Genomic DNA, 85,337 nt, shown 5'->3' with positions numbered 1-85,337 from the left:
GTGGGTGTGGGTGTGGGGCCGTTTTTTTTTTTGTTGGGGGGGGGGGGGGTTGGGGGGGGGGGGGGGGGCGGGTTTGGGGGGGGGGGGGTGGGGGGGGGGGGGGGGGGGGGGGGGGGCCCCGCACCGCCCTCGACAGGTGGTCCTCGGTGTGCCCGACCCCCGGGAACCGGCTCCTCGGTGTCGGCCCCGGAGGCCGGCGCCGGGCCCAGGACCGAAACCGGGGCCAGGGCCAACTCCGGGTCCAGCTCCAACTCCGGCTCCGGCTCCGGCTCCGGCTCCGAGAGCAGCCCCGGAACCAGCCCCGGAACCGAGCAGGACGGACGGCCCGGCTACTGCGGCCAGGCGGCGTCGATGTCGGCGGCGGTCTTCTGGATCGACTGCCCCTCGGCGAACCAGGCGGTCAGCGACTTCCACTCCTGCCCGGCGCCCACGGCGGCCGGCATCAGGTCGGAGCCGTCGAAGCGGAAGGTGGCCGACGGGTCCGTCAGCGCCTCCGCCGACAGCTTGTCGATCGGGTCGGTGTAGAGGCTCTTGTCCACGCCCTGGTTGGCCGAGACCCAGCCGCTCGCGGTCTTCACCCGGCTGCTCGCCCAGTCCGAGCTGGACAGGTAGTTCTGCACCGCCTGCACCTCGGGCCGCCCGGAGAAGGCCGCCAGGAACTCGCCGCCGCCCTCGACCGGGTTGGCGACCGATGGGTTCACCGCGGGCAGGTGGAAGGCGAAGACGTCTCCGTCCGGGCCGACCTTGGTGCCCTTGGGCCACTGCGCCTCGTAGAAGGAGGCCTGCTGGAGCATCAGGCACTTGCCGCTCAGGATCGGCGTGCCCGCGTCCTGGAAGGTGGTGGTGGCGATCGACTTCACGTCACCGAAGCCCGCGTTGACCCAGGCCGGGTTCTGCATCCAGTCGGCGACCGTCTTCATCGCGGTGGTGATCTTCTGGTCGGAGAACTTCACCTGGTGGCCGACCCACTGGTCGTACACCTCGCCGCCGTACGAGCCGAGCACCACCTCCTCCAGCCAGTCGGTGGCCGGCCAGCCGGTGGCCGTCCCGGAGGCGATGCCGCCGCACCACGGCTTGGCGCCGCCGGCCTTGGCGATCCGGTCGCTGAGCGCCATCAGGTCGGTCCAGGTCTTGGGCACGTCGTAGCCGGCCGCCGTGAAGGCCTTCGGCGAGTACCAGACCAGGGACTTCATGTTGGCGCTCATCGGGGCCGCGTAGTAGGTGCCGTTGACCGAGCCGTACGTCTTCCAGATCGGGCTCCACTTGTCCTGGTTGGCAACGGTCTGGGCGGGCGGCTTCACCACCTTGCCGCTCTTCACCATCTGCGCCAGCAGGCCCGGTTGCGGGATGATCGCGAAGTCCGGGGCATTGCCGCCGGAGACCCGGACCGGCAGCTGGGACTCGAAGTCGTTCGAGCCCTCGTAGCTGATCCTGATCCCGGTGCACTTGCTGAACTCGGCCCAGGACTTCTCCAGGTTGTCCGACTCCGGGCTCAGGATCGAGGCGAACATCGTCACGGTGGTGCCCGAGTGTCCGGCGTACGGCTGGTACTTGGCGCAGTCGCCGGACAGCGAGGCGGCCGATCCGCCTCCGCCGCCACCCGAACCGCCGGAGCTGTTGGAGCAGGCCGCGGTCAGCGCCAGTGCCGCCACCAGGACGGGCACGGCGGCCAGACGGCGGCGGGAACTCGATTGCGGCGCGGTCGGGTTGAGGATCAATGCGGTTCTCCTCGCCAGGGCATGCTGCCGACGGTGGGCTGAACGACATTGCGCTGTACCGGAGATGGGCCTACACGGGGATCGCGGACAGGTTCACGGGAACAGAATCGCGGAACGGAATCGTGGAACGGGATCACGAGCGGGATCACGAGCGGACGGCGGCCGGACTGATCGAAGACGTTAACGCAGCCGCCGCCCCCCGCCAAGGTCCCCGTTCGACCTTCACAAGCCGGTGTCCCGACCGTGACCCGCGACCGGAAGCCGAAGGCCCCGACCGGACGTTCAGCCGGACGTCCAACCGCACATCCGCCGCAAATCCAGCCGGGGCCTTGCGATATGACCGAACGTCAGAAGAGCCGGACCGGCAGCTCCAGCAGGCTGTTGACCACCAGCGAGGGGCTCGGCCGCAGGTCCGCGTCCGGCACCGCGAGCGACAGCCCCGGGAAGCGCTCGAACAGCGCGGGCAGCGCGACCCCCGCCTCCAGCCGGGCCAGCGGGGAGCCCGGGCAGACGTGCGGGCCGTGACCGAAGGACAGGTGGCGGGACGGGTCCCGGGTGATGTCGAAGACCTCGGCGGTCACCCCGTGCTGGAGCGGGTCGCGGCCGATCGCGTTGTACGAGACCAGCACCGGTTCGCCGGCCGGGATCACCACCTCGCCGACCGGTATGGGCTCGGCGGCGAACCGGAACAGGAAGTTGCTGGTCGGCGGTGTCCAGCGGAGCGACTCCTCCACCACCGCGTCCCAGGACACCTGTCCCGAACGCACCAGTTCCAGCTGGTCCGGGTGGGCCAGCAGGGCCCGCACCGCGTTGCCGATCAGGTTCACCGTCGTCTCGTGGCCGGCCGCGATGATCACCCGCAGGGTGGCCGCCGCCTCCGCGTCGCTCAGCGCCCCGCCCTCCGTGTCGGCCGCCAGCAGCACGCTCGCCAGGTCCTCGCCGGGAGCCGAACGGCGCTGCGCCACCAGGCCGTTGACGAAAGCGTTCAGCCCGGCGACGGTCGCCTGGATGCCCTCCGGGTTCGGCTTGATGCCGAAGAACCGCTCGTACAGGTCGCGCAGCAGGCCGTGGTCCGACTCCGGTACGCCCAGCAGCGAGCAGATCACCGTCATCGGCAGCGGGAAGGCGAAGGCCGTCTTGAGGTCCACCAGCGGCTCGCCCGCCGCCAGGGCGTCCAGCAGCGCGTGGGTGATCTCCTCGACGCGCGGCCGCATCAGCGTGCGGACGCCGTGCGGGTCACAACGGCCGGCGCCAGTGGCGGTAGGTGTGCGGGGTCCTGGTGAAGCCGCTGTCGCCGAAGGGGTTCGGCAGCGTGCCGTCGAGGGTTCCGGCCAGGAAGTCGCCGAAGCCCGCCGCGAAGCGGACCCAGGCCGCTTCCCCGTAACGGTGCTGGCGCCTGAAGACGACGACGTCCCAGCCGTCCGGGTCGCGGGTGTCGCAGAGCCAGAAGACCACGTCGCCATTGGCGCTGCCCGCGAAGGGCAGGAGCCTGCCCTTCTCCAGGTCCTCCGGGGCGGTGCCAGTGGGGGCGGCCGGCTCCTGCCGGGGGTCGAAGTCCAGTGCGTCGACGAGGTCGCCGTACGGGGAGCCGTCCACCGGCGGCGTGCTGACGCCGAGGTACTCGTCCAGCTCGCCGCCGCCGTAGAGCGCGACGAAGTCGCGGTAGTCGGCGGGCAGGCGCAGGCCCGTGGTGCGGGCCAGTTCGTCCCAGTCGACGCTGTCGCCCGGGGTTCCCGGCTCCCCGATCAGGGCCGAGAGGCGGGTGACGGCCGGGTGGACCATGGCGGTGTCCCCTTTTCGTGGGCGGCGGGTTCCGGGCGGTCACCGTACTGCCCGGCGTCCCGCCCGGTGAAGGTCGAGCGGGCTGTCGGACAAGCGCCCGTCCCGCCGGGCCCCGACCGCCCGGGGCAGCGGAGCGGCGGACTTCCGGGCACCCGCAGAGCGCGTCATACCGCGCGTCGTGAACCGCGAAGACCTGATCGCCGCCCTCGAACGACACGGGACCGACGGCGCCGGCCGGGCCGCCTGGTCCGCCCGGGCCGCCCGGCCGGGTGGACCGGATCGGCCGGGACGGCACCCGGGATCCCGGCTTCCGGGGACCGCGGCCGCCGGGAGGGGAATGTCCGTTGTCAGACCACGCAGAACTCGTTGCCCTCCGGATCGGCCATCACCACGTGGTCGGGCCTGCCCTGCGGCTCCTCCTCGCGGACCACCGTCGCGCCCGCGGCGGTCAGCCGCTCCACCGCCTCGACCACGCGCGGCCACCGCACCTCCCACGGCGTCCCACGGCCGCCGCCGGCCTGCACGTCCACGTGCACCCGGTTCTTCACCGCCTTCGGCTCCGGCACCTTCAGGAAGGACAGGGCGGGACCCGTCCCCTCGGGATCGCAGAGGTACGCGCCGTCGTCCCACTCCTCCCGCGGGACCCCGTGATAGGAGAGCCACTCCTCCCAGCTCCCGAACCCCGCCGGCGCGGGCCTGTGCACGTAGCCCAGCGCCAGCGCCCAGAACCCGGCCAGCCTCGCCGGGTGCGCGCAGTCGATCGTCAGGCTCCACCCGGTCGCCATGCGGCCCTCCTCGCTCGGATGCCGCGACCGTACCGCCCACCGCCGACACCACGGCCACCAACGCCGGCGGGCGCCCCGCACGACGCGGACCGCGACCCGCAACGACCCGCCCGGGCCCCGGAACCGACCCGCCCTCGGCCGGGGGCGGGCCCGCGCCGCGCAAAGGAGGGAACGGGCACCGCCCCGACCGCGGCGACGGCGGCGGCCCGTGCCGCCACCGCCGCCGTCCCCCGGGAGCGCTACGCGCCCGGCGGGGCGAACGGCCGGCGGTCCGGCGCGCAGACCGTCCCGGGCGCCGGCAGCCGGCCCTCCACCAGGTAGCGCTCCTGCGCCCCGGCCGCGCAGGCGCTCGGGTTGCCCAGGACGGTGTGCCCGTAGCCGTCGACGCTCAGCAGCCGGGCCCCGGCGAGGGTGTCGGCCATCGCGCGGGAGCCCTCGTAGGGCCAGGCCGGGTCACCGGTGTTCGCGACGACCAGCACGGGCGCGGCGGTGCGGCGGTCCCACGGCCCGTCGTAGCGGTCCCGGGCGGCCTGGGAGGGCCAGGACGCGCAGCGCTGGGTCTGCCACACCCAGTACGGGCCGACGGCGCCGGAGCGCGTCTCGGCGAGGGCGGCCAGGGCCGGGTAGTCGGCGCCGGCGGGCGGGTTGACGGTGTCCGCGCACAGGGTGCCCAGGGTCTGCGCCTGCCCCGACAGCGCGCCCGGCGCCGCTCCGGCCTGCGCCGGCGCCGGAGCGGGGGTGGGGGCGGGCGGCGTGTCGGGGGCGGTCCACAGCTGCTGCAGCCACGCGCCCAGGGCCGCCCAGCCGCTGTCGGGGACGCCCGGCAGCGGCGCGGCCGTGTACAGCATCGACGCCACGGTGGACACCGCAAAGGCGTAGGTCACCTCCCGCGCCGGCGTGCCGGGCGCGAGCGGCCCGCGGCGCAGCCGCTCCAGGAGGGCGGCGAACCTGGCGCGGGTCGCGTCCGCGTCGCCCGCCGCGAACGCGCACGCCGCGGGGCCGGCGGCGGCGCAGCGTTCGAGGAAGGCGTCCAGGGTGCGGGCGGAGGCGAGGTCGCTGCCGGTGCGCAGGAACGGGGGCAGGGCGCGCTGCTGGGGGGTGCGGCCGGTGGACCAGGCGCGCGGGTCCAGGGCGCTGTCCAGGACCATCGCGCGTACCCGGTCGGGGAAGAGGTTGGCGTAGACGGCGCCGAGCAGGGTCCCGTACGAGGTGCCCCAGTAGGTGAGGCGCCGGTCGCCGACGGCCTGGCGCAGCACGTCGAGGTCGCGGGCGGTGTCGGCGGTGGACAGGTGGGCGAGCAGGCCGGTGGTGTCGTTGTCGGCGCAGTGGCGGGCGAGGCCGGTGTAGGCGCGGGTCCAGGCCGCCTGCTGGTCGGCGGCGGTCGGGAAGCCGGCGGGCAGGCCGTCGAGGAGGGCCTGTTCGGCGGCGGGGTCGGGGAAGCAGTGGAGGGTGGTGGAGGCGCCGGTGCCGCGCGGGTCGAAGCTGACGATGTCGAAGCGCCGGCGGACCTGTTCGGGGAAGAGGCCGTAGACGGCGGGCAGGGCCGCGGTGCCGGGGATGCCCGGGCCGCCGGGGTTGAAGAACAGCGAGCCGATGCGGTGGGCCGGGTCGGTGGCGCGGTGGCGGATCAGGGCCAGGTCCAGGGGTGTTCCCCGCGGGTCGCGGTAGTCCGTCGGCACGGCGGCGGTGGCGCACTCGAAGCCCTGGGCGCAGGGCCCGTCCCAGTGCAGGCGCGGCACGGGCGCGGCGGGCGCGGCGGGGTTGTCGGCGGTCGCGGCGGGCGCGGCGGTCGCGGTGTGGGCCGGGGCCAGGGCCGCCAGCACGAGCACGGCGGTGGCGGCACGGAACGCGGTACGCGAAGCGGTACGGAAGGCGGTGCGGAAGGCGGTGGCGGGCCGGGGTCGGGGCACGGGCGGCTCCCTCGTCGTCGTGTGTTCCTGATCGGGCGTCACCGAGTCTTGTGTCGACCGCTGTCGGCACACCGGCAGGACGCTGTCCCGCCACCGACACACCACCGTCACCACCGGCACCACCCACGGCACGGGCGGCGCGCGGCCGCTCGGTAGGCTGCGGCCCATGTTCGAGTACCACGGCTGGATCAAGGTCCTGGAGAGCGCCGGCGCCGACGACGAGGAGTACGACGACGACCGTCTCCGGCTGATCGTCGGGGGTATCGAGGAGCGCATCCGGGAGATCGGCAGCCCGTACCTGCTCGATCTGCGGTGGATGAACGGGGAGGTGTTCGTCCACTTCGGCGGCTTCGCGAACCACCGTGACGCGCGGATCCCGGCGTTCTTCCGCGAGGTCGGTGAACGGGCGCCGGGCTCCTACGGCCTGCTGCACGTACGCGACGACGAGGACCCCGGCCGTGAGAACGAGGTCCTCGTCCACAGGATGGCCCGCGGACGGGTGAGCGAGCACACGGATCCGCTGCTGTCACCCTGCATCCCCGTCCTGGAGGACCCGTTCCAGGGGTAGGACGCGAGGCCGGCCGGACCCGCCGCAAGGGGAACGACAACGCCAGCGGGCCACGGGATGGCCAGGCGGGCGGGCGGCTTCCGGGACGGCCGACGGTACCTGATCGGGGCGGGGCGGGGCTGCCGCTGCCGCGCGCCCGGCCGGGGCCTGCCGCGACACCCCCGAGCGGGAACGCGGGTGCGCCCCCTCGGCCCCCTGTCCGGCACGGGGCCGGACAGGAGGCCGAGAGGGCGCGGCACGAGGCGACCCGCGGACCGGGAACCGGCCGACCGGCCACCGGCCACCGGCCACCGGCCCGGAGCGGACCCGGGCGGACGGACCCGGCCACCCCGGACGGACGGGTCCGGCGGCCCGGCCCCGGGCGGACACACCCGGGGCGGCCGGGTGCCCGGGGCGGCCGGTCAGGTGATGGAGGCCCCCGAGTCGATGCTGATGACCTGGCCGGTCATGCAGTCCTGGTCGAGGAACAGCGTGATCGAGCGGGCGACCTCGCGCGGGGTGACGAACCGCGGCACCGGGACCTTCTCCCGCATGCCCGCCACCACGTGCTCGGGCAGGGTGTCCGTCATGCCGGTGATCATGAAGCCGGGTGACAGGGCGTTGACGGTCACCCCCCGGCGGCCGCACTCCGCCGCGAGCGTGCGGGTCAGCCCGATCAGGCCGGCCTTGGACGCCGAGTAGGCGGTCTGCCCGGCGGTGGCGATCAGCGCCGACGGGGAGACGATGTTCACCACCCGCCCCCAGCGGGCGCGCAGCATCGCCGGCACGCACGCCCTGGCGGTGTGGAAGGAGCCGACGAGGTTCGTGTCGATCACCTGCCGCCACTCGGCGGGGTTCTGCATCGCCATCAGCGCGTCCTTGCGGACCGCCCCGTTGTTGACGAGCACGTCCACCGGCCCCAGCGCGGCCTTGACCTGCTCGTACATCGCGGTGACCGCGTCCCAGTCGGCGACCGAGCCGCTCACCAGCACGTGGTCGTTGACCAGTTGGGCGGCGACCTTCTCCGCCCCGGCCCGGGAGCTGTTGTAGTGCACCGCGACCCGGCAGCCCGCCGCGTCCAGCGCCAGCGCCAGCTCGCTGCCCAGCCCCCCGGAGGCGCCGGTGACCAGCGCCACCGGGGAGTCGGGCCTGGCGCCGAAGGCGTCCTTGCCGCTCACCGCGCCACCCCTCCCCACGTCAGCAGGACCGAGCCCCACGTCATGCCCGCGCCGAACCCGGCCAGCAGCACCGTGTCGCCGTCCTTGACCCGCCCCGAGTCCAGGGCCTCCGCCAGCGCGATCGGGATCGACGCCGACGCGGTGTTCCCGTAGCGCTCCAGGTTCGTCACCAGCCGGTCCGCGGGGATCCCCGTGTGGGAGAGCACCGAGTTGATGATCCGGATGTTCGCCTGGTGCGGGATGACGTGGTCGACGTCCTGCGGTGTGATCTTCGCCTGCTCCAGCGTCTCGCGGATCGTGCGCACCGTGTAGCGCACGGCGTTCAGGTAGATCTCGTTGCCGTTGATCTGCGCGTAGTGCAGGCCCTCGGCGACGGTCCGCTCGGTGGTGGGCATCCGCGAGCCCCCGGCCAGGACCTTCAGGCTGTTCTTGCACGAGCCGTCCGCGCCCAGGTTCCACGCCCGGATGCGGTCCACCGCGCCCGGCCGCAGGACCACCGCTCCCGCGCCGTCGCCGACCAGGATCGACAGGTCCCGGTCCCGCGGGTTCGCGGTCAGCGTGTGGGTGTCCGAGCCGATCAGCAGGATCGGGCGCGGGTCCATGCGCAGCAGGCCCGCCGCGGTCACCAGCCCGTACACGAAGCCGGCGCACTCGGAGTTCACGTCGTGGGCGCTGCCCGCGATGCCCAGCTCGTCGTGGACGAACGCCGACGTCGCCGGCGAGGGCTGCTCCGGGGTCGCCGTCGCCACGATCAGGTGCGCGATGTCCGCGCCCGTCAGGCCCGCGCGTTCCAGGGCCCGGCGCCCGGCCTCCACGGCCATCGACGCCGTGGTCTGCCCCGGGCCCACCGCCCTGCGCTCACGGATCCCGCACCGCGAGACGATCCAGTGCTCGTCCACGCCGAAACGCTCCGCGAGCTCGGCACTGGTCACCACCCGTTCGGGCACCGACATGCCCCAGCCGGTGACGTCGAAACCGCTCACCACCCGACCCCTCTCCTCGTCCGCCCGCCCGCGCCGGGTTCTCAGTTGGCCTCGGCCGGCACGAGCGCCAGGATCCGCTCGTGGACCACCCGCAGCGTCGTCGTGTCGTCGATGTCCGCGAACAGCGACTCGTCCGCCGGGATGTGCGGGTACTGGTTCTGGAAGCCGTACAGCCACTCCATCAGGTCCAGCGAGTCGACGTCCGCGATGTGCTGCAGCGCGGCGTCCGCGTCGATCTCCTGCGCGCCGGAGACCGCCTGGAGCTGCTGGGCCAGGTCCTCGATCGTGGGAATCTGAGACATCAGTGATCGTTCCTCTCCTCGCCCACCCCCGTTTCCCGGGTGATGGGCACGTCAACGCGTCGAATGAACATGCCAGGAACAACCGCCGCCACCCCGCCCCGCACCCGTACCCCGACCACCCCGCCCACCGGCCGGCCGACAAACGCGGACGGGCGGGCAGGCGGACTGGCGGACGGACGCGAGCGGGCCGGCAGACGGGCAGACGGAACCGGGTGCCTCGGCGACACCCCGTACAGGGCCCGGGCGAACCCGTACAGGGCCCGGGCGAACCCGTACAGGGCCCGGGCGAACCCACACCCGCGGACCCGCACCGCACCGCTCCGGAAAACCCTCCCGGCCACCCGCACCACCGCACCACCACCCGCCCCCGCCCCCGCCCCCGCCCCCGGCCGGCCCCCGGACACGCGCCCCCGCACCCCGCCCCCGGAAACACACCACACACGGCACCGAGGGGACGGACGAACGAGCGGACACACGGCCACAAGAAACGGACGGACGGACAACAAGCAGGCGGAACGACGGGCGGAACGGGCGGAACGGGTGGGACAGCCGGCGGGAGAACCCTCCGGAACAACACGGCACGACCCCCCGGGAACAGCGGTCGACACCACCCGGGAACCGAAGCACCCCCGCGACAGGCCGTGGGGGCCGCGTGTCTTGCCGAAACCGCATGAAACCCGCCCCCACGCAACCGGCCCGCAACCCACCCACCCCCCGCCCCCTTGCGCACCGCTTGCGAGACACACGCTTACCTGACCCACAACACACCGCACCCGCACGCACACCACCCCGCCGTACCGGCCCGCACGGCGACCACCGCACACCACCGGCCCGGCACCGCACCAGGCGCCACCGACCACCCGGCCGGACACCGCACCCGCCACCCCGGACGACACCAACCACCCGGGGACGCAGCCGAGTTCAGCAAGACCACCGCCGCACACCGGGCGTCACCCAGCCGCCCGACACGGCAGACACCGAAGAACCGCGAACGGCCGCACCGCCCGCCCCGGACGGCACCAACCACCCGGGGACGCGGCCGAGTTCAGCCGGAACCACCGCCGCACACCGGACGGCACCCAGCCGCCCTGAACGACGGCCGGCCCAGCACCACACCACGCGGCACCGAACGGCCCGACCGTTCTCCCGGACGGCACCAACCAGCCGGGGACAGCGGCCGAGTTCAGCAAGACCACCGTCGGACACCGGACGGCACCCAGCCGCCCACGGCAGGCACCAGGACAGCGGCCGGACCTGTCACCCCGGCCCGCACCGGGCCGACCACCACGGAAACGGCCCGACCGGGCCGCCCACCCGCCCACCCCGCCCCGGCCGACCCACCACCGTCCGACAACCCCACACACCCACAACCGTCAACCGAGGGGCCCCATCCCATGACCACCGTCGAAGCCCGCACCATCAACCCCGACGTCGAGGCCATCCGCCACCACTACGAGGTCCCCAACGAGCTCTACCGGCTCATCCTCGGCCCCACCATGATGTACTCCGGCGGCTACTGGGAGGACGGCGAGGACCTCGTCGCCGTCCTCGACGAGGCCCAGGAACGCAAACTCGACGCCTTCACCGACCTCGCCCGCGCCGCCCACACCGACACCGTCCTGGACATCGGCTGCGGCTGGGGCACCATGCTCAACCGCCTCACCACCGTCCACGGCGTCAAGAAGGCCGTCGGCGTCACCCTCTCCCGCACCCAGGCCGACTTCGTCGACGCCCTGAACAACCCCGCCATCGAAGCCCGCGTCGAAAGCTGGGAAGACCACCGCCTCGCCGACGGCCAGGCCCCCTACGACGCCGCGTTCTGCATCAACGCCCTCGAACACTTCGTCCTGTCCTCCCTCACCCCCAAAGAGCGCACCCAGCGCTACCGCGTCTTCTTCAAGCAGGTCCACTCCCTCCTCAAGCCCGGCGCCCGCTTCGTCCTGCACACCATGACCGTCGAGAACCCCCCGCTGCGCCGCCAGCTCCTCGACGACCTCAAATTCCTCCAGCGCGAGGAGTTCGAAGGCTGCCACATCCCCCGCCTGCCCGAACTCGCCGCCGGCCTCGACGGCCTCTTCGAGGTCACCGAGATCCGCAACGAACCCGAGTCCTTCGCCCGCGCCTGCCGCGCCTGGCTCCAACTCCTCGCCGCCCGCCGCGACGAAGCCGTCACCATGACCGACGAGACCACCGTCGCCCGCTTCGAGCGCTACCTCGACATCTTCGCCTACACCCTCGAAGACCACATCTTCAACAACTTCCGCGTCACCCTCACCCGCCGCGCCTGACCCCCGGGCCCACCCAGGACACCCGAGACAAGGACACCGACGCCATGACCACCACCCCCGCCCCCAACCGCACCACCAACACCACCACCACCGGCACCGGCACACCCACCGACGCCAGCACCGGCACAGCCCCGGCGGCGGGGGTGGCCCCCACCCCCACCACCAACACCACGGGCACCAACACCGCGGGCACCGGCACCGGTAGGGCCGGCACCGGCACGGGCACGGCCGCCTCCGGCACGGCCACCGGCAGCGGCACCGGCACCGCGAGCACCGGTAAGGCCGGCAGCGGCGCGGGCACCACCACCGGCAAGGCCGGCACCGGCGCGGGCACGGCCACCGGCACCGGCAGCGGCAGCGGCAGCGGCAGCAGCACGGCCACCGGTACGGCCACCGGCAGCGGCACGGCCACCGACACGGGAACCAGCACGGGCACGACCGGCAGTGCCTCCGCCTCCGGCACGGGCACGGCCGCCTCCGGCACGGGCGCCACCACGACCGCCCCCCGCACCCCGGCCCGCACCACCGGCACGGGCACCCGTACGGGCACCGCCGCGGCCATCGCCGCCGCCGCCGGCACCACCGCCGGCACCGAGCACGCCACCGCCCCCCACCCCACCGGCGACCTCGCCGTCCGCCACCTCAAAGTCGCCGTCATCGGCGCCGGCATCTCCGGCCTCGGCACCGCCATCGGCCTCCTCAAAGCCGGCATCGACGACTTCCTCGTCTTCGAACGCGCCACCGACCTCGGCGGCACCTGGCGCGACAACACCTACCCCGGCTGCGCCTGCGACGTCCAGGCCCACCTCTACTCCTACTCCTTCGCCCGCAACCCCGACTGGAAATCCACCTTCGCCACCCAGGCCGAAGTCCACGCCTACCTCAAGGACTGCGCCACCCGACACGGCGTCGACCCCCACCTGCGCTACGACCACGAACTCCTCGACGCCACCTGGAACGACACCCACCACCACTGGGACATCCGCACCAAACACGGCCGCTACACCGCCCAAGCCCTCATCACCGGCACCGGCTACCTCTCCGACCCCGCCATCCCCAACATCCCCGGCCTCGACACCTTCACCGGAACCGTCTTCCACTCCTCACGCTGGAACCACGACCACGACCTGACCGGCCGCGACGTCGCCGTCATCGGCACCGGCGCCTCCGCCATCCAGTTCGTCCCCGCCATCCAACCCGACGTCAACCGCCTCGACCTCTACCAGCGCACACCCCCCTGGGTCGCCGCCAAACCCGACAAACCCAACACCCCCCGCCACACCTGGATGCTCCGCCACCTCCCCGGCTACCAGCGCTTCCGCCGCACCTTCAACAAACACGGCCGCGAAATCGTCGCGTTCTTCATGTCCCGCCCCTCCCGCACCACCGGCATGAAGAACATGGCCGCCGGCCACCTCAAGAAATCCGTCACCGACCCCGCCCTGCGCAAGCGCCTCACCCCCGACTACACCGTCGGCTGCAAACGCCTCCTCTTCTCCAACACCTGGTACCCCGCCATCCAACAACCCAACGTCGACATCGTCTCCGACACCATCACCCGCATCGGCCCCACCCACATCACCACCACCGACGGCACCACCCGCCACATCGACACCATCATCCTCGCCACCGGCTTCACCGCCACCGACCGCCCCGTCGCCCACCTCATCCACGGCCGAAACGGCCACACCCTCGCCGACACCTGGAACCACGACGGCATGACCGCCCACCGCGGCACCACCATCCACGGCTTCCCCAACCTCTTCATGCTCCTCGGCCCCAACACCACCCTCGGCCACTCCTCCCAAACCGTCATGATCGAAGCCCAGATCACCTACATCCTCGCCGCCCTCAAAACCCTCCACACCCACCACCTCACCACCCTCGACGTCCACCCCCACGCCCAGACCACCTACAACAACACCCTCCAAAACCGCCTCAAAAACACCGTCTGGAACACCGGCGGCTGCACCAGCTGGTACACCGACACCAAAGGCAACAACCCCTCCATCTGGCCCACCTACACCTGGCGCTTCCGCCACCAAACCCGCACCTTCGACCTCACCAACTACCAAACCACCACCCACACCAACCACACCCCCAACCCCTAACCCACCACCCACACACCCGGCACCCACGCACCCGCGCACCCGCGCACCCGCGCACGCCAACGGCCCACACGCGCCCACAGCCGCGCACCCACGGCCCGCACCCGCACGCCGACGGCCCACACGCCCACACCCGCACACACGCGCCCACGGCCTCAACAAGGACGAGGACACACCAACAAGGCCAACAGGCACCAGGACACGGACAAGGCCAACGGACAACGGGGCAAGGACACGCGGACAGGGACAACCGGCACCGGGAACAAGAACAACGGGCAAGGGACAACGAGCAAGGGGACAAGGGGAACAACGGACAGGCCGGCCCACACCACGGACCGGCCACCCACCCCACAACAACACACAGCCCACGGCACGGGCACCGGGCACCGGGCAGCGGCAAAAGCCAGCACGGCCAGGACCAACGAAGCCAACGCGGTGAGACCCGAAGACCGGCAGGAACACCCAACACCGCCGGCACGGCAAGACCGAGAAGGCCGATGCGCTCGGAACGACGGGACCCGCAGGAACAACCGGCGACACCCGCAAGACCAGGGCCCCGAACCAGTACCGACAGCAGGAACAGTCGGCAAGGACCAGAGCGCTGGAAGCGGTCGGCACGGGCCAGCAGGAACGGCCGGCAAGGCCACGACGATCAGATCAACAGGGCACCGGCCGGCAGAACCCGAAGACCAGCACGGCCCGAACCGACGAAGCCCGTGCACTGGCAACAACGACGCCAGTAGAAGCAGTCGACAGGAACAACCGGTACGACCACTGCGGTGAAACCGGCAGAAGCGGCCAGTACGACCGGCTGGAGCAGGACAGCAAGAGCGAAACGGCAGAGCCAGCGGGGCCGGCAGCCCCAGCAGGAACCAGTACGGACGGACGCCGTCGCAGTACAGCAACACCGGAGAAACCGACAGGGGGCCGGACAGGACCGGCAGGCAGGCAAGACCGAGGTCCCATACCAGCATCAACAAGCCCGAAACGAACGGGACTTCACTTCGCCGACCGGCCCCATGGCCCGGTCGGTCACCCCTCTCCCGCACCACCCCGGACCAACAGGGCCGCCGCGACCCGCCCGCCCAAGGACACCACCCAGCGCACCCGGACACCGCCACCCGGCCGCCCGGCCAGGACGCCACCACCACCGGCCCGGACACCGCCCACAACCACCCCGGCACTAAAGAGACTTAACACCCTTCAGGGCACCCGCCCCGCAAGCCCCGCACCACCCAGGCCCGCCCACCACCCCCCACCACCAACCACCAACCACCACCAACCACCCACACCACCAAGGAGACCACCCCGCATGACCCACCCCGACCTCACCCGACGCACCCTCCTCACCGCGGCAGCCGCCACCATCATCGGCTTCAACACCACCACCCGCACCTGGGCCACCACCAACACCCCCACACCCCCCGGACACATCGCCCCCCTACCCCCCCTCCAAGGCACCCTCACCACCAACCCCACCACCACCACCGCCCACGCCCACGACTTCGGCCGCCTCACCACCACCACCCCCTACGCCGTCCTCAACCCCGCCGGCCCCCACGACATCGCCAACATCATCAACTACGCCCGCCACAACGGCCTCAAAGTCGCCATGAACGGCCAAAGCGGCACCGGCAACGACCTCGAATCACACTCCAACTACGGCCAAGCCGGCGCCGCCGGCGGCATCAGCATCAACGCCCGCGCCCTCAACCGCATCCACACCATCACCCCCACCAACGCCACCGTCGACGCCGGCGTCACCTGGGCCCAACTCACCGACGCCGCCCTCGCCCAAAACCTCACACCCCCCTGCCTCACCGACTACCTCCACCTCTCCATCGGCGGCACCATCAGCATCGGCGGCATCGGCTCCACCGTCCACAAACACGGCCTCCAAGCCGACACCGTCGAATCCATCGAAATCGTCACCGGCACCGGCCGCATCCTCACCGCCACCCCCACCCGCAACCCCGACCTCTTCCACACCGCCCTCGCCGGCGCCGGCCAAGTCGGCATCATCACCCGCGCCACCGTCAAACTCATCCCCGCCCCCACACGCGCCCTCGTCCTCACCCTCACCTACAACGACCAACACACCTTCCTCACCGACCAACAAACCATCCTCAACGACGGCCGCTTCCCCTCCCAAGTCGGCGAAATCCTCATCCAACCCAACGGACAACCCCCCCGCTACAAAATCGAAGCCGTCGCCCACTACAACACCACACCCCCCAACCCCCAAACCCTCCTCACCGGACTCAACCCCACCACCACCGAAACCAACGACACCACCTACCGCGACTACACCTACCGCGCCGACACCTTCGCCGACACCATCAAAAACCTCGGCTACTGGAACGCCCCCAAACCCTGGCTCTCCCTCTTCCTCCCCGCCACCACCACCCCCACCTTCCTCAACCAAGCCCTCCCCCACATCACCCCCGACGACATCGGCGCCGGCCTCCTCCTCTGCTACCCCTTCCACACCAACAAACTCACCCACCCCCTCGCCATCACCCCCAACGAACCCACCACCTACCTCTTCGACTTCCTCGCCTTCCCCCACCCCAACACCAACCCCCAACCCGCCCTCACCCGCAACCGCACCCTCTACAACACCGCCACCCAACTCGGCGCCAAACGCTACCTCGTCGGCGCCATCCCCAACATGACCCAAACCGACTGGCAAAACCACTACGGCCCCCACTGGACCACCCTCACCAACGCCAAAAACACCTACGACCCCACCCACACCCTCACCCCCGGCCAAAACATCTTCCCCTAACACACAAAAACCCCCGGAATCCGCGTCCGGAGAAATAGGAAATCCCCCGTCGCACGCCCCCGTTCGCCGACCGAAAGGCCGAATTCCCCATGCACGCCATCCACCACACCGACCGGGCCATCCTGGACCACCCCACCCACGCCGTCTGGGAGGCCATCGTCGACGAACTCAACGGCAGGACCACCTGGTGGCACCCCCACAACACCCACCAGCCCGGTCCCACCGGCCCCCAGCAGGAGGGCGGCACCACCACGACCACCGTCCACACGGGTGGCGTCGGGAAGCCCGGTCCCAAGCTCCGGTTCACCTCCACGACCACCCACGCGACGCCCGACGCCCGGCTGACCCAGAGCCACACCGGCCACTTCCACGGCACGACGACGTACCAGCTCACGCCCCACAACGACGGCGCCCAGACCCTGCTCACCGTCACCTTCGCCACCACCCCGCACGGCCTCGCCAAGTTCCTCCACAAGCTGACCAACCTCACCGCCAAGCACACCACCGCCACCCAGCGGGCCCTGAGCAACCTCCGCCACCACCTCGACAACCAGAAGTAAGAACCGTCACCGGAAGAGGAAGAGGAGGCCCGCCGTGACCATCACCGAGATCCGCACGCTGCCCGCCCGGCACGCCGTCACCACCACCGACCACACCGCGACCACCGACGACCACGCGCGGCTCGCCATCACCGTCCACCAGCCGGGCGAGCCCGACCCGAGCCGGCCGTTGGTGGTGCTCGTCCACGGCTGGGCCGCGTCCCGGACCGTGTGGCACGCCACCGCGAACCAGCTGGCGGCGGCCGGGCACACGGTGGCCACGTACGACCAGCGCGGTCACGCCTCGTCGACGGCCGGACGGGAGCCGATCGGCATCGAGCGGCTGGCGCGGGACCTGGACACCGTGGTCGGGACGCTCACCACGCCGGAGCGGCCGGTCGTGGTGGTGGGGCACTCCGGTGGCGGGTACGCGGCGCTGGCCTGGGCGGCGGGGCTGTCCGCGACCGGGCCGTCCGCCGCGAAGGGCGGGGCAAGTGTCAAGCGGTTGGCGGGACTTGTGCTGGTGTCGACGGCTTCGCACGGGCAGAACACGCCGGCGAACGAGGTCAAGATGATGGGGTCGAAGCTGTTCAGCCGGGCCCTGGGGACGCCGTGGCTGGGCCGTCGGCTGCTCGGTGGGACGCACGGGCCGAGTGCCACCCTGGCGGCGCGGGAGGCCAACCGCCGGTTGTTCGCCGCCACAGTGCCGGCGGTCCGGGCCGCCTGTTTCGCGTCGACCCAGGAGATGGACCAGCGCGCGGGCCTGGCCGGGATCACCGCGCCGACGGCGGTCATCACCGGGACCGAGGACAAGATCGTGAAACCCAGCTTCAGCCAGGAGCTCGCCTCGGCGCTGCCGCAGGCCGAGCTGCACCGGATTCCCGGCACCGGCCACATGGTGCCGTTGGAGGCCCCGCAGCACGTCGCGCACCACGTCCACCTGCTGGTCACGGCCGGCCGCTGACGACCGTGACCACCACCGCCCCCGCCGGCGTCCTGGCCGCGCTGCTCCCGCCCCACGTCCACTGTGCCGAGTCCTTCGGTGACCCGTCCGAGGAGCGACTGCTGCCGTTGGAGGCGGCGTACATCCAGGACCGTTCGCCGCGCCGCCGACGGCAGTTCGCCACCGCCCGGGCACTCGCCCGCCAGGCGCTGGGCGCTCTCGGGCACCCGCCGGTGCCGCTGCTGCCGGGGCCCGGCGGGGCGCCCCGATGGCCGGTGGGTGTCACGGGCAGCATCACCCACACGGACGGGTACACGGCCTGCGCGGTCGCCGGTACCGGGCGGCTCACCTCGCTCGGGATCGATGCCGAGCCCGCCCGGCCGCTTCCCCGGGGCGTGCTGCAGCTGGTCAGCAGCGCGTCCGAACGCGGCGGCCTGGCGGCGCTGCCCGAGGGCCAAGCCCCGTGGGACACCGTCCTGTTCAGCGCCAAGGAGGCCGCCTACAAGGCCGTCCATCCGCTGACCGGCACCTGGGCTCCACTCGCGGCCATCGCCGTCACCGTGCACGCCGACGGCACCTTCACCGCCCGGCACCCGCACCTCCCGGCCGTCCGCACCGGCTCCTGGGGCGTGCACCGCGGCACGGTCGTCACCGCGCTCGCCCTCCCGGCGTCCCGGGCGGCCGCCGCGTGAGACGCCCGCCGCCTGTGGACCACGCCCGCCCCGCTCCTCGTTCGACGCCGGTACGGCTGGTGCCGAACGAGGAGCGGGGCTACGGGGTTTCGCCCTGATCGGTGTGGCGCGCGGCCGGTTCGCCTGCGGCGGGCGCGGCGGGGCTCTAGCGTGGCGTCGACGTTGTCGGCGGACGGAAGGGCGCTGAGGTGGATTTCCCGAGCAGGAAGGCCCTGGACGGGTTGACGGAGGCCGAGCACGGCGCGCTGGCGGCGATGCACGGCACGGTCAGCGGCCTGCACGCGGAGTGGCGCTCGGCGCTCGCCGTGGAGATGCGGTTGAGGTACGCGGCCGACGCCGCCGAGGGCCGTCGCGACGACGGGGACGACGGGGTGGCGCCGCGGCTCGACTACGAGGTCGCGCGGGAACTGAACGGCGCGGCCTTCGAGTTCTCGCAGGCGGTGGAGGTGCTGCTGTGGCGTACGGCCAGCGCGTACGCGGTGCTGGGCATCACCGTGCTGGACCGGCTGGTCGCCGGCAACCCGCCGCTGTCCGAGGGCGTGGTGGGGCAGCTGTGCGAGGAGCCGCTGCTCGGCGCGTTCGAAGCCGCGGTCACCATCCCGGTCGAGCAGTTGCTCGTGGCCCGCGACGGCGCCGAGCAGGCGCATGCCCGCAAGGGGCGGCGGAGGATGGCCGCACTCGTGGAGCAGGCGTACGGGTGCCTGGAGGACGAGGCGCTGCCGGCCGCCGCAGGACGGGTCGCCGCGGCTCGGAGCCGTCTGTCGGTGGCGGCTCCGGAGGGCTTCGACGCGCCGTGGCTGGGCTACCTGGAGCCGCTGGTCGGACTCGCGCGGCAGGGGCCGTACGAGATCAGCGCGTTCCTGAGGCGCCGGGCCTGAGGCGACGGACCCGACCCGGCCGGGCCGCCCCGGCGGCGGCACGTGATGCGGCCTCCGGGGGGCCGGCTGCCGGGTGGACGGCCGGACCGACGTGGTCGGGCAGCCGGTCAGGCCGCCGTGGTCGGGGCGCCGGGGCGGTCGTCCTGTCGCGCGACGGCCACCGACCACTGCGGGAACTGCTCTGCGGGTATCGCGGAGGAGGCGGCGGAGTCGGGGCGCAGCGACGCGGCGGGGAGGAACACGACGCGGCAGCGCCGGCACAGCCAGGTCGCCCGCCACACCTGGTGGAGCTGCTGCCACTGCTCGTAGGTCCGCGGCCACTGGTCCGCCGCGTCGCTCCGCCGGCTCCGGTGGGCGAAGTGGACGGCGAGTCCGATGCCCAGCAGGACCGCGGCGAAAAGGAACGCGCCGTAGTGGTAGCCGAACTGGTACGCGGCGTCGTCGACGTCGGCGGCCTTGTCGCCGGAGCCCAGCGTGGTCAGTCCCAGCAGGCCCATGAGGCCGGCCAGGACGAAGAGGGCGATCGCGGCCCCGCTCGTGCCCCGGGGCTCGGACGGCATCGTCAGCAGCTCCCGCGTCGGCGGGTCGAGCGGCCGGTCGGAGTCCAGGAGGGCGAGGCGCACGGTGACGGTTTCGTCCGCCGTGGCGCAGGTCGGGCAGGTGGTGCTCATCGAGAGGTGGCTCCGGAAGTGGTGCACGGTGTACGTGGTGTACGGAGGAGCACGTAGTACAGCACAGGGAACTGACTGCTCGTGCGACCGGCCCCGGAGCCGGGAGGCCGCTCCCGGCGGGAGGCGGCCGCGGCGGGTCACGACGGGTCACGGCTCGTCACGGCGCCTCCGGGGGCGAGGGCGAGGTCGGCGAAGCGCTCCGCGATCAGCCGGTGGGCCTCCGGGGAGGGGTGGAGGCCGTCGGGGAGCGGGTGGGCCTCGTGGTCGGGCTCGCCGTAGAGGGCCAGGCCGTCCAGGTGGTGGAGGTGGTGGTCGCCGTCGGCCCGGCGGTCGGCGACGATGCGGGCCAGTTCGGCGCGGATGACGGTGAGGGTGAGCCGGCCGGCGGCGACGTCGGCGGGGTCTCCGGTGGCTCGGAAGCGCAGGGTGCCGCTGCTGAAGTCGGGGGCGAGCGGGCCCGGCACGGTTTCGTGGAGCGGGCAGAGCAGCGGGGAGACGAGCAGCAGTGGCGTGCTCGGGTGGCCGTCCCGGACGGTGTCCAGGAAGCCGTGGACGGCCGGGGTGAAGGCGCGCAGCCGCATCAGGTCGGTGTTCACCAGGTTGATGCCGAGCTTGAGGCTGATCAGGTCCGCGGGGGTGTCGCGGATGGTGCGCGCGGTGAAGGGGTCGAGCAGGGCGCCGCCGCCGAAGCCGAGGTTGGTCAGGTCCAGGCCCGTGCGGTTGGCGACCAGGGCGGGCCAAGTGCCGGTGGGGTGCGCGGCGTTGGAGCCGTGGCTGATCGAACTGCCGTGGTGCAGCCAGCGCTTGCGGGCGCCGGCCGGGACCGGCTCGACCGGGGCGTCGGTGTCGAGGGCGATCAGTTCGGTGGTCTCGGTGTGCGGGAGCCAGATCTCGACGGTCTTGTCCCGCTCCGGCAGGCCGGTGAACCGGGCGCTGCCGGACGGCCCTTCGGTCAGTTCGAAGCGGCCGGTGGCGAGGTCGACGGTGCGCAGGTTGCCGCCGGGGACGCCGGCTTGCGCGGTGAGCCGGCCGTCCACCAGCAGGTCGTAGACGCCGTCCGGGACGTTCGGGACGCCCGGGTAGGCGCGCTTGGTGGGGACGGCGTGCAGCGTGATCGTGGTGGCGCGGGTGCGGAAGGCCAGCCGGACGCCGGAGGGCTGGGACTCGGCCATCGCGAGCTGCTCGTCCGGGATCCGTCGGCGGGCGGCGGCGGGCAGGCGGTGCGGCAGCAGGCCGCGGCGGGTGTGTTCGACGTCGAGGTGGCCGTGGAGGAGGTCCTCGGTGACGGGGGTGGTGATCGTGGTCATGATGCTTCTTCGGTTCGTCGGTTCGTCGGTTCGTCGGTTCGTCGGGTCGCCTGGTCGTCAGACCGGGCTCATGGGCGGATGGCCGGACTGGTCGTACGGGAGGCCGGTCAGTCGGTCAGCCGGTCGCACGGACTCCGCCCGAGCGCAGCAGCGCGTCGAGGGAGTCGATGATCCAGTCCCAGGACTGCCGCGCGTCGACGGCGGTGTGGCTGAAGCCGCCGGCCGCCTCCAGGCTGATGTAGCCGTGGAAGACGCTGCCGAGCATCCGCACCGCGTGGGTCTGCTCCGGCTCGCCCAGGTCGTAGCCGCGCAGGAGCGCCCTGGACATCTGGGCGTGCCGGACGCCCGCGCTGGCGGCGGCCGTCTCGGCGTCCAGGCGCAGGCGGGTGGCGTCGTAGCGGCCGGGGTGGCGGGCCGCGTAGTCGCGGTAGGCGTCCGCGAAGGCGGCGAGCGCGTCGCGGCCCGCCCGGCCGGCGAGGGCGTCGGCGACGAGGTCGGCGAGTTCCTCCAGGGCGTACAGGGCGATCCGGGTCTTGAGGTCCTGGGAGCTCTTGAGGTGGGAGTAGAGGCTGGCCGTCCGGACGCCGAAGCGGCGGGCGACCGCGGCGACGGTCACCTGGTCGAAGCCGACCTCGTCGGCGAGTTCGGCGCCCGCGACGACCAGGCGTTCGACGGTCAGCCCTGCCCGTGCCATGTGCGTTCTCCCGTACGGTCGCGTCGGTGGCCTACGGACAGTATGGGATTGCCTAAATGGTTTAGGCAAATGGAAGCGACCTGCTCAGCCCGCTCAGCCCGCTCAGCCCGCTCAGCCCGCTCAGCCCGCCAGGATCACCGTCTCCGCCGGCCCCGAGAAGCCCGCCGCCTGCGGCTGGCTGCCCGTGGCGGCCAGCCGGCGGTGCTCCTGCGGACTGACGCCGCGCACCCGCTTGAAGGCCGCCGAGAGCGCGAAGGCGTTGCTGTAGCCGACCTTGCGGGCGGCGAAGGCGACGGTGCACTCGGGCTCGCGCAGCAGGTCGGCGGCGACCGCCAGGCGCCAGCCCGCCAGGTACGCCATCGGGGGCTCGCCGACCAGCGCGGTGAAGCGGCGGGCCAGGCCGGCCCGGGAGACCCCGACCCGCTGGGCCAGGTCGGCGACCGTCCACGCGGTGGCCGGATCGTCGTGCATCAGCCGCAGCACCGGGCCGACCACCTGGTCGTGCTGGGCGCGGTACCAGGCGGGGGCACCGGAGTCGGGGGCGGCCAGCCAGGAGCGCAGCACGGAGACCACCAGCAGGTCCAGGATGCGGTCCAGGACGAGCTCCTGGCCGGGCTCGTTGCGCCCTATCTCGGCGGCCAGCAGGTGCACCAGGGTGTCGTCCGCGCCGGTGCCGGCCGGGCGGACCAGCAGCGCGGGCAGGCAGCCCAGCAGTCGCTGGCCGATCTCGTGCTCGGCCTGGTAGGTGCCGGACAGCACCACCGAGGAGGCCCGGTCGCCCTCCCGCCCCTGGCCCCAGGTCCGGACGCCGAGCGACATCACCTCGGAGACGTCCACCCCGCCCTTGGTGCAGACCTGGCCCGGGCCGACGATCACGTCCACCGGGGTGTCCGGGTCGTCCGCCACGGTGTACGGCTCCGGGCCGCGCACGATCGCCACGTCCCCGGGGTGCAGCAGCAGCGGGGTGCCGCGCTCGGGCAGGATCCAGGCGTCGCCGCGGACCATCGTCACGACCGAGAGCGGGGCCCGGTCCTCGATCCGCAGCGACCACGGCGGGGTGAGGATGGAGCGCAGCAGGAACGCGCCACGGGCCTTGGGGCCGTCGAGGAGTCCCGTCAGAGTGTCCATGCCGCCAAGTGTAGACGTCGGCACATCATTTGACGCTTCGTCATTTGAGAGACTCTTGAGTGATCGAGGTGGCCCGCACCGCCCCGATGCCGGATGATCTGCCCACGGGGTATGGACCGAGACACGGCGAACGCGATACGGCGGTACGGCAGTACAGCGGTACCGACAGCGAGAAGTGAGGGGCTCACGACGATGGAAACGGCACGCACACTCGTCCTGGTGGCGGCCACTGTCACCTGTGGACTGACCGCGGGACTGTTCTACGGATTCTCCTGCTCGGTCATGCCCGCGCTCGCGCGGGCCGAGGACCGGACCTTCATCGAGGTCATGCAGCGCATCAACAAGGCGATCCTGAACGGCTGGTTCGTCCTCGGCTTCGTCGGCGCCCTGCTCGCCACCGCGGCCGCGGTCGCCCTGCACCTGCCCTCGGACGGGCACGACGTCCTGCCCGCGACCATCGCCGCCCTCGTGCTGTACATCGCGATGATCGGGGTGACCCGCTCGGTCAACATCCCGCTGAACGACGAGCTCGAGGCCGCCGGGTCGCCCCAGCGGATCGCCGACCCGGCCGCGGTGCGCAGCCGCTTCGAGGCGCGCTGGGTGCGCTTCAACGTGCTGCGCACCCTGCTGTCGACCGGCGCGCTGGCCTGCCTCGCGTGGGCGCTGATCCTCAACGGGCAGAGCTGACCGGCCCCGACCCGCTCGACGGGCGGAGCCGACCGGGCCGAGCCCCTTCGACGGCCGGCCCGGACCCGCTCAGCAGCCGGGCCGAGCCCGCTCGACGGGCGGCCCCAGCGCGCCGCCCGTCCCCCGCCACCCTCTGCCGCCGGCCCGACTCAGCCGCAGAGGGTGGCGAAGCCGTACCCGCGTGCCTTGAGCGTGGAGATGATCGTCGGCAGCGCGGCCACCGTCTGACTGCGGTCGCCGCCGCCGTCGTGCATCAGGACCACCGATCCGGGACGGACGTTGTCCAGCACCCGTGACCGGATCGCGGCCGTGCCGGGGCGGGACCAGTCCGCCGGGTCCACCGACCAGAGCACGACCTGCTTGCCGAGCGCCGCGGCCTTCGAGCGCACCGTGCTGTTCACCGCGCCGTACGGCGGGCGCAGGCAACTCGGGGTGCGGCCGGTCCGCGCGCGGATCGCCCGGTCGGTGTCGGCCACCTGCGCTTCGAGTGCGGCGGCGGAGAGCTTGCGCAGGTCCGGGTGCGACCAGGAGTGGTTCTGCACGCTGTGGCCCTGCTTGGCGACCTGCGCGGTCACCGAGGGGTGGGCGGCGACGTTCTGCCCGATCTCGAAGAAGGTCGCGCGCACCCCGTACCGGGCGAGCGTCGCCAGGACCTTGGGCGTGTAGGCGGGGCTGGGGCCGTCGTCGAAGGTCAGGTAGACCACCTTGCCGCCGTTGGCGCCGGCCGCCTCCGCCCCGGTGGCGGGCAGGGCGACCGCCGCTCCCGCCGCCAGGGCGACGACGAGCGCGCCGATCGCGGTCCGGATCCTGCCGACTGCCGTTCGCCTGCCGGGTCGTACGGTCATGTCTGCCCCCTGCGGTCGGAACTCCCGTGCACCGGCCGCCAGTCTGCTCCCGAGGGGCCGTCCGCCGCGACCCTCCGTCGATCGCGAGCGAACGGAACCGGCCAGTGGGTGCACCGGGTGGCGAGCACCGCCGGGCATCGCCGGGCACCGCGGGTATCGGACATGCCGAGGCCCCCGGCGGGGTTCCGCCGGGGGCGCGGTGCGGGGGTTCGGCGTTCAGCGCCCCGCGCGGCCGTGCAGCACCAGGGAGCGGGTCAGCGCGAACAGTCCGCCGGCGCAGAGCGCGGTGCGGAGCATGTTGACCGGGACCCAGGTGTCCGCGAACTTGGCCCGTACGGCGGCCAGGTCGTGGATCTGCGCCGGGTCGCCGGCCGCCGCCAGCTCGTTGTTGAGCGGGATGTTGACGCCCATGGTGACGATCAGCGCCACCACGTACAGCGCCGTCGCGGCCGCCGCCCAGAGCGCGGCCTGGCGCCGGCCGGCCTTGTGCTGGAGCCAGGCGGCGATGCCGGTGGCGAGGAACGCGCCGACGAAGACCAGGCCGAACAGCCCGTTCCCGTCGATCGCCTTGTTGATCTGCTGCATCGCCGCCACGTAGGTGTGGTCGTCGCCCGCCGCGAGGCCCGGCATCACCGAGACGTCGAAGGCGAAGAACAGGCCCGCCATCAGGCCCATCGCGACGGTGGCGCCCACCAGGAGCGGCCCGGCGGCCTTGCTCCGGGTGGCGGGTACGGCCGGGGCCGTACCGCCCGGCGCGAGGCCGGTGAAGGACTGTGCGGCGGTGTAGGAAGCAGGGGTCGCGGTCTGATTCGAGCGCATCGGATTTCCTTCGGTCTCCCCGGTCCCCGCCCGACGCGGGGACCCTCCCGGTGTCCGGGCCGCCGGCCTCCTCACCGCTCCCGGCCGGGGCCGGGTGTTCGGTCAGGCGGTCGGCGCCGCCCGGCACCGACGATCAAGTGAACTGCCGTACGGACGGCAGGTGTTGCCCTTCTGGCTGGTCACGCGTTCCACACGCCCGAGGCGGCGGCCTCGCGGGCGTAGTCGGCGAAGTCCCGCGGCTCACGGCCCAACGCCCGCCGCACCCCGTCGCCCAGCGACGCGTTGCGGCCGTCCAGGATCACCGAGAACAGCTCCGCGAAGTCCGCCGGCAGCCCCGCCGCCTCCAGCACCCCCCGGTACGACTCCTCCGACACCGCCTCGAACCGCACCTCACGCCCCGTCGCCGCCGACAGCTCCACCGCCACGTCCGAGAACGTCAGCAGCCGCGGCCCCGTCAGCTCGTACACCTCCCCCGCGTGCCCCGCCTCCGTCAACGCCGCCACCGCCACGTCCGCGATGTCCTCCGCGTCCACGAACGGCTCCACCGCACCACCCACCGGCAGCGCCAACTCCCCCGCCAGCACCGGCTCCAGGAAGAACGACTCACTGAAGTTCTGGTTGAACCACGCGCACCGCACCACCGTCCACGCGGCCCCCGACTCCATCACCGCCTTCTCCCCCGCCTCCGCGGCCTCCTCACCGCGCCCCGACAGCAGCACCAGCCGCCCCACCCCGCGCTCCGCCGCCAACCGCGAGAACGCCCCCACCGCCTCCACCGCACCCGGGAACGCCAGATCCGGGTAGTACGTCAGATACGCCGCACTCACACCCTCCAACGCCCCCTCCCACGTCCCCTCGTCGTGCCAGTCGAACGGCACCGCACCCGAACGCGACCCCACCCGCACCCCGTACCCCAGGGCCGTCAGCCGGTCCGCCACCCGCCGACCCGTCTTCCCCGTCCCACCGACCACCAGCACGACACCGGACTCGACCGCGAGATCCACCACACCAGCCATCACAATCACCCTCACTCGGAGTAGGAGCCTGTTCGGATCGGCGGACCCGCCGGTGTTCGTGAACCCTGCGCGTCCGTCCTTGTGCTCACCAGTCAAGGCCACTCCGGGCCGGCGAACCATAGCCTCCGCACTCAGTTCCATGCGCGAGCGTCTACACCCCCGCCGCGCCCCCTCCGCCCTCCACCAGAACACACCCAAGCCGCCACGAACCACCCGTCTCGACCCCTCCTCCAGCAGCCCTTGAGCATCCGGCCGGACACTCCGCCGGAGTGGGCCCGGGTGGTGGCCATCGGTTGAGCATCCGGAGCCGGGCGGGGGCGCTGCCGGGGGGCGGCTCAGCGGAAGGCGGCGATGTTCTCGGAGACCCAGCGGCGGAAGGGCCTGGCGGGGGATCCGGTGACCGCTTCGACGGTGTCGCGCACCTCCAGCAGCTCGTCGTTGACGTCGCCGCCCGTCACGTCCAGCACCGCGTCCGCGGCCTCGGCCCCCAGGAGCGCGGACAGTTCCCGGTGGGCCTCCGCACGGCCGGTCTCCGCGACGGGCACCTCCCGCCCCAGGGCCGCCGCGACGGCCTCCAGCTGCTGCCGGGCCGTCACCCGCCGTGGGCCGGTCAGCGCGTAGGTCCGTCCCCGGTGGCCGGGTTCGGTGAGCGCCACGCGCGCCACGGCCGCGATGTCCGCGGGGTGGACGGTGGGCAGCCCGGTGTCCGCGTACGGCACGCGGACCGTCCGGCGCTCGCGGATCGCCGACGCCCACCACAGGGCGTTCGAGGCGAACTGCGTCGGCCGGAGCACCGTCCACGCCATGCCGCTGTCCATGAGCAGCCGCTCGACGGCGGCGTTCTCGCGGGCGGGGCCCAGGTGCGGATGCGTCTGGACGGTGATGGACGACACCAGCACCACGTGCTCGACACCCGACCGGCGGGCGGCGGCGAGGATCTCGGCGTCGGAGCCGATCCGCGACACCAGGAACAGCGAGCGCACCCCGTCGAGGGCGGACGCCAGGGCGTCCGGGTCGGCGAAGTCGCCTTCGCGCACCTCCACTCCCTCGGGGAACCGGACCCGGGCGGCGTCACGGGTGAGGCCTCGGAGGGGACCCGCTCCGTGCGCCCGCAGGTCCTCCAACAGGGCGCGTCCGATGTTCCCGGTGGCTCCGGTCACAAGAATCATGGGCCTTCTCCTGTCATCTGACGACTGATCGGAGGGAAGGCTAGGAATTCAAGCGGGCTTGAGGTCAAGCAGATCGCCGAGGAGGCACCCGGCAGCAGCCGTGCGAGGTCCTGAGCCTGCCCACCGAACGCGACCGCGCACGGCGCACCCGCGATGTCGCCACGGCCCGGCTACGGCAGGTCCGGTAGGGGGCGGACGAGACCGGTCGGGCATGATGCCTCGGTGTTCTACGAAGATCTGACCGAGTACACCTACAACGCCAAGGACTATTTCGACGAGCCGGAGCCCGGGTTCCGCGCCCTCTGGTACCGCCCCGCCTACACCCGGTTGAACGTCGGCTGGCTGGAGGCCGGCCAGCCCTATCCGACCGGGACGGTGCCCGCCGAGTTCACGGCGAAGCTGAGGGCCGTCCAACAGGTGCAGTGGATGAACGTCTGCCTCGGGCTGCACGACTGCGACCTGTGCCCGCCGGGCGACGAGTACCCGGAGGGCAACGGCGAGATCCGGATCCCGGGCGCGCCGCCGATCGCCTATGCGGCACCGTTCCTGATCACCCACTACATCACCGCGCACGACTACCGGCCGCCGACCGAGTTCATCGACGCCGTCATGGCGGTCGACCTCGACGCCTGGGCGGCGGCACAGTGGCCCGAGGTGCCCTTCCCGTGGGTGCCGGAGGAAGGGGTCGAGTGGCTGCTGGAGTAGCAGCGCCGCGGGCGGAGGAGGCCGGATTGCCGGACTCCTCCGCCCGCGGCGGGGGCTCAGCGGACCATGGCCGCCAGGACGCTGCGCCAGTCCTCGCCGGGTTCGGGGGCGAGGGGAGCGGCCAGGGTGTCCGCGCGGTAGTGCCAGGGGCGGCGGAGGTCCTCGTCGGCGTCGGGGGCGGTGGTGATGGGGCTGCTGGAGCCGAGCAGGCGGACCAGTTCGGCGGTGAACTCGGGCCAGGAGACGTGTCCGCTGACCGCGTTGACGACCCGGCCGGCGGCGGGGTGGTCGGGGGTGAGGCAGGCGGTGAGGGCGCGGGCCAGGGCGGCGGCGTGCACCCAGGACGCGCCGTACCACTCGTCGTCGGCGGGCAGGCCGATCGGGCGGCCGGCCAGGGCGGCCTGGTAGAGGGCGCCGGTGGAGCCCCAGCGGAGCTGGTCGCGCAGGCGGTGGTGCGGGCCCCAGACGATCGGGGCGCGGACGGCGACGGCCTGGCCGCGGCCGGTGGCGGCGGCCTCGAAGAGGATCCGCTCGCTGTCCAGCTTGGCCTGCCCGTACGGGGTGACCGGCGCGCCGCTGGGAGCGCCCTCGGGGACCTCGGTGCCCGGCGGGCGGCCGTACGCGTCGATGCTGCTGACGAAGACGAACGGGCCGCCACGCCAGCCGTCGACCAGCGCGCGCATCGCGGCGAGGTCGGTGGCGTGGTCGGTGAAGGTGCAGGCGGAGTGGATGACGGCGTCGACGCCTTCGACGGCCCGGCGCAGGCTGTCGAGGTCGCCGAGGTCGCCCTCCGCGACCTCGGCGCCGTTCAGCGCGGGCAGGTGCGCGGACTCGGGCCGGACCAGCACCCGGACCGGCCGGCCCTGGGCCATCAGCTCCTGGAGCACGGCCGCGCCGACCCCTCCGGTGGCGCCGGTGAGCAGGACGGTGCCGGTGCGGGCGCCGGTGGTCCGCGGGCGGGCCCCGGCCTGGGCGAGGGCGGCGCTGCGTTCGTCCGCGCGGGTGGCGAGCAGGGCGGCGAGGGCGCGCGGGGTGCGCTGTTCCAGGATGTCGAGGCCGGTGAGCGGCAGCCCGGTGCGGGTACGCAGGCGTTCGGCGAGCTGGACGGCGATGAGGGAGTGGCCGCCGAGGGCGAAGAAGTCGCCGTCGGCGGGCGGGGTCGCGCTGAGCAGTTCGCCGAACGCCTGCCGGACGACGTCCAGCGGGCCGTCCTCCAGCGGAGCGGTACCGGACAGCGGAGCGGTACCGGACAGCGCGGCGGTGCCGGGCTGCGGGCCCGCGCCGGGCAGCCGGTCGCGGTCCGGGGTGCCGTCGGGGAGGCGGGGCAGCCGGTCCAGCAGGGTGACCGCGCGCGGCAGTTCGGCGGCCGGCAGGCGCCCGCGCAGGGCGGCCCGCAGGGCGCTGCCGGTCGGCGCGACCGGCCCGCGCACCACCGCGTAGGCGAGCGGCGGGCCGTCGGGGTGCTCGACGACGGCCGCCTCGACCACCGCGGGATCGGCCGTGAGGGCAGCCACCACCGGGTGCTCGACGGCGGCCAGCCGCTCGCCGGGCAGTGCGGACAGTGCCAGCTCCGGGTTGCCGGCCACGGCGGTGAGCAGCGCGGCGAAGGCGTCGGCGAGCCGGGCGGCGGTGCTCGCGTCCAGCGCGTCCCGGTCGTGCTGGACCAGGACGCGCGGCCGCGGGCCGTCCTCCAGCAGCAGGGTGAGGCCGAACTTGGCCAGTCCCAGGTCGAGTTCGACGTTCTCGGTGTCGAGGCCGGGCAGCACCAGCGGGTCGGCGATCCGGAGCAGGTCGCAGCTGACCGAGAGCAGCGGGGTGCCGTCCGCCCCGCGCGAGGCCGCGCCGAGCCGCTCGACCACGAGGTCGAACGGCACCTCGTGGTGCTGCTGGGCGTCGAGCAGGGCGGTGCGGACGAGACCGAGCAGTTCGGCGAACGACGGGTCTCCGGACGGATTCGTCCGCACGGCGAGGGTGTTGACGGCGAGGCCGACGGTCCGGCGGAACTCGGGCCGCGCGCGGTGGCCGCTGGCGCAGCCGAGGACGAGGTCGTCCTGCCCGGAGGCGGTGCGCAGCACGGCGAACGCGGCGGCCAGGACGACGGTGTACAGCGTGGCGCCGTGCCGCGCGCCGAGGACGCGCAGCCCTTCCACCACGGCGGGGTCCACCGGGGCGGCGTGCAGGGCGGCGCGGCGCTCGCGGGCGCCGGGCGGGACGGGCCGCAGCAGCGACAGCGGCCGGGCTCCGGACAGACCGGCCGCGAGGGTGTCGGCGGCGGCCGTCAACTCGGCCTCCCGGGCTCGCTCCTGGCGGGCATAGTCGGCGTACGAGGGGGCCATCGAAGGGAGTTGGGCCGGAACCCCCTCGCATCCGGCGCGGTACAGCGCGGCGATGTCCGACGCGATGAACGGCAGCGAGCCGCCGTCCACCGCGATGTGATGGATCGTCAGCAGCAGCGTGTGGTCCTCGGGCCCGTGTCGCAGCAGCAGGGCGCGCAGCACCGGGCCGGCGGCGAGGTCGAACGGGCGGGCGGCCTCGGCGAGGAGCTGCTCGGGGCCGGTGGCGTCCAGCACCGGCAGCGGCACCGGGGCGACCGGGTCGGTCTGCTGGTAGGGCTGGTCGCCCCGGCGCGGGTAGCGGGTGCGCAGGACGGCGTGCCGCTCGGTCAGGCCGGTGATCGCGGCGGCGAGGGCGGCCTGGTCGAGCGGGCCGCGCAGCCGGGTGGCGATCGGCACGTTGTAGAGGGCGCCGCCCTGGCCGAGGTGGTCCATCAGCCACATCCGCTGCTGGGCGTGCGAGAGCGGGGCCGGCTCGGCGGGTACGGCCGGACCGCCGGGCGCGACGGGTCGGGCGGGGGCGGTGGCGGTGCGGCGGTCGCGGGCGCGGCGCAGCAGGTCGGTCTGGTCGACGGTGCTCATCGGTCGGCTCCGGGGGTGTCGTCGGCGGCCCGCAGGGCGCGTTCCAGCAGGTCGGCCTGGGCGGCGACGGTCGGGTGGGCGAGGAAGTCGGCGAGCGACAGCTCGACCCCGAGGTCCTCGCGCAGGTCGTCCACCACCCACATGGCGAGCAGCGAGTGGCCGCCCTCGGCGAGGAAGTCGGCGGCCGGGTCGGTGATCGGGCGTTCCAGGGCCCGGCTCCACGCTTCGGCGACGACCTGCTGGATCGGGCCGAGCCCGGCGCCGGTGGCCGGGTGCGCCCCGGTCGGCCCGCCGCCGGCCGGGGGCGCGTCGGCCGTCTCGTTCACAGGCGGGTGCGCGTCGGCCGCCCCACCGACGGCCGTCTCGTCCCCGGCCGGGTGCGCCCCGGCCCGCTCGTCGGCGGCCAGCGCCCGCCGGTCCACCTTCCCGCTGCCGGTCAGCGGCAGCGCGGCGAGCACGGTCCAGGCGGTGGGCACCAGGTGGGCGGGCAGCTGCTCGGCCAGCCGGGCGCGCAGCGCCTCGACGGCCGGGCAGGCGCCCTCGGCGAGCACCAGGCAGGCGGTGAGCGCGGCGTCGGGCTGCCCGGCCCGGCGGACCACGACCGCCGCCTCGGCGACCTCGGACAGCTGGAGCAGCGCGTGCTCGACCTCGCCGGGTTCGATCCGGTAGCCCCGCACCTTGACCTGGTCGTCGGTGCGCCCGTGGTACTCCAGGGAGCCGTCCGGCAGTTGGGCGACCCGGTCGCCGCTGCGGTAGGCGCGTCCGATGCCCGGCAGTTCGCGGAAGCGCTCGGCGGTCAGCTCCGGCCGGTCGAGGTAGCCGAGGGCCAGCCGGTCGCCGGCGATCCACAGTTCGCCGACGGCGCCCGGCGCCACCGGCGCGAGGCCCTCGTCCAGGACGTAGGCGCGGGCGCCGCCGAAGGTCCGGCCGATCGGGACGGAGCCGGCGCAGTCGGCCGGGGTGACCCGGTGGACGGTGGTGAAGGTGGTGGCCTCGGTCGGCCCGTACCCGTTGACCAGTTCGAGCCAGGGGAAGGCCCGCAGCACGGCGCCCGCGTGCTCGGCGGAGATCGCCTCGCCGCCGACGACCAGGGTGCGCAGCACGCCGAAGATCCGGGAGCGCCGGGCGGCCAGGTGGTGGAAGAGCGCGGTGGTGAGGAAGACGGTGGTGACGCCGAAGCTCTCGACGTCGCGGACCAGGTCCTCGGCGCTGGGCCGCTCGCTCGGGGAGACGGCCACGGCGGCGCCGCGGGCGAGCGGGGCCCACAGTTCGAAGGTGGCGCCGTCGAAGGAGACGGTGGAATGGAAGAGCACCCGGTCGCGCGGGCCGAGGACGACCGCGTCCTCGGCGGTGACCAGGTCGGCGACGGCGCGGTGCGGGACGAGGACGCCCTTGGGGCGGCCGGTGGAGCCGGAGGTGTAGTAGAGCAGGGCGGGCGCGGCCGGGTCGGCGGCGTCGGGCGCCGTGCCGTCGGTGGCCTCGGTGCCGCGCTCGGTCAGCACCAGGGTGAGCTCCTCGGGGAGCCCGGCCTCGGCGAGCAGCCCCTTGTCGCCGAGGACGAGTCGGAGGTCCGCGTCGGCGGTCAGTTCGGCGATCCGCGGGCGCGGGTAGGCCGGGTCGATCGGGACGGCCAGGGCGCCGGCCCGCCAGACGGCGAGCTGGGCGACGACGTACCGGGTCGAGCGGGCGCACAGCAGGCCGACGGCGCTGCCGGGGCCGATCCCCCGGGCGGCCAGGACGGCGGCCAACCGGCCTGCGGCGTCGACGAGTTCTCGGTAGGTGAGGACGGTGGAGCCGTCGGTCACGGCGAGCGCGTCGGGCCGGCTCTCGGCCTGCCGGGCGACCAGGGCGGGCAGGTCGGTCAGGGCGGTCAGGGCCGGCGGGTCGGTCACAGCAGACCGGGCCGCGGCGGGCGAGGACATGGTGGTCACGGTGGTTCCCTTCCGGGCGCCCCGGCCGGGTGGGCCGGGGCGCCCCGCTGAGGAGGTTCGGGCGGGGTCAGGCGGTCGCGGCCAGATCGGCCACCCGTTCCTCGATCAGCCGGGCGACGGCCCGCAGGTCGGGCTGGCGCAGCACCAGGGGGGCGCGCAGCCGGACGCCGTACTCGTTCTCCAGGGCCTCCAGCAGTCTCGCGGCGGCGAGCGAATTGCCGCCCGCGGCCAGGAAGTTGTCCTCGGGACCGAGGTCGGCGCGGCCGATCAGCTCGCGGCAGAGCTTCAGCACGGTCCGCTCGACCGGGCCGTGCCCTTCCTCCACCGCGTCCGGCACCGCCACGTCGGCCAGCAGGGCCTGGTGGTCCACCTTGCCGTTGGCGTCCAGCGGGAAGCGCTCCACCAGGTGGACGGCGGAGGGCACGGCCTGCTCGGGCAGCCAGGGCCGGACGGAGTCGAGCAGCGCCGCCGGGTCGGCGCCGTCCTCGGCATGGACGAAGGCCAGCAGTCGGACCCCGCCGGTCGGCGCCTGTTCGGCGGCGACCACCGCCCGGCGCACCTGCGGGTCGCGCTCGAAGGCGGCCTCGACCTCGGCGGGTTCGATCCGCACGCCGCTGACCTTGACCTGGTCGTCGAGGCGGCCGTGGAACTCCAGTACGCCGTCCGGCCGCATCACCACCCGGTCGCCGGTGCGGTAGACCCGGTCGGTGCCGACCACGCCGGCGGGCGCGTCGACGAAGCGGCGGGCGGTCAGCTCGGGGTCGAGGTACCCGGCGGCCAGGCCGCGGCCGCCGATCCGCAGCTCGCCGGCCGTGCCGCGCGGTACCGGACGGCCGTCCTCGTCGGTGACCAGGACGACGACGCCGTCGATCGGCAGGCCGATCGGCGGGGCGCCGGCGCCGTGGTCCCCGCCGGGGGCCATGGTGTGCATGGTGGTGGTGACGGTGGCCTCGGCGGGGCCGTAGGCGTTGTGGACGGTCGCGGTGACGTCGGGCCCGGGGGCGCGGCGCAGCCGGTCGCCGCCGATCACCAGGTGGCGCAGCGCCAGCCCGGCGGGCCAGGGCCGGCCGAGGACGGGCTCGGCCAGCGGGGTGGGCAGGATGGACACGGTGATGCCGGCCTCGCGCCACCAGTCGGTGAGCGCGCCGGTGTCCCAGCGGACCGCCTCGGGGGCGACGACCAGGGCCGCGCCGGAGGTGAGGCCGGCCCACAGCTCCTGCACGTGCGGGTCGAAGGCGACGCCGATCAGCAGGCTGTGCCGCTCCCCGGGGCCGAGGCCGGTCGCCCCGCGGTACCACTGCAGCAGCGCGCCGAGCGCGGGCTCGGTGACGGCGACGGCCTTCGGGGTGCCGGTGGAACCGGAGGTGAGCACCGCGTAGTGGGTGCCGACCGGGACGCGCACCTGCCCGCCGGAGGTCAGGGCGGCCACCACGCCGGCGGTGGGCAGGTCCAGCGGCAGCCGCTCGCCGCCGGGCGGCAGCAGGTCCGGCTCGCCGACCAGGCAGGCCGGGCGCAGCTGCTCGGCGACGGCGCGCAGCCGGCGCTCGCCGGGGCGCGGGCCGAGCGGCAGGTGGACGGCGCCGAGCTTGGCGGCGGCCAGGGTGACGGCGACCAGCGAGACCGAGTGGGCGAGGCAGACGCCGAGCAGGTCGCCGGGGCCGACCCTGCCGCGCAGCGCCTCGGCCACGGTGTCGGCGAGGCGGTCGAGTTCGGCGTAGCTGTAGACCTGCTCGCCGTCGATCAGGGCGGGGGCGTCGGGGGTGCGGTGCGCCCAGGCGGTGAACAGGTCGAGCACCGCGCCGTCCTGGTGCGGGCGGCCGTAGCCGATGCTCAGGCTGTCCGTACCCGGGTTGCCCGCGCTCAGGGTGTCCGTGCTCCGGAGTTCCGTGCCAAGGTTTTCCATCATCATCTCCACAGAAAGTGACGAGCCGTCAGTTCGATGCCTTGGAAGGCGCGTTCACTTGGCGTCCGCGGCGAGGGCGCGGGCCTGGTCGGCCAGCACGGCGTGGCGGAACAGGGTGCGCAGCGGCGGGCGGCTGCCGAGGTGGGGCTCCAGGTACGCGGCGAGCTGGGCGGCGAGCAGCGAGTGGCCGCCGACCTCGAAGAAGTGCGAGTCCGCGGTGAAGCGGTCGTGGCCGAGCACCTCGCGCCAGGCGGCGGCGATCAGTTGCTGTCCGGGGTCGGCGAACTCGCCCGGCGCGCCCTCCTGCGGCTCCGGGGCCTGCTCCACCAGGCGGGCGAGGGCGGCGCGGTCGGGCTTGCCGCCGGGCAGGGTCGGCATCGCGGCGACGGCCGTCCAGCTCGCCGGGACGAGTCCGCCGGGCAGCCGGCGGGCGAGCGCCTCGTGCAGGGCGGCCTGGTCGGGGCGGTCGGCGCCCTCCAGGAAGCCGACCAGGCGGGGGCCGGTCCGCGGGTCGGTGTGCAGCAGCACCGCGCAGGAGCGGCCGCCGAGTTCGGCGGAGGCGGCGGCCTCGATCTCCTCCAGCTCGATCCGGTGGCCGCGCAGCTTGACCTGGTTGTCGGCGCGGCCGAGGAAGCACAGCCGCCCGTCCAGGTCGCGGTAGCCGCGGTCGCCGGTGCGGTACACCCGGGCGCCGCCGAGCGCGGGGACGGTCGTGAAGCGGGCCGCGGTGGGCTCCGGCAGGCCGAGGTAGCCCTCGGCCAACAGGCCGCCGCTGACCACGAGTTCGCCGACGCAGCCGGGGGCGAGCGGGCGCAGGGTGTCGTCCAGGACGTGGACGCTCACGCCGTCGAGTTCGGCGCCGAGCGGGATCTCGCCGTCCTCGGCGACGTCGGCGGCGGTGATCTCGTACACGGTGGAGGTGACGGTGGCCTCGGTGACGCCGTAGGCGTTCAGCACGGTGGTGGCCCCGGTCAGGCCGGTCAGCGCCCGGGCGGGCAGCCGCTCGCCGCCGAGCACCAGCAGCCGGGGCGCCCAGCGGCCGTCGTCCAGCGCCGCGCGCAGGTCCTCGCGGACGGCGAGCAGGTAGCTGGTCGGCAGGTTGGCGACGGTCACGCCGCGGGCGGCCAGCACGGCGACCAGTTCGGGCCCGGTGGGCACCTCGCGCTGCGGCACGACGAGGGCGGCGCCGGCCGCGAGGGCGGGCAGCACCTCCTCCAGGGCCACGTCGAAGGACGGCCGGGCGAACAGCAGCGCCCGGTCGGCGGAGGTGAGGCGGTAGCGGTCGACGATCGCGGCGACGTACCCGGCGAGGGCCTCGCGGCCGACCAGGACGGGCTTGGGGACGCCGGTGGAGCCGGAGGTGTGGATCACGTACGCGGCGCCGTCCAGCACGGCGGCGGGCTCGGCCTTCGGGAATTCGGGGCCGTCCAGCAGCGCCGGGGTGACGCCCTCCTCCGGCAGTGCCGACGCGCTCTGCCGGGTGGTGAGGACGAGCGCCGGGCTCAGCCGCTCCAGCAGCAGCCCGAGCCGGGCGGCCGGGTCCTCGGTGGACAGCGGCGCGTACACGGCGCCGTGGCGCAGGCAGGCGAGCAGCGCGACCACGCTGTCCGCGCCGCGCGGCAGCACGGCGGCGACCGGCTGGCCGGGGGTGACGCCGGCGGCGCTCATTCGCTCGACCAACTCGGTGACCCGGTGGTCGAGTTCGCCGTAGCTGATCCGCTCGGTGCCGGCCAGCAGGGCGAGCGAGGCCGGGTCGTGGGCGGCGGCCGGGTCGAGCACGGCGGGGGTGACCGCGGCGACCGGGGCGGCCTGCGCGGCCTCGGGTGCGGGGGCCAGGTCGGCGATCGGCGTCTGCGGGCGGTCCAGGTAGCAGCGCAGCAGCTCCAGCAGCCGCTCGGACAGCAGCACCGCGTCGGACTCGCGGAACAGGTCGGCGTCGTAGTCCCAGACCAGGGTCATCCCGGCGGCGCCGTGCTTCTCGCCGACCACCCGGCGGTCGTCGGGCAGCAGCACCAGGTCGAGGTCGAAGCGGGTGGTGCCGGTGTTGAAGCCCTCGTACAGCGAGACCTCGAGACCGGGCGCCTGGACGTCGGGCAGCGCCGCGTCGTGCGCGCTGAACATCACGTTGAACAGCGGGTTGTCGGCGCCGCTGGTGTGCAGTCCGAGCCGGCGGGTCAGCTCCTGGACCGGCAGGTCCTGGTACGGCAGCGCGCGCAGCAGGACGTCGGTCACCTCGTCGACGGCCTCGGTGCCGGGGACCGTCGGGTCGAGCCGCAGGCGCAGCGGGACGGTGTTGACGAACATGCCGACGGTGCCCTCGAAGCCCTCCGGGCGGTTGCCGACGGCGGTGCCGATCACCAGCTCGCGGTGGCCGCTGTGCCGGCGCAGCAGTTCGGCGAGCAGGGCGAGCAGGGTGCTGAACGGGGTGTGGCCGTCCGCCTTGCTGCGCTCGCGCAGCCGCCCGGCCAGGTCGGCGCCGATCGACTGGCGCAACTGGCCGCCGTGGTGGCGCCGTTCGGCGCGCGGCCGGGCCAGCCCGGGCAGGGTGACCTCGCGCGGCGCGTCGGCCAGCTCCCTGGTCCAGAAGTCGAGGCTGCGGTCCCGGGGGAGGTCGGCGGCAGCACGGGCGTGGTCCTCGTACGAGGGGGCGACGGGCAGTTGGTACGGCTCGCCGAGGACGGTGGCGCGGTAGACGGTGAACAGGTCGCGCAGCAGGATCGCGAAGGAGTGGCCGTCGTGGACGAGGTGGTGCTCGACGTGGATCAGCCGGTGGTGGTCCTCGCCGAGCCGGACCAGGTGCCAGCGCAGCACCGGCGCCCGGCCGGTGTCCAGCGGCTCCTCGGCCTCGGCGGCGAGCAGCCGCTGGAAGGCGGCCTCCGGGTCCTGCTCGGCGGCGAAGTCGCTGTGGCGCAGCTCCGGTTCGCAGTCCTCGGCGACCCGCTGGCCGGGCAGGCCCTCCGGGCTGGGCACCAACTCCAGTCGCAGACCCGGGTGGTGGGCCAGCACGGCGGCCAGGCCGGTGTGCAGCGCGTCCCGGTCGAGAGCGCCCCACAGGTCGAGGACGGCGGTGAAGTTGTAGGCGCGGCTGCCCGGCAGCATCTGCTCGTGCAGCCAGACGATCTCCTGTGACGGAGAGAGTGCGAACATCGTCGATTCCCTTGTGTGGTGGGCTGTGTCGGCACTGCGGTGGCCGGAAGCGGGCGTGGGGTGTTCCCGTACCGGCCGGTGGCCGGGCCGCACCGGGGTGAGGTGCGGCCCGGGGCCCGGGGGTCCCGTCCGGGGGCGTGTCGGACGGGCATGGCGGATCCGCCGTTCGGGATCCTGGGTGGGAGTTCGGCGCCCGCGGTCTCGGGCCTACGGTCCCGGGCGGGTGGTTCCGGGCGTACGGTCTCGGGCGGGCGGCGTCGGAAGTACGGTCTCGGACGTGCGGTGTCGGGCCTGCGGGGCAGGCGGGTTCAGGCCTGCGGCGCCGGGCTCGGCCGGGCGGGCAGGTGGTGCCGCAGCACGGCGAGCAGGTCGTCGAAGGCCGCGTGGGCGTCGGCCTCGGGGAAGCGGTCGCGGTCCCAGGCCAGCCGGACCAGCAGGTCGTCGCCGTGCGAGGCGGAGACGGCCATCGGCGCGGCGAGCGGGCGCCCGTCCAGGGGGGTCTCCCGGCCGGGGGTGCCGCCGAGCACCAGCGGCGGGCGGCGGTGCAGGTCGTCCAGGGTGAGCAGGCCGTCCAGGGCGCCCGACCACGGGGCCCCGGCGGTGCGGGCGGCGCGGACCACCTCGTCGAAGGGGGTGCCGGCCTGGTCCAGGTCGTCCCACCAGGCGTCCGCGAGCGCGTCCAGGTCCGCGACCGGCCCCGGAGTCGCCGGGTGCACCAGGGTGTTGAGGAAGCAGCCGAGTGCGGCGGGAGCGCCCGCCGGCCGTCCGCCCCACGGGTAGCCGAGCGCGAGCACCCCTCCCCCGGTCTCCGGCCGGGAGGGCCCCTCCGTCCGGTGCAGCCGGTGCAGGGCCGAGCCGACCGCGTCCAGCAGGGCCGGGAAGACGGCGCCGCGGGCGGCGCCCTCGGCGGCGGGCAGCCGCTCGGTGAGCATGCCGGTGGACGTGGCCGCGCTGCCGCCCGCCCCGGTCAGGCCGCCCAGCCGGCGGCCCCAGTAGGCCTGGGCGGCGGGGCCGCCGGCGGCGTCCTCGGCGTCCAACTGCAGCTCGACGGCCTGCCGGTAGTCGGCCAGCGCCTGGGGGGTGGGCCCGGCCGCGGGCGGCTCGTCCTGCTCGTACGCGGCGCTGAGCTCGGCGGTGAGCACCCCGAGCGACTGCTCGTCGCAGGCGGCGTGGTCCAGTGCGACGACGAGCAGTTCCTCGGCCCCGGACGGGTCCGCGGACGGCTCCCCGTTCGGGTCCGCGGCCACCAGCAGGCGCAGCGCGGGCCCGTCGGCGGGCCAGTCCAGCAGAGCCTCGCGCAGCGCGGCGCGGGCGGTGCCGCCGGGGGCGACGGGGATCCGGGCGGCCTCGACGGAGGGGCCGCCGGCGCGCAGCACGGGTGTGCCGCGCACGGTGGCGAAGCCTCCGCACAGCGCCGGGTGGTGGGCGGCCACCGCGGTGGCGGCGCGGGCCAGCCGCTCCAGGTCGAGGGTGCCGCGCGGGTAGGCGAACATCAGCGGGACGATGTCGCTGCGGCTCTGCGGCGTGAGCCGGCGGGTGATCAGGAACCGTCGCTGGGCGCCGGTCAGCGGGAGCAGCTCCACCGGGGATTCGGCGGCGGCGGAACGGTACCGGGCGAGGTAGGCGGCGGTGATGCTGGCGTGCACGGGAACGGTCTCCGGTTTCCGGTCGCGGCTCGGGTCGGGGATCGGTCGGGATCGGTCGTGGTGACCGATCGGGGCGTTGCTCAGGTCCGGGTGCTACGGGCAGGCAGACGGGCAGGCGGGTCAGGACACCCCCGGGCTCACGGCGCTCTCCTCCTCGCTGACGTCCGCGCCCGCGCCCGGCCCCGCCGTACGGTCCGGGTCCGGCAGCTCGCGCATCCGCCGCAGCGGGGAGAGCAGCAGCGGCAGCGGCACCAGCAGGAAGCCGACGGCGCAGACCCAGAGCGCGGCGCGCGGCCCGGCCGCGTCGGCGACCACGCCGCCGACCAGGGCGCCGATCGGCAGGGTGCCCCACACCAGGAAGCGCATGGTGGCGTTCATCCGGCCGAGCAGCTCCGGCGGGCAGAGGCTCTGCCGGAAGCTGACCTGGGCGACGTTGTAGGCGACCGCGCCGAACAGCACCACCCCGGAGGCCAGGCCGAACAGCACCACGCCCGCGCCGCCGCCGGACAGCGGCCACAGCATCGCGAACGGTGCCGTCACCAGCGTGGAGAGCCAGATCAGCCGGGCCTGCCCGATCCACCGGGCGAGCTGCCCGGCGCACAGCGCGCCGGCCAGTCCGCCGAGGGCGGAGACCGACAGCAGCACGCCAATGGCGCCCGGCGACAGGTCGAGCACCCGTACCCAGAACACCGTCTGCACGGCGGTCAGCACGGCGGAGAACAGGTTGGACGTGGCGGTGGCGGTCGCGATCGCCCGCAGCAGCGGGTGGCCGAGCACGAACCGGACGCCCTCCCCGACCTCGGCGCGCAGCGAGCGCCCCGGCTCGGGTTCCGGTCGCTGCTCCTCGACCTTGATCCGGCCGAGCAGCAGCGCGGAGACGAGGTAGCCGCAGGCGTCGGCCACGATGGCGAGCGGCGCCCCGAGCAGCTGGACCAGCCCGCCGCCGAGGCCCGGCCCGGCGATCTGCGCCGAGGAGCGGACCGTCTCCAACGCTCCGTTGCCGCCGACCAGTTGCTCGCGCGGCAGGACGGCGGGCAGGAAGGACTGGTGGGCGACGTCGAAGAACACCGTCGCCACCCCGGTGACCAGTGCCACGAGGTAGAGCTGCGGCATGGTCAGCACGCCGAGCGCGGCGGCCGGCGGGATCGACCCCACGGCCAGGCAGCGCACCACGTCGGCCCTGATCAGCACCGGCAGCTTGCGCATCCGGTCCAGCCAGGCGCCCGCAGGGAGGCCGATGAGCAGGAAGGCGGCGGTCTCGGCGGCGGTCAGCAGGCCGACTTCGAACGGCGTGGCGTCGAGCACCATCACCGCCACCAAGGGAAGGGCCACCAGGGTGACCTGAGTGCCCGTCTGGGCCGCCGCGGCTCCGGTCAGCAGGAGCCGGAAATCGCGGTGGCCGAGCAGACGGGCCTGGCGGGAGCTGGGCTTCTCGTTCATTGGTGCGACTCTCGGTCACCCCTTCGACACCGGGCAAGCACCGGGTCCGTTTCCGGACGGACCGCAGGTCGGCCGAATCCCGCCACTCGCCCGCCGGACCCTTGCGCGCTCCTTATGGACGCGTCCCGCGCGGCCGCGCCGCCGACGGCGCCCCTCGGCCAAGGCCGCGCGGCCCGACGGGCACCTTGATCACCCCGGGGCCCGCCGGTCCATTTCGACGTCCGCTATTCGGACGGGACCTTTCCGGCCACCGGACGGAGGCGCTCAACTTGGCCGGATTCCATGGAGTGCAGCCCTACCGTCACCTCATCGTGATACCGGCGTGACCGAAGCGAGCCGTAGAAGGGGATCACAGGGCGGATACGAGCCGCCCCCGGCGCGAACCGGTCCACCGGCCGCCGCCCTCGGCCCTCAGCGCCGACTGTCCGCCCCCGGCTCCGCACGGCGGGTGATCGCCAGCACCGCCATGTCGTCGTCCCGGGGCCCGCCCGTCCACCGCTCGACGTCCGCCACCAGCGCGTCCAGCACCTCCCCCGGCCCGGTGAACGGCCCCAGCGGGGCCAGGCCGAGCACCGGGTCGTAGAACTCCCCCGCCGCGTCCCGGGCCTCGGTGACCCCGTCGGTCACCAGCAGCAGCGTGCACCCGGCCGGGAACGGCCGCCCCTCCGGCAGCGGACGCGCCACGCCCAGCCCGCCCATCCCCAGCGGCAGCCCCGGGTCCGCCGCGTCCAGCCGGCGCACCCGGGGCGCGGCCCCGCCCGGCGGGTACGGGCCCAGCAGGTACGGGCCGGGGTGCCCGCAGTCGAGCGTGCGCACGCTCTCCTCCCCCGGCGGGAACTCCACCAGCAGCGCGGTGATGAACCCCTCCAAGCGCAGCTCCTCGCTCATCCGCTCGCTCTCCCGCAGCAGCGAGTCCTCCAGGGCGTCCGCGAGCGCGACCAGGTCCGGCAGCCGGTGCGAGCCCTCCCGGAAGGCGCCCAGCAGCACCGACACGGCGCCGACCGCGTGCAGCCCCTTGCCCCGCACATCGGCGATCAGCCCGCGCACGCCGTACGGGGTGACCTGCAGCGCGTACGCGTCCCCGCCGATCAGCGCCTCGTCCTGGGCGGCCCGGTAACAGGCCGCGACCGACAGCCGCCCCACCCGCGCGGGCGGCTCCGGCAGCACCGCCCGCTGCGCCGCCTCGGCCACCGAACGCACCCGCTCCAACCGCCGCCCGTGCCGGGCCACCACCCGGTTCACCGCGATCCCGAGCAGCGCCGCGAACACCGTGTTCCCCAGCTCCAGGAAGCCGGCCCGGGTCCCGAGCGACCCGTCCCGGGCGGACAGCACCAGGATGCCCAGCGCGTTGGCCGCCCCCACCGCGACGGTGTCCCCCAGCACCAGCAGCGCCCCCGCCAGCACGGCGGCCGCCGCCAGCATCGGATCGCCCCAGTAGTCGGTCGGGTCCAGCGCGTTCCACACCAGCCCGCCGACGGTCAGCAACCACGGCGCGACCCGCACGTACGGCGGCCACTGCACGGACCTCGGGGCCATCGGCGACCTGGCTTCCGTCTCGCCACCATCCGGAAGTACTCCTTCCGATCGTAGCCACGGGCCCCGGAGGCCCGCATGACGGCCGACCTCGCCGGTGGCCGAGGAACACCTCCCGCCGGTGGAGCACCGCTCACGTGCCCGCTACGCACCGCCCGCCGTGAACCGTCCCGCGCCGGACCCGGCCAGCAGCCCCTCCGGCACCCGGCGCCCGTACGCCACCAGCAGCAGGTGCTCCGCCCGCCCCTCCACGGTGAGCCGACCGTGCCCGTAGGACCACTCCGCGTCCGTCGCCTCCAGCCGGACCCCGTCCACCCGCGCCCCGAAGAACCGCAGCGTGCGGGGTGAGACACCGGCCAGCAGGGCGGTCGTACGCGCCACCGGCAGCCGGGCCGGCAGCCCGAGCGCCACGGTGATGTCGAGACCGTGGACGGCGTCGTGTGCGAGCGCCGCGATCCGGCCGCCGACCGGCGGGCGCCAGGGGTGGTCGGCGTGGTCGGCCATGGCGGCGACGAGTTCGCGCTCGCTCAGGGCGGCGGCGTCACGGCGGGCGATCCGGTCGGCCATCCGGTGGACGTTGCCGCCGGAGCGGGCGAGTTCGAGGAGCGTGCGCGCCGTCGAGTGCCGGAAGCCGGTGCTCAGGTGCGCGGCCACCTCACGGACCCGCCAACCCGCGCACAGCGAGGGCGAGTTCCACTGCTCCCAGGTGAAGGCGGCGAACACGGCGGCGAGTTCACGGCGCTCGGCCGCGATCTGCGCGCGGATCCACCGGATCTGCCCGGCGTCCTGGTCCTGCGGCACGGTTTCCATGCGTCCAGCCTGCGGCCGGAACCGTACGCCCGTCCAAGACCGGGAAGTTCTGGCACCTATGATCAGGAGTTATGGAACTGCGGCAGCTCCAGTACTTCGTCACCGTCGCCCAGCACGGCAGCTTCACCCGGGCCGCGCAGCTGCTGCACCTGAGCCAGCCCGGGGTGAGCTCCCAGATCCGGCAGCTGGAACGGGAGCTGGGCCACCCGCTGTTCGACCGCTCGGGGCGCACCGTGCGGCTCACCCCGGTCGGCGAGGCGGTACTGCCGCACGCCCGGGCGGCGCTGGCCGCCGCGGCCGCGGCCCGCCGCACGGCCCAGGAGTTCGGCGGGCTGCGGCGCGGGCACGTGCGCCTGGGCATGGTCGCCGGGGCGGCCCTGACCCCGCCGGCCGAGCTGGGGACCTTCCCCGGACTCGCCACCACGCTCGCGGCGTTCCGCCAGGAGCACCCCGGCATCGACTTCTCGCTCACCGAGGACACCACCGCGCGGATGCTCGACGCCCTGCGCGACGGCCGGCTGGACCTCGCCGTCGTCGGCCTGCCCGCCCCGGCGAGCGGGCGGGAGGGCGACGACGGCTGGTCGGCGCTGACCGGGCTCGCGCTGCACACCGTGCTGGAGGTCCCGCTGGTCGCGGCCTGCGCGTCGGGGCACCCGCTCGCGGCGGGTACGGGCCCGGGTTCCGCCGATAGTCCGGGCTCCGGCTCTGACTCTGGCGCCGGTGTCCCCGGTGCGGGCGGGAGCGCGCTCCCGGTCGCCGAGCTGGCCGGGCACGCCCTGGTCAGCACCCCGCGCGGCACCGGTCTGCGCACCGCGCTGGAGTGCGCCCTGGCCGAGGCCGGTGTCGATCCGGCGGTCGGCGTCGAGGCGGCCGCGCCACCGCAGCTGGCCGAACTCGCCGCACACGGGCTGGGCGTCGCCGTCCTGCCGAACCCGGGCCCGCTGCCCGGTCTGCGGGTGCGCCCGCTCACCGGACCCGTCCCCCGGGTCCGGATCGCGCTCACCTGGCCGACCGGGCAGCCCGCCTCACCGCCGACCGCCGCCCTGGTGGCCCACCTGCGGCGGGCCTACCCGGGGCCGGCCGCCGCTCCGGCTCCGGCCCCCGTTCAGGCTCCGGCCGGTACCGCCGCGCCGTCGGCGATGTGCAGCAGCGCGGCCGCGCCGTCGAGCACCTCCCGGTCGAGCGGGAAGTAGCCCTGCCGCGGGACGGTGTCGGTGCGCGTCCGGACCCCGGCCGGCAGCGCCGTGTCCGTCAACTCCCAGGCCGCGCCCCGTCCCCGCAGGTGGGCCTCGTACGTCCCCGGCGCCGGCTCGGCCAGCCCGATCGCCTCGCTGCGCCCCAGGCTCCCGGCGACGAAGGCGTACCGCTCGCCCAGCAGCGTGCCCACGATGTGGCCCGCGCCGATCCAGCGGCAGTCCAGCTCGCCCGACGACCAGGCGCTCGGGTTCCGCCGCAGGTGCAGGTTGTGGGAGAAGACCAGGGTCGGTCCGCGCTCGGCTTCGATCGCGCGGATGTCGAGGAGGTTCTGCGCCATCAGCGCGTCCCGCACGCCGGACAGGGCGCTGATCCGGGCGCTCCGGTCGAGGCCCCGGACCGCCGACTGCGCGTGGTAGCGCAGCAGTCCGATCCCGGCGGTCAGCCGGGTGCGGGCCGCGTACCACTCGGCGGACGAGGTCTTGGCGATCAATGCCGGTGCCCGCATGTGGAGTTGGAGGAGCAGGTCGTCGGCGAGGCAGCGCAGCCGCACGGCCTCGGCACTGTCACCCGGCGACCGGGCCGGATCCGTCACCGCCTCCGTGCGGCTCCAGCGCTCGTCCTCGCCCGCCACCCCGGCGAGGTCGAGGTCGAGCCCCAGGTAGTCGCGGGCGTGTTCGAGGTAGCGGCGCGGGCTGGGGGCGCTGGTGTTCTCGGTCGGGATGTCGAAGCCATGGAAGGACAGCTGCGCACCGGACGCCCGGTCCCGGTTGAACTCCCGCATCCAGGCGACGAGTCGGCGATTGGGCTCGAGCTCCCCGAAGCCGTGGGTGAAGCCCTCCTCCAGCGCCGAGTCGAGGGTGCCGACACCCTCCCGGACGTAGGCGTCCACGGCGAACGCGGCCACCCGGTCGGTCTCCAAGGCGATCGACCGGAAGCCCCGGTCGACCAGCCGGGCGAACAGCTCGTTGCGGACCCGCCCGAACGCCGGCTCCTGGTGCGTCGGCTCACCGAGGCCCAGAAGCTCGCACGCCGGGGGGACGAAATCGTTGATGTCCTGGTTCATGAACCTCAAGCGTATCCTTGAAAGAACGGTTGAAACTTTTCCCTCCACCACCGCCCGGGCATTGCCCAACTGTGGCCGAAAGCCTCAAACGGCCCTGAACCATCGGCCGACTCCGAACGCCCGCCCGACCCCGAACGGAGACGACCATGCGACCCGCCGACCTCGCTCGCGAGCACGGCATCTCGACCCAGGCCATCCGCAACTACGAGCGCGACGGCTACCTCCCGCCCGCCGACCGCACACCCACCGGGTACCGGATCTACACCGAGCCGCACGCGGCCGCCCTGCGCGCCTACCTCGCCCTCGTCCCGGCGTACGGGCACGCGACCGCCGGCTCGGTCATGACCGCCGTCCACGCCGACCGGCTCGGCGACGCCCTCACCGAACTCGACCGGGGCCACGCCCAGTTGCTGCGCGACCGGGAGACCCTCGCCGCCGTCCGCGCGGCCGTCGGCCACCTGACCGACGGCGCCACGCCCGGCCCCGCCCTTCCCGCGCTGCCCGGCCCCCGCTCCGTCGGCGAGGTCGCGCACCGGCTCGGTGTCACCCCCGCGACCCTGCGGGCCTGGGAGGCCGCCGGCATCCTGACCCCCGCCCGGGACCGCGCCACCGGCCACCGCCGCTACCTTCCGGCCGACGTCCGCGACGCCGAACTCGCCCACCTGCTCCGCCGGGGCGGCTACCTGCTGGACCGCGTCGCCACCGTGCTGCGGCAGATCCGCACGGCGGGCGGCACCGGCGAACTGGCCGCCGCCCTCGACGGCTGGCAACAGCGCCTCACCACCCGGGGGCTCGCGATGCTCACCGCCTCGGCCCGCCTCGACACCTACCTGGCGCTGCGCCCCGAGGTGCCCCGACGGGCTTGACCTCAAGGGAACTTGAGGTCCCAGGGTGATCCTCATGAACACCGAATCCGCAACGCCCGCGCCCGCCGACACCGCCCTTTCCGGCAGCGCCCCCTCCGACGCCGCCCTGTCCGACGCCGCTCCCTCCGACACCGAGCTCGCGGACATCGCGGCCATCGAGCAGGTCGTGGCCGCCGTCGAGCGCGCCCAACGTGCCAAGGACCCGGACGCCTTCCTCGCCCTCTTCCACCCCGAGGCGCTCTGGACCACCGCGCACGGCAAGGTCCTCCTCGGCCTGGACGCGATCGCCGAGTTCACCCGAGCCGTCCTGCCCGCCGCGACCTGGGACGGCCGGGTCACGTACGAGCCGGTGCACATCCAGTTCCTCCGCCCCGACGTGGCCGCCGTCAAGGTCCGCCAGGTCTACCACTCGGCGAACGGCGACGCGGACGGCGGCTCGGAGGGTGCACCGCTGTACGTCATGACCAGGCAGGACGACGGGCGGTGGCTGCTGCACGCCTGCCAGAACACCGGCGTGCTGACCGACTGACCGACGCGCCCGCCGGCCGGCCACCGGTTCCGCCGCCACCCCGCGCCGCCCGTCACTGCCCGTCGCCGCCCGGTGTGGTCGGGAGCGGTCGGGCGGCGACGTCGCGGGCCGGGCTCAGCCGACCCGGGTGAGGCGGGCGGTTCGGGCGACGGCCCCCTCGGCGAGCACGCCCGGCTGCTCCTGGTCCGGGCGTTCCGGGCTGGCGAGCAGGATGGAGCGCTGGAGTCGCCGCAGTGCCGCGGACGGTTCCATGCCCAACTCCCGTACCAGGGTGTTCCGCAGGCGCTGGTACGCCTCCAGCGCCTCGCCCCGGCGGCCGGAGCGGTGCAGCGCGATCATGTACTGGCCGTGCAGGCTCTCGTGGGTGCGGTAGCGGTCGACCAGGACGGTGAGTTCGGCGAGCAGTACGCGGTGCCGGCCGAGGCGCAGGTCGGCCTCGATCCGCTGGTCCAGCGCGCAGAGCCGGGTCTCCTCCAACCGCTTGACCTCGACGGCGAGTTGGCCGCCGACCGGGACGTCCGCGAAGGCCGGGCCGCGCCACAGCGCGAGCGCCTCGCCCAACTGGCGGGCGGCGAGCGGGAAGTCGCCGCCGTCCATGGCGCGGTAGCCGTGCCCGGCGAGGCGGTCGAACTCCTGGAGGTCGACCAGCCCGCCACCGCTGTTCAGCATGTAGCCGCCGGCCGAGGTGACCAGGACGTCCTTCGCGCAGGAGGCTCCCGGGCCGCCGTCACCCTGGGCGAGCGCCCGGTCGATGAGGTCGCGCAGTTGGAGCACATAGGTCTGCACGGTGGTGCGGGCGCTGCGCGGCGGACGGCCGGACCACAGTTCCTCGGCGAGGACGCTCGCCGGGACGACCTGGTCGGCCCGTAACGCCAGCAGGGCGAGCACCTGCCGAGGCTTCGGCGCCGAGGGCACCACCGAAACCCCGCACAGTCGGACCCCCAAGACCCCCAGTACCCGGATCTCCACGACGACCACCCCACATCCAGACGGATCGGCGGCCCCGACGGCCGCCGGTCGGGCGGGCGCTCCGCTGCTCACCGTCCGCGCAGATCCGCTGGAAGGTCGGTCGAGCACCCGACACCTATCCAAAAACAGGACAGACGGTTTGTCAATACAAAACCGAACGCGCTGTTTGTTTCTGGGCGGAGCAAGCCCGTGGGAGTAGGACACCGGACCGCCGGTCCGGCCTCGAACGGCTTCGCCCGAGACCCCCGCGGACCACTCGGACCCGCCCGGAGCCCGCCCGGATCACCCCGAATCAGGCCGGACCGGCCCCGCCCGCACCCGTCCCGGCCGCCTCGCCCGCGGCCGCCCCGGCCTCCGCCTCGGCCGCCCGGGCCGCCGCCAGCTCCGCGACCACCCGGCCGCCCCGGTCCGCCGCGAGGTCGAGCGTGGCCAGCACCCCGGGCACCGCGATGCTGGGCATCACATGCTGGTACAACGAGGCGACCCGGCGCTCCAGGTCCGACCGGCCGGACATCTTCTGGGACTGTATCTGCACGCCCGTCCAGGCCCCGGTGACCAGCCACGCCGTCTCGGCGGGCACCACCTGGGGCAGCAGTTCGCCGCGCCGGCCGGCCGTCTCCAGCACGGTCTCGGCCCGCTGGATCCAGCCGGGCGCCGCGCCGCCGCTGAAGTCGCCGAACACGTCCTGGCCGAGGGAGAGCCGGGCGCCGGCGCTCAACACCGGGTCGCGCGGCATGAGATGGGCGACCACCATCCCGAGGTCCACGAACTCCTGGAGCTTGCAGTGCCGTTCGGGAATCTCGTCCCGGCCGAACTGCTCCTCGACGACCCCCTGGGCGAGCTCCCGCTTGGAGGCGAAGTGGAAGTACACCGCGCCCCGGGTCACTCCGGCGCGAGCCACGACCGCACCGATCGTCGCCCCCTCGTACCCGTACTCGTCGAAGACCGACGCCGCCGCCTCCAGGATCAGCCGACGCGTCCGGACCGCCCGTTCCTGTCGCACCACCGCAACCACCCCACCCGAAACGCTCGGCAAACAAAACCAAACACCCCGTATCTTACCCGCCGAGGTCGGCGGGGATCCCTGCGTCCCAGGTCACATAGGGCCGTTCTCGAGCGGACTAAAACCGCGTAGACGGTATGAGACGAACAGATGGCCGACATCTCACCGCCAGCCCCCTTAACCGGAACACCAGCTCTCACTTGTGGCTGGGATGGCAACGAACGACCACATAATGGCCATGAACCTGTCAAGCCCATGCGTCGACATCCCCACAGGTCAACGAGGTTCACCCGCCGGAGCCGATCTCCGGGCAGTGATCGACACCCACCCACCGTGCCCGTCCGACCACGCTCGGCCGCCGACGAACCTTTGTTCTGGCTCCTTGAAAACCAAACCGGTAGGTACGTATCTTACGAGCCCTGAGCAGCCCACCCCGCCCGTCACGGCCTTTCGGAGCGCTCCCCATGACTCTGCTTGCCTTCCGTACGCCCGCATCCGTCCTCACCACCGGCACGGACTCCGGAACGATCCCCGGCCCGGCCGCAGCAGCCCCGGCGCCTCGCCTGACCAGCACCGTCGCCAAGGAGTACGTCCACCGGGCCTGCCACGCCGAGGTCTTCCTCACCGGCAGCGAACAGCTCACGGACACCACCTTCGCCGTCACCGCGCAGTGGCCGCGGGCGCACACCTTCTTCAGCACCCCGGACGGCACCCGGCACGACCCGATCCAAGCTGCTGAAACGATCCGCCAAGCCGGGCTCTACCTCGCCCACACCCGGTTCGGCGTACCGCTCGACCACAAGTTCATGATGTGGAACCTCGACTACACCACCCGGTCGCGGCAGTTGCTGATCGGTGCGGCGCCGACCGACCTCACCCTGGAGGTCCAGCTCGTCGCCCAGCCGCGCCGCTCCGGCACCACCGTCGACTTCACGCTGGAGACCGTCGTCCGACGGGGCGCCCAGCTGGCCGCCACCGGCTACGCCCGCTTCACCACCGTTCCGGACTCCACCTACCAGCGGCTGCGCCGGGGCCGCCACTCCGCCGAGCTCCCGGCGGCGCCGACCGTGACCGCCGAGCCGCTCCCGCCGGCCCGGGTCGGCCGGCTCCGCCCGTGCGACGTCCTGCTGGCCCCGGCGGACGCCCCCGGCACCTGGCACCTCACCCCCGACTTCTGGCACCCGATCCTCTTCGACCACGCCAACGACCACATCCCGGGCATGGTGCTGCTGGAGGCGGCCCGGCAGGCGGCCAACGCGCTGAGCAGCCCGGCCACCGTCACACCGACCGCCGCGGCCACCACCTTCCACCGGTACGCCGAGCACGACGCGCCCACCACGATCACCGCCCAGCACACCCCCGGCGGGGACCCGGACGCCCTCACCACCACCGTGACCGGCCACCAGCACGGCGAACCGATCTTCACCACCGTGCTCACCGGCCACCCGGACCACCGCTGACCCGACGACCGCCGCCGCACCGACCTCCGGAGTACCCCTTCGCAGCACCCGAACGGCCCGCCCGACCCTCCCGGTCCGGCGGGCCGTCCGCGTGCCGACGACGCCCGCGGGGGCTGCGGCCACAGGCACCAGCCGCTTCCCGGGGGCCCACCACGGGCCGGCCCCGGCCGGAACGCCCCGCTCCCGGACTGGCACCGGGGCGAACACCTGCGCGAGGATGTCACCCCCTGGATCCCGCTGCCAACAGGAGTCCGCCGTGAGTGAAGTCCCTTCGCAGCAGAACGAGTTGATAAGACTCGCCGACCGCCCCGGCACCGACGACGCCCCCGGCTGCGACGGACGGACCGGCGGCCGGAACGTCCGCGTACGCATCCTCGGACGGCACGCGCCGGGCTCGCTGCTCGGACACGACTGGCTGGACTGCGAGATCACCGTCACCGCGGACTCGGTACGCGGGCAGTTCGTCACCCTGGTGACCGACCGCCACCTCAGGCAGTGGGAAACCGCCCTGGACCGACTCGGCCGCGGCTCCGCGGTCCGCTGGCTGGACGAGGAACACGGACCGGAGCTACGCATCGAACCCGGCCGCCCCGGCGGCCTCTGGGTGACCGTCTCCGACGCGGAGGAATCCGGCGTCACCCTCCGGGTCGTACTCTCCCCCGCACCGAACTGGCTGGCCGAGCAACGCACCCTGCTCCACCTCGTCCGCAGCGCCTACCCCGCCGAGGTGGTCGAACTCTCCCCGGGCATCCACGCCTGGCGCGGAAACCTGCCCGACGAGAGTTGATCGATCGTCACCTCTACTACTGCGCCAGCGTTCCAAGCCGCACGGGCGATCAGTCGGGAACAGCGAGAAGGACGACCAGGACCGCACCGCCGACCATGAACAGCGCGAGCTGGTGCAACCCGACCGTCTCACCCGGTGCGGCACGTTCGTGGCGCCGCACCGGGTGCCCGGTGGCGCGGTCCGGGTGTGGGAGGTCGGCAAGGCGGCAGCGTCCGGTGAAGGTCGGCGGTGGTCACGGTGTGGCGTGAGGGCCTTCCGGGTGCCGGTGCGGGTGTCGCAGTCCGCAGCGAGCCGGAAATGCCCTCACTGAACCCCGTCACCCGCCGTCGCGGTCAGTACGTCCAGGCGAACGGATCGGCCGTCACTTCTGCTGCCGCGGAGGTATTCCCAGCCGCCCCAGCGAACGGTCGGGCACGGTGAGGAGGAAGAGCAGGGCCGCGCCGCCGAGCATGAACAGCGCGAGGTGGTGCAGGCCGGCCGTGGTGGCGCCGTGCGGGAAGAAGGCGGCGTTCGCGGCGGAGGCCGCCATGGCGCCGAGGTACATGAAGGTGCGCAGCAGCCCGGCCGCCGAGGCGATGGCGGCGGGGTCCGCCTGGTGGTAGAGGGCGGTCTGGGTGCCGAGCCCGATCAGCCCCTGTGAGACACCCGCCAGCACGCCGACTCCGATCAGCAGGGCGCCCGGGCTGTTCGCGTGGACCAGCAGCAGGGCGGCGCAGGCCGCGATCTGGCAGGCGGAGCCGACCAGCAGTTTGCCGCGGACGCCCGGACTGCGGCCGCTGGCCCCGGCGGCCGCGAGCGCGGTCAGCGAGAGCGGCAGCAGCACGAGTCCGGCGGTGGCGGCGGACAGGCCGCGCCCCTCCTCCAGCCACTGGGTGTAGCCGTAGAGGAAGGCGTAGATGGCGGTGTAGCCGAGCACCTGGCGCAGGTAGGTGGCGATCAGCGGGCGGTTGCCGCCGAGCGCCCGCAGGTCGATGAAGGGGGCGCGGGCCCGCCGCTCGCGGAGGGCGAAGGCGACGGCTGCCAGGAGGGCGAGCGCCGGCAGGTACCAGCGAGCAGGGCCCGGCTTCATCAGGAACAGCATCAGGGCGAGCAGGAGGACCGCGAACAGCGCGATCCCGAGGTGGTCGAGGCGTTCCGGACGCCCGGGGCGCTCCCCGCCGTCGGCAGGGTCCGGGCGGCGGGCGGTGACGGGCAGCCGCGCCGCACCGAGCGCCAGGCAGGCCAGTGACAGCGGGACGTTGACGGCGAAGACCGTCCGCCAGCCGCCCGCGCCGATCAGCAGACCGCCGAGGGTGGGGCCGACCACCGCGACGGTCTGGTTGGCGACGGCCAGTACCGTCAGCACCCCGGTGGGGCTGGACCGCCCGGTCCGCTCGGCCTCGCTGCGGGTCAGGTGCATCGCGGCGGGGTAGGCCGCGGAGGTCCCCAGTCCGAGCAGCACCCGAGCGGCGATCAGCAGTCCGAGCGACGGGGCGAGCGCACCGAGCAGTCCGGCGAGGCCGACCAGGGCCGTCCCGGCGAGGTAGAGCCGGCGCGGGCCGTGGGTGTCCACCAGCCGCCCGATCACCGGCTGGCCGATGGCGGTGGCCAGGTAGAGCCCGGTGACCAGCCAGGCGGTCTCGGCGGGCGGCGCGCCGAAGGCGGCGCCGACGGGCACCAGGGCCACCGCGATCATCGACGAGTTGATCGGGTTGAGCACCGAGCCGAGCACCATCGGCGCGATCAGCCGGCGGTTGAACCCGTCGTCCGGAGCGGGCTGCCGAAGGCGCGGCCGGAGCCGGGCGAGTAGGGCGGCCGGGCCGGTCATCACCGGTTCAGCCGGTCTATCAGGGCCAGCGCCTCCAGCACGGTGGCACGCTCGGCCTCGGTGTAGTGCTCCGCCATGGCCCGGGTCAGCCACTCCTCACGGGCCTGGCGGCTGTCCGCGACCCGGGCCAGGCCGACCTCGGTGAGGCTGACCACCTGACGGCGGCCGTCCTCGGGGTCGGGGCGGCGCCCGACCAGTCCGTGCTGTTCCAGGGCGGCGAGGGTGGCGGCCATCGACTGCGGACGGACCCGCTCGGCGGCGGCCAGCGCGCTGGCGGAGGCCGGACCGTCGTTGATCAGCCGGCTGAGCACGGCGGTCTGGGAGGGCGTCAGGTCGCTGGTGCCGCTCGCCTCCCGGAGGGTGCGGCGCAGCCGGCTGAAGACGGCGCGCAGTTCACGGGCGGCCAGCGCCGCGCTGTCGGGAACCACGGTTTCGGTGGACCCGGCGGGCCCGGCGGGGTCGGCCGGGGCGGTACGGGCGGTTCGCTTCTCGGTCACGGTTCCACGGTAATTTCATCAGTCTGGACTGTCCAGTCTGAACTGAAGATTTCCTGAGGGCGGACCGGGCCCTCCACCACCCGTGCCCCGGCCCGGCGGCGGGCCCGGATAATGACGGCATGATCGACAAGCAGCTCCGCGTCGTCCTCGCCGAGGACTCGGTGATCCTCCGGGACGGCATGGTCGAACTCCTCACCACCCGGGGGTGCGCGGTGGTCGCCACCGCCGGGACGGCGTCCGAGCTGATCGCCGCCGTCACCGGGCACCGGCCCGACGTGGCCGTGGTGGACATCCGGATGCCGCCCACCCACACCGACGAGGGCATCCGAGCAGCCGTGGAGATCCGGGCCACCCTGCCGGAGGTCGGCATCCTGGTCTTCTCCCAGCACGTCGAGACCGCCTGGGCGGCCCGGCTGCTGGCCGACGGCGCCTCCGGCATCGGCTACCTCCTCAAGGAGCAGGTGGCCCGCACCTCCGAGTTCGTCGATGCGCTGCACCGGGTCGCCGCAGGCGGCACGGCCCTCGACCCGGAGATCGTCAACGGTCTGCTGCACGGCGGGCGGCGCAGCCGGGTGGACACGCTCACCCCGCGCGAGCGGGAGGTGCTGGAGCTGATGGCGCAGGGGCACTCCAACCGTTCGATCGCCACGCTGCTGGTGGTCTCGGAGCGGGCGGTGGAGAAGCACGTGGCCGCCGTGTTCGGCAAGTTCGACCTGCCCGCGACCGAGGCCGACAACCGGCGGGTCAAGGCCGTGCTCGCCTACCTCGCGGAGAGCGGCGCCTCCTGAGGTAGCACCTCCCGGGACGGCAACCCCGACCGCCCGGGCCGTGGCCACCGGTCAGAGCCGGCCGGGCAGTTCGGCGCTGACCGCCGTCGGCCCGCCGGGCGGGCTGTCCACCCGCAGCGTCCCGTCCAGCACCGCGAGCCGCTCGGCCAGGCCGGTGAGCCCGGTACCCGCACCGATCACGGCGCCGCCGTGTCCGTCGTCGCGCACGGTCAGCCGGACCCTCCCCTCGGCGGCGCTCACGCTCAGCTCCGCCGACCGCGCGCCACTGTGCTTGGCCACGTTGGTCAGCAGTTCGGCCGCACAGAAGTAGACGGCCCGCTCGATCACCTCCTCCGGACGCTCCCGAAGGTCCAGCCGGACGTCGACCGGCACCGGCGAGGTGGCGGTCAGCCCCGGCAGCGCCTCGGCCAACCCGCCCTCCAGCGCCACGGGGTGGATGCCCCTGGTCAGCCGGCGCAGACCGGTGATGGTGTCCTCGGCCTGCCCACGGGCCCGGTCCACCAGGGTCCGCAGCCGCCCGAGGTCGAGCCCGTCCGAGCCACCCTCGGCCGGAAGGCCCACCGGCGGAAGGCCCACCGGCGGCGCGCCCGCCCCCAGCACGTCGTCGGCCAGCGACAGCGTGATGGCGAGCGCGACCAGCTGCGCCTGGGTGCCGTCGTGCAGGTCGCGTTCCAGGCGCCGCAGTCGGTCGGTGCCCTCGGCCAGCAGGATGGACCGGGCCTTCTCCAGCTGACGCACCCGCTGGTCCGAGCGCACCGGCCCGAGCAGGGTACGGGCCAGCGTGCGGTTCGCCCCTCCGAGCGCCTGCACCGCCGCTGGTATGGCGACCAGCACCGCGAGGCCGATCGGGATCGCGCCCAGGTCCAGCAGGCCGATCGACCTCGGGCCCGGCTCCATCATCCGCACCCAGAGCGGGAAGCCCACCAGCCAGACGCTTCCGAGCGGGAGCCCGACCACGGCCAGGAAGCCGAGCACGCCCAGCGGCAGCCGGAGGAAGAGGTAGAGCAGCGTCCGCCAGGCCACCGGATCGGTCAGCACCACCCGGCCCCGCGCGAACACTCCGGCCGGACGCGGCAGCGGCCGCGGTGCGGGCACCTCCTCCCCGAGCAGCCGCGCGACCAGCCACCGGTGCAACCCGCCGAGCCTCCTCGCCCCGAGCAGCGCGGCCGCCACGAACGGCAGGCCCAGCACGGTGAGCGAGAGCAAGGCCCCCGCGTAGAGGACGGCGACGGCGTACACCCCGCCGAGCACCCCGAGCGGCAACCCGAGCACCGCGAAGGCCAGTTCACCACCGCGCACCGACCGGTACCGCCGCCGCTCAGCCACCGTCCACCTCACCACTCGCCCACCGACACCCACCGACAATCACTGACCAGCACTCACCGACCGGCATTCAGCCGCCGACCGGCCCCCAGCATCCACCAGGACCCGCCCGGACCACCGCATCCACCTGCCCTTCCGTCCGCACGACCCCTCGGACAGCCATGGCACCGACCCCGCGCCCACCCGCTGTGGACGCCGGCCTCCGCCTCCTCCGCCTCACCCCCGTTCCCCGCCCGTCGTCTCCACCGCCGAACCGCCGACCGCCCACAGCCCCGTGCCCACGATCCCCGGCACCGTGAGCACCACCGCCCCCAGCACCACCCAGGCGCACGCCGCGCCCGGCACCACCGGCACCACCGAGCCCGTCACCGCCAGGCTGAACGCCCCCGAGGCCGCGGCCGCCACCGCCGCACCCAGCAGCACACCGATCGCCGTGGTCAGGACCGCCTCCACGCCGAGCATCCGCAGCAGCTGCCGCCGCGTCGCCCCGACCAGGCGCAGCAGCGCGAACTCGCGGCGCCGGTCGGCGGTCAGCGCCACCAGGGTGTTGACCGTGGAGACCGCCGCGAAGCAGACCAGCATCCCGAGCTCCGCCTCGCGCAGCCAGATGTCGCTCTGCTTGGTGACGCTGGTCGCGGCGCCCGTCGCTCGAACGACGTGCTCGGCGGTGCCGGTCAGGACCAGCAGGGTGCCGGAGAGCCCGACGAGCAGCGCGACCGGCACCACCGCCGAGGAGAGCCGGGCCGCGTAGCCGCGCAGGTTGGCGTCCGCCAGCCAGCCCGCCCGGGGCGCGAGCACCCGCGCCGGGGCGCCGAGCACCGCCGCCAGGACCCGCGCCGCCACCGGCCCCAGCAGTCCGACCGCGACCAGCAGCACCAGCGATCCGAGCAGCGCGGCCTGCCCCGCCTTGTCCAGCTCTCCGGCCGGCCGGCTCGCCGCCAGTCGCAGCAGCAGCCCACCACCCGCGAGCACCGCCAGCCCGGCGAGCACCCGCGGCACGGGCGTCCGCCGTGGCCCGCCCGCGCCCTCGGTCAGTGCGGCGGCCGGGGCGGGCCGGGTGATCCGGCGGGCCGCCACGGCGCTGGCCGCCAGGCCCACCAGCAGCGCCACCGCGAACCCGATCAGCGCCGGCACCGGCACCCCGGGTATGCGCAGCCCGGGTGCGGCCATGCCGCGCCGCTGGAGTGCGGCGAGGAAGGCCCGGGCGGCGAGGAAGCCCACCAGGCCGCCCGGCGCTGACACCAGCAGGGTGGTCGCCACCACCTGCGCGCGCACCACCCGCCGGACCTGACGGGGTGTCGCCGCGACGGTGCGCAGCAGCGCCAGGTCGCGGTGCTGCTGGCGCAGGGTGAAGCCGAGGGCGTTGACCACGACGAACAGCGCGACCAGGACGGCGATCTCGCCGAAGGCCCCGGCGATCAGCACCAGGCCGGGCCCGGACACCGCCGTGCGCGCCACCGCGGCCGGCGCCGTGACCTGGGCGGCGACCAGCGACCCGAACAGCGTCACCGCCGCCACTGCCAGGAACAGCGCCGTCCCCAGCCCGGCGAAGGAGGCCGGGCGGCGGCGGATCTGCCCCGCCGAGAGGCTCAGTACGGGACTGCTCATCGTGCTCACCCGCCCAACCGGCTCAGCCGCTCGGCGACCTGCGCGGCCGTCGGCGCGGTCAGCTCGTCCACCAGCAGGCCGTCGGCCAGCAGCAGCACCCGGTCCGCGTACCCGGCGGCGACCGGGTCGTGGGTGACCATCACGCAGGTCCGGCCGTCGGTGTCGACGCCCGCGCGCAGCAGGCCGAGGACCTCCTGCCCGGTGGCCCGGTCCAGCGCGCCGGTCGGCTCGTCGGCGAACAGCACCTCCGGCCGGGAGACCAGCGCCCTGGCTATCGCCACCCGCTGCTGCTGACCGCCCGACAGCTGCCCGGGCCGGTGCCGCTCCCGCCCTGCCAGTCCGACCCGGGCCAACGCCTCCCGCACCGCGGCCCGCTCCGGCGGCCGCCCGGCGAGCCGGCCGGGCAGCTCGACGTTCTGCCCGACCGTCATCGCCGGCATCAGGTTGAAGGCCTGGAACACGAACCCCACCCGGGTGCGGCGCAGCTCCGCCAGCCGCCGCTCGGGCAGCCCGGACACCTCCGTGCGGCCCCACCGCACGGTGCCCCCGGTCGGACGGTCCATCCCGGCCAGGCAGTGCAGCAGGGTGGTCTTGCCGGAGCCCGACGGCCCCATCACCGCCGTGAACGTCCCCGGCGCGAAGGCCACCGAGACCCCGCGCAGCGCCTGTACGGCCGCCGTGCCCCGCCCGTACCGCCGGTGCAGCCCCACCGCGCTCAGGGCCGCGTCCGTCACCCCGTCGTGCGCCGCCGTGGCGGCGGCTGTCGTCATCCCGTTCATGCCCTCCATCGTGGGCGTCCGGGGCCGGGAGATCGATTGTGCTGGCACCCGAATCCGGGGTTCGGAAAACCGAACCCCGCAGGTGGTGCTACGTCCCCTCGGGCGGGTTGCGGGCCTCCCAGGCCCGGAGGGCGAGGCCGTAGGCCGCCTCCAGGCGCACCGGCCGGTCGTCCACGTCCAGCAGTGCCGCCAGGGCGTCGGCGACCTCGGGCGTCCGGTCGGCGGACGGGGCCAGGACGGACGCGGCGGCGCGCCGCACCCCGACGGCCTCCTCCTCCGGGCACTCACGACCGCCCAGGGCTCGGAGGACCTCGGCGAGCACCCCGCCGTCCGGCTCGGCCGACGCCCAGGCGACGAGCAGCTCCGTCTCCTCCGCCTCGTACTCGACCGCGTGCCCCATCCCCAGGAGCGGGGTGTCGCACAGGAAGGCCGCGAGGAAGCGGCGGTGCGCGGGGTCGGGGTGCCGGTGGTGGGCCGTCAGGGCCGACCAGGTCTCCCGGCTTCGGCGTTCCCCGAGCACGAACCGGACGGCCTGCTGCCCGACGTGCCCCGGCTCCCGGTGCCGGACGGCCCTGGCCACCAACTCGTCGACCGGGGTGAGGACGCGGAACCTCCACTCCAGCCCGGTCAGCACGGCCCCGTGCCCGGCGCGCACGGTCAGCCCGCCGAGGGAGACCTGCTCGACGTCCGCGTACTGCTCGGTCACCCACACCCGCTCCGCCGGCCCCACGGCCCCGGTCCGTCGCCGCAGTTCCTCCTCCGTCCCCGTCTCGTACCAGGCCCTGGCCAGGGCGAGCAGGTGCTCACGGGCGTCGGCGGGCAACCGCAGCGCCGGGTCCTTCCCCAGCACCGCCCCGACCAGCGCCGACGAACCGAGGTCCACCGCGCGCAGCAGCGGGGTCGTCCCGTCGGGCAGCGGACGGTCCGGATCGGCACCGTGGTCGACCAGGACACCGGCGACCTCGTGGTCGAACCCGTTCACGGCCACCCACAGCAGGGGCGGCCCGTCCGCATCGCAGGCGTTCGGATCCGCGCCCGCGGCGAGTACCTCCCACACGGCGTCGACATCCCGCGCCCGTACCGCCGCCACCAGCCGCCCGTCCGCCGTCATCCGCCGACTCCCCCCTCGCCGCACAGCCTCCACCGGCGCACCCTAAGCCCGCCGGAGCCGGGCACGCCCTCCCCTTTTACGCCCCCGCCTCCCGCCGGGCCCGCCCGACGGGGAATCATGATCCGGTGACCATCGACCTGCTGCCCGAGCCGCGCTTCGGCCCCACCGAGGCGGAGGTGTGCGGGCTGCCGACCCCGCACGGCGGACTGCCGCCCGGCGGGGTGCGCGGCACCTTCGTCCGTGGCTGCTCCCGGGCGACGGCCTGCTCTTCCAGCCGGGCAAGCGCATCCCGCCGCTCACCGTAACCGCACCCGGCCCCCGCTTCCCCGTCCCTCACCACGCCACCCACCCACAGGAGTCACCATGACCACCACCCCCCTGACCGTCGCCGTCCTCGGCCCCGGAGGCGTCGGCGGACTGATCGGCGGGCTGCTCGCCCGCGACGGCCACCGGGTCGTCTGCCTGGCCGGCGAGGCGACCGCGGCCGCGATCGCGCGGGACGGACTGCGGGTCCGCAGCGCCGAGTTCGGCGAGTTCACCGCCCGGGTGGAGGCCGCGACCGAGCTGCGCGAGCCGGTCGACGCCGTCTTCGTGACGGTCAAGGAGACGGCGCTGGCCTCCGCGCTGGACCGGTTGCCCGCGGAGGTGCTCGGCACCGGGATCGTGGTGCCGCTGCTCAACGGTCTGGACCACATGGCCGTGCTGCGCGAGCGCTACCCGGCCGCACGGGTGGTGGCCGGCACGATCCGGGTCGAGGCCGCCCGGACGGCGCCCGGGCGGATCGAGCACACCAGCCCGTTCGCCGCCATCGAGCTGGGTGCGAACGCCGAACCCGACTCCCCCGTGGCCGAGTTCGCCGAGCGGCTGCGGCACACCGGTCTGGACGTCGCACTGCGCGAGGACGAGACGGCGATGCTGTGGAGCAAGCTCTCCTTCCTCGCCCCGTTCGCCCTGCTGACCACCCGCCACGCGAGCGGGATCGGCACCGTACGCACCGAGCACCGGGGCGAACTCCTCGCCGTGCTGGACGAGATCACCGCCGTCACCCGGGCCGTCGGCGCGCCGGCGGACGCGCAGACGCTGCTCGCCTCCTTCGACCGCATCCCCGGGACGATGAGGTCCTCGATGCAGCGCGACGTGGAGGCCGGACGGCCGACCGAGTTGGACGCCATCGGCGGCGCCGTGCTGCGGGCGGCCGACGCGCACGCGGTGGCCGTGCCGACCATCGCCCGCCTGGTGCACGACCTGACCGAATCCGCCAACCGGTAGCGCCTGCCCGGGCGTTCACCCCGCGGACGGCACCGCGGGGTGAACGCCCGGATCCTTCCCGCACAAAACTGACGGAACATCACATTCCGCTGGAAGCAAAGACTTTCCCAACGGTTCACGCAGTCTTCCGGAACCTCCGCACGGCGGACCGGCGTTGATAGGGGCGGGAGGGATAGAGACATGACAAGGAAGCCGTACCGTCTGGCCGCCACCACGCTCGCACTGCTGCTCGCGGCCCCGTTGTTCACCGCGTGCGACGCCGACCAGGCCCTGGACTGTGGAAAGCGGGCGATCAGCCTCACCGGCGACGTCCAGGACCTCGCGGATTCGGCGATCAACGTCGGGCAGATCACCGACGAGAGCCGCCGCAACCACACCGTCGAGGCCTTGCGGAAGGTCGCCGACGACACCAAGAAGATCCGCGAGGGTAACGGGGACAAGATCGACGCGGCCGCCGACCGGCTCTCCAAGGCCGTCAACGACGCCATCGACCGGGTCTCCAAGGGCAAGCAGCCCGACTTCAAACCGATCACCGACGCTGCCGGCGAGATCGGGAAGGCCTGCGCCGACTCCTGACGCACGGGGGGCACCCCCGTCTCCCCACGCCACCAGCTCCCGGCCCGGCGCCGCCCCGGCCGGGAGCTGGTCCCCGCCTCGGGCCCCGGCCTGTCGCCGCCGCACCGGCACCGCCAGGCGGTAGGAATGGCACCGGACCGAACCGCACCTCGGAGGCACCGGTGAACCACCCGATCCTCGACCAGATCCAGCACCTGCGGGCCGAATTGGCACCCGGCGACACCGCCCCCGCGCTGGTCACCGCGCTCGCCGACGGCACCGCGCCGCGCTCGGCACTGGCCGAACTCGCCGCCCAGCAGCACCGGATCATCCGCTCCGACCGCCGCAGCCTGCTGCTGCTCGCCGGCCGCACCGCGGACCGGCCGGTCAGCGCCTGGTTCGCCACCCTGGCCGAGGGCGAGAGCGCCGCGCTGCGTACCCTGCCCGCGCTCGGTGCCGCCGTCGGACTCGACCACGGCACGCTGGAGGCCCGCCCGCCGCTGCCCGGGTGCCAGGCCTACCCGCACTACCTCGCCTGGCTCGCCCTGAACGGCGAGCCCGCCGCCGCGGCCGCCGCGCTCGTCGCCAACTTCGCGGCCTGGGGCGGCTACTGCGCCACGATCGCGCAGGCGCTGCGCCGCCAGTACGGCTTCTCCGACGAGTCCTGCGCGTTCTTCGACTTCTTCGCCCAGCCCGCGCCCGAGCTGGAGCAGCAGGCCGCCGATGCCCTGGGCCCGGACCGGCTGGACGAGCCGACCCTGGCCACCGCACACGAGTACGGGCTGCTGCTCCAGGCCTACGAGCACCTGTTCTGGGACACCCTGGGCGTCATCGACGCCTGAGGGCGAACCGTCCGGTCCGCCCCGGCGCCGGGAGGCCTCAGGCCTGCCAGTGCGGCTTTCCGCTGACCATCCGGCAGTAGATCACCCGGCCGCCGGCCTCGTGGGTGCTCTTGCCCAGGTCCGCGTTGCGGCAGAACTGCCCAGCCTCGTAGCAGTTGCCCGCGTTCGAGCGGATCTCGCAACCGGCGGCACCGGCCGCCGCCGCGGGGGGCTCCGGGTCCTTCGGCGGCTGGGCCGTGGTCACCTTCGGCTGCGGCTCCTTGGTGGCGGGCGGCTGCGCGGGGGCGCTGGGCTGGCCCGGAGGGGCCGCGGGCGGGGGCGTGGCCACCGGTGCCGCGGGCGCCGGCTGGGCCGGCGGGGTGCTGGCCGGGGCCGCCGGCGGGACCGCCGCGGCGGGCGTCGCCGGCGGGGTGGTCGCCGCGGGGGTGGTGGCGGCGGCGGTCGGCGTGGCCGAGGCCGTGGCACCGCCGTCGGCCGCCGACGGGTCGCAACCCGTCAGCGCCAGGCCGACGGTGAGCACGAGTCCGGCGAATCCGGCCAGGCCGGCCCGACGGCGACCGGGTATCCGTGAAGGCATGGGAGGAGAACGCTCCGTTCCGTTTGGATGAGTCGTGCGATTGAAGCAGGAATCGCACACGTACTGTCCACCGAATCCCCACTCGTTGGCAGATCGAGACCTTCCGGTCACCGACCGTCGCCACCCCGCCCGACCCCCGCCCGCATCGCGTCCGCCGACCGGCCTCCCGCCGACCGCTCCCGCCCCGTCGACCGTCCGACCAGACCGGCCGTCAGCGCGGCCCCGCAATCACCGCAGCCCCGCCGTCCGGCGCTCGAACACCGCGGGGCGGGCGGTCTCCAACGCCGTGGCGACCGCGCCGAGGAGCACCGCCTCCTCCCCCAGGAGGCTCGGCGCGAGCGTCGGCCGCATCGGGGCGAGCCCGTGCAGGGCCCGCTCCAGCGGCTCCAGGAGCAGGTCCGCGCTGCTGCCGATCCCGCCGCCCAGCACCACCAGGTCCGGGTCCAGGACGGCCGAGAGCACGGCCACCGCGTAGGCGAGCCGCTCGGCCTCCCGCTCCACCGCCCGGACCGCCGCGGGCTCCCCGGCCCGGGCCCGCTCGAAGACCTGCTTCGCCGTCAGCTGCCGCGCCGCGGACTCGCCGTCCAGCCCGAAGTCCCGGGCGGCGCGCACCACGGCGTCCGCGGCGGCGTCCTGCTCGATGGTCGCGGGCGGCTCGCCGGGCCTCCCGGACAGCGGCACCAGGCCGATCTCGCCCAGCCCGCCGTGCGCGCCGAGCAGCAGCTCGCCGTCCTTCACCACGCCCAGCCCGAGCCCGGTGCCGACCAGCAGGTAGGCGAACATCCGGCTGCCCCGCCCGGCGCCCAGGGTGTACTCGCCGAGCGCCGCCAGGTTGGCGTCGTTGGCCACCGAGACGGCCGTCCCCAGGCCCTCGCCTATCCGGTCGAACAGTCCCGGCCTGTCCCAGCCCGGCAGGCTGTTGGCGTAGCGCACCCCGCGCCGCTGCTCGTCCCACACCCCCGGGGTGCCGATCACGGCGTGCACGATGTTCCCGGCCGCCAGGTCCGCCTCGGCGATCGCCTCGTGCGCGGCGGCGACCACGGCGTCGGCGACGGCGTTCGCCGAGCGGCCCCGGTTGGCCACGTCCCGGCGGGCGACCACCGTCCCGGCCAGGTCCGCCACCGCCACCCGCAGCCGGGCCCGGCCGATGTCCACGCCGAGCACGTGCCCGGCCGTCGGGTCGACCTCGTACAGCACGGCGGTGCGGCCGCGCTCGGGGGCCAGCCGCCCGGCCTCCCGGACCAGTCCGGCCCGCTCCAGCTCGGCCAGCGCGGCCGAGACGGTCGGCTTGGACAGACCGGTGTCCCGGGCCAGCTGGGCGCGCGTGGAGCCGCCGCCGGTGCGCAGCAGCTCCAGCAGCAGCCACTCGTTGTTGCTGCGCAGCCGCTGCCGGTTCCACGGCACCCCGGGGGCCCCGGCCGCCGGGCGACTGGTCGGCTGGTGGGGGCTCATCGGGTTCCTCCGGTCTGGATCTTCGGGCGCGGGTCGGTACGGCCGGGTCGTACGTCCGGGCCGGTGCGGCCGAGTCCGTACGTCCGGGCCGGTACGGCCGGGTGGGCCCGGCCCGGGCCGCGGCGTCCGGGGCGGGCGCCGCCGCCCAAGTATGACCGGTGATCATCCGGTGTTCGCCTGCCGTATCCCCCGGTCCCACCCACGCCTCCCCACCGCCTCCCCACTCCCCCGCGGCCTCGCCGCCGGCTCCGTGCGGAGCCGGCCGCACCCCGTTACAGCACCGTCTCCGACCGGTCAACGTTTCACCCACTTGTGGGCGTGCCGCGCCCGGGCGCGTGATCATGGGCGTATGCACTTCCGGCACGGCAACCGAGCAGAGGGGCCGCGGCCCGCGTCACCGGACTCCCGGTCCCTGGCGGCGACCGCGGCGGCCCTCGCCGCACGGCTCGGCGCCTTCACCAGTGGTGACAGCGCCGGCGGTGGCAGCGCCGGCGGCGAGGGCCCGGGCGACGATCCGGAGCGGCTCCGCGAGGTCCTCGCCGCCGCCCCGGTCGGCGTCGCGCTGCTCGACGAGCGGCTGCGCTGGCAGTACCTGAACGCGGCCTTCACCACCGCCACCGGGCTGCGCCGCGCCGACCTGCTCGGCCGCGCCGCCGGGACCACCGCCTTCGCCGGGGCCCTCGGCATCCTGCGCCGGGTCCTCGCCGACGGGCTCGCCCGCGAGCACGCCACCGGCGGGCCGGACGGCGCGGGCGCCCCCGTACCGCCCGGCCTGCGGGTGCGCTACCGGGCCCTGCGGCACTCCGGGCGGACCACCGGCGTGATCGTCGTCGTGCTGGACGACCCCGACCCGGCCCGCGAGCAACTGCGCGAGCTGGAGCGGGCCCGGGCCCGGCTCGCCCTGCTGGACGCCGCCACCGAACGGATCGGCACCACCCTCGACGTCGGCACCACCGGCACCGAGCTCGCCGCCTTCGCCGTCCCCCGGCTCGCCGATCTCGCCACCGTGGACGTGCTGCCGCCCGCGGTCGAGCCGGCCCGGGTCGGCCACGGCGCGTCCCAGCGGCTGCACCGCGTCGGCGCCCGGGCCGTACCCGCGCTGGCCGACGCCCTCGCCGAGCTGCCCCGGCCCGGCGAATCGATCCGCCACCGGGAGGGCTCGGCCGCCGCGCGCAGCCTGGCGGGCGGCGTCGCCGTGCTCACCGAGCCCGGGCCCGAGGACTCCTGCCCGGCCGGGACCACCTCGCTGCTGGTCCTCCCGCTGGCCGCCCGGGGCCGCCTGATCGGGCTGCTCACCCTCGGCCGCACCGCCGCCGGCCCGGCCTTCACCCCCGACGAGGCCGCCCTGCTCGGCGATCTCGCCGCCCGCGCCGCCACCGCCCTCGACAACGCCCGCAGCTTCGCCCGGTCCCAGGGCATCGCCCTGGAGCTCCAGCGGGCGCTGCTGAGCGAGCCCGGCAACCCCCACCAGAACCTCTCCCTCGCCTCCCGGTACCTTCCGTCCGGGAGCTCCTCGGTGGTCGGCGGCGACTGGTTCGAGACGGTCCGCCTGCCGTTCGGGCGCACCCTGCTGGCGATGGGCGACGTCATGGGGCACGGCGTCGAGGCCGCCGTCGACATGAGCCACTACCGCTCCGCGCTGCGCGACCTCGCCGGGATGGACCTGCCCCCGCACCGGATCCTGCGCCAGCTCGACAACGTCATCTCCGCCGACGACTCCGCCCGCCCGGCGACCTGCCTGCTGGCCCTCGCCGACCCGGGCCGGGGCCGCTGGACGCTCTCCAGCGCGGGCCACCTGCCGCCCGCCCTGATCGCCCCCGGCCGTCCGACCGAGCTGCTGCGCGTCCCCACCGGGCCGCCGCTCGGCACCGGCCTTGGCGGCTACGAGCAGACCGCCCACCCGCTCCTGCCGGGCCAGACCCTGCTGCTCTACACCGACGGCCTGGTCGAGCGCCGGGACGAGGACATCGACGCCTCCCTGGAGCGGCTCGCGGCCCTGCGCCTGCCCGCCACCGGAAACCTCGACGAGCTGCTCGACGCCGTCCTCCACTCCCTCGCCCCGCCCCCGGCCGCCGCCGAGGACGACATCGCCCTGCTGGTGGCGCGCCCCCGCCAGCGCTGACGGGCCGCCGCGCGCCGGTCCTCACCGCGACAGCCGCCCGGCCCTGACGGCCCCTCGGCCCGCACCTCCCCTTGCACTCCGCCCGCACCTCCCCCCGCCCCCGCGCCTCCGCTCACACCTTCGCCAGCGCCCGCCGGACGTCCGCCCAGATGTCCTCGGGGTGCTCGATGCCCACCGACACCCGCACCGTCCCCGGGCCGATGCCCGCCGCCGCCAACTCCTCGTCCGACAGCTGCCGGTGGGAGGTGCTGGCTGGGTGCAGCACCAGGGTGTGCACGTCGCCCAGCGACGGGGCCAGTGAGGCGAGCCGGACGGACTCGGTGAACGTCGCGGCCGCTTCCCGGCCGCCGGCCAGGTCGAAGGCCAGGACTCCGCCGTGGCCGTCGGGCAGCAGGCGGCGGGCGAGGTCGTGGTCGGGGTGAGTGGGCAGGCCCGGGTAGTGGACGGCGGTGACCGCGGGGTGGGCGGCGAGCCGGCCGGCCAGGCCGAGCGCGGTCTCGCACTGGCGGCGGACCCGCAGGGCGAGGGTCTGCATCCCCCGCAGGGTCAGCCAGGCGGCGAACGGGTCGGCGGAGGCGCCGAGTTCGAGCGAGCGCCGCCAGACCCGGTGGTGCAGCGCCGGGTCGGCGAAGACGGCGATCCCGCCGAGGACGTCCGAGTGTCCGCCGAGGTACTTGGTCACGGAGTGGATCACGATGTCCGCGCCGTGCTCGATCGGGCGGCACAGCAGCGGGGTCGCGAAGGTGTTGTCCACCACGCTCACCACCCCGGCCCGCTTGGCGACGGCGATCAGCCCGGGCAGGTCGGTGACCCGGGTGGTGGGGTTGGAGACGGTCTCCAGGAACAGCACCCGGGTGGTGGGGCGCAGTGCGGCCGCCACTCCGGCCGGGTCGTCGCCGTTCACGTAGCCGACCTCGACGCCCCAGCGCTCGGTGAGGTCGGTCAGCGCGCCGACGGTGCCGCCGTACAGGCTGCGCTGGGCGATCACGTGGTCGCCGGCACGCAGCAGGGCGAGCAGCGCGGTGTTGATCGCCCCCATGCCGGAGGCGGTGGCGAGGGCTCCGGTGCCGCCCTCGAGTCCGGCGACGGCCTGCTCCAGCGAGCGGACGGTGGGGTTGCCGAAGCGGTTGTAGAAGAAGGCGCCGTCCGGTCCCCCGTGGGCTCCGGCGAGCGCGTCGCCGGTGTCGAAGGCGAACAGGTGGCTCTGGTGCAACGGGACGCCCAGCGGACGGCTGCCGGTGACCTCGGTGAGCGGCGGGTGGACGACCCGGCTCTCGGGGCGCAGCTCGTCGGGGGTCTCGTGGGAGTGGTGGTCGCTCATGGCGTTCATCCTCGGGCGGTCCCGGCGCCCGGGCCATGGCCAATCGCCGTCGAGTGGCCTGCCCGGGCGGTCGTTCCGGCCCACCGCCCGGAGGCGGTGGCGACGCCCGGGTCGCGGCGGCGGGTGGTTCCCCTCTACGACGGGTGGCTCCCGGCGGCGGCGAGAGGCTCCCGACGCCTCGCGGCTACTTGCGGCTACTTGCGGCTACTTGCGGCGGCTGAAGATCCGCTTGGCCGCGTAGACGATCCCGACGATCAGCAGCACCACGAACAGGATGATCAGGATCACCACGACCAGCAGGAACTTGCCCAGCTTGGCGAAGAAGCCCGACTTCTTCTTCTCCTCCTTGGCGAGGTTCGCGGCCTCGGCGGTGGAGGCACCGGAGGCGACCGTGGTGACGGAGGCACCGGAGGCGGCGCTCGCCCCGGTACGGACCTCCGTACCGGCGTCCGCGGCGGAGGCCCCCACGGCCGCCCCCGGGTTCGCGGCGGCGGCCGCGACGGTTCGGGGTGCGGCCACCGCCGCCGCGCCCGATGCCACGGCGGTGAGGCCGGTGGCGGCCAGCAGGGCCACTAGGGCGCCAGCCATCGAACGTATGATCCGATTAGTCATCGTGCTCCTCAAAGCGGTTCCGGAGCAGCGCGGACCCCGCCGATCTGACCAATTTCTCATGGTCTGACCAGCTGGTTTTCCCATCCGCGCCTAGTATGCTCCACTGAAGTTCTACAGCGGTGTAAAAGTTTAGCGACGGGCCCTGCCCGGATCGGCTCCGGCCCCCGGCCACGCGAACCCGCCGCTTCGACGGGGGGCGCGTGGCAACTGTGGAGGATGACGACGTGTCTGGCCGCAAGGGTTCCCCCGGAGCCGAGAATTCGCCGCACCGGGCGGGCGGGCGCCGGAGCACCGGCCGGAGGGCCGACCGGACCGGAACCGGTCAGAACCCGGACAGCTCGGACATAGCGGAGGGCCCGGCGGAGGGCCGTGCGGCGGGCCGGGCGAAGAAGAAGCCCAAGCGCGGCACCAAGGAGAAGGTGCTCTGGGCGACCGCCGGCTGCACCGCCCTCGCCGTCCTCGGCGGCGCCGCCCTCTACTACCGGCTCAACAGCAACATCAGCACCTTCGACGGCGATGCCCTCAGCAAGGACCGCCCGGAGGCCGCGGCCCCGGACTCCCAGGGCCGCACCCCGGTCAACGTGCTGATGATCGGCTCGGACAGCCGCGGCAACGGCAACAGCGACCTGGGCGGCGGCGGGGACGGCGGCGCCCGCTCGGACACCGCGATCCTGCTGCACGTCTACGCCGACCACAAGCACGCCGTCGGCATCTCCATCCCCCGCGACTCCCTGGTCACCATCCCGCCGTGCAAGCTCCCCAACGGCAAGTGGACCAAGGAACAGACCAATGTGATGTTCAACAGCGCCTTCTCGGTCGGCGACAGCGACCAGGGCAACCCGGCCTGCACCCAGAACGCCGTCGAGAAGCTCACCAACCTGCGCGTCGACCACACCATCGTGGTGGACTTCAACGGCTTCGCGTCGATGACCAAGGCGGTCGGCGGCGTCGAGGTCTGCCTGCCGAACGACATCCACGAGGGGGACCTCAACCCCAACCTCGGCCGCAAGGGGAAGCTGCTCTTCGCCAAGGGCAAGCAGAAGGTCGAGGGCCAGAGCGCGCTGGACTACGTCCGGGTGCGGCACGGCATCGGCGACGGCTCCGACATCGGCCGCACCAAGCGCCAGCAGGCCTTCCTCTCCTCCCTCATCAAGGAGGTGAAGTCCCACGGCATGGACCCGACCACGCTGCTGCCGCTCGCCGACGCGGCCACGAAGTCGCTGACCGTCGACCCCGGCCTCGGCTCCGCCGCCAAGCTGCTCTCCTTCGCCATGGAACTCAAGGACGTGGACCTGCACGACATCAAGTTCCTGACCGTGCCCTGGCGTTACGAGGGCCCGCGGGTCGCCCTGGTCCACCCGGACGTGGACCAGCTCTGGGCCGCGCTCAAGGCCGACCGCACCATCGACGGCCAGGACGCGAGCGCCCCGGCCGAAGCCGGCTCCGCCTCCCCCGCCGCGGATCCCGCCACCACCCCCGCGGCCGCTCCGGCCCCGACGGCCGCCCCGGACGCCAAGGCCGCCGAGGTGAAGGTCTCCGTGCTCAACAGCACCGGCGAGACCGGGCTCGGCGGCCGGGCCGCGGAGACCGTCAAGGGCGCCGGCTACACCGTCACCGGCGTCGGCAACGCGGTCGGCAAGCCGCGCAGCACCACCGTCGTCGAGTACGGCACCGGCGAGCGCACCGCCGCCGAGTCGGTCGCCAAGCTCTTCCCCGGCGCGACCGTGCAGCCCGGCGGCCGGGGCGTCAGCGTCGTCCTCGGCCACGACTTCGCCGCCGCCAACCCGGCGGGCCCCGCCACGCCGGCCCCCGGCGGCGCCGCCACCGCACCGGCCCCGCTGCCCACCAGCATCAGCGGCGCCGCCCGCTCGGCCGACGACGACCCCTGCGCCAACCTCTCGTACGGCTGAGCCCGGCCTCCTCGCACAGCGGTCCCCCCGTACGACGGCGGGGCGCCCCCGGATCATCGCCCCGGGAGCGCCCCGCCGTCGTACGTCCGAGGGGTGTCAGCGCCTCGTCCCGCAGGACGGACAGAACGCGGCGCCGTCCGGGACGTCCTGGCGGCAGCCCGTGCACTGGACGGGCTGCGCCAGCCGGAAGCCGCAGCCCGGGCAGAACGGCGTGCCGTGGGTCTCGGTGTGGCACTGCGGGCAGACCAGCTGCCGCGGCGTGCTGACGTCGTACCCGGCCCCGGACTGCTGCCCGGCCTTGAACGCGCGCTCGGTGACCGCGTCGTTGAGACCGCGGTGCTGCGCCGCCACCGCCTCGGCCGCGGTGTCCGGGGCGCAGTTGTGGCACAGGCCCTGGGCCGGGTCGAAGCAGCGCCCGCAGGTGTATTGGGTGCACCGGGCGCAACGGTTGAAGTGGGACTGGGCGTTGGTGATGGCCCGCTGGAACGCGGCGTCCCGCGAGGTGCCCCAGGTCTGCCCGGCCAGCCCGTCGGCGGCGTTGCTGATGGTGTTGGCGTTGCCGCCGATCAGGTTCCAGGCCGCACTGACGCCCTTGCCTATCCAGCCGGCCATCTGGCCGGTCCGGAACGGTTCGAACGTCGAACGCCAGGTGTCCGAGCAGCGGTAGCAGTAGAACTCGAACTGGAAGCCCGCGCCGGTGCCGTGCTGCTCGCACATGTCGCGGTAGTTGCTGCTGAAGTAGATCTCCGAACTCACGTCGTCCCCGGTCGCTCAATGGCCTGTCAGCGGTCGCTCCCAGGGACGATAGGGCCCATCGAACGGTTCCGCCAACAACGTTCGACCGTCCCCGCTCAGAGCCCGGTGGCCGGCAGCAGCAGCACCCGTGCCGGATCGAACGGCTGCCAGCGCGCGGGCTGCCCGCTGCGGCCGATCCGCAGCCGGCACCAGCGCTGCCCGGCCGCGTCCTGCCACCACCCGCTGATCCGGCCGAGCGCCCAAGCGCCGCCCCCGAGGTCCACCTCGACCGGCTGGTAGACCCACTGGACGTCCCGGTCCGCCGGTTCCGTTCCCACCGGACCTCCGGCGCCCACGGGACTGCACTGACTCTCCATCACGGCTCCGTCTCCCGACCCGGACCCGGCCGCCGGACGCCCCGCTCGGGGGCGGCCGACGGCCGGGGTGCAGCTCACCTCCTGAACTCTACAGGCGTGTAGAGGTCAGCGGGAGGAGTTCCGTCGAAGACGATCGACCCGGCCGGAGGACCGGCCGGGTCGGGGTGCCGGGGCGAGCCGGCCTCAGCGGTCCTTCCGCATCGAGGGCTCCTGCACCGACGGCGTGCGCGCCGACGACCTGCGCGCCGACCGCCGCCGCTGCCACAGGGCCAGCGGCACGATCCCGGCCAGCGCGGCGGCCTCCGGCGCCGGCGGCGCCTCGAACGGCGCGCCGGCCGCGCCCGCCGCCCCGGCCGGCACCTTGTCGAAGGTGTCCGGGACCGGCAGGGTGGACCAGTCGGACAGCGGCCAGGCGACCACGAAGGCCCGGCCGACCACGTTGTCCACCGGCACGAAGCCGTCGCCGGTCTCGTTGTGGTGCCAGCGGGAGTCCCGCGAGTTGTTGCGGTGGTCGCCCATCACCCAGAGCTTGCCCTTGGGCACGGTGACGGTGCCCACCGGGTCGTTGTCGCAGGGCGTCGCACCGGGGAACAGGTACGGCTCGTCCAGCGCGACGCCGTTCACCCTCAGCGGCGCGCCCGCCTCGCAGTCGACGGTGTCCCCGCCGACCGCGATCACCCGCTTGATCAGGTCCTTCTCGTCCGCCGAGGGCATCAGGCCGACGGTGCTGAGCACCTTCTGGACACTGCCCATGACGGAGTCGCCGGAGCTCGCCGGCGTGCCCTCCAGCCAGCCGCCCGGATCGCGGAACACCACCACCTCGCCGCGCTCGGGCTTGGCGCCGAACCACGGGGTGAACTTGTCGACCAGCACCCGGTCGCCGATCGCGAGGGTCTGCTCCATCGAGCCGGAGGGGATGGAGAAGGCCTGCACGAAGAAGGTCTTGATGCCGAGCGAGAGCAGCAGCGCGATCACCAGCAGGATCGGCAGCTCCTGCCAGAACGGGCGCTTCTTCCGGGGGCGCTCGGCCTCCTCGTCGGCCTTCCCGGGAGCGTCGGCGCCCGCGTTCACCGCGTCCGCCCCCTCCGCCACCGCGGTGCCCGTACCCGCCTCCGCCCCCGCCCGGCCGTCCCCGGCCCCTTCGCGCTCCGCGGCTCCGCCGCTCTCGCCGGACTCCGCGCTCTGCTGCACAGTCATTTCCTCGGCCCCTCCGACGGCCTGGCGGGAGCCGGTAGGAAGACCCCCTGTCAGGAACGAACCTACCGAACAGAGGTTCCCGGGCGCGCCCTGACGTGGATGCGCTCGCCCTGCGGACCGAACAGGCTGAGGAACTCCACCGGCTGCGGGCCCGCGTTGCCGAAGGCGTGCGGGGTGCGGGTGTCGAACTCGGCGGCCTCACCGGCCGCCAGCACCAGGTCGTGGGTGCCGAGCACCAGCCGCAGCCGCCCGGACAGCACGTACAGCCACTCGTACCCCTCGTGGACCTTCAGCTCCAGGTCCGGCCCGGCGTTCCGGCCCGGCGGCACGATGTGCTTGTAGGCGTGCAGGCCTCCCAGGTGGCGGGTGAGCGGGACGATGGTCTGGCCGTTCCTGGTCACCGGGCGCGGGTGGATCCGCGGGTCTCCGGTGGCCGGGGCGCCGACCAGTTCGTCCAGCGGCACCCGGTACTCCCGGGCCAGCGGCAGCAGCAGCTCCAGCGTCGGCTTGCGCTGCCCGGACTCCAGCCGGGACAGCGTGCTGAGCGAAATGCCGGTGGCGGCCGCCAGTTTGGCGAGCGTGGTGCCGCGCTCCCTGCGCAGCGCCCGCAGCCGCGGGCCCACCGTGGTGAGGACGTTCTCGAACTCTTCGTCGGCCATGCCTGCCATTTGCCGGTACGGCAAGGACCCTTGTCAATCCGGCACACGGGTGAGGACCCCTCCGCCACCCCTGCGGGTCACGCCCCCGGGGCGCGTCCACGGCCCCGGCGCCTATCCTCGCGTCATGCGCATCCACCTCACCCGGGACAGCGTCGCGGCCGGCGACGACGCCGACGCCCCGCACGCCGGGGCCGCCACGCTCCCCGACGGCCTGGACGCCCCGGCGGCGCTCACCGCCCTCGGGCTCCCCCGGCCCCGGCTCCCGCTGATCGGCGGCGGCCTCGCCACCTGGGTGGTGCGCGCCGCCGACGGCACCCCGCTGGCCGTCCTCGCCCAGCAGTGGCCGCGGCCCCGCCCGCTGCCGGCCTGGCAGGGCCCGCTCGACCGCCTGGCCGGAGCGGACGGCACCGTCCGGCTGCACGTCGAGTACCGGCGCCAGCTGGACCCGGAGGCCGAGTACCAGCGGCTGCTGCCCGGCTGAGGCCTACGGGTTCGAACAGCTACGGCGTGCCGAGGAACCAGAAGAACGGCCCCTGCTCGTACAGCGACCGCACGATCGGCTCGGACCAGTCCGTGACGACGAACAGCACCAGGCCCACCGCCCCGCCCAACAGCAGCCCGGCCGCCACGGCCGCCGTCATCATCCCCGCGATCGCCCGCATCCGGGCCTCCTCCCCGTCGCCGGGGAGACTCCCCCGCCCGCCCCGTGGCGGCACCGAACGTCCTTGGACCGAGGCCGAGTTGTCACCGAGCAGTGAGCAACGGTGAGCAACGGGGGCGGGAAGCGCGGCCCGCTACCGGTACTCGCGCAGCCTGGCCCGCACCCCGAACGCGGTGAGGCCGAGCGCCAGCACCAGCGCCCCGCCGGCCAGCGCCGCCGTGGTGCCGTCGAGGTCGTCGTCGGTCGCGGCGACCGCCCGGTCCATCGCACCCGCGTTGATCGCGATGGTGTCCCCGATCGCGGTGCCCAACTGCCCGAAGTCGTAGTCGGACTGGCCCTTCGACAGCCCGGTGTTGAGCGTGACCGCTTCCTTCAGCCTCCCGGCGTCGCGCAGCTCGCGGATCCCGCGGTCGGTCCGCTGGTACTGCTGGAAGGCGTCCAGCACCCGCTCAGCGGCGTCCTGCTCGCCCGCGAAGGTGATGTTGTGCAGCTCGCTCCCCAGGTAGCCGCCGAAGGGGACCACCGTACGGTCCGCGCGGTGCCGGGCGGCGGCGTCGGCCAGCCGGGCGCCGTAGTCCGGCAGTGCCGCCCCGTCGAGGCGGACGATCGCCTGCGCCTTGTCGAGGAAGCCCTGCTCGTAGGCGGCGGCACGGCTCGGGTCGGTGAGGTAGCGGCTCTCGTCGACGTTCATGTCGTACGCCACGGCGCGGGCCCGGCTGAGCGCGATCACCGAGTCGTAGGCGTTGCTCTTGGCCGTCACCAGGCGGTCGTCCGCACGGCCCGCCAGGGCGAGCGCGGTCACCAGCGCCACGCCGGTCAGCACGGTGACGGCGGCCAACGCCGGGCTGAGGACCCGCCGGTAGCGCACGGCGAGGGCGCGCTGGAGGCCCAGCAGCGCGACCAGCGCGAGCAGGCCGACGGCGAGCAGCCACCACCAGCCGCCGCCGAGCGCCCGGCGCTGCCCGGAGTACACCTGCTCGACGGTGGCCTCGTTGGCGGCGGTGACCTGGTCTGCGGCGGGCAGCAGCTGTTGGCGCAGCAGGTCGGTGGCCTGCCGGTAGGTGTCCAGGGCGGCCGGGGAGGGTTGTCCGGCCGGTGCCTTGGCCTGCTCCTCCAGCAGCCGGGCCTGGGCCACCAGGGCCTCGTAGCCGCCCAGTCGGCCGAGCACCAGCTGGACGGCGCGCTGCCCGGCCGGATCGTCGGCGGCGGCCTGGGCGGCCCGCTGGAGGTCGTCGTCGGCCTGGGCGCGGCGCTGCTCGTAGGCGTCCAGGGTCTGCCGGCGCAGCGCGGTGTAGTCGGGGTCGGCGCCGACCAGCAGCAGGTTGGCGGCCTGGGCGTCCATGTCGCTGAGCGCGAAGTAGAGGTCGGCGGCGCGGGTGGCCTGCGGGGCGGCCCGGTGGCCGATGGTGTCGGTGCCGTCGCGGGCTCCGCCGAGCACGGCGGTGGCGCCGAGGGCGAGCAGGGCGGCCAGGCTCAGTGCGGTGAGGCCGCGGACCAGGCGCGGGGTGGTCCAGTAGGACCGGCTGCCCGTCCTGCGGACGGCCCGGCCCAGGCGGGCCGGGGCGCCCGGCGCCTTCCCGGCGCGGCCCTCCTCGGCCCGTTCCTCCCGGCCCCGGCCTTCCCCGGCGCGGCCCTCCCCGGCAGGGTCGTCCTCCCGCGGGGCGCTCGCCCGGTGCTCCATGGAGGTCGTCATGACCACCCGTCCCTTCCCCCGTCGCACGGTCTGCCGACGCCCCGGCCGGAACCGAAACGCAGAACCGTTTCTCCACTTCCGCCGCGCGACGCTAGTGCCGCGTCACCGGCGACGAGGTGCTCCCTGACGGCTCCTTGACGCCGCCGGGCACCGTTCTTGACGCGCTCTTGGCGCGCCCTCCCGGTGCCCGGCAGCCGTCACCCTCCGGCGAGGGCCGGGCGGCTCAGCCCTGGCCGGCCCTACCGCCGCGGTTCGCCGTCTTCTTCCGACGGACCCTCTTCTTACGGGCGCGCTCGGACACGGCGGTCCTCCTCGTGGGCGTCGGGTCGGCCCGGTTCAGGCCGCCCGGCCGACCAGCTGGTCGGCAAGCCTCGCCAGCCGCTTCAACGAACGCTCCTCCTGGGCGACCAGCGCCGTCTGCGCGACCGAACCGCCGTCGTAGTAGGCGCCGTTGGCGACCGCCACGCCCGGCAGGCAGAGCCGGACCACGGCCGCCGCCCCCTCCGCGGCCGGCGCGCCCGTACGCCCGTACAGCGGCAGCAGCGCGGTGGCGCACTGGCCCGGGTTGAGGCTGACGGCGGTGATGCCGGAGCCGGCCGGAGCCATCTCGGCGGTCGCCATGGTGAGCGCGAGCTGCGACTGCGCGTACGCGGCGACCCGCGAGTACCGCTTCGTCCGGTGCGGGTCCGACCAGTTCATCGAGGCGGTGCGGTGCAGCGAGGAGGAGACGTTGACGATCCGGGCGTCGCCGGCCGCCGAGAGCGGTGCCCGCAGCAGCCGCGCCAGCAGGTGCGCGGCCAGGAAGTTGACCTGGAGCGAGACCTCGTTGCCGTCCTCGGTGAGGGTGCAGCGCTCGGGTGCCATCGCCGCGGCGTTGTTCACCAGCAGGTCCAGCGCCGGGTAGTGCTTGACGACCGTGCCGGCCAGCACGGCGATCTCCGCGAGGTGGGTGAAGTCGGCCGCCAGTTCAACGAGTTGGTCCCGCCGGGCGCCCGCGGCGACCAGGCGCCCGACGGCCGCCTCGGCCTCGGCGGCGGTCCTGGCGTGCACCAGCACGGTCGCGCCCAGCCCGGCGAGCAGCCGGGCGGTCTCCCAGCCGATCCCGGAGGAGGCCCCGGTGACCAGGGCGGTGCGGCCGGACAACGCAGCGCCGGACATTTCGGACACGGCGGAGATGGACAGGACGGAGTCGGACATGACCGTTCCCAGGGTGCGTGGCACCGCCGGCCCTGACCGGACCGGAGGTGCGGGCTCAACTGGCCCGATGGAATGAGGAGAAGAGGAACGCCGAACGCCTTCTACGGATCGCGACGGCCCCCGGGCGAGGCCCGCGCGCGCCCGCCCCCGCCCGCGCCGCGACGGCGCCGGGACGGGGTACGGCGCGCACCGTGCCCTCCGGCGGGGAGGCGCGGATCAGCGCACGGCGATGACGGCCACGGCAGCGCGGACCGTCGGCCGCCTATGCGGCGGACGGTCGTGATGGCGTACCGGGCGGTTCATGCTCCTCATCCAACCGACGCTCGCCCACCCGGGCAAGCGCCGCGCCGACGCCCTGACGAATCCCTGACGCAGCCACCCCCGCGGAGGTCCGGAGCTCCGGCCTACAGCCAGTTCCGCTTCTTGAACACCAGGTACAGCCCGGTGCACACCAGTGCCATCAACCCGATCGCGAACGGGTAGCCGAAGGCCCACTGGAGCTCCGGCATCGTCTCGAAGTTCATCCCGTACACCGTGCCGATCAGGGTCGGCGCGAAGAGGATGGCCGCCCAGGAGGAGATCTTCTTGATCTCGTCGTTCTGCACGTGCCCCGCCTCGGCGAGCTGCTTCATCTCCTCGTTCTGCCGCTGCGAGACCAGCGTCGCGTTGACGGTCAGGATGTTCTGGAGCATCTGCCGGAAGCCGTCCACCCGCTCGGCGGCGTAGGTGGCGTGGTCGGCGACGTCGCGCAGGTAGCGCTGGAGCTCCTCGTCGGTGCCGTACTTGCCGAAGCCCGCCTCCAGGCTCTTCATGATCTCCAGCAGCGGGCGGGTGGCCCGCTGGAACTCGATCACCTCGCGGGACAGCTCGTAGATGCGGCGGGAGACCTGCGGATCGCCCCCGAACACCTCGGTCTCGATCTCGTCGATGTCGTGCTGGAGGCCGGCGATCACCGGCGCGTAGCCGTCCACCACGGCGTCCAGCACCGCGTACAGCACCGCCTCGGGGCCGAGCGCCAGCAGCTCCGGGTCGTCCTCCAGGCGGCGGCGCACCGCCGACAGGTCCGGGGCCTGGGAGTGCCGGACGGTGAGCACGAAGTCGGGACCGACGAAGAGGTGGATCTCGCCGAAGTCGACCTCCTCCGCCTCGTCCAGGTAGCGGGCGGCGCGCAGCACGACGAACAGGGTGTCGCCGTAGCGCTCCAGCTTCGGCCGCTGGTGGGCGACGATGGCGTCCTCGACGGCCAGCTCGTGCAGGTCGAACCGGTCGGCGGCCTCCAGCAGCTGCGCCTCGGCCGGACGGAACAGGCCGATCCAGGCCATCGTGCCGGGCCGGTCGGGCAGCGTGCGGTAGATGTCGGCGAGGTCGGTGGGCGCGTCTATCCGGCGGCCGTCGCGGTAGACCGCCGCGTCCACGACGGAACGCTCCAGCGTCACCGGTTCGACGGGCTGGTCGGGGCGCGGGTCCATCGAGTGCTCGGGCGCCGGCTGGGTGTCCGAGGGCCGGACGACGGAACGGGAGAACGGACGCTTGCTCGCGCGCACGGCGCGCACACGCCAGTCGGACATGGCGGAGACCTCCACGGGGGATGCCCGGCCGCCGTACGGGAACACGGCGGACCGGAGGCGCCCGGCCGGCCGCCACGCGCACGGCGCGACCGGCGGCGCCTCGCCGGGAGGACGAGGTCAGTGCCGCGCGGGAGCCGTACGGGAGGAGGTGTGCCGGGGGCTGCGAGTGGTGCGGGACAACCGGGGGCGGGGCCGACTTCGACCCGTACTACTGCACTCCACGGCTCTCACCTCCTCGGCTCCGCGCGCTCACGCACCGGGAGGGGCGCCAGCACAACCCCGCCGAGTCTAGTACCCGTACGCCCCGGCCTCCGACCGGGGGCCCGGGCCGGGCACGCGTCCACCGCCCGCACCGGTGTTCCACGGACCACCCGGCGCCGGCCCCGCTCCCTCTCAACGACCCCGCCGGGCAGGGTTGTTCGTCCACAGCGAAGCCGTCACGAATCGGCGACCACGCCACTACGCTACGTGTCATGACTTCTTCGAAGAAGGCCCCGGGGCGGGGTACGGCGGTGGTGGTCGGCGGCGGACTCGCGGGGCTGGCGGCCGCCTGGGCGCTGCGCGGGATCGCCGAGCGGATCGTCGTGGTGGAGCGCGACCGGTACCCCGCGGGGACGGAGTTCCGGGCCGGGGTGCCGCAGGGCCGGCACGCCCACCTGATGCTGGAGGCCGGGCACCGGCTGCTGGACGAGATGATGCCCGGCATCAAGCAGCAGCTGATGGACGCGGGCGCGCAGCGGGTGGCCGCCTCGGACGTCAGGTGGCTGTGCTCCGCGGGGTGGCTGGCCGAGTACCCGGCGCAGATGGCCTTCCTCTCCTGCACCCGGCCGCTGCTCGACGCGTTCGTGCTGGACCGGGTCCGCGCCCACCCCGCGATCGAGTTCCTGGAGGGGACGGACGTGGTCGGGCTGCTCGGCTCGGCGACGGCGGTGACCGGGGTGAAGGTCCGCGAGCGCGGCCCGGAGCGCGGCGAGGTCCGGGAGATACCGGCCGAGTTGGTGGTGGACGCGGCCGGGCGCTCGACCTCGGTGCCGAAGTGGCTGGCCGAACTGGGCTGCCCGCCGGTACCCGAGGAGCGGGTGGACGCGGGCGTCGCGTACGCCTCCCGGATCTTCCACCGCCCGGCCGGGTCCGACCTCGGCGACCAGGCGGTCTACCTCCAGACCAAGGCCCCGGACGCGCAGCGGATGGGCGTCCTGCTGCCGGTCGAGGGCGACCGCTGGATCGTCAGCCTCGCCGGGATGCGCGGCGCCGAACCGGCGGCCGGCCCGGAGGGGTTCACCGAGCACCTGGGGCAGCTGCGCGACCCCCTCCTGCACGAGGTGCTGCAGGGTGCCGAACCGGCGGGCGAGGTCCGGGGGTTCCTCCCCGGCCCGGGCGTGCGCCGGCACTACGAGCGCGGCGGCCCGGACGGGCTGGTGGTGGTCGGCGACGCCGCGAGCACCTTCAACCCGGTGTACGGGCAGGGCGTCACCGTCGCCCTGTTCTGCGCCCGGGAGCTGCGCCGCTCCGCGAAGCGGCACGGCGGCATCGGGCACGCCGCGGCCCGGGCCGCGCGGCGCGCCGTCGCCGCGGCCTCCGCGGTGCCGTGGATGATCTCCTGCGCCGAGGACGCCCGCTTCCGCGCCACCGCCGGCGCGCCCTCCGGGGCCCTGGTCGGGCTCCAGCACCGGTTCTTCGACAAGGTGCTGGCCGCCAGCACCCGGGACCCGGCGGTCACCGCGGCGTTCCACGAGGTGATGTCGCTGGTGGAGCCGCCGTCGCTGCTGTTCCGGCCGTCGGTGCTCGCGGCGGTCCTGCGGGCCTGAGGGGGCACGGGGACGAGGGGCCGGCGCGGCGCTCCGGGCTTGGGGGGCGCGGCGCCGGCGCGGCGCTCCGGAGCGCTACGCCCCGAGGTGCGCGGCGACGTACGGCAGCGCCACCTGCTCCAGGCCGCGCAGGCCGAAGGCGGGGTGGACGTTGACCTCGAAGACCACACCGCCGCTCTCGGCCGCGAGGTCCACCCCGGCCAGGTCGAGCCCCAGGGAGGCGGCCGCCGCGACGGCCGACTCCGCGAGCCCGTCCGGCAGTTCGGCGTAGTCGAGCACGGTGGAGACGGCCCCCCGGCTCTCGTTGCAGGGCGCGTCCGGGTCCGCCTGGACGTGCTCGACCACCCGGACCACGCGCCCGTGCAGCACCACCACCCGGTACTGGTGGCGGCGCCCGTCCGGGAGGATGTTGCGGGCGTCACGGGCGAGCAGCCAGGGCGCCCGCGCGTAGTGCCGCGCGGCGGCGTCGAGCTGGGCGCGGGTCGTGACGTGGAAGACGTCGTCGCCGCCCATCCCGACGCAGGGCCGGGCCCAGACGTCGCCGCCGAGTTCCGCGAAGGCCTCGGCGGCGGCCTCCGGGCTCGGCTCGCGGAGCGCGATGCTGGGCATGTGCGGCACGCCGTCCCGGACGAAGCGGGCGACGGTGAGGTCCTTCTCGGTGGCCGACCGCCACGCCTGGGCGTCGGTGCCGAGCGAGCGGGCGCCGAATCCGCGCAGCCGCCGCTGGAAGTCCTCGAACGCGCGGCGCCGGTGCGGCGGGATCTCGTAGACGATCACCGTCTCGGCGGTCACCGTCCGGCCGCCCGCCTCCAGTCGGAGCCCGCCCGCGTCGTCGGCCTCGATCTGGCCGCTGCCGCCGGTCAGGAAGTGCCGGGCGTCCAGCTGTACGGGTTCCCGGCCGGTCAGCGTCCGGGCGGCGGCGGCGAGCACCTGCCGACTGCCTTCGGTCGAGCTGTGATCGGTCAGGAGTACGAGATCGCGTCGGGGCATGCGGACATGCAAGCGAGTGCGGCGTGATCACGACAAGGCGGCCTCGTGCGCCATCGGCCCGGCGGGGTGGCCGAAACCGGGTATCCGCAACCCTGCCGCCCCGCTCCGAGCCGTCCGCTTCGTCGCCCGGTTAATTCGGATGCGCCCGCTCCGCCCGCCCGCTAGCCTGCCCGACATGTCTACGCCCCGAATCTCCTAGCTCGCGGACCCACTTCCACGCCACCCGTGTGTCCGCAAGCTTTTTCGGAGCGTTATCCCATGATCACCACCCGTGGTGTCGACGTGCGCGTCGGCGCCCGCCTGCTGCTGTCCGACGTCACCCTGCACATCGCCCCCGGCGACCGGATCGGCCTGGTCGGCCGCAACGGCGCCGGCAAGACCACCCTGCTCGCCACCCTGGCCGGGCAGCTCGCGCCCGCCGCCGGCACGGTCACCCGGACCGGGGCCGTCGGCTACCTCCCGCAGGACTCCCGCGCCGCCGACCCGTCGGCCACCGTCACCGACCGCGTCCTGTCCGCCCGCGGCCTGGACGCCGCCGTCCGCGCCGTGCGCGCCGCCGAGGCCGCGATGGCCCGGGCCGGGTCGCCCGCCGAGGAGCGCCGGGCGATGGACGCGTACGTCCGGGCCGAGGCCGGGTTCCAGTCCCGGGGCGGCTACGCCGCCGAGGCCGAGGCGGCCCGGATCGCGGCCGGGATCGGCCTGCCCACCCGGGTGATGGACTCCCCCGTCGGCACGCTCTCCGGCGGTCAGCGCCGCCGGGTCGAACTGGCCCGCATCCTGTTCGCCGACCACGGCACCCTGCTGCTGGACGAGCCGACCAACCACCTGGACGCCGACTCCGTCGCCTGGCTGCGCGGCTTCCTCGCCACCCACCGCGGCGGACTGGTCCTGATCAGCCACGACCTCGGACTGCTCGAGGAGACCGTCAACCGGGTCTTCCACCTGGACCCGCAGCGCGCCACGATCGACGTCCACAACACCGGCTGGCAGACCTACCTGAACCAGCGCGCCGCCGACGAGCGCCGCCGCACCCGGGAGCGCGCCAACGCCGAGCGCAAGGCCGCCGCCCTGCACACCCAGGCCGACCGGATGCGGGCCAACGTCGCCACCGCGACCACCGCCCGCAGCATGGCCCGCCGGGCCGACCGGATGCTCGCCGAGCTCGAACCCGTCCGGCAGGCCGAACGCACCGCCCGGATCCGGCTGCCCGAGCCCGCCCCGTGCGGCCGGATGCCGCTGGGCGCGATCAGCCTCGCCAAGTCCTACGGCGGCCGGCCGGTGCTGACCGGCCTGGACCTCGCCGTGGACCGCGGCAGCCGGCTGGTCGTGCTCGGCCCGAACGGAGCCGGCAAGACCACCCTGCTGCGCGTCCTGGCCGGCCGGGAGGCCCCGGACGCCGGCCGCGTCGTCCCCGGCACCGGCCTGCGGCTCGGCTACTTCGCCCAGGAGCACGACACCCTCGACCCGGCGCTCAGCGTGCGCGACAACCTCGCCGCGGCCGCGCCCGGCCTGACCGACGGCGAACTGCGGCACGTGCTCGGTGCGTTCCTCTTCCGCGGCGACGACGCCGACAAGCCGGCCGGGGTGCTGTCCGGCGGCGAGAAGACCCGGCTCGCCCTGGCCGCCCTGGTGCACTCCGGCGCCAACGTGCTGCTGCTCGACGAGCCGACCAACAACCTCGACCCGGCCTCCCGCACGGAGGTCCTGGCCGCGGTCGGCGGCTACCCCGGCGCGATCGTGATGGTCACCCACGACACGGACGCCATCGAGGCGCTCCGGCCGGACCGCGTGCTCCTCCTCCCGGACGGCGACGAGGACCTCTGGCACGACACCTACCTGGACCTGGTCACGCAGTCCTGAGGACCGCTACCCGCCCGCCTGGCTTCCTCCCGGCGGGCGGGCCGGCCCGGCTACGGCTTGCGCGCCTCGATCAGGAAGCGCGCCGAGTGGGCGACGAACGGCCCGTCGGCGCGGATCCGCCCGTCCAGCTCGCGCAGCCGGTCCCGGTGGGCCTCGACGGTGAAGCCCGGGACCATCCAGACCACCTTGCGCAGGAAGTACACCACCGCGCCGATGTCCCGGGACTCCGTCCGCAGCCGCTCGGACCGCAGGTCCACCACCTCCAGCCCGGCCGCCCGCGCCTCGGCACCCTCCACCTCGGGGCGGCGGCCCTCCCGTGCCTCCGGCTGCGGCCCGAGGAAGTACTCGACCAGCTCGAAGACCGACGCCGGGCCGACGTGCTGGGCGAAGTACGTACCGTCGGGGCGCAGCACCCGGGCGATCTCCGTCCACCAGGCCCGCACCGGGTGCCGGCTGCTGACCAGGTCGAAGGCCCCGTCGGCGAACGGCAGCGGCGGCTCGTCCGGGTCCGCGACCACCACCGCGCCCAGCGGGTGCAGCAGCCGCGTGGCGCGGGCCAGGTTGGGCGGCCAGGACTCGGTGGCCGCGAGCACGGGCGGCCGCCCGCCCAGCCGTACGGCGCCCGCGAGCACCTCGCCCCCGCCGGTCTGGACGTCCAGCGCCGCCGTCGCCGCCCCCAGCCGCCCGGCCAGCAGCCGCTGGTAGCCCCAGGAGGGCCGCTCCTCGGTCGCCCGGCCCTCCAGCCAGGAGAAGTCCCAGCCGTCCACGGACACGGACTCCGCCTCGGCGATCAGCTCTTCGAAGGTACGCATGTCCGCATCATGACGGCGGGTCCACCGCCCGGCCAGCGGATTCCCTCGGCGGGCGCCGCCAGCCACTGCATCGGCCGCGGCTTCCGAAGATTGATGACGGATCCTCATATTCCTGTGGACGAGGCTCGATTGGCCCCGACAGAACCTTCACGCGATGTTGGGGAAATCTCACCTCGGCGGAGCCCGGAGCTAACGTCGTGGTTACACACCGTCGGTACGCTGGGGGACGACGGTGATCGGCAACGGGCCTGAGGGGAGGCGGCGGTGACGGCACGGCGCATCTCGCGCGGCAAGCGGCTCGCCCTTCTCTTCGCCGCGCTCGTCTCGGCCCTGTTCGCCGTCCTCGGGACCGGCGCCCAGGCGTACGCCGCCGAGCCGCTGCCGAAACCCGCGGCGGCTGCCGAGGGGGACCCGACCTGCAAGGCCCACCACGCCGCGGAGGCCCTGACCGGCCGGGCCGCGGTCCGCCACCGCGCGTGCGGCGGCACGGCCGTCCGCACGGCCCTCCTCGCCCCGGTCGGCACCGGCGTCGCGGCCACACCCGCCACGGTGCCCACCGGGCCGGTACCGGAAGCGAACGGGTCGAGACCGGCCGCGCTCGCGCGCCTCCAGGTGTTCCGCTGCTGACAGCTCCCGCGAGCTGACGCTCCCCGCACGCGATCCGGCGCGCGCCCGGTACGGGCACGCGCGGCCCCGCCATGCCCTCGGCCGGCGATCCGCGGCCCGGACCGGCGCACCGCTCCGCCGCACGCGCGTCAGCCCGCCGCTGCCCCACGACAGCAGCTCCCCGCCCGGCACCACCCGGGCGGGCAGAAGGAGACCTCTCATGCAGTCCCTCGTGACGCACGCCCGCGTCTTCCCGCACCGGCTCGCCACCAGCGGCCACGACCTCGGCCGGCTCTCGGCCGGGCAGGCCCCCGAAGCCCTGTTCATCACCTGCTCCGACTCCCGCGTGGTACCGGCCCTGATCACCGGATCACGCCCCGGGCAGCTGTTCGAGCTGCGCACCGCCGGGAACATCGTCCCCGCCTACGACACCACCGCCCCCAGCGGTGAGGCGGCCACCATCGAGTACGCCGTCGACATCCTCCGGGTCCCCGACATCATCGTCTGCGGGCACTCCCACTGCGGGGCCATCGGTGCCCTCGTCCGGGCCGAGGACCTGGCCCCCGTCCCCGCCGTGCGGACCTGGCTCGAACACGCCGCTCCGCCGACCCGCCACCTCACCCCCGTTCCGGCCCACGACCAGGAGGCGGACGTCGCGGGGCCGGTGCAGCGCAACGTGCTCGCCCAGCTCGACCGGTTGCACACCTACCCGGGCGTGACCCGCCGCCTGGCGGAGGGCACCCTGCGCCTGCACGGCTGGTACTACGAGGTACACACCGGCACCGTCCTGGCCGGCTCGGACCGGGGGTTCCTGCCGCTGTGAACACGCCCGACCGCAACCGCATCCCCGACCGCTCCGGGCTCCGTGGCCGCAACCGGGTTCCCGACGGCTCCGACCGTTCCGCCGCGTCCGCGCCGCG

Annotated in this window: 75 protein-coding genes (1 of these 75 running past the window's edge); 28 read left to right on the top strand and 47 right to left on the bottom strand. The window is 74.5% G+C overall.

Features of this window, described 5'->3' with window-relative positions:
* Nucleotides 1–329 precede the first annotated feature (329 nt).
* The 5 genes from ACWDCZ_RS02510 to ACWDCZ_RS02490 all read right to left on the bottom strand — a co-directional run bounded on the left by ACWDCZ_RS02510 (nt 330) and on the right by ACWDCZ_RS02490 (nt 6,195).
* On the bottom strand, nt 330–1,718 hold the full coding sequence (locus ACWDCZ_RS02510) for an ABC transporter substrate-binding protein (RefSeq protein WP_449815037.1): 1,389 nt from the start codon (nt 1,716–1,718) through the stop codon (nt 330–332).
* A gap of 347 nt (nt 1,719–2,065) precedes the next feature.
* Entirely contained in the window at nt 2,066–2,932 is an 867-nt protein-coding gene (locus ACWDCZ_RS02505; RefSeq protein ID WP_449815036.1) for a cytochrome P450 family protein, read from the bottom strand.
* 22 nt (nt 2,933–2,954) lie between these two features.
* A complete protein-coding gene (locus ACWDCZ_RS02500) occupies nt 2,955–3,500 on the bottom strand; it encodes an SMI1/KNR4 family protein (protein ID WP_449815035.1) in 546 nt (181 codons plus the stop codon).
* A gap of 347 nt (nt 3,501–3,847) precedes the next feature.
* The gene (locus ACWDCZ_RS02495) at nt 3,848–4,285 is read right to left on the bottom strand and encodes a VOC family protein (RefSeq protein WP_449815034.1); all 438 of its coding nucleotides are present in this window, start codon (nt 4,283–4,285) and stop codon (nt 3,848–3,850) included.
* A 239-nt stretch (nt 4,286–4,524) separates the two neighbouring features.
* A complete protein-coding gene (locus ACWDCZ_RS02490; protein ID WP_449815033.1) occupies nt 4,525–6,195 on the bottom strand; it encodes an alpha/beta fold hydrolase in 1,671 nt (556 codons plus the stop codon).
* Nucleotides 6,196–6,361: 166 nt separating this feature from the next.
* On the opposite strand from ACWDCZ_RS02490, the gene ACWDCZ_RS02485 reads away from it, so the two are divergent.
* Nucleotides 6,362–6,763, top strand: coding sequence for an Imm7 family immunity protein (locus ACWDCZ_RS02485; protein WP_449815032.1), 402 nt, complete (start codon nt 6,362–6,364; stop codon nt 6,761–6,763).
* Nucleotides 6,764–7,164: 401 nt separating this feature from the next.
* Here ACWDCZ_RS02485 and ACWDCZ_RS02480 read toward each other — a convergent pair whose 3' ends face one another.
* Genes ACWDCZ_RS02480 through ACWDCZ_RS02470 form a run of 3 tightly spaced genes read right to left on the bottom strand, consistent with a single transcriptional unit; the run spans nt 7,165 to nt 9,205 of the window.
* Nucleotides 7,165–7,920 (bottom strand): SDR family NAD(P)-dependent oxidoreductase, encoded by a 756-nt coding sequence (locus ACWDCZ_RS02480; RefSeq protein ID WP_049656301.1) that lies wholly within the window; start codon nt 7,918–7,920, stop codon nt 7,165–7,167.
* Nucleotides 7,917–8,903: a 3-oxoacyl-ACP synthase III family protein gene (locus tag ACWDCZ_RS02475; RefSeq protein ID WP_049656304.1), complete on the bottom strand. Its 987-nt coding sequence runs from the start codon at nt 8,901–8,903 to the stop codon at nt 7,917–7,919. The genes ACWDCZ_RS02480 and ACWDCZ_RS02475 overlap by 4 nt, the downstream gene beginning before the upstream one ends.
* Before the next feature lie 41 nt (nt 8,904–8,944).
* Complete coding sequence (locus ACWDCZ_RS02470; protein WP_049656300.1) at nt 8,945–9,205, bottom strand: hypothetical protein; 261 nt, start codon at nt 9,203–9,205, stop codon at nt 8,945–8,947.
* Between the two features lie 1,394 nt (nt 9,206–10,599).
* Between ACWDCZ_RS02470 and ACWDCZ_RS02465 the strand changes: the two genes are divergently transcribed.
* The 7 genes from ACWDCZ_RS02465 (at nt 10,600) to ACWDCZ_RS02435 (ending at nt 19,441) form a co-directional block, all read left to right on the top strand.
* On the top strand, nt 10,600–11,493 hold the full coding sequence (locus ACWDCZ_RS02465; protein ID WP_074006253.1) for a class I SAM-dependent methyltransferase: 894 nt from the start codon (nt 10,600–10,602) through the stop codon (nt 11,491–11,493).
* A 44-nt stretch (nt 11,494–11,537) separates the two neighbouring features.
* Nucleotides 11,538–13,604, top strand: coding sequence for a flavin-containing monooxygenase (locus tag ACWDCZ_RS02460; protein ID WP_449815031.1), 2,067 nt, complete (start codon nt 11,538–11,540; stop codon nt 13,602–13,604).
* Between the two features lie 1,309 nt (nt 13,605–14,913).
* On the top strand, nt 14,914–16,389 hold the full coding sequence (locus tag ACWDCZ_RS02455; protein ID WP_117485437.1) for an FAD-binding protein: 1,476 nt from the start codon (nt 14,914–14,916) through the stop codon (nt 16,387–16,389).
* Between the two features lie 89 nt (nt 16,390–16,478).
* Nucleotides 16,479–16,949 (top strand): SRPBCC family protein, encoded by a 471-nt coding sequence (locus tag ACWDCZ_RS02450; protein WP_074004792.1) that lies wholly within the window; start codon nt 16,479–16,481, stop codon nt 16,947–16,949.
* Nucleotides 16,950–16,983: 34 nt separating this feature from the next.
* Nucleotides 16,984–17,892, top strand: a complete 909-nt coding sequence (locus ACWDCZ_RS02445) for an alpha/beta fold hydrolase (RefSeq protein ID WP_449815030.1) — start codon at nt 16,984–16,986, stop codon at nt 17,890–17,892.
* 5 nt (nt 17,893–17,897) lie between these two features.
* The gene (locus tag ACWDCZ_RS02440) at nt 17,898–18,563 is read left to right on the top strand and encodes a 4'-phosphopantetheinyl transferase family protein (RefSeq protein ID WP_074004793.1); all 666 of its coding nucleotides are present in this window, start codon (nt 17,898–17,900) and stop codon (nt 18,561–18,563) included.
* A 188-nt stretch (nt 18,564–18,751) separates the two neighbouring features.
* Nucleotides 18,752–19,441 (top strand): hypothetical protein, encoded by a 690-nt coding sequence (locus tag ACWDCZ_RS02435; protein WP_380780490.1) that lies wholly within the window; start codon nt 18,752–18,754, stop codon nt 19,439–19,441.
* Between the two features lie 107 nt (nt 19,442–19,548).
* On the opposite strand, the gene ACWDCZ_RS02430 is transcribed toward ACWDCZ_RS02435, so the two are convergent.
* The 4 genes from ACWDCZ_RS02430 to ACWDCZ_RS02415 all read right to left on the bottom strand — a co-directional run bounded on the left by ACWDCZ_RS02430 (nt 19,549) and on the right by ACWDCZ_RS02415 (nt 23,241).
* Entirely contained in the window at nt 19,549–20,112 is a 564-nt protein-coding gene (locus tag ACWDCZ_RS02430; protein ID WP_449815029.1) for a hypothetical protein, read from the bottom strand.
* A gap of 137 nt (nt 20,113–20,249) precedes the next feature.
* Entirely contained in the window at nt 20,250–21,419 is a 1,170-nt protein-coding gene (locus ACWDCZ_RS02425; protein ID WP_449815028.1) for a GDSL-type esterase/lipase family protein, read from the bottom strand.
* A gap of 115 nt (nt 21,420–21,534) precedes the next feature.
* Nucleotides 21,535–22,113 (bottom strand): TetR/AcrR family transcriptional regulator, encoded by a 579-nt coding sequence (locus ACWDCZ_RS02420; RefSeq protein ID WP_074004797.1) that lies wholly within the window; start codon nt 22,111–22,113, stop codon nt 21,535–21,537.
* A gap of 120 nt (nt 22,114–22,233) precedes the next feature.
* Nucleotides 22,234–23,241, bottom strand: coding sequence for an AraC family transcriptional regulator (locus ACWDCZ_RS02415; RefSeq protein ID WP_375873859.1), 1,008 nt, complete (start codon nt 23,239–23,241; stop codon nt 22,234–22,236).
* A gap of 219 nt (nt 23,242–23,460) precedes the next feature.
* On the opposite strand from ACWDCZ_RS02415, the gene ACWDCZ_RS02410 reads away from it, so the two are divergent.
* Complete coding sequence (locus tag ACWDCZ_RS02410) at nt 23,461–23,928, top strand: anthrone oxygenase family protein (protein WP_310593231.1); 468 nt, start codon at nt 23,461–23,463, stop codon at nt 23,926–23,928.
* A 149-nt stretch (nt 23,929–24,077) separates the two neighbouring features.
* Here ACWDCZ_RS02410 and ACWDCZ_RS02405 read toward each other — a convergent pair whose 3' ends face one another.
* The 4 genes from ACWDCZ_RS02405 to ACWDCZ_RS02390 all read right to left on the bottom strand — a co-directional run bounded on the left by ACWDCZ_RS02405 (nt 24,078) and on the right by ACWDCZ_RS02390 (nt 27,777).
* The gene (locus ACWDCZ_RS02405) at nt 24,078–24,773 is read right to left on the bottom strand and encodes a polysaccharide deacetylase family protein (protein ID WP_449815027.1); all 696 of its coding nucleotides are present in this window, start codon (nt 24,771–24,773) and stop codon (nt 24,078–24,080) included.
* A 216-nt stretch (nt 24,774–24,989) separates the two neighbouring features.
* A complete protein-coding gene (locus ACWDCZ_RS02400) occupies nt 24,990–25,592 on the bottom strand; it encodes an anthrone oxygenase family protein (RefSeq protein WP_049653286.1) in 603 nt (200 codons plus the stop codon).
* A gap of 179 nt (nt 25,593–25,771) precedes the next feature.
* On the bottom strand, nt 25,772–26,608 hold the full coding sequence (locus ACWDCZ_RS02395; protein ID WP_199823113.1) for a Rossmann-fold NAD(P)-binding domain-containing protein: 837 nt from the start codon (nt 26,606–26,608) through the stop codon (nt 25,772–25,774).
* Between the two features lie 335 nt (nt 26,609–26,943).
* Nucleotides 26,944–27,777 carry an NAD(P)H-binding protein gene (locus tag ACWDCZ_RS02390; RefSeq protein WP_449815026.1) on the bottom strand — a complete coding sequence of 278 codons (834 nt, stop codon included), beginning with the start codon at nt 27,775–27,777 and terminating at the stop codon, nt 26,944–26,946.
* Between the two features lie 222 nt (nt 27,778–27,999).
* Here ACWDCZ_RS02390 and ACWDCZ_RS02385 point away from each other — a divergent pair, with 222 nt between their 5' ends.
* The gene (locus ACWDCZ_RS02385) at nt 28,000–28,482 is read left to right on the top strand and encodes a DUF7919 family protein (protein WP_117493066.1); all 483 of its coding nucleotides are present in this window, start codon (nt 28,000–28,002) and stop codon (nt 28,480–28,482) included.
* Nucleotides 28,483–28,538: 56 nt separating this feature from the next.
* Here the strand turns inward: ACWDCZ_RS02385 and ACWDCZ_RS02380 are convergent, their stop codons facing one another.
* The 8 genes from ACWDCZ_RS02380 to ACWDCZ_RS02345 all read right to left on the bottom strand — a co-directional run bounded on the left by ACWDCZ_RS02380 (nt 28,539) and on the right by ACWDCZ_RS02345 (nt 43,807).
* The gene (locus ACWDCZ_RS02380) at nt 28,539–31,397 is read right to left on the bottom strand and encodes a condensation domain-containing protein (RefSeq protein WP_449815025.1); all 2,859 of its coding nucleotides are present in this window, start codon (nt 31,395–31,397) and stop codon (nt 28,539–28,541) included.
* Nucleotides 31,394–33,319, bottom strand: a complete 1,926-nt coding sequence (locus ACWDCZ_RS02375; RefSeq protein WP_449815040.1) for a non-ribosomal peptide synthetase — start codon at nt 33,317–33,319, stop codon at nt 31,394–31,396. Before ACWDCZ_RS02375 ends, ACWDCZ_RS02380 begins: the two co-directional genes overlap by 4 nt.
* Nucleotides 33,320–33,395: 76 nt before the next feature.
* Complete coding sequence (locus ACWDCZ_RS02370; RefSeq protein WP_449815024.1) at nt 33,396–35,231, bottom strand: amino acid adenylation domain-containing protein; 1,836 nt, start codon at nt 35,229–35,231, stop codon at nt 33,396–33,398.
* 54 nt (nt 35,232–35,285) lie between these two features.
* Entirely contained in the window at nt 35,286–38,378 is a 3,093-nt protein-coding gene (locus ACWDCZ_RS02365) for a non-ribosomal peptide synthetase (RefSeq protein WP_449815023.1), read from the bottom strand.
* 308 nt (nt 38,379–38,686) lie between these two features.
* A complete protein-coding gene (locus ACWDCZ_RS02360; RefSeq protein ID WP_449815022.1) occupies nt 38,687–40,024 on the bottom strand; it encodes a non-ribosomal peptide synthetase in 1,338 nt (445 codons plus the stop codon).
* 120 nt (nt 40,025–40,144) lie between these two features.
* A complete protein-coding gene (locus tag ACWDCZ_RS02355; protein WP_380737726.1) occupies nt 40,145–41,464 on the bottom strand; it encodes an MFS transporter in 1,320 nt (439 codons plus the stop codon).
* Nucleotides 41,465–41,875: 411 nt separating this feature from the next.
* Nucleotides 41,876–43,000 carry a PP2C family protein-serine/threonine phosphatase gene (locus ACWDCZ_RS02350; RefSeq protein WP_117493060.1) on the bottom strand — a complete coding sequence of 375 codons (1,125 nt, stop codon included), beginning with the start codon at nt 42,998–43,000 and terminating at the stop codon, nt 41,876–41,878.
* A gap of 141 nt (nt 43,001–43,141) precedes the next feature.
* The gene (locus tag ACWDCZ_RS02345; RefSeq protein ID WP_449815021.1) at nt 43,142–43,807 is read right to left on the bottom strand and encodes a maleylpyruvate isomerase family mycothiol-dependent enzyme; all 666 of its coding nucleotides are present in this window, start codon (nt 43,805–43,807) and stop codon (nt 43,142–43,144) included.
* Between the two features lie 71 nt (nt 43,808–43,878).
* Here ACWDCZ_RS02345 and ACWDCZ_RS02340 point away from each other — a divergent pair, with 71 nt between their 5' ends.
* Nucleotides 43,879–45,000 carry a LysR family transcriptional regulator gene (locus ACWDCZ_RS02340; RefSeq protein WP_449815020.1) on the top strand — a complete coding sequence of 374 codons (1,122 nt, stop codon included), beginning with the start codon at nt 43,879–43,881 and terminating at the stop codon, nt 44,998–45,000.
* Here the strand turns inward: ACWDCZ_RS02340 and ACWDCZ_RS02335 are convergent.
* Nucleotides 44,913–46,067, bottom strand: a complete 1,155-nt coding sequence (locus ACWDCZ_RS02335; RefSeq protein WP_449815019.1) for an erythromycin esterase family protein — start codon at nt 46,065–46,067, stop codon at nt 44,913–44,915. The genes ACWDCZ_RS02340 and ACWDCZ_RS02335 overlap by 88 nt on opposite strands.
* Nucleotides 46,068–46,213: 146 nt before the next feature.
* Here ACWDCZ_RS02335 and ACWDCZ_RS02330 point away from each other — a divergent pair, with 146 nt between their 5' ends.
* Nucleotides 46,214–46,933 (top strand): TioE family transcriptional regulator, encoded by a 720-nt coding sequence (locus tag ACWDCZ_RS02330; RefSeq protein WP_049654186.1) that lies wholly within the window; start codon nt 46,214–46,216, stop codon nt 46,931–46,933.
* Between the two features lie 34 nt (nt 46,934–46,967).
* A complete protein-coding gene (locus tag ACWDCZ_RS02325; protein ID WP_449815018.1) occupies nt 46,968–47,462 on the top strand; it encodes an SgcJ/EcaC family oxidoreductase in 495 nt (164 codons plus the stop codon).
* 114 nt (nt 47,463–47,576) lie between these two features.
* Here ACWDCZ_RS02325 and ACWDCZ_RS02320 read toward each other — a convergent pair whose 3' ends face one another.
* Nucleotides 47,577–48,431 carry an AfsR/SARP family transcriptional regulator gene (locus ACWDCZ_RS02320; RefSeq protein ID WP_380737740.1) on the bottom strand — a complete coding sequence of 285 codons (855 nt, stop codon included), beginning with the start codon at nt 48,429–48,431 and terminating at the stop codon, nt 47,577–47,579.
* A gap of 292 nt (nt 48,432–48,723) precedes the next feature.
* Nucleotides 48,724–49,437, bottom strand: a complete 714-nt coding sequence (locus ACWDCZ_RS02315; protein WP_117493055.1) for a ScbR family autoregulator-binding transcription factor — start codon at nt 49,435–49,437, stop codon at nt 48,724–48,726.
* Between the two features lie 461 nt (nt 49,438–49,898).
* On the opposite strand from ACWDCZ_RS02315, the gene ACWDCZ_RS02310 reads away from it, so the two are divergent.
* Both ACWDCZ_RS02310 and ACWDCZ_RS02305 read left to right on the top strand, forming a co-directional pair.
* Nucleotides 49,899–50,894, top strand: coding sequence for a ScbA/BarX family gamma-butyrolactone biosynthesis protein (locus ACWDCZ_RS02310; RefSeq protein WP_449815017.1), 996 nt, complete (start codon nt 49,899–49,901; stop codon nt 50,892–50,894).
* A gap of 256 nt (nt 50,895–51,150) precedes the next feature.
* On the top strand, nt 51,151–51,681 hold the full coding sequence (locus ACWDCZ_RS02305) for a DUF5959 family protein (RefSeq protein ID WP_449815016.1): 531 nt from the start codon (nt 51,151–51,153) through the stop codon (nt 51,679–51,681).
* Between the two features lie 361 nt (nt 51,682–52,042).
* Here the strand turns inward: ACWDCZ_RS02305 and ACWDCZ_RS02300 are convergent, their stop codons facing one another.
* Both ACWDCZ_RS02300 and ACWDCZ_RS02295 read right to left on the bottom strand, forming a co-directional pair.
* A complete protein-coding gene (locus ACWDCZ_RS02300; RefSeq protein ID WP_449815015.1) occupies nt 52,043–53,488 on the bottom strand; it encodes an MFS transporter in 1,446 nt (481 codons plus the stop codon).
* Nucleotides 53,488–53,916, bottom strand: coding sequence for a MarR family winged helix-turn-helix transcriptional regulator (locus ACWDCZ_RS02295; RefSeq protein ID WP_049654197.1), 429 nt, complete (start codon nt 53,914–53,916; stop codon nt 53,488–53,490). The genes ACWDCZ_RS02300 and ACWDCZ_RS02295 overlap by 1 nt, the downstream gene beginning before the upstream one ends.
* 188 nt (nt 53,917–54,104) lie before the next feature.
* Here ACWDCZ_RS02295 and ACWDCZ_RS02290 point away from each other — a divergent pair, with 188 nt between their 5' ends.
* On the top strand, nt 54,105–54,773 hold the full coding sequence (locus ACWDCZ_RS02290; RefSeq protein WP_449815014.1) for a response regulator: 669 nt from the start codon (nt 54,105–54,107) through the stop codon (nt 54,771–54,773).
* Nucleotides 54,774–54,824: 51 nt separating this feature from the next.
* Here the strand turns inward: ACWDCZ_RS02290 and ACWDCZ_RS02285 are convergent, their stop codons facing one another.
* From ACWDCZ_RS02285 to ACWDCZ_RS02270, 4 genes are all read right to left on the bottom strand, one after another.
* Nucleotides 54,825–56,099, bottom strand: coding sequence for a sensor histidine kinase (locus ACWDCZ_RS02285; RefSeq protein WP_449815013.1), 1,275 nt, complete (start codon nt 56,097–56,099; stop codon nt 54,825–54,827).
* A gap of 213 nt (nt 56,100–56,312) precedes the next feature.
* Entirely contained in the window at nt 56,313–57,704 is a 1,392-nt protein-coding gene (locus ACWDCZ_RS02280; protein ID WP_449815012.1) for an FtsX-like permease family protein, read from the bottom strand.
* Nucleotides 57,705–57,709: 5 nt separating this feature from the next.
* Entirely contained in the window at nt 57,710–58,474 is a 765-nt protein-coding gene (locus ACWDCZ_RS02275; RefSeq protein ID WP_449815039.1) for an ABC transporter ATP-binding protein, read from the bottom strand.
* Nucleotides 58,475–58,571: 97 nt separating this feature from the next.
* Entirely contained in the window at nt 58,572–59,594 is a 1,023-nt protein-coding gene (locus ACWDCZ_RS02270; RefSeq protein ID WP_449815011.1) for an ankyrin repeat domain-containing protein, read from the bottom strand.
* 125 nt (nt 59,595–59,719) lie between these two features.
* Here ACWDCZ_RS02270 and ACWDCZ_RS02265 point away from each other — a divergent pair, with 125 nt between their 5' ends.
* From ACWDCZ_RS02265 to ACWDCZ_RS02250, 4 genes are all read left to right on the top strand, one after another.
* Complete coding sequence (locus ACWDCZ_RS02265; RefSeq protein WP_117493049.1) at nt 59,720–59,899, top strand: hypothetical protein; 180 nt, start codon at nt 59,720–59,722, stop codon at nt 59,897–59,899.
* A 58-nt stretch (nt 59,900–59,957) separates the two neighbouring features.
* Nucleotides 59,958–60,863: a ketopantoate reductase family protein gene (locus tag ACWDCZ_RS02260; protein ID WP_449815010.1), complete on the top strand. Its 906-nt coding sequence runs from the start codon at nt 59,958–59,960 to the stop codon at nt 60,861–60,863.
* A gap of 180 nt (nt 60,864–61,043) precedes the next feature.
* Nucleotides 61,044–61,439, top strand: a complete 396-nt coding sequence (locus ACWDCZ_RS02255; RefSeq protein ID WP_049658815.1) for a hypothetical protein — start codon at nt 61,044–61,046, stop codon at nt 61,437–61,439.
* Nucleotides 61,440–61,600: 161 nt separating this feature from the next.
* A complete protein-coding gene (locus tag ACWDCZ_RS02250) occupies nt 61,601–62,260 on the top strand; it encodes a thiaminase II/PqqC family protein (protein ID WP_449815009.1) in 660 nt (219 codons plus the stop codon).
* 37 nt (nt 62,261–62,297) lie between these two features.
* Here ACWDCZ_RS02250 and ACWDCZ_RS02245 read toward each other — a convergent pair whose 3' ends face one another.
* Together ACWDCZ_RS02245 and ACWDCZ_RS02240 are read right to left on the bottom strand one after the other, a co-directional pair.
* The gene (locus ACWDCZ_RS02245; protein ID WP_449815008.1) at nt 62,298–62,837 is read right to left on the bottom strand and encodes a hypothetical protein; all 540 of its coding nucleotides are present in this window, start codon (nt 62,835–62,837) and stop codon (nt 62,298–62,300) included.
* A gap of 228 nt (nt 62,838–63,065) precedes the next feature.
* Complete coding sequence (locus ACWDCZ_RS02240; protein WP_449815007.1) at nt 63,066–64,289, bottom strand: ROK family protein; 1,224 nt, start codon at nt 64,287–64,289, stop codon at nt 63,066–63,068.
* Between the two features lie 349 nt (nt 64,290–64,638).
* Here ACWDCZ_RS02240 and ACWDCZ_RS02235 point away from each other — a divergent pair, with 349 nt between their 5' ends.
* On the top strand, nt 64,639–66,411 hold the full coding sequence (locus ACWDCZ_RS02235) for a SpoIIE family protein phosphatase (RefSeq protein ID WP_449815006.1): 1,773 nt from the start codon (nt 64,639–64,641) through the stop codon (nt 66,409–66,411).
* A 112-nt stretch (nt 66,412–66,523) separates the two neighbouring features.
* Here the strand turns inward: ACWDCZ_RS02235 and ACWDCZ_RS02230 are convergent, their stop codons facing one another.
* A complete protein-coding gene (locus ACWDCZ_RS02230; protein ID WP_449815005.1) occupies nt 66,524–67,732 on the bottom strand; it encodes a trans-sulfuration enzyme family protein in 1,209 nt (402 codons plus the stop codon).
* 204 nt (nt 67,733–67,936) lie between these two features.
* Nucleotides 67,937–68,320, bottom strand: a complete 384-nt coding sequence (locus tag ACWDCZ_RS02225; protein WP_049659163.1) for a hypothetical protein — start codon at nt 68,318–68,320, stop codon at nt 67,937–67,939.
* Nucleotides 68,321–68,568: 248 nt separating this feature from the next.
* On the opposite strand from ACWDCZ_RS02225, the gene ACWDCZ_RS02220 reads away from it, so the two are divergent.
* The gene (locus ACWDCZ_RS02220; RefSeq protein ID WP_449815004.1) at nt 68,569–70,254 is read left to right on the top strand and encodes an LCP family protein; all 1,686 of its coding nucleotides are present in this window, start codon (nt 68,569–68,571) and stop codon (nt 70,252–70,254) included.
* Nucleotides 70,255–70,350: 96 nt separating this feature from the next.
* Here ACWDCZ_RS02220 and ACWDCZ_RS02215 read toward each other — a convergent pair whose 3' ends face one another.
* From ACWDCZ_RS02215 to ACWDCZ_RS02200, 4 genes are all read right to left on the bottom strand, one after another.
* Nucleotides 70,351–71,010 (bottom strand): double zinc ribbon domain-containing protein, encoded by a 660-nt coding sequence (locus ACWDCZ_RS02215; RefSeq protein WP_049654596.1) that lies wholly within the window; start codon nt 71,008–71,010, stop codon nt 70,351–70,353.
* A gap of 95 nt (nt 71,011–71,105) precedes the next feature.
* A complete protein-coding gene (locus ACWDCZ_RS02210) occupies nt 71,106–71,327 on the bottom strand; it encodes a hypothetical protein (RefSeq protein WP_375873829.1) in 222 nt (73 codons plus the stop codon).
* 222 nt (nt 71,328–71,549) lie between these two features.
* Complete coding sequence (gene lepB / locus ACWDCZ_RS02205; protein ID WP_082345913.1) at nt 71,550–72,563, bottom strand: signal peptidase I; 1,014 nt, start codon at nt 72,561–72,563, stop codon at nt 71,550–71,552.
* Between the two features lie 62 nt (nt 72,564–72,625).
* Nucleotides 72,626–73,222 (bottom strand): helix-turn-helix domain-containing protein, encoded by a 597-nt coding sequence (locus tag ACWDCZ_RS02200; RefSeq protein WP_049654612.1) that lies wholly within the window; start codon nt 73,220–73,222, stop codon nt 72,626–72,628.
* Between the two features lie 124 nt (nt 73,223–73,346).
* Between ACWDCZ_RS02200 and ACWDCZ_RS02195 the strand changes: the two genes are divergently transcribed.
* Nucleotides 73,347–73,703 (top strand): hypothetical protein, encoded by a 357-nt coding sequence (locus tag ACWDCZ_RS02195; protein WP_449815003.1) that lies wholly within the window; start codon nt 73,347–73,349, stop codon nt 73,701–73,703.
* Nucleotides 73,704–73,722: 19 nt separating this feature from the next.
* Here ACWDCZ_RS02195 and ACWDCZ_RS02190 read toward each other — a convergent pair whose 3' ends face one another.
* From ACWDCZ_RS02190 to ACWDCZ_RS02175, 4 genes are all read right to left on the bottom strand, one after another.
* On the bottom strand, nt 73,723–73,884 hold the full coding sequence (locus ACWDCZ_RS02190) for a hypothetical protein (RefSeq protein ID WP_158077757.1): 162 nt from the start codon (nt 73,882–73,884) through the stop codon (nt 73,723–73,725).
* A 132-nt stretch (nt 73,885–74,016) separates the two neighbouring features.
* The gene (locus tag ACWDCZ_RS02185) at nt 74,017–75,576 is read right to left on the bottom strand and encodes a hypothetical protein (protein WP_449815002.1); all 1,560 of its coding nucleotides are present in this window, start codon (nt 75,574–75,576) and stop codon (nt 74,017–74,019) included.
* A gap of 336 nt (nt 75,577–75,912) precedes the next feature.
* Nucleotides 75,913–76,773: an SDR family NAD(P)-dependent oxidoreductase gene (locus tag ACWDCZ_RS02180; protein WP_449815001.1), complete on the bottom strand. Its 861-nt coding sequence runs from the start codon at nt 76,771–76,773 to the stop codon at nt 75,913–75,915.
* Nucleotides 76,774–77,177: 404 nt separating this feature from the next.
* Nucleotides 77,178–78,341, bottom strand: coding sequence for a magnesium and cobalt transport protein CorA (locus tag ACWDCZ_RS02175; protein ID WP_049654602.1), 1,164 nt, complete (start codon nt 78,339–78,341; stop codon nt 77,178–77,180).
* Between the two features lie 473 nt (nt 78,342–78,814).
* On the opposite strand from ACWDCZ_RS02175, the gene ACWDCZ_RS02170 reads away from it, so the two are divergent.
* On the top strand, nt 78,815–80,149 hold the full coding sequence (locus tag ACWDCZ_RS02170; RefSeq protein WP_049654604.1) for an NAD(P)/FAD-dependent oxidoreductase: 1,335 nt from the start codon (nt 78,815–78,817) through the stop codon (nt 80,147–80,149).
* A 75-nt stretch (nt 80,150–80,224) separates the two neighbouring features.
* Here ACWDCZ_RS02170 and ACWDCZ_RS02165 read toward each other — a convergent pair whose 3' ends face one another.
* A complete protein-coding gene (locus ACWDCZ_RS02165; RefSeq protein ID WP_449815000.1) occupies nt 80,225–81,139 on the bottom strand; it encodes an ATP-grasp domain-containing protein in 915 nt (304 codons plus the stop codon).
* A 258-nt stretch (nt 81,140–81,397) separates the two neighbouring features.
* On the opposite strand from ACWDCZ_RS02165, the gene ACWDCZ_RS02160 reads away from it, so the two are divergent.
* Nucleotides 81,398–82,999 (top strand): ABC-F family ATP-binding cassette domain-containing protein, encoded by a 1,602-nt coding sequence (locus ACWDCZ_RS02160; RefSeq protein WP_449814999.1) that lies wholly within the window; start codon nt 81,398–81,400, stop codon nt 82,997–82,999.
* 50 nt (nt 83,000–83,049) lie between these two features.
* Here the strand turns inward: ACWDCZ_RS02160 and ACWDCZ_RS02155 are convergent, their stop codons facing one another.
* Nucleotides 83,050–83,811 carry a class I SAM-dependent methyltransferase gene (locus ACWDCZ_RS02155; protein ID WP_449814998.1) on the bottom strand — a complete coding sequence of 254 codons (762 nt, stop codon included), beginning with the start codon at nt 83,809–83,811 and terminating at the stop codon, nt 83,050–83,052.
* 264 nt (nt 83,812–84,075) lie between these two features.
* Here ACWDCZ_RS02155 and ACWDCZ_RS02150 point away from each other — a divergent pair, with 264 nt between their 5' ends.
* From ACWDCZ_RS02150 to ACWDCZ_RS02140, 3 genes are all read left to right on the top strand, one after another.
* Nucleotides 84,076–84,438: a hypothetical protein gene (locus tag ACWDCZ_RS02150; protein ID WP_049653423.1), complete on the top strand. Its 363-nt coding sequence runs from the start codon at nt 84,076–84,078 to the stop codon at nt 84,436–84,438.
* Between the two features lie 199 nt (nt 84,439–84,637).
* Nucleotides 84,638–85,240: a carbonic anhydrase gene (locus ACWDCZ_RS02145; protein ID WP_449811533.1), complete on the top strand. Its 603-nt coding sequence runs from the start codon at nt 84,638–84,640 to the stop codon at nt 85,238–85,240.
* Nucleotides 85,237–85,337, top strand: the start of a protein-coding gene (locus ACWDCZ_RS02140) for a SulP family inorganic anion transporter (protein WP_449814997.1). The gene runs 1,471 nt beyond the window's last position; 101 of the gene's 1,572 nt are visible here — the first part of the coding sequence; the start codon lies at nt 85,237–85,239; its stop codon lies off the right edge, out of view. Before ACWDCZ_RS02145 ends, ACWDCZ_RS02140 begins: the two co-directional genes overlap by 4 nt.

This window comes from Kitasatospora sp. NPDC001225 (genome assembly GCF_053597855.1).
This window is presented reverse-complemented; position numbering and strand designations above follow the sequence as displayed.

Bases quoted from the DNA above. Each gene is read 5' to 3' on its own strand.
- ACWDCZ_RS02505 (WP_449815036.1), bottom strand. From the start codon at position 2,932: ATGCGGCCGCGCGTCGAGGAGATCACCCACGCGCTGCTGGACGCCCTG.
- ACWDCZ_RS02500 (WP_449815035.1), bottom strand. From the start codon at position 3,500: ATGGTCCACCCGGCCGTCACCCGCCTCTCGGCCCTGATCGGGGAGCCG.
- ACWDCZ_RS02495 (WP_449815034.1), bottom strand. From the start codon at position 4,285: ATGGCGACCGGGTGGAGCCTGACGATCGACTGCGCGCACCCGGCGAGG.
- ACWDCZ_RS02485 (WP_449815032.1), top strand. From the start codon at position 6,362: ATGTTCGAGTACCACGGCTGGATCAAGGTCCTGGAGAGCGCCGGCGCC.
- ACWDCZ_RS02470 (WP_049656300.1), bottom strand. From the start codon at position 9,205: ATGTCTCAGATTCCCACGATCGAGGACCTGGCCCAGCAGCTCCAGGCG.
- ACWDCZ_RS02465 (WP_074006253.1), top strand. From the start codon at position 10,600: ATGACCACCGTCGAAGCCCGCACCATCAACCCCGACGTCGAGGCCATC.
- ACWDCZ_RS02460 (WP_449815031.1), top strand. From the start codon at position 11,538: ATGACCACCACCCCCGCCCCCAACCGCACCACCAACACCACCACCACC.
- ACWDCZ_RS02455 (WP_117485437.1), top strand. From the start codon at position 14,914: ATGACCCACCCCGACCTCACCCGACGCACCCTCCTCACCGCGGCAGCC.
- ACWDCZ_RS02450 (WP_074004792.1), top strand. From the start codon at position 16,479: ATGCACGCCATCCACCACACCGACCGGGCCATCCTGGACCACCCCACC.
- ACWDCZ_RS02430 (WP_449815029.1), bottom strand. From the start codon at position 20,112: ATGAGCACCACCTGCCCGACCTGCGCCACGGCGGACGAAACCGTCACC.
- ACWDCZ_RS02425 (WP_449815028.1), bottom strand. From the start codon at position 21,419: ATGACCACGATCACCACCCCCGTCACCGAGGACCTCCTCCACGGCCAC.
- ACWDCZ_RS02420 (WP_074004797.1), bottom strand. From the start codon at position 22,113: ATGGCACGGGCAGGGCTGACCGTCGAACGCCTGGTCGTCGCGGGCGCC.
- ACWDCZ_RS02415 (WP_375873859.1), bottom strand. From the start codon at position 23,241: ATGGACACTCTGACGGGACTCCTCGACGGCCCCAAGGCCCGTGGCGCG.
- ACWDCZ_RS02405 (WP_449815027.1), bottom strand. From the start codon at position 24,773: ATGACCGTACGACCCGGCAGGCGAACGGCAGTCGGCAGGATCCGGACC.
- ACWDCZ_RS02400 (WP_049653286.1), bottom strand. From the start codon at position 25,592: ATGCGCTCGAATCAGACCGCGACCCCTGCTTCCTACACCGCCGCACAG.
- ACWDCZ_RS02395 (WP_199823113.1), bottom strand. From the start codon at position 26,608: ATGGCTGGTGTGGTGGATCTCGCGGTCGAGTCCGGTGTCGTGCTGGTG.
- ACWDCZ_RS02390 (WP_449815026.1), bottom strand. From the start codon at position 27,777: ATGATTCTTGTGACCGGAGCCACCGGGAACATCGGACGCGCCCTGTTG.
- ACWDCZ_RS02380 (WP_449815025.1), bottom strand. From the start codon at position 31,397: ATGAGCACCGTCGACCAGACCGACCTGCTGCGCCGCGCCCGCGACCGC.
- ACWDCZ_RS02375 (WP_449815040.1), bottom strand. From the start codon at position 33,319: ATGTCCTCGCCCGCCGCGGCCCGGTCTGCTGTGACCGACCCGCCGGCC.
- ACWDCZ_RS02370 (WP_449815024.1), bottom strand. From the start codon at position 35,231: ATGGAAAACCTTGGCACGGAACTCCGGAGCACGGACACCCTGAGCGCG.
- ACWDCZ_RS02365 (WP_449815023.1), bottom strand. From the start codon at position 38,378: ATGTTCGCACTCTCTCCGTCACAGGAGATCGTCTGGCTGCACGAGCAG.
- ACWDCZ_RS02355 (WP_380737726.1), bottom strand. From the start codon at position 41,464: ATGAACGAGAAGCCCAGCTCCCGCCAGGCCCGTCTGCTCGGCCACCGC.
- ACWDCZ_RS02350 (WP_117493060.1), bottom strand. From the start codon at position 43,000: ATGGCCCCGAGGTCCGTGCAGTGGCCGCCGTACGTGCGGGTCGCGCCG.
- ACWDCZ_RS02345 (WP_449815021.1), bottom strand. From the start codon at position 43,807: ATGGAAACCGTGCCGCAGGACCAGGACGCCGGGCAGATCCGGTGGATC.
- ACWDCZ_RS02340 (WP_449815020.1), top strand. From the start codon at position 43,879: ATGGAACTGCGGCAGCTCCAGTACTTCGTCACCGTCGCCCAGCACGGC.
- ACWDCZ_RS02335 (WP_449815019.1), bottom strand. From the start codon at position 46,067: ATGAACCAGGACATCAACGATTTCGTCCCCCCGGCGTGCGAGCTTCTG.
- ACWDCZ_RS02330 (WP_049654186.1), top strand. From the start codon at position 46,214: ATGCGACCCGCCGACCTCGCTCGCGAGCACGGCATCTCGACCCAGGCC.
- ACWDCZ_RS02325 (WP_449815018.1), top strand. From the start codon at position 46,968: ATGAACACCGAATCCGCAACGCCCGCGCCCGCCGACACCGCCCTTTCC.
- ACWDCZ_RS02310 (WP_449815017.1), top strand. From the start codon at position 49,899: ATGACTCTGCTTGCCTTCCGTACGCCCGCATCCGTCCTCACCACCGGC.
- ACWDCZ_RS02300 (WP_449815015.1), bottom strand. From the start codon at position 53,488: ATGACCGGCCCGGCCGCCCTACTCGCCCGGCTCCGGCCGCGCCTTCGG.
- ACWDCZ_RS02290 (WP_449815014.1), top strand. From the start codon at position 54,105: ATGATCGACAAGCAGCTCCGCGTCGTCCTCGCCGAGGACTCGGTGATC.
- ACWDCZ_RS02280 (WP_449815012.1), bottom strand. From the start codon at position 57,704: ATGAGCAGTCCCGTACTGAGCCTCTCGGCGGGGCAGATCCGCCGCCGC.
- ACWDCZ_RS02275 (WP_449815039.1), bottom strand. From the start codon at position 58,474: ATGACGACAGCCGCCGCCACGGCGGCGCACGACGGGGTGACGGACGCG.
- ACWDCZ_RS02270 (WP_449815011.1), bottom strand. From the start codon at position 59,594: ATGACGGCGGACGGGCGGCTGGTGGCGGCGGTACGGGCGCGGGATGTC.
- ACWDCZ_RS02260 (WP_449815010.1), top strand. From the start codon at position 59,958: ATGACCACCACCCCCCTGACCGTCGCCGTCCTCGGCCCCGGAGGCGTC.
- ACWDCZ_RS02255 (WP_049658815.1), top strand. From the start codon at position 61,044: ATGACAAGGAAGCCGTACCGTCTGGCCGCCACCACGCTCGCACTGCTG.
- ACWDCZ_RS02245 (WP_449815008.1), bottom strand. From the start codon at position 62,837: ATGCCTTCACGGATACCCGGTCGCCGTCGGGCCGGCCTGGCCGGATTC.
- ACWDCZ_RS02240 (WP_449815007.1), bottom strand. From the start codon at position 64,289: ATGAGCCCCCACCAGCCGACCAGTCGCCCGGCGGCCGGGGCCCCCGGG.
- ACWDCZ_RS02235 (WP_449815006.1), top strand. From the start codon at position 64,639: ATGCACTTCCGGCACGGCAACCGAGCAGAGGGGCCGCGGCCCGCGTCA.
- ACWDCZ_RS02230 (WP_449815005.1), bottom strand. From the start codon at position 67,732: ATGAGCGACCACCACTCCCACGAGACCCCCGACGAGCTGCGCCCCGAG.
- ACWDCZ_RS02225 (WP_049659163.1), bottom strand. From the start codon at position 68,320: ATGGCTGGCGCCCTAGTGGCCCTGCTGGCCGCCACCGGCCTCACCGCC.
- lepB (WP_082345913.1), bottom strand. From the start codon at position 72,563: ATGACTGTGCAGCAGAGCGCGGAGTCCGGCGAGAGCGGCGGAGCCGCG.
- ACWDCZ_RS02200 (WP_049654612.1), bottom strand. From the start codon at position 73,222: ATGGCCGACGAAGAGTTCGAGAACGTCCTCACCACGGTGGGCCCGCGG.
- ACWDCZ_RS02195 (WP_449815003.1), top strand. From the start codon at position 73,347: ATGCGCATCCACCTCACCCGGGACAGCGTCGCGGCCGGCGACGACGCC.
- ACWDCZ_RS02190 (WP_158077757.1), bottom strand. From the start codon at position 73,884: ATGCGGGCGATCGCGGGGATGATGACGGCGGCCGTGGCGGCCGGGCTG.
- ACWDCZ_RS02185 (WP_449815002.1), bottom strand. From the start codon at position 75,576: ATGACGACCTCCATGGAGCACCGGGCGAGCGCCCCGCGGGAGGACGAC.
- ACWDCZ_RS02180 (WP_449815001.1), bottom strand. From the start codon at position 76,773: ATGTCCGACTCCGTCCTGTCCATCTCCGCCGTGTCCGAAATGTCCGGC.
- ACWDCZ_RS02175 (WP_049654602.1), bottom strand. From the start codon at position 78,341: ATGTCCGACTGGCGTGTGCGCGCCGTGCGCGCGAGCAAGCGTCCGTTC.
- ACWDCZ_RS02170 (WP_049654604.1), top strand. From the start codon at position 78,815: ATGACTTCTTCGAAGAAGGCCCCGGGGCGGGGTACGGCGGTGGTGGTC.
- ACWDCZ_RS02165 (WP_449815000.1), bottom strand. From the start codon at position 81,139: ATGCCCCGACGCGATCTCGTACTCCTGACCGATCACAGCTCGACCGAA.
- ACWDCZ_RS02160 (WP_449814999.1), top strand. From the start codon at position 81,398: ATGATCACCACCCGTGGTGTCGACGTGCGCGTCGGCGCCCGCCTGCTG.
- ACWDCZ_RS02155 (WP_449814998.1), bottom strand. From the start codon at position 83,811: ATGCGTACCTTCGAAGAGCTGATCGCCGAGGCGGAGTCCGTGTCCGTG.
- ACWDCZ_RS02145 (WP_449811533.1), top strand. From the start codon at position 84,638: ATGCAGTCCCTCGTGACGCACGCCCGCGTCTTCCCGCACCGGCTCGCC.